Source organism: Stenotrophomonas sp. MMGLT7 (assembly GCF_021168555.1).
Classification (GTDB): Bacteria; Pseudomonadota; Gammaproteobacteria; order Xanthomonadales; family Xanthomonadaceae; genus MMGLT7.
In genome coordinates this window covers 112,883-228,225 of sequence record NZ_JAJOZS010000006.1, presented here as the reverse complement: position 1 = coordinate 228,225, position 115,343 = coordinate 112,883, and the positions used below count along the sequence as shown (strand labels likewise).

The window sequence follows — 115,343 nt, the reverse complement described above, 5'->3', positions numbered from 1 at the left end:
ACGCTGGGCAAGGAGATCGCCAACGTCGTCGCCCGCCTGGAGCGGCAGCTGCGACAGATCGCCGCGGTCGAGCTGACCGGCAAGATCAACGGCGCGGTCGGCAACTACAACGCCCACGTCGTCGCCTATCCGGACGTGGACTGGCCGGCGTTCGCGCAGCGCTTCGTGCAGCGGCTGGGACTGGTGTTCAACCCCTACACCACCCAGATCGAGCCGCACGACAACGTCGCCGAGATCGGCGACGCCGCCCGCCGCGCCAACACCGTGCTGGTCGACCTGTCCCGCGACATCTGGGGCTATATCTCGCTGGGCTACTTCCGGCAGCGGCTCAAGGAGGGCGAGGTCGGTTCCTCCACCATGCCGCACAAGGTCAACCCGATCGACTTCGAGAACGCCGAGGGCAACTTCGGCATCGCCAACGCCCTGTTCGAGCACTTCTCGGCCAAGCTGCCGATCAGCCGCTGGCAGCGCGACCTGACCGACTCCACCGTGCTGCGCGCACTGGGCACCGCCTTCGGCCACACCCAGGTGGCGCTGGACTCGCTGGCCAAGGGCCTGGGCAAGCTGACGGTGAATCCCGAACGCCTGGACGCCGACCTGGACGCGGCCTGGGAAGTGCTGGCCGAGGCCGTGCAGACGGTGATGCGCCGCCACGGCCTGCCCAACCCCTACGAACAGCTCAAGGCGTTGACCCGCGGCCACGGCATCGACGCCGGCTCGATGCGCGGCTTCATCGAGTCGCTGGACCTGCCCGCGGATGCCAGGCAGCGCCTGCTGGAACTGGTTCCCGGCAGCTACACCGGACTGGCGGAACGGCTGGCGCGGGATATCTGAAATGCCGCAGGCGCCCGGTTGGCCGGGCCCTTACCATGCGACAAATTGACGCACCTGCGCGCAAAATACGTGCGCGGGCGGCCGAAACCTGCGACAAAGTAGCGCAGGGATGGCCTATTCGGTCGCGGAATCAAATGGTTTTGATCGACATCAATGCATGAATCCGCGCCAGATCCGATCCTGACGGCCAATCGCACCGCGCCGGACCATTGCAGACGCCTACGATCCACCCCATGACCAAGACCGCCAAGACCGCCAGCGCCGCCAAGACACTGACCCTCGAGATCGAGGCGACATCGCGTCACCCCCTCGGCATGCCGGCGGACCGGTTCCTGCGCGACTACTGGCACAAGCGCCCCCTGCTGATTCGCAACGCCTTTCCCGGCTTCCAGTCGCCGGTGGCGCCCGAGGACCTGGCGGGCCTGGCCTGCGAGGACGGCGTGCTGGCACGGCTGATCAGCCTGGATCGCAGCAGCGGGCGCTGGAACGTGCGCAGCGGCCCGTTCCAGGAAGAGGACTTCCCCGGCCTGCCCGACCACGACTGGACCCTGCTGGTGCAGGACGTGGACAAGTGGGACCCGGACGTGCGCGCGCTGCTGGAGCAGTTCCGCTTCCTGCCGCGCTGGCGCATCGACGACATCATGATCAGCTTCGCCGCCACCGGCGGCTCGGTCGGGGCGCACGTCGACCACTACGATGTGTTCCTGCTGCAGGCCCAGGGCCATCGCCGCTGGCAGATCGACGCCAGCGCGGCGCTCGGCCGCAAGGCCCCGGACCTGGGCTTCCGCGACGACGTCGACATCAAGCTGCTGCGTCATTTCGCCCCCACCCACGACTGGGTGCTGGCGCCGGGCGACATGCTCTACCTGCCGCCGCTGGTGCCGCACCACGGCATCGCCGAGGACGCTTGCCTGACCTTCTCGGTGGGCATGCGCGCGCCATCCTCGGCCGAACTGATCGCCGACTACCTCGACACGCTGATCGAAGGCGCAGACGAGGCCGTGCGCTACCACGACGAGGACCTGGCGACAGCCGCGGACCCGTACGAGATCGACACGGCGGCGATGGGCCGCGCGGTCGAGGCGCTGAACGCGCTGCGCATGAACGACGCCGACATGCTGGGAGACTGGTTCGGACGCTTTGTCACCACCTACCGCGCCTCCGGCGAGGTCATGCCGCCGCCGCAGCTGCCGTCGCGCCAGGAGATCGAGTCTGCCCTCGGCGACGGCCTGGCGCTGCAGCGCTTTCCCTGGTCGCGCCTGGCCTGGCGTCGCGCCCGCCGCGGGGCCACGCTGTTCTGCAGCGGCCTGCAGTTCCCCATGCCGATCGCCGACGCACGCGCGCTGGCCGCGGCCGAAACCCTCGACGGGGCGCTGTACGCGCGCCTGTCGGCCAAGGGCCGCGACGCCGTCTGGGAACTGGTGCGCAGCGGCCATTACCAGCCCGTTTCCGCAGACCAGGACGAGGAGCCCGCATGAGAACTCCCGCACCCGGTCCGCACCCGCGCACCCCACCGAACGTGCATGAATTGCGCCGCCCCGACGGGCCGCGCAGCCAGACGAACCGGGCCATGCCCGCGCTTATAATCGGGCGATTCGACGTCGCCCGATCAGGGCCGCGCTTGCAGCGGCCCAATCCCTCCGAAGCCTTTACCCAAGCGACAGGTCACCAACATGGATAATGTACTCAAGCAGTTTGCGCAAACTTCGCAGCTTGCCGGCGGCAATGCCTCCTATATCGAGGACCTGTACGAACAGTACTTGGTCTCGCCCGAGAGCGTGGATCCCAAGTGGAAGTCCTACTTCGACACCTTCAAGGGCCGTGAAGCCGGCGATATCCCGCACTCCGGCGTGATCGCCCACATCACCGAGGCCGCACGCCAGGCCGCCAACGGCGGCGGCACCGGCGTCGCCGTGGCCGACGAGCGCGAGCGCAACGTCGGCCGCCTGATCACCGCCTACCGCGCACGCGGTCACCTGGGCGCCAAGCTCGATCCGCTCGGCCTGGTCCCGCCGCTCAATCCGCCGGAACTGACCCTGGCGGCCAACCACCTGTCCGAGCAGGACCTGAACGACGAGTTCAGCACCGGTGGCGTCGGCGGCCCGGCCCGCATGGTCCTGCGCGACCTGTTCGCCCGCCTGCAGGCGACCTACACCGGCAGCATCGGCGCCGAGTTCATGCACATCTCCGATGCCGAGCAGCGCCAGTGGGTCTACAAGCGCCTCGAGGCCGACGGCGGCAACGTCAAGGCCGACAAGGAGACCCGCAAGCGCCTGCTCGAGCGCCTGACCGCGGCCGAGGGCCTGGAGCGCTACCTGCACACCAAGTACGTCGGCCAGAAGCGCTTCTCGCTGGAAGGCGGCGACTCCTTCATCCCGCTGATGGACGTGCTGGTCCGCCGCTCCGGCGCCGACCGGGTCAAGGACGTGGTGATCGGCATGGCCCACCGCGGCCGCCTCAATGTGCTGGTCAACACCCTGGGCAAGAACCCGCGCACGCTGTTCAACGAGTTCGAAGGCAAGTTCGAGCACGTAGAGGGCGATCTGGCCGTCAACGGCGACGTCAAGTACCACATGGGCTTCTCCGCCGACGTGGCCACCCCGGGCGGCCCGGTCCATCTGGCGCTGGCCTTCAACCCGTCGCACCTGGAGATCGCCGACCCGGTGGTCGCCGGCAGCGCGCGTGCGCGCCAGGAGCGCTTCGGCGATACCTCCCGCGAGCGGGTCGTGCCGATCCTGGTGCACGGCGATGCCTCGCTGGCCGGCCAGGGCGTGGTCATGGAACTGCTGCAGATGTCGCAGCTGCGCGGCTTCACCGTCGGCGGCACGGTGCACGTGGTCATCAACAACCAGGTCGGCTTCACCACCTCCAACCCGCTCGACGCGCGCTCCACCCGCTACTGCACCGACATCGCCAAGATGATTGATGCCCCGGTGTTCCACGTCAACGGCGACGATCCGGACGCGGTGGCCTACGTCACCGAGCTGGCCTACGACTTCCGCCAGCAGTTCAAGAAGGATGTCTTCGTCGACCTGGTCTGCTATCGCCGCTGGGGCCACAACGAGGCCGACGAGCCGTCGGTGACCCAGCCGCTGATGTACAAGGTCATCCGCGACCAGAAGACCACCCGCGAGCTGTATGCCGAGCAGCTGGAGAAGGAAGGCGTGCTGCAGTCGGGCGAGGCACAGGCCCTGGTGGATGGCTATCGTGCCAAGCTGGACGCCGGCGAACTCACCACCGAGCTGGCCGAGCGCAGCGTGGACGAGTTCGCCATCGACTGGTCCAAGTACCTCACCGGCACCCTGCACGACCCGGTCGACACCAAGGTGGAGCGCAAGACCCTGGATCGCCTGGCCCAGGCGATCACCACGATTCCCGCGGAGATCGAGCTGCATTCGCGCGTGGCCAAGGTCTACGACGACCGCCGCAAGATGGCCGCCGGCCAGCAGTTGGCCGACTGGGGCTTCGCCGAGAACCTGGCCTATGCCACCCTGCTCAACGAAGGCTACCGCATGCGCCTGACCGGCGAGGACGTCGGCCGCGCCACCTTCTCGCACCGCCACGCGATCCTGCACGACCAGAAGACCGACACCTACTACCTGCCGCTGCGGCAGCTGGTGGAGAAGCCTGACGACGTGTCGATCTACGACTCGCTGCTGTCGGAGGAAGCCGTGGCCGCGTACGAGTACGGCTACTCCACCACCGATCCCAACACCCTGACGATATGGGAAGCCCAGTTCGGCGACTTCGCCAACGGCGCGCAGGTGGTGTTCGACCAGTTCGTGTCCTCCGGCGAGGCCAAGTGGGGACGCATCAGCGGCCTGGTGCTGCTGCTCCCGCACGGACAGGAAGGCCAGGGTCCGGAGCACAGCTCCGCCCGCCTGGAGCGCTTCCTGCAGCTGTGCGCACTGGACAACATGCAGGTGGTCGTGCCGACCACGCCCGCGCAGTGCTTCCACATGCTGCGTCGCCAGCTCAAGCGCACCACGCGCAAGCCGCTGGTGGTGATGTCGCCCAAGTCGCTGCTGCGCCACAAGCTGGCCGTGTCCACCCTGGAGGAGTTGGCCGACGGCGAGTTCCAGCAGGTGATCCCGGACAAGGCCGCCGATCCGAAGAAGGTCAAGCGCGTGGTGCTTTGCACCGGCAAGGTCTACTACGACCTGCTGGAAGACGCGCAGAAGCGCGGTCAGGACGACGCGGCAATCGTTCGTGTGGAACAGCTGTATCCGTTCCCGCGTGACCTGCTGGTCGAGGAGCTCAAGCGCTTCGGCAAGGCCCCGGACGTGGTGTGGACCCAGGAAGAGCCGCAGAATCAGGGCGCGTGGTACCAGATCCGCCACCACCTGCAGGCCTGCCTGCAGCCGGGCCAGAGCCTGCATTACGCCGGCCGCGCCCGCTCGCCCGCTCCTGCCGCCGGTCACCTGAACGATCACAACACCCAGCAGAAGCAGTTGATCGCCGATGCACTGGTCAACCCGTTCAACGACCTGGTTGCGGAGTAGTCCGCGCGGGGTTCTCCCGGCCTTGCCGGGGGAGCCCCGAGCTCCCCCACACAAACGCTCTTGAAGTCGCTTCATCGAGATCGGGAAAGCTCATTGGCACCTCCCGATCCGCGAATCTCCCCGGTTGCCGGGGAGAAAAAAGTTGCCTCCATCCCCTCACTAATCTGAAGAAAACTAGGACACTCCCGCATGACCACCGAAGTCAAAGTTCCGGTACTGCCCGAATCCGTAGCCGACGCCACCATCGCCACCTGGCACAAGAAGGCCGGTGATGCCGTCAAGCGCGACGAGAACCTCGTCGACCTGGAGACCGACAAGGTCGTGCTGGAAGTCCCGGCACCGGTCGATGGCGTACTGAAGGAAATCAAGTTCCAGCAGGGCGACACCGTCACCAGTTCGCAGCTGCTGGCCGTGATCGAGGAAGGCGCGAGCGCCGCCGCGGCCCCGGCCGAGGAGAAGAAGGCCGAGGCTCCGGCTCCGACCGCCCCGGCTCCCGTTGTCACCCCGACGCCTGCCGCCGCTCCGGCACCGGCCGCCAAGAGCGCGACCGACAGCCTGCCCCCGGGCGCCCGCTTCTCGGCCATCACCGAGGGCGTGGATCCGGCGCAGGTCGACGGCACCGGCCGCCACGGCGCCGTGACCAAGGAAGACATCGTCAAGTTCGCCCGCAGCGGCGGTGCCACCAAGGCCAGCGGCGCGCGTCCGGAAGAGCGCGTGCAGATGACCCGCATCCGCCAGCGCATCGCCGAGCGCCTGATGCAGTCCAAGAACGGCACGGCCATGCTGACCACCTTCAACGAGGTCAACCTGGCCAAGGTCTCGGCTGCGCGCAAGGCACTGCAGGAGGACTTCCAGAAGGCCCACGGCATCAAGCTCGGCTTCATGAGCTTCTTCGTCAAGGCCGCGGCCAACGCCCTGCAGCGCTTCCCGCTGGTCAACGCCTCGATCGACGGCACCGACATCATCTACCACGGCTACTCGGACATCTCCATCGCGGTGTCCACCGACAAGGGCCTGGTCACGCCGGTGCTGCGCAACGTCGAGCGGCAGTCGTTCGCCGACATCGAGCACGGCATCGCCGAGTACGCGCAGAAGGCCCGTGCCGGCAAGCTGAGCCTGGAGGAACTGCAGGGCGGCACCTTCACCATCACCAACGGCGGTACCTTCGGCTCGCTGCTGTCCACGCCGATCGTCAACCCGCCGCAGAGCGCCATCCTCGGCATGCACGCGATCAAGGAGCGCCCGATCGCCGAGAACGGCCAGGTGGTGATCGCGCCGATGATGTACATCGCCCTGTCCTACGACCACCGCATCATCGATGGCAAGGACTCGGTGCAGTTCCTGGTGGACATCAAGAACCAGCTGGAGAACCCGGACCGCATGCTGTTCGGTCTGTAAGAGCCGGGAATCGGGAATGGTGGCTCGGGAATGGGAAGAACATGCTCCCATTCCCCTCCCCGTTCCCGCCTGGACCTGGATGGGGAACCGGGTGCCGCATGCGTCTCCCTCGTTCCCTATTCCCTATTCCCCATTCCCGTGAGCAAATGATATGAGCGAACAATTCGACGTCGTCGTCATCGGTGCCGGCCCGGCCGGCTACCACGCCGCCATCCGCGCCGCACAGCTGGGCATGAAGGTGGCCTGCGTGGACGCCGCGCTGGGCAAGGACGGCAAGCCGGCGCTGGGCGGCACCTGCCTGCGCGTCGGCTGCATCCCGTCCAAGGCGCTGCTGGACTCGTCCCACCAGTTCTGGAACATGCACCACCAGTTCGGCGACCACGGCATCAGCTTCAAGGACGCCGAGATCGACGTCCCGGCGATGATCAATCGCAAGGACAAGATCGTTAAGCAGTTCACCGGCGGCATCGCGATGCTGTTCAAGGCGAACAAGATCACCACCTACTACGGTTTCGCCCAGCTGCAGCCGGGCAACATCGTCAAGATCAAGCCGCACGAAGGCGACGAGGTCGAGCTCAAGGGCACCAACGTCATCATCGCTGCCGGCTCGGATTCGATCGAGCTGCCGTTCGCCAAGTTCGACGGCAAGAACATCGTCGACAACGTCGGTGCGCTGGACTTCACAGAAGTCCCGGCGAGCTTGGTGGTGATCGGTGCCGGCGTGATCGGCCTGGAGCTGGGCAGCGTGTGGAAGCGCCTGGGCGCCGAGGTCACCATCCTCGAAGCGCTGCCGGACTTCCTGCCGGCCGCCGATGCCGAGGTCGCCAAGGCGGCGGCCAAGGAATACAAGAAGCAGGGCCTGGATATCCGCCTGGGCGCCAAGGTCTCCAAGACCGAGGTCGTGGCGGGCAAGGGCAAGGGCAAGAAGGACCAGGTCCTCGTCACCTACAGCGATGCCGAAGGCGAGAAGACCCTGACCGTGGACAAGCTGCTGGTGGCCGTGGGCCGCCGTGCCGCGACCAAGGGCGTGCTTGCCGAAGGTACCGGCGTGCAGGTCAACGAGCGCGGCCAGATCGTGGTCGACGAGCACTGCCATACCGGCGTGGACGGCGTGTGGGCGATCGGCGACTGCGTGCGCGGGCCGATGCTGGCGCACAAGGGCTTCGAGGAAGGCGTCGCGGTGGCCGAGCTGATCGCCGGCCTGCCGGGTCACGTCAACTTCGAGACCATCCCGTACGTGATCTACACCGAGCCGGAAGTGGCCTGGGTCGGCAAGACCGAGCAGCAGCTCAAGGCCGAGGGCATCCCGTACAAGGCCGGCAGCTTCCCGTTCGCCGCCAACGGCCGCGCCGTGGCGATGGACGAGCCGGTCGGCTTCGTCAAGGTGCTGGCGCATGCCGAGACCGACCGCGTACTCGGCCTGCACCTGGTCGGCCCGGTGGTCTCCGAGCTGGTCCACGAGGGCGTGCTGACGATGGAGTTCAACGGCTCCTCGGACGACCTGGCACGCATCTGCCACGCCCACCCGACCCTGTCGGAAGTGGTGCACGACGCCGCCATGGCGGTGAACAAGCGCGCCATCCACAAGGCGAACTGACGGGGCCGGGATTGGGGATTCGGGATTGGGGATTCGCAACCGCGATCGCCCCCCCTGTACCCTTCCCGCCTGCGAAACACCGGCGCCGGGCTTCTAGCCCGGCGTCGGCTTTTACGAATCCCGAATCCCGAATCCCGAATCCCGAATCCCCAATCTCATCCCAATGAAAAGCATCTGCGTCTATTGCGGCTCCAATGCCGGCAGCAAGCCGGTCTACACCGAACGTGCCATCGCCCTGGGCGATCGCCTGGCCAGCGAGGGGCTGCGCCTGGTCTACGGCGGCGGCAACGTCGGACTGATGGGCACCGTGGCCAATGCGGTGCTGGCCGCCGGCGGCCAGGTCACCGGCGTGATCCCCAAGCAGCTGGCGGACTGGGAGGTCGCGCACCGCGGCCTGACCGAACTGGAGATCGTCGATTCGATGCACCAGCGCAAGTCGCGCATGTTCGACCTGTCCGACGGCTTCGTCGCCCTGCCCGGCGGCTTCGGCACGATGGAGGAGATCTTCGAGATGCTGACCTGGCGCCAGCTCGGCATCGGCAACAAGCCGTGCGCGTTTCTCGACGTGGACGGCTTCTACGCGCCGCTGATCGGTATGATCGACCGCATGGTGGCCGAGCGGTTCCTGCACCCGGACCAGCGCACCGACCTGTGGTACGGCGAGGACATCGACCAGATGCTGGAATGGATGCGCAGCTACCGGCCGGCGCAGGCGTCGAAGTGGATCGACGAGAAGCGCAGCGCCGCACTGCGCTGAACCGCGCACACCCGTGATCCGGCGTGGGCTGCCCCGGGCGCAGCCTCCAGCCACAGCAGCGGGATGTGCACAGGGAAGACATGAACGCGTCGTCCCCGCGAAGGCGGGGACGCAGCGACTCGTGCAGTGGAATCAAGCGTCAAGTCCCTTCGTTCCCGGGTCTTGCAAGAAAAGGCACTGGATCTCCCCGCCTCCTCCGGGACGACGGGCAAACGCATGTCGGCGCCTCGATCCAAGCCATGCCATGGCCAGGCGGATACCGTGGCAGTGCTGGCGCAGGCCTCCACCGACCAACCCGGAGAACTTGCCGGACGGTAGCGAGGCAAGCCGGATAAGCACAGCGCACCCGGGGCAAAAGGCCGGCGTGTCATGCCATCCCGGGTGCGGCCTCCGGCCTTGCCCGGGCTGCGCACTGTCCTTGCCGGTACGACGGTTTCCCCGACGGCAATGCACGCGACAAGTACCTGGCGCTATCGGCGCCAGTCGCGACCCGGCCCCAGGCTCCCGCCTGCACGGGAGCAACGGCATCGAGTCTTCCGTAAACCCATGCCCGGGAAGGCGTCGCGCACGCCGCCCTGCACGAAGATGCGTTTGGAGACACTCTGAGCTGCCCGCCGTTGCCGGACCCGGCCGCGATCAGGCCGGCCACCGGAATGGCCTAGCCGCACAGCGGCTGCGGCGCCGGGCGTCCGAGCAGGTAGCCCTGGCCATAGTGGCATCCGAGTTCGTGCAGCACCTGCCGCTGCTGCGCCGTCTCGATGCCCTCGCCTATCGTCTCCAGGCCCAGCGTGGCGGCAAGCGCCAGCACTCCGCTCACCAGCACCTGGGTGTTCTGGTCGGCGCGGTGCAGCCCGGCGACGAAGCTTCGGTCCACCTTGAGGACCGAGATCGGGAAGCGGTGCAGGTACGACAACGCCGAGTAGCCGGTGCCGAAATCGTCCAGCTGGATCAGGACGCCGTGCTCGCGCAGCATCCTCAGCGCGTACATCGTGTCGGCGCTGTCGTCCATCAGCGCCACTTCGGTGATCTCCACGCGCAGGCGGCGCGGGTCGGCACCCGCGCGCGCCAGCATCGCCAGCAGGCGCGGGGCGAAGCCGCTGCTGCGGAAATGTCGCGGCGACACATTGACCGCCAGGTAGCCGGCTTCTTCCGGCGCCGCCGCCAACCGCTGCACCACCTGCTCGTAGAGCAGCCAGTCCACCTGCTCGATCAGCCCGCTCTCCTCGCCCAGCTCGATGAACTCGCCGGGCAGCAGCAATCCGCGGCTCTCGTGTTCCCAGCGCAGCAGCGCCTCGTGCCCGATCACCGCGTCGTCCGCCAGGCGCACGATCGGCTGGTAGTGGGCGACGAACTGGCGGGCGTTGATCGCCCGGCGCAGGTCCGACTCCAGGTCCAGGCTGCGCAGCGCGGCCTCGCGCATGGCCTCGTCGAACACCGCGCAGCGGTCCTGGCCCAGTGCCTTGGCCCGGTACATCGCGGCATCGGCGTCGCGCAGCAGTTCCTCGCCGGTACAGTAGCGTGGATTCCACATGGCGATGCCCAGGCTGCCGGCGGGGAACAGCTCGCGCCCTGCGATCCACATCGGCTTGCCCAGCGCGTCCTGCAGCCGCGACGCCAGTTCGCGGACATCGCCGACGACGGCGGTGCGGCTGACCAGGATCGCGAATTCGTCGCCGCCCAGGCGCGCGACCACGTCCTCGGCGCGCACCGTGGAAACGATGCGCTTGGCGACCTTGACCAGCATCTGGTCGCCGGCGGCGTGGCCGATGCTGTCGTTGACCAGCTTGAAGCGGTCCAGGTCCAGGAACAGCACCGCGAAGCCGGCGCCCGGGTCCAGCGCGGCCCGGGCGATGGCCGTGGCCATGCAGTCGAGCAGGTGGGTGCGGTTCGGCAGGCCGGTGAGCGCATCGTGCAAGGCCTGGTGGGTGAGCCTGCGCTCGGCAAGCAGGCGCTCGCCGATCTGGTCGCGCAACTGCTGGTTCAGCGCGGCGAGCTCGCCGGTACGCTCCTGCACCCGCTGCTCCAGCTGGGCATGGGCGCGGCGCAGCTGCTCCTGGCCGCGCTGGCGCGCCAGCCCGTTGCCGATGTTCTGCGCAACGAACAGCAACAGCCGCTGGTCGTCGGCGCTGTAGTGCACGGCAGGCGAATAGCTCTGCACCACGATCGCTCCCACCACATCGTCCCCGATGGCCAGCGGGATGCCCAGCCAACTGTGCGCGCGCGCGCCGAATCCATGCGCCACCTCCTGCTCGGCCAGCCGCTCCAGTTCCTCGCGGCTGGCCAGCATGGGCTCGCGCCGCGCGATCACGTACTCGGTGAGGCCGTTGCTGAACCGGCGCGGCGGCCGCACCGGGCTGTGTTCGTCGACCGAATAGGCGAATTCCAGCCCGTCTCCGGCGGCATTGACCAAGGCGATGTAGAAATTGCGCGCATCGAGCAGCTTGCCGACCACCGCGTGCACCTGGGCATAGAAGATGTCCAGGCTTGCCGCGCTGATCGCCAGTTCGGAGATGTCGAACAGCGCCCGCTGCAACTGCTCGGCGCGGCGGCGCTCGGCGATTTCCTCCTGCAGCACGCGGTTGGCCTCGCACAGCTCGCCGGTACGCTCCTGCACCCGCGACTCCAGGCGCGCCTTGGCCTGGCGCCGGTCCAGCGCGGTGAGCACGTGCTGGGCGACGTAGCCCAGCAGTACCCGGTCGGCTTCGTCGTAGCCGGCACCGCGCTCGTAGCTCTGCACCACGATCGCCCCGCATACCTGGCCGTCGCGCAGCATCGGCACGCCCAGCCAGTCCAGGCTGTCGGGGCCCTGGCTGCTGTCCGGCGGCACGTTCAGCTGCTCGCGCACGCGATGCGACGGGCCCAGCATCGGCCTGCCGTGCCTGAGCAGCGCCAGGGTCAGGCTGTTGGCCACCTCCCTGGACTGGTAGCGGCGGCCGGCGTCGGCGATGAAGTCGTCGTGCTGGTCGGCGAAATACAGGAAGCGCATGCTCTCGTCGTGCGGCGCGTACTCGACGATGTAGCAGTTCTCGGCGTACATCAGCGATCCCAGCACCTGGTGGATACGGCGCAGCATCTGCGGCATCTCCAGGTCGGTCCCGGCCAGGTCCGCGATCTCGTACAGCGCCTGCTGCAGCCGCTGGGACTTCTCCAGCTTGCCGACCCGCGCACGCATGCCCTCGGTCGCCAGTACCGACTCGATCAGGGCCATGGCCATGGGCTGCCACGCCGGCAGCGCGCACGGGCGGCAACGCCACGCAAGCACGAGCTGCGCATCTTCGCCGGCGCGCTCCCAGCGGCGGACGTTCCAATCCTCGTTTCCGGCCGGCGCGGCCGCGGCCAGTGCCGCGATCGCCACATCGGCCGCTGCCTCAGGGCAGCCCGCCGCGGCCCGGCCCAGCCGTGGATCGTGCCAGGCAAACGCGACCTGGGCGTCTGCGTCGATGCTTTGCAGGAATTGCGCCAGGCATGCGGCAACCGCCGACGGCCCGGTGTCATCGCCGCCGCTCGCGCAATGACTGGGAAGCATACTGGTTCCTTTCTGGCCCGGGTGACCCGATGCCTCCCCAGTCGTGAAAGCATAAAACCCCGCCGCGGCGTTTGCATGAACTCCGGTTGCCTGCGTGCATGTGCGCACGTGCGCAGCGAAGGTCATCGCCCCGTGCGGATCGCGGGAATCGACGGCACGCCCTAGAATCGTGGCAATGCCCGATACGCTCGCCGCACCCGTCAGCCACGCGCTGGAAATCAAGCACAGCCGCTTCCTGGCCCATGCCGCCCCCATCGCCGAGAGCGCGGCGGCGGCGGCCTTCGTGCAGCAGGTGTCCGCGGCCGATGCCACCCACAACTGCTGGGCCTGGCGCCATGGCGATGAGTACCGTTCCAGCGACGACGGCGAGCCGGCGGGAACCGCGGGCCGGCCGATCCTGGCGGCGATCGACGGCCAGGGGTTCGACCGCGTCGTGGTCGTGGTCACGCGCTGGTTCGGCGGCATCAAGCTCGGCGCCGGCGGGCTGGTCCGCGCCTACGGCGGCACCGCCGCCGAGTGCCTGCGGCTGGCGCCCAGGCTGCCGCTGCTGCCGATGGCCACGCTGGTGCTGAACTGCGGCTTCGACGACATCGGCATCGTGCATGCGGCGCTGGCAGCGCACGCGGCCGAGAAACGGCGCGAGGACTACCGCGCCGACGGCGTGCAACTGGAGCTGCAACTGCCCGCCGAGCGGGCCGAGGCCTTGAAAACCCGCCTGCGCGACGCCACACGCAATCGCATACGCATCGAAACCCCGGAAGACCCCGCATGACCGATTCCCGCACCGGCGCACTGCGCAAGCTGGGCAGCCTGCGCACGCTGTGGCCGTTCGTGCGCAGGCACATGGGCCTGTTCGTGGCCTGGCTGGCGGCGCTGGCGGTGTCCTCCACCGCCACCCTGAGCCTGCCGGCGGCGGTCAAGCAGATGATCGACCACGGCTTCTCCGGCGGCGGCCAGATCAACCGCGCCTTCGCGCTGCTGTTCCTGGTGGCGGTGGTGCTGGCACTGGCCACGGCGGCGCGCTTCTACTTCGTCTCGGTGCTGGGCGAGAAGGTCGTCGCCGACCTGCGCTCGCGCCTGTACGCGCACCTGATCGGCCTGGATGCGCAGTTCCACGACCGCAGCCGCAGCGGCGAGCTGGTCTCGCGACTGACCGCCGACAGCGAGCTGCTGCGCTCGGTGATCGGCTCGACCATGTCGGTGGCGCTGCGCAGCACGGTGACGATGGTCGGCGCACTGGCGATGCTGTTCGTCACCAGCCCGCGGCTGGCGGCCTACTCGCTGATCGGCATTCCGCTGGCGGTGCTGCCGATCGTGCTCGGCGCGCGCCGGCTGCAGAAGGTCTCGCGCGCCGCCCAGGACCGCGTCGCCGACGCCAATACCCTGGCGGCCGAGACGCTGGGCGCGGTGCGCACGGTGCAGGCGCATGCGCAGGAGCGCTACGAGCGCGGACGCTTCGCGCAGGCGCTGGCCGAGGCAGTGGCGACTGCGCGCAGGCGCATCGGCGCCCAGGCCTGGGTGACCGCCGGTGCCATCGTGCTGATCTTCGGCGCGATCGTGCTGGTGCTGTGGTCCGGCGCGCACGACGTCATCGACGGACGCATGACCGCCGGCACCCTCGGCCAGTTCGTGCTCTACGCACTGATCGGCGGCGGTTCGGTCGGAGCCCTGGCCGAGGTGTGGAACGAGCTGCAGCGCGCGGCCGGCGGCATGGGCCGCATCGCCGAACTGCTGCAGGAGGCGCCGACGATCGCCGCACCGCAGCGCCCGGCCGAGCTGCCGGTGCCGTTGCGCGGCGCCATCGCCTTCGAGCAGGTGGGATTCCGCTACCCGCAGCGGCCGGACCAGGCCGCCCTCGACGGCTTCGACCTGCAGGTGGCGCCGGGCGAAACCGTCGCCCTGGTCGGCCCGTCCGGGGCCGGCAAGAGCACGGTGCTGTCGCTGCTGATGCGCTTCTACGATCCGCAGCACGGCCGCATCGCCATCGACGGCGTCGACATCCGCACCCTCGACCCGGCCGAACTGCGCCGCCACATCGCGCTGGTGCCGCAGCAGCCGACGCTGTTCGCCGCCAGCGCCGCCGAGAACATCCGCTACGGCCGCCTGGACGCTAGCCCGGCCGAGGTCGAGGCCGCCGCCCGCGCCGCCGAGGCCGACGGCTTCATCCGCGCCCTGCCCGAGGGCTATGCCAGCGAACTGGGCGAGCGCGGCGCGCGCCTGTCCGGCGGCCAGCAGCAGCGCATCGCCATCGCCCGCGCGCTGCTGCGGGACGCGCCGATCCTGCTGCTGGACGAGGCCACCAGCGCACTGGACGCACAGAGCGAACACGACGTGCAGCAGGCGCTGGAACGGCTGATGGCCGGCCGCACCACGCTGGTGATCGCGCACCGCCTGGCCACCGTGCTCAAGGCCGATCGCATCGTGGTGATGGACCATGGCCGCATCGTCGCCCAGGGCACCCACGCCGAACTGCTGGCCCAGGGCGGGCTGTACGCCGAACTGGCGCGGCTGCAGTTCATCGATTGACCACGCCGCGCTAACGCGCAGCTGCCGATCCTCCGCCGTGCCGGCACCTTCGCCGGCATCGAGCCACTCCCAAGGAGGTGCAGCGATGTCCTTCCGCCAGTTCCCGGCCACCGATGCCAACGGCGCCATGCGCGTGATCATCGAGTTCCGCGACAAGAACGCGCCGCTCGTGCCCAGCGCCGACCGCCAGCCCGCCGAGCCGGTGCGCTACGAACTCGACGACGGCCGCCCGCTGCTGCGCGACGGCCGCATGTTCCGCACCGTCAACGGCGAGACCACGCTGACGATCTGACCCGGCCTGGCGTTTTTTTCGCCAAACCGTCGGACAGGCCGACGCGGCGCGGGTGCCGCGCGGTTATCCACATGTTTGTCCGCCATCCATCCACACCGGCTGTGGATGGATGGCGCAGGCCGCCTAGCGAACCAGCACCCGGCCGATGCCGCTGTCGTCGATCTCGCGCGCGGCGGCGGCCATCGCGCCGGCATCGCTGCCGTGGTCGAAGCCGATGCGGAAGTGCAGCTCGCCGGCCTGCGTGCGCGATGAGTGGATCGAGGACAGGTTGACCCGGTGGCGCTCGAACACGTGCAGCAGCTCGCGCAGCGAGCCGGGGCGGTCCTCGGGCAGGTAGACGCTCAATGCGCTGGTCTCGGTCAGGTCGGCCAGCAGGTAGCCCAGGCGTTCGAAGCTGTAGTTGCCGTCGGCCACCGCGGCTTCGCCCAGCGCCTTGCGGTTCTCCAGCAGGTAGCGCACGCGGAACTCGCTGCGCGCGGCATCGTCGCCCTGGCGCACCAGCTCGCGCAGGTGGCCGAGCTGTTGCAGCAACCGGTCCAGCATCTCGGCCACGTGCGGGTTGCCGAACTGGATGTCCTCGTAGATCGCCGGGTTCAGCGACAGGATGCGGGCGACGATCGCCGTGTCCAGTTCGAACGAGGCCGAGCGGTACGGCATCAGCGCCGGCAGCTCGCCCAGCACAGGCGCGTAGTCGCGCAGCACGCCGGCCTGCGCCAGGTGCGAGGCATGCACCATCGCCTGCACCAGCGCCATCACCCGGTCGTGGTACTCCGGCGTGGTGCGCACGCACTGCGCCTCCAGCGCGTCGCACAGCGCCTGCAGCCAGGGCTGCCAGTGCTGCAGGCGGGCCTCGCACACCACCATCACCCGGCCCTTGAGCGTGGGCGACTTGGGCGGCGCGGTCATCGGGTGCAGGCCGGCGACCTCGGCCTGCGAGGCCAGCATTGCCGCCACCGGCGCGCTCTTGACCGAGGTGATGTCCAGCCACAGGCGACCGCGCTCGCGCCCGGCCGCGCGGGCGGCGTAGTCGGCGATCAGCGCCGGGGTCTGGCGGATCGGCGCGGAGAAGATCAGCACCTCGGCGCGGTCGATCAGCGCATCGACATCGAGCGAGTCCGGATCGGCCGGATCGTGGCCGACCACCTGCAGGCCCATGCGTTTTTCGAAGAACGTGCGCAGCCAGCGGCCATAGGCGCCGGCACTGCCGACGATGCCGACGAGCGGACGCTGCAACGTCACGCCAGGCGCTCGGCGCGGAAGCGCGTGGCCTGCTCCAGCGCGGCCGGCGCGGCGGCGGTCACGTCGAATTCCTCATGGCCGGCCTGCAGCGTCGCCTCCAGCGCCGCGTGCACGCCGGCGATCGCGCGGCCGGTGGCCAGCTCGAACGACTCGCCGCGCAGCAGGAACGCCACCAGCAGCGACATCAGCACGTCGCCGGTACCGGCCACGTCCACCGGCAGGTACGGCGAGGTCCAGCGCCAGACGCCCTCGCGCCCGATCGCCAGCGTCACCAGCTCGCCGCTGGCGCCGGCCACGCTGTGCGCCAGCACCCACTGCGGGCCGCGCTCGAGCAGTACCCTTGCCGCGGCAATGGCCTCGTCCTGCTCCAGCGCCGGCAGCCCGGTCAGCCGTCCCAGCTCGAAGGCGTTGGGCGTCACCAGCCAGGCCCGCGGCAGCAGCCGCTCGACGAAGATCCGTTCCAACCCGGCCTCGACGTAGGGACCGGTATGGGTGTCGCCAATCACCGGGTCCAGGCAGAAGCGCAGCCCGGGCGCCTGCGGCAGCGTGGCATCCAGCCAGTCGGCGAAGGCGGCGCCGTTGGCGACGCTGCCGAAGTAGCCCGACACCAGTGCGCCGGCGCGCTGCGGCAGGCCGCGCTCGCTGGCCCCGAGCAGCAGGTCGGCGAACCAGTCGGCCGGCAGCACGCGGCCGCGCAGGGTGTCGTAGAACGGCGCGTTGCTGAGCAAGGTGGTGGGCACTTCCGCCACGCGGAAGCCGAGCTGGCGCAGCGGCGGCACCGCCGCGCTGTTGCCGGCGTAGCCGTACACGAGCTGGGACTGCACCGAAATCACGTCCACCGGCGAGGGCCCGTCGGGCCGCAGCCGGCGGCCATGCACCATGTGGCTGTCTTGGGTCGTATTCATCCGCGCATTCTACGTCCGGCGCGGTACCGCGCGCGCGAGTCCGCGACGATCTCGAACGGCAGCTCCCTTCTCCCGCTTGCGGGGGAAGGTGCCCGAAGGGCGGATGGGGGCTGTCCGGAGCATGGGAAAGCGGACAGCCCCCCATCCGGCGCAGCGCGCCACCTTCCCCCGCAAGCGGGAGAAGGAGACGAATCGGTCGCGGCTTACGCACCCTACCCCAATGCGGGGATCTTCAGGACGTCATCCGGTCCCAGAAGCTCTTGACCCCGTCCAGGAACGTGGCCGACTTGGGCGAATGCTTGCGCGCCTCCTCGCCGATGAAGGTGGCCTCGAACTGTTCCAGTAGCTTGCGCTGCTCGGCGGTGAGATTGATCGGCGTTTCCACCACCACGCGGCAGTACAGGTCGCCCTCGCTGCGGCTGCGCACCGAGCGCACGCCCTTGCCGCGCAGGCGGAACAGCTTGCCGGTCTGGGTCTCGGCGGGAATGCGGATCTCCGCCTCGCCGCCCAGCGTGGCCACGCGCACGGTATCGCCCAGCGCCGCCTGGGAGATGCGGATCGGCACCTCGCAGTGCAGGTCGTCGCCGTCGCGCTGGAAGATCGGGTGCTCGCGCACGCGCACTTCCACGTACAGGTCGCCCGGCGGCGTGCCGGCAGGGCCGGCCTCGCCCTCGCCCGCCAGGCGGATGCGATCGCCGCTGTCCACGCCGGCCGGCACCTTCACCGACAGCACCTTCTCCTCTTCCACCCTGCCCGCGCCATGGCAGGCCTTGCACGGGTTCTGGATGATCTGCCCGCGCCCGCCGCAATGCGGGCAGCTCTGCTGCATGGCGAAGATGCCGCGCTGCATGCGTACCTGTCCACGCCCGAGGCAGGTGCTGCAGGTCTCGACCTTGCCGTCCTCCGAACCGCTGCCGTGGCACAGGTCGCATTCGCCCAGCGTGGGGATCTCGATCTTGCGCTCCACGCCGGCGACGGCTTCCTCCAGGTCCAGCTCCATCACGTAGCCGATGTCGGCACCGCGGCGGGCCGCGCGCGCCCCGCCGCCACCGAAGATGTTGCCGAAGATGTCGCCGAAGATGTCGCCCATGTCGGGGCCGCCATCGCCGCCCATGCCGCCCATGCCGTGCTCGAACGCGGCATGGCCGTGGGCGTCGTACATGCGCCGGCGGCTGCCGTCGGACAGCACCTCGTAGGCTTCCTTGCACTCCTTGAAGGCCGCCTCCGCCTGGGCGTCGCCAGGATTGCGGTCGGGGTGGTACTTCATCGCGCAGCGGCGATAGGCCTTCTTCAATTCGTCGTCGCTGGCGGTGCGCTCGACACCCAGCACTTCGTAGTAGTCGCGTTTGCTCATGGGCGGGATTGGGGATTCGGGATTCGGGATGGGTCAAACGCAAAAGCGGAGGGCCTGCGCCCTTCCGCCTTTGCCGGCACTGCGCACAGGATGCCGGGAGAGGAGGATCCGAGGCGCGTTGCCGTGCGAATCCCCAATCCCGACTCCCGAATCACGGCTTACTTCTTGTCGTCCTTGACCTCGGTGAACTCGGCATCGACCACGTCGTCGCCGCCCGGGGCCTGCTGCGCACCGGCGCCACCGGCCGGGCCGGCACCACCCGCGCCCTGCTCGGCGGCGGCCGCTGCCGCGTACAGCGACTGCCCGGCCTCTTCCAGCGCCTTGCTGCGGGCCTCGATCTGGGCCTTGTCGTCGCCCTTCATCGCGGTCTCCAGCTCGGACAGCGCCGACTCGACCTTGCCGATCACGTCGCCGCCGACCTTGCTGCCGTGCTCGGTGATGGCACTGCGGGTGGCATGGATCAGCGCGTCGGCCTGGTTGCGCGTGGCCACCAGCTCCTGGAACTTCTTGTCCTCGTCGCGATGCGCCTCGGCATCGGCGACCATGCGCTGGATCTCGTCGTCCGACAGGCCCGAGCCGGCCTTGATCTCGACCTTCTGCTCCTTGTTGGTCTTCTTGTCCTTGGCCGACACGTGCAGGATGCCGTTGGCGTCGATGTCGAAGGACACCTCCACCTGCGGCAGGCCGCGCGGCGCCGGCTCGATGCCGGACAGGTCGAACTTGGCCAGCGACTTGTTGAAGCGGGCCTGCTCGCGCTCGCCCTGCAGCACGTGCACGGTCACCGCGGACTGGTTGTCCTCGGCGGTGGAGAACACCTGCGAGGCCTTGGTCGGGATGGTGGTGTTCTTCTCGATGATCTTGGTGAACACGCCGCCCATGGTCTCGATGCCCAGGCTCAGCGGGGTCACGTCCAGCAGCAGCACGTCCTTGACGTCGCCGGCCAGCACGCCGCCCTGGATCGCCGCGCCCAGCGCCACGGCCTCGTCGGGGTTGACGTCCTTGCGCGGCTCCTTGCCGAAGAACTCCGCCACGGCCTGCTGCACCTTGGGCATGCGGGTCTGGCCGCCGACCAGGATCACCTCGTCGATGCTGCCGGCGCTCAGCCCGGCGTCCTTCAGCGCGGTGCGGCACGGCTCGATCGACTTCTTGATCAGGTCCTCGACCAGCGCTTCCAGCTTGGCGCGGGTGAGCTTGATGTTCAGGTGCTTGGGACCAGTGGCGTCGGCGGTGACGTACGGCAGGTTGACGTCGGTCTGCTGCGCCGAGGACAGCTCGATCTTGGCGCGCTCGCCGGCGTCCTTCAGGCGCTGCAGCGCCAGCGGGTCCTTGCGCAGGTCGATGCCCTGGTCCTTCTGGAACTCTTCCACCAGGTAGTCGATGACGCGCTTGTCGAAGTCCTCGCCGCCCAGGAAGGTGTCGCCGTTGGTGGCCAGCACCTCGAACTGCTTCTCGCCGTCGACGTTGGCGATCTCGATGATCGACACGTCGAAGGTGCCGCCGCCCAGGTCGTAGACGACGATCTTGCGGTCGCTGGTGTTGCCCTTGTCCAGGCCGTAAGCCAGCGCCGCCGCGGTCGGCTCGTTGATGATGCGCTTGACGTCCAGCCCGGCGATGCGGCCGGCGTCCTTGGTGGCCTGGCGCTGGCTGTCGTTGAAGTAGGCCGGCACGGTGATGACCGCCTCGGTGACCTTCTCGCCCAGGAAGTCCTCGGCGGTCTTCTTCATCTTCTCCAGCACCTGCGCGGAGATCTCCTGCGGCGCCAGCTTCTTGCCGTCGGCCGTCTGCACCCAGGCGTCGCCGTTGTCGTGGGCGACGATGCCGTACGGGACGTGGTCGAGGTCCTTCTGCACCTCGGCGTCGGTGAACTTGCGGCCGATCAGGCGCTTGACCGCGTAGAAGGTGTTCTTGGGATTGGTGACCGCCTGGCGCTTGGCCGAGGCGCCCACCAGCACTTCGCCGTCCTTGGTGTAGGCGACGATCGAGGGCGTGGTGCGGTCACCCTCGGAATTCTCGATGACGCGGGCCTTGCCGCCGTCCATGATCGCCACGCACGAATTGGTCGTGCCGAGGTCGATGCCGATGATCTTGCCCATTGTCTGACTCCTGAAAAGGTTTTTCCTGAAGATTCCATCCGGCCTTGGCCGGCTGCTGGAACCGATGTGGGGATGGCCCGAACCCATTCAAGCCATCGATGTCGTGAATCGGCTGCCCGCGCGGCCGCGGCCGCTCAGTCGTGGCGCGCGACCACCACCAGCGCCGGGCGCAGCAGGCGGTCGTTGAGCAGGTAGCCCTTCTGGAACACCTGCACCACGCTGCCCGGCGCCGCGCCGTCGGCCGCGTCGACCTGGCTGATGGCCTGGTGGTGCTCGGGATTGAACGGCTGCCCGACCGGATCGAGCAGGGCCAGGCCGTTGTCGGCGGCCACCTTGAGCAACTGCTTGTAGGTCAGCTCCAGGCCGTCGCGCAGCGGGCTCGGCTCGGTCCCGGCCGCGGTCAGGCCGGCGTCAAGGCTGTCGAACACCGGCAGCAGTTCGCCGAGCAGCTTCTCGTTGGCGAACTTGCGCGCCTGCTCGACGTCGCGGGCGATGCGCTTGCGCTGGTTCTCCAGGTCGGCGCGCTCGCGCAGCGAATCGGCCTTCATCAACGCGATCTCGCTGCGCAGGGCCTCGATCTCGGCCTGGGCCGGATCGGCCGGCGGCTGGTTCTGCGATGGGTCTTCCGAGTCGAATTCGGGGTGTTCTTGGTTCATTTCCGGTTCCCTGGCGGGAGATGCACCCGCCTCTCCCTGAACCAATGTGGGCGCGATGGCGCGTTTCAAGCGCCGGCCGGCCGCATCCATCCTCGCCGGCGGCGTTTGCGCGCCATGGTCCGGCATGGCGGGGCCAACGCCCGGACCAGGTCGAACGCTGCGCCTGCCCGGGCCGCGGCGCCGGGGCAGCAACGGATGGCTACGGCAGCGGCGGCGTGTCCGCCTGCCCCAGGGCGTCGCCCAGCACCCCGGCGGCCGCCTGCACCAGCGGGATCATGCGGTCGTAGGCCATGCGCTTGGGGCCGATCACGCCCAGCACGCCGAGCACCTTGCCGCCGACGCCATACGGCGCGGTGACCAGCGACACGCCCTGCAGCGGCACCATCCCGGTCTCCTCGCCGATGAAGATGCGCACGCCCGGCGCCTCGATGGTGCGCTCGAGCAACTGCAGGATCTCGCGCTTGCTGGCGAACAGTTCGAACAGTTCGCGCAGCCGGTCCAGGTCGGACAGGTCCTGCACGCCCATCAGCCGCGTCTGCCCGGCCAGCACCACGTCGTCGCTGGCCACCGGCGCCAGCGCCTGCCCGGCCAGCTCCACGCTCTGCGACAGCAGCCGCTCCATCGCGTCCTTGGCATTGCGCAGCTCGTGCAGCAGGGTGGCGCGGATATCGGCCAGCGGCCGCCCGGCGAAATGCGCATTGAGGTAGTTCGCCACCCGCTCCAGCTCGGCGGGCTCGTAGGCCCGGCGCGGCTCGATGACCTTGTTCTGCACCTCATTGTCGGAGAACACCAGGATCGCCAGCACCCGGCCGGCATCCAGCGGCACGAAGTCGATGTGGCGGAAGGCGAACTGCTCGCGCCGCGGCGCGCTGACCACGCCGACGAAGTGGCTCATCGCCGAAAGCAGTTCCGAGGCGCTGCCCAGCAGGGCCTGGGTGCCGCTGCCGCAGGCCAGCTCGGCGCGCAGCCGCGCGATCTCGCCCTCGGCCGGCGGCTGCATCTGCACCAGGCTGTCGACGAACACCCGATAGCCGTGCGCGGTGGGCACCCGCCCGGCCGAGGTGTGCGGCGAGCTGAGCAGGCCGATGTCCTCCAGGTCGGACAGGATGTTGCGGATGGTGGCCGGGCTGACATCCAGGCCGGCGTGCTGGGCCAGGGTCCTGGAGCCGACCGGCTCGCCGTCGCGGATATAGCGCGAGATCAGCGTCCGCAGCAGCTGCCGGGCACGGGGATCGAGCATGGACGGAGAGGACGAGCGCATGTAATCAGCCAGTGAGACCGGACATTAGATAATGCCTGCCTGACGGGATGGCAAGCCGCCGCCCCTATTCCGCAACCGCCGCAGGCCCTCTAAGCTTCGCTCCCTATGCTCAAGCACCTGTCGATCAAGGATTTCGCCGTCGTCCGCGCCACCGAACTGGAGTTCGGGCCGGGCATGACCGTGGTCTCGGGCGAGACCGGTGCCGGCAAGTCGCTGATGGTCGATGCGCTGGGCTTCCTGTCCGGGCTGCGCGCCGACAGCGGCGTGGTCCGCCATGGCGCCGAGCGCGCCGAGCTGAGTGCCGAGTTCGCGCCGGCCGACGCCAGCCCGGCGCGGCAATGGCTGCGCGACAACGAACTGGACGAAGACCAGGCGTGCCAGCTGCGCCGCGTCATCCGCGCCGACGGCGGCTCGCGCGCCTGGATCAACGGCCGCCCGGCCACGCTGTCGCAACTGGCGCAGCTGGCCGGCCACCTGGTCGAGATCCATGGCCAGCACGAGCACCAGGCGCTGCTCTCGCGCGCCAGCCAGCTGGGCCTGCTCGACGCCTTCGCCGGCAACGAGGCCGAGCGCGGCGCCGTACGCGAGGCCGCGGCGCGCTGGCAGGCGCTGCTGGACGAGCGCGACGCGCTGCAGCGGCAGGGCGACGTCAGCGACCGCATCGGCTTCCTGGAGCACCAGCTCGCCGAGCTGCGGCGCGAGGACCTGGACCCGGCCGCGATCGAGGCGCTCGACGCCAGCCACCGCCGCCAGGCGCACGCCGCCGCGCTGATCGCCGCCTGCGAGCAGGTGGCGCAGCAACTGGGCGGGGACCACGGCCCTTCGGCGCTGGACCTGCTGCGCCAGAGCCGGCACGAACTGGCGCGGGTGGGCGAGCACGAGGCGCGGCTGGCCGAGGTCGATGCGCTGGTGGACAGCGCCGCGATCCAGCTGGACGAGGCGCTGGCGCTGGTGGAACGCATCCGCGACGACCTCGATGCCGACCCGGCGCAGTTCGAGGAGGCCGAGCGCCGCCTGGGCCGATTGCACGACCTGGCGCGCAAGCACCGCACCACCCCGGCCCAGCTGGGCGGGCACCGCGATGCGCTGGAACAGGAGGTCGAGCAGCTGCAGGGCGCCAGCGTGCGGCTGGAACGGCTGGATGCGGAGATAGCCCAGGCCGATGCGCACTGGACGCGGGCCGCGGAGGCCCTGAGCGCGACCCGCCGCGAGGCGGCGGCGGCGCTGTCGGACCAGACCAGCCGGATCATCGGCGAACTGGGCATGGGCGGCGGCCAGTTCCGGGTGGAGCTGGAGCCGCAGCCGGGCGGCCGCCCCGATCCCAACGGCGCCGAGCGCGTCGAGTTCCTAGTCGCCGCCAACGCCGGCCAGCCGCCGCGCCCGCTGCGCAAGGTCGCCTCCGGCGGCGAACTGTCGCGCATCTCGCTGGCGATCGAGGTGGCCGCGCTGGGCGTGGACGCGGTGCCGACGATGGTGTTCGACGAGGTCGACTCGGGCATCGGCGGCGCGGTGGCCGACATCGTCGGGCAGAAGCTGCGGGCGCTGGGCGAGCGCTGCCAGGTGCTGTGCGTGACCCACCTGCCGCAGGTGGCCGCCAAGGGCCACGCCCACTACCGGGTCAGCAAGGCGCCGGTTGACGGCATGACCCAGAGCGCGGTGGAACTGCTCGACCCGCGCCAGCGCCAGGAGGAACTGGCGCGCATGCTCGGCGGCGTGGAGGTCAGCAAGGAAGCCCGCGCGGCGGCGCGCAAGTTACTGCAGGACAGCCGGGATTAGGGATTCGGGATTGGGGATTCGTAAAAGCGGGACCGCTGCGCTTTGCCAATCCCCAATCCCGAATCCCCAATCCCAGCTTTTCAGCGCCGCTTCTTGCGCACGTACAGCACCAGCGAGTGCTCTTCCAGCTCGTAGCCGTGGGCGGCGGCGATCTTGCGCTGCAGCTCCTCGATCTCGTGGCTCTCGAACTCGGTGATCTTGCCGGTGTCCACGTCCACCATGTGGTCGTGGTGGCCGCCGCGGTCCAGCTCGTAGACCGCCTGGCCGCTTTCGAAGTTGTGCTTGAGCACCAGCCCCGCCGCCTCGAACTGGGTCAGCACCCGGTACACCGTGGCCAGGCCGATCTCGTCGCCGCGCTCCATGAGGTGGCGATAGATGTCCTCGGCGGTCATGTGGTGCTGCGGCGTCTTGCTTTCCAGCAGCTCCAGGATGCGCATCCGCGGATGCGTGACCTTCAGTCCGACTTTGCGCAGGTCGTGGGATTCCATGCCTTCTCCGTTCATTGGCGGTTTAGCGCCAGCTGCCAGGGGGTGGGTCGCGGCGGCGGTCGGGAGTGTATCATCGCCGTGATTTTCTCTAACCACTCCCTGGTCCCAATGCGCAATCTCCTGCTGCTCGCCGCTGTCGTCCTGTCCACCGCCGGCTGCGGCATCATCTACAAGCAGCCCATCTACCAGGGCAACCTGATCAAGCAGGGCGCGGTCGAGCAGCTGCAGGTGGGCCAGAGCAAGCAGCAGGTCATGGCGCTGCTGGGGACGCCGTCGATCGCCGACCCGTTCCACGACCAGCGCTGGGACTACACCTCCACCCAGCGCACCAACCGCGTCGGCACCGTCGAGAAGAAGAACTTCACCGTGTTCTTCGAGAACGACGTGGTGACGCGCTGGGAAGGCGACTACTTCGCCGGCCAGGACGAGCAGCTGGCCAGGAACGCGCGCAAGCAGTTCGGCCCGAACCTGGCCAAGGACAAGAAGAACCAGCGCGGCCGCTGAGCGGCCAGGGCCCGGCCCCTCAGCCCGGACCCGACTGCGCGCGCCGCCGCCGGGCCTGCTTGGGATCGATCGACAACGGCCTGAGCAGTTCCACCCGGTCCCCGTCCAGCAGGCGCTGCCCGCCGCTGGCGTTGACCCCGTGGACGGCATAGCCGACCACGCCCTGCATGTCCGGCAGCGCCGCCGCGGCCACCGCCTGCGCCACGGTGGCACCCTCGGGCAGGTCGAGCCGGGCGCTGCGGAAATGGTCCGGCCAGGCCATCACCACCTCGACGCGCACCGGTTCAGCCTTCGCCGCGGTCGGCGACGCGCACGAAATCGTTGACCATGCGGTCGGCCAGCGCCTGCAGCCCCAGCGCGAGCGCAGGTCCCAGCAGGCGGGTCTTGGACTCGAAATCCAGGCTCAGGCTGACCTTGCAGGCATCGGCGCCCAGCGACTGGAACTGCCAGCGCCCCTGCAGGCGCTTGAAAGGCCCGTCGCGCAGTTGCATATCGATGCCGTGCGGCGGGTCGAGCAGGTTCTCGGTAGTGAACCACGTGCTGAACGAGCCCACGCCCAGGTCAAGGCGCGCCACCATGCGCCGCGGCCCCTGCTCGATCACCTCGGCCGCCTCGCACCAGCTGAAGCGGCGCGGATAGGCGGAGACGTCGTTGACCAGGTCGAACATGTACTGGGCACCGTGTTCGACCAGTGCGCTGCGGCGGATGATGGGCATTGAGCGTGTACGAAAGAGCGGAAAGATCGTTCGGGAAGCCCGAATCGGAGACAATGGCGCAATGAGCAAGAAACCCGGCAAGGATAAAGCAAACGGCGCGACGGCCCACAAGACCATCGCGCTGAACAAGCGTGCGCGCCACGAGTACCACCTGGAGGACCGCTACGAGGCCGGCCTGGCGCTGCAGGGCTGGGAGGTCAAGGCGATCCGCGCCGGCCGTGCCAACATCGGCGAGAGCTATGCCTTCGTGCGCCAGGGCGAGCTGTTCCTGTTCGGGGCGCAGATCACCCCGCTGATCCAGGCCTCCACCCACGTGGTGGCCGACGACCGCCGCACCCGCAAGCTGCTGCTGCACAAGCACGAGATCGACAAGCTGATCGGCCGGGTCGAGCGCGACGGCTATACCGTGGTGCCCACCGCGATGTACTGGAGCAAGAACCACATCAAGCTGGAGATCGCCCTGGCCAAGGGCAAGCAGGACCACGACAAGCGCGACGCGGCCAGGGATCGCGACTGGGCGCGCGACAAGCAGCGCATCATGCGCCGCCACAACCGGGATGCTTGAGGGGCAGGGATTCGGGATTGGGGATTCGGGATTGGGAAAGCCGTGCGGGAAACCGCTCTTGCGAATCCCCAATCCCGAATCCCCGCCCCCTACTCACGTCGCCCCGAGCATGCGCATCAGGTTGGGTAGGCCGTTGCCCTGGAAGTAGGCATCGCGCCGCAGGTCGATGCAGTGCTCCGCCAGCAGCTGCTTGACCCGGTCCGGGAAGCCGATGAACTCGCGCCGCACCGACAGGAAGCCGGCGATCAGCCCGGACACGTGCGGGGCGGCCATGCTGGTGCCGCTCATCTCCACCATCCAGCTGGACGGATCGTCCGGGCGGTAGCGGTAGTGCGCCGAGACGATCTTCTCGCCCGGCGCCACCACGTCGGGCTTGCGCCGGCCGTCGGCGGTGGGACCGCGCGAGGAGAAGTAGGACACGCCGTAGCTGTGCGGGTTGCTCTTGTGCACCGAGCCGACGGCGATGGCCTCCTCCAGGTTGGCCGGGTCGCCGATGCTCAGGTCCATGCTCATCGGATAGGCCTCGCCGTCGCCCTGCACGATCCACGCCTGGCCCTCGTTGCCGGCCGCCAGCACCACCACCACGCCCTGCCGCCACAGCCGGCGCAGCTCGTTGCACAGCGGGGTGAAGCCGCAGCCGTAGCTCTCCGGGTCGAACCAGCCGCCCAGGCTCAGGTTGATGCCGTGGATCGCCAGTCCGCCGGCGCGCTCGTTGATCTCGGCGACCTGCTGGATGCCCTTGATGATCCACGAGTCGCGGCCGTTGCCTTCGTCGTCGAGCACCTTGAACCCGTACAGCTGCGCCTGCGGCGCCATGCCCGAGAACTCCACCGCCTCGCCGGCGGCACCCGGCAGCGGCGCGCGGCACTGGCCGGCGATGATGCCGGCCACGTGGGTGCCGTGGCCGTTGCCGTCCATGCGCTCGAAACGTTCGCCGTCGGCGCGCACGAAGCGCCGGGGCGCGCCCCGTTCGGTGCAGTCCCACTGCGCGGCGACGACGTCGCGCCCCTCGCCCAGGAAGTGCGGATGCGAGGCGGCGATGCCGGTATCGAGCACCGCCCAGCCGATGCGCTGGCCGAGCGCGCGGTAGGACACCTGCGCCGCGTCGACCTGGATCGCGCTGCGCGACTGGGCGATCAGCGCGCGCTTGCCGGCATCGCGCCATAGCCGCCGCAGCCCCAGCGCCGCGTACTGGCTGCGCAGCGATTCGATCTCGTAGCGCGTCAGCCGTGCGGAGACGTAGCGCTGCAGGCCGTCCTCCAGCTCGATGGCGGCATCGAGCGGCTCGCCGCGCAGCCCGGTGGAGGCGCCCGCCAGTTGGCGCAGCCTTGCGACCAGCGCCTGCCGCACGGGCGTCGCGTCCTGCCCTTCGCCCAGCTTGCCCAGCTCGATCAGCACCTCGTGCCGGTAGCCGGCATCGCGCGCCTCCAGCTGGTCGGACAGGTCCTTTAGCAGCACGGTATTGGAGACCGGCTGGTCGAAGCCGGCGCCGACGCAGGCGCGTACCTGTTCGTGTACCTGCGCGATCGACAGGTAGCCCGAGCCGGAATGAGGATTGCTGCGCCAGTCCGGGTTGATGCGATCGCCGGCGATGTTGTGGAAGCGCCCCTTCGCATCCTTGATGTCGTCGCCCAGGTCCGGGTCCAGCGCCACCGGGTCGCGCCGCTCGGCGACGTTGAGCCAGCGCCGCACGCACGGCGGGAACGGCAGCTTGCCGGTACCGGTCCACTGCTTGAACATGCTGCGCACCGCAGGCAGACCGAGCGGCGAGCCGAGGGTCACGAACAGCGGGATGTCGAACTCGGCCGGATCCAGGCCGCGCAGCACGTCGTAGGCGATCATCGAGCCCTGGCTGTGGCCGATCACCACGAACGGCCCGCCGCCGGCGCGCAGCCGCTGCAGCAGGCTCTCGCGCATGGCCTCGGCGCGCGCCGGCACATGGAAGAAGTCGTGCACGTCCTGCAGCAGCGCGGCCGAGACCAGCTTCAGCAGCATGCGGTTGATGGCATCCAGCGGCCCCTTGGCCTGCAGTTGTCCCGGCGCCGGCGCGGCCCGCTCCAGTTCCTCGAGCAGGCGTTGCAGCTGCAGGCGCTGTTCCGGGGTGCTCGCCAGGGTGTCGGCCAGCGCATGCAGGTCGGCCATCGTCGGCGGCACGCCCATCGCGTTGAGGATGCGCTGCTCGGCCTGGTTCAGCGCCGGCCCCTGGTCGCGATCGCCGCAGGTCCCCGGCTCGGGCGAGGGATAGCGTTCGCGGTTGACCCAGTAGGCCAGGCGCGTGCGCTCGCCCATCGCCCGGCCGAACAGCGCCCGGTCCCACTGGCAGCGCAGCACTTCCGGCGTCGGCTTGTTGCCGATGCCGTGGACGTAGACCACGGTCAGCGCCTTGCCCTGCGCGGGGGTATCGGCCGGTGCGGCTGCCTGCGCCTTCGCCGCGGCCGGCCGGGTCCTGGCCGGCCCGGACCCGGCAGCCGTGGTCCGGCCCTTGTTCGCGGCCGGGCGGCTCGTGCCGCCGACGCCGCCACGCTTCTTGGTTGCCATCGCCCATCCTCCTTGGTTCTGCCGACAACGAGTCCCGCAGCCCGGCCCGGCCGCACGGTTCCGATGAAGCCAGGCTAAGCCGCGCCGGTCTCAACGCTTGTGACCGGCGCGGGCGGCCCCTACACTGCATGGGTCAGCGTAAAGCTTTCCCCGGGGCTGCACTGGTTTCGACGGGGGTTGTGAAGTCGCTTGGCGCATGCCGAGGGGGCAGCTTTCCTCGTAAATCCAGCCGCAAACTTATAGTTGCCAACGACGACAACTACGCACTGGCCGCTTAAGGCCTAGCCCCGAAATCGCTTGTGTCCGTGCTCGCGACGTAGGGTCATTATCACGGAATCGCCGGTGGTGGCTGCCTGTCAGCCATAGGCTAAATAAAGCAGGCTGGCCCCTGGATGCGCTTCGCACATCGTGCTGTCCAGGGGTGAGATCCAACGATGAGCTAAGCATGTAGTGCCGGGGATGGAGTGCCTTCGGACGCGGGTTCGATTCCCGCCAGCTCCACCAAAAAACGTCCCGTAAGGGGCACGAAAAAGCCGGAACCGCAGGGTTCCGGCTTTTTCGTGCCCGCTTCCGTGATGACGCGCCCCGCCCGTCGTAGAGCCGAGGTCGGCCGCACGACGAGCTTGGCCGCTTCCTCTGACAAGATTGCCCGCAAGGTATGCGCATGCAGGGCTGCCGATGCCTTCCTCAACGGCTCAGCGGCGCGCCCTCCTGCACGTCAAGGCCGGCAACCGCAGCCTGCGGCGCCTGCCCCAACCCGCCCAGTGCCTTGTACACCGCGACCACGCCGACGTTGACCGAGGCCTCGGCCTGGGCCAGCGCATCGTCGGCGGCCAGCTGGGTGCGCTGGGCATCGAGCAATGTCAGGAAATCCTCCGAGCCCTCGCGGTAGCGGATCTGCGCCAGCGCCTCGGCGCGGCGGGCGGCGGTGGCCTGCTCGGCCACGATCGCCAGCCGCGACTGCTGCTTGGCGTAGGCGGTCAGTGCGTTCTCGGTGTCTTCCAGCGCCAGCAGCACCGTCTTCTCGTACTCGGCCAGGCTGCCGTCGGCCTGCGCCTTGCTGGCGCGCAGGCGCGCCCGCACGCTGCCGAAGTCGAACGCCGCCCAGCTGATCGAGGGCGTCAGCGACCAGGCCTTGCTGGCGCCGTCGAACAGGCCGCCGGAATCGCCGGAGAGGAAGCCGACGAAGCCGCTCAGGCTGACCCGCGGGAACAGGTCCGCAGTGGCCACGCCGACCCGGGCGGTGGCCGCGGCCAGGCGCCGTTCGGCGATGCGCACGTCCGCGCGCTGCCGCAGCAGTCCACCCACGTCGCCCAGCGGCAGCGGCTTGGCGTAGGTAGGCGTGGCGCGTGCCGCCAGCAGCGAGTCCAGCGCCTGCGGCCGCTGCCCCAGCAGCACCGCCAGGCGATGGCGCGCGCGCGCCTCGTCCACCTCCAGCAGCGGGATGTCGGCCTCGATCGCCTTCAGCCGGGCACGGCTGCTCTGCACGTCCAGCTCGCTGCCCGCGCCCAGCTCCCAGCGCGTCTGCGTGAGCTGCTGGGTATCGCGCAGGTTGCGCAGGGTCTGTCGCGCGACTTCCAGCTGCTTCTGCGCGCCGCGCAACTCGAAGTAGTTGCGCGCCACCTCGGCCGCCACGGTGACCTGGGCGTCGGCCAGCCCGGCCTGTTCGGCCTCCAGGTCGGCACGCGCGGCTTCGGCGGCACGCCGCTGGCGGCCGAACAGGTCCAGTTCCCAGCCCGCGTCGAATCCCAGGCTGTAGCTTTCGCTGGTCACCCGCTCGCCACCGACCTCCAGGTCCGGCTGGCGGCGACGGTCGTAGTCGCCGCCGGCGGTGACGTGCGGGGCCTGGTCGAGGCGGCGCTCGACGAACACCGCGCGCGCCTGCGCCACCCGCGACAGGGCGATGCGCAGGTCGTGGTTGGCCGACAGCGACTGCGCCACCAGCTGCTCCAGCACCGGATCGCCGAACTGCGACCACCAGGCCCCGACCGGCGACTGCGTACTGAAGACGGCATCGCCGGCCCCAGCCACCTGTACCGGCCCCGGCTCGGGCGCGGCGTAGTTCGGGCCTACGGTGACGCAGCCGGCGAGCAATACCGGCACCAGCGCCGCGGCGAGCAGGTTCCTCACCATGGCAGCACCTGCCCGTTCGTGGTGCGAGAAGGATTCGTGCCGTCGCTGCCCGTCGGCTGCGACGGTGCGGTGGTGACGACGGCGGTCGCGGAAGGATCGTGCATTGGATTCTCCAGATTGGGCACGCGCTCAGGCGTGCACGCCGGCGGCGCCGGGAGAGGATTGGTGGTTGACCAGCGGCCGCCGCGCCAGCTTGCGCAGCGCCACGTAGAACACCGGGGTGAGGAACAGGCCGAACAGGGTCACGCCGACCATGCCGGCGAACACGGTGACGCCGGTGACCGCGCGCACCTCGGCGCCGGCGCCATGGCCGAGCAGCAGCGGCACGGTGCCGGCGATGAAGGCGATGGAGGTCATCACGATCGGGCGCAGGCGCAGCCGGCACGCTTCCAGCGCCGCGGCGATCGTGCTCTTGCCCTGCAGTTCCAGTTCGCGGGCGAACTCGACGATCAGGATCGCGTTCTTGCACGCCAGGCCCATCAGCACCACCAGGCCGACCTGCACGAACACGTTGTTGTCGCCGCCGGTCAGCCACACTCCGAGCAGCGCCGACAGCAGCGTCATCGGCACGATCAGGATCACCGCCAGCGGCAGCGTCCAGCTCTCGTACAGCGCGGCCAGCACCAGGAACGCCAGCAGCACCGCCATCGGGAACACAATCAGCGCCGCGTTGCCCTGGGTGGACTGCTGGTAGCTCAGGTCGGTCCACTCGATGCTCATGCCGTTGGGCAGCACCTGTGGCGCCAGCGCCGCCAGCGACTGCATCGCCTGGGTTGAGGACAGCAGGCGCGGGTCGGCCTCGCCCACCAGGTCGGCGGCCGGATAGCCGTTGTAGCGGATCACCGGGTCCGGGCCGTAGGTCTGGCCCATGGTGACCATGCTGCCGATCGGCACCATCTCGCCATTGGCGTTGCGGGTGCGCAGGTTGCCGATGTCCTCGACGCTGTCGCGGAAGCGGCCGTCGGCCTGGGCGATCACCTGGTAGGTGCGGCCGAAGCGGTTGAAGTCGTTGACGTAGGTCGAGCCCAGGTAGGTCTGCAGGGTGTCGAAGAGGTTGCCCAGCGGCACCCCTTGCGCCTTGGCCTTGTCGCGGTCGACCTGGGCGTCGAGCTGCGGCACGTTGGCCTGGTAGGTGCCGATCGGGAACTGCATGCCCGGGGTCTGCGCGATCGCGCCGGAGAAGGCGTTGACCGCGTCCTGCAGTTGCCCGTAGCCCAGCCCGGCGCGGTCCTGCACGTACAGCGAGTAGCCCGAGCCCTGCCCCAGGCCGAGGATCGGCGGCGGCATGATCGCGAACGCGAAGCCCTCGCGGATCTGCCCGATGCGGGCGTTGATCTCGGCGTTGATCTCCTCGGCACTGCGCTTGCGTTCGCCGAACGGCTTGAGGGTCAGGAACACGGTGCCGGTGTTGGGGGTGTTGGTGAACTGCAGCGGGTTCAGCCCCGGGAACGCGATGGCATGGTCCACGCCCTCGGTCTGCAGGGCAATCGTGCTGATCTTGCGGATCACCGCGTCGGTGCGCTCCAGCGAGGCGCCCTCGGGCAGCTTGGCGCCGGCGATCAGATACAGCTTGTCCTGGGTGGGGATGAAGCCGCCCGGCACCGCCTTGAACATCAGCCCGGTGGCCAGCAGCAGCAGCGCATACACCGCGAACACCGCGCCGCGGCGGCCGAGGATGCGCGAGACCGCGCCCTGGTAGCGGTGCGAGCTGGCGCCGAAGAAGCGGTTGAACGGCCGGAACAGCCAGCCGAACAGGCGCTCGATCAGCCGCGTCGGCCCGTCCTTGGGCGCGTCGCCGGACTTGAGCAGCATCGCCGCCAATGCCGGCGACAGGGTCAGCGAATTGATCGCCGAGATCACCGTGGAGATGGCGATGGTCACCGCGAACTGCTTGTAGAACTGCCCGGTCACCCCGGACAGGAACGCCATCGGCACGAACACCGCACACAGTACCAGGGCGATGGCGATGATCGGCCCGGACACCTCGCGCATGGCCTGGTGCGCGGCGGCCAGTGGCGCCAGCCCCTCCTCGATGTTGCGCTCGACGTTCTCCACCACCACGATCGCGTCGTCGACCACGATGCCGATCGCCAGCACCAGGCCGAACAGCGTCAGCGTGTTGATCGAGAAGCCCAGCAGGTACAGCGCGGCGAAGGTACCCACCACCGACACCGGCACCGCCAGCAGCGGGATGATCGAGGCGCGCCAGGTCTGCAGGAACAGGATCACCACCAGCACCACCAGCAGCACCGCCTCGAGCAGGGTCTGCACCACCGCCTTGATCGAGTCGCGCACGAACACGGTCGGGTCGTACGGCGCGGTCCAGCTCACGCCCTCGGGGAACTGCTGCTGCAGCTCGGCCATCTTCGCGCGCACCGAGTTGGACAGGTCGATGGCGTTGGCGCCGGGCGCCTGGAACACGCCCATGCCCACCGCGTTCTTGTTGTCCAGCTGCGAGCGCAGCGTGTAGTTGCCGGCGCCCAGCTCCAGCCGCGCCACGTCGGACAGGCGCACGATCTCGCCGTCGTCGCCGCTCTTGACGATGATGTTGCCGAACTCGGCCTCGCTGGCGAGCCGGCCCTGGGCGTTGATCGACAGCAGGAAGTCGCTGGCGCTGGGCATCGGCTCGGCGCCGAGCTGGCCGGCCGAGACCTGCACGTTCTGCTCGCGCACCGCGGCGACCACGTCGGCGGCGGTGAGCCCGCGCGCGGCGACCTTGTCCGGGTCCAGCCAGATGCGCATGGCGTAGTCGCCGGCGCCGAAGATGTTGATCTGGCCCACGCCGGGCAGGCGCGACAGTTCGTCCTTGATCTTCAAGGTGGCGTAGTTGCTCAGGTACAGCGAATCGTACTTGCCGTTAGGCGAGGTCAGGTGCACCACCATGGTCAGCGTCGGCGACTGCTTCTGCGTGGTCACGCCCTGCCGGCGCACGTCCTCGGGCAGGCGCGCCTCGGCCTGGCTGACGCGGTTCTGCACCTGCACCTGCGCCTGGTCCGGGTCGGTGCCGGGCTTGAAGGTCACGGTGACGATCAACACGCCGTCCGAGCCGGCCACCGATTTCATGTACATCATGTCCTCGACGCCGTTGATCGCCTCCTCCAGCGGCGTGGCGACGGTCTCGGCGATGACCTTGGGGTTGGCGCCCGGATACACCGCCCGCACCTGCACGCTGGGCGGCACCACCTCGGGGTACTCGCTGACCGGCAGCAGCGGGATCGAGATCAGGCCGGCGGCGAAGATGACGATCGACAGCACCGCGGCGAAGATCGGCCGGTCGATGAAGAAACGCGAAAAGTCCATGGGGTGGATTTCCTGGAAGGTAATCAAAAAAAAAACAAAGCCTCTCCCTTCCCCCGTTCACGGGGGAAGGTGCCGAAGGCGGATGGGGGAAGTGTCAGACGGCAGCCAAGCCTGGCCTCCCGGAGCGCCCCCATCCGGCGCTGCGCGCCACCTTCCCCCGCAAGCGGGGGAAGGGAATGACGGGGCGGTCAGTTCAACGCCGCGCTCTCGCGGCCGGGCGGCGGCGATGCCTGCGCCAGCGGCCTGGCATCGACCGCCATGCCCGGCATGAAGATCTTCTGCACGCCGTCCACCACCACCCGGTCGCCCGCCGCCAGGCCCTGCTCGACGATGCGCAGGCCCTCGGCGCTGCGGCCGAGGCGCACGTCGCGGCGCTGCGCCTTGCCGTCCTTGTCCACGACATAGACGTACTTGCGGTCCTGGTCGGTCAGCACCGCCTTGTCGTCCACCAGCACCGCGTCGAAGCGGCCGCTGCCGAGCAGTTGCACGCGTGCGAACAGGCCGGGCGTGAACAGCCGCTCGCGGTTGTCCAGCAGCGCGCGCACGCGGATGGTGCCGGTGCTGCGGGCGACCTGGTTGTCGAGGAAATCGACCTTGCCCTGGTGCGGGTAGCCCTGCTCGCCGACCAGGCCGATGCGCACCGGCAGCGCGCCGCCGCGCTCGCTCGGCCGCGAGCCGTCGCGCGCCATCTGCGCATAGCGCAGGAAGGTGCCCTCGTCGGCGTCGAAGTACACGAACACCGTGTCCTGCGACACCAGCGTGGTCAGCACGCTGGCGCTGTCGCCGGCGCTGACCAGGTTGCCGGCGGTGACCATGGCGCGGCCGGCGCGGCCGTCGATCGGCGCGCGCACCTGGGTGAACTCCAGGTTGAGCCGGGCGCTGTCCACCGCGGCCTGCGCCGCCTGCATGTCGGCGACCGCCTGGTCGGCGGCGGCGCGGCGCTGCTCCCAGCTCTCGGTGGAGATGGCCTGCTGCTCGGCCAGCTTCTTCGCCCGCGCCGCCTCGCTGCGGCCGAGTTCGGCCTGGGTGCGGGCGCGGGCCAGCTCGGCATTGGCGCGCGCCAGCTCGGCGCGGTAGCTGCGCGCATCGATGGTGAACAGCACGTCGCCCTTCTTCACCTCCTGGCCCTCGACATAGTTCACCTGGTCGATGTAGCCGGATACGCGCGGGCGCAGCTCGACGTTCTGCACCGCCTCGATGCGACCGCTGAACTCATCCCACTGGCTGACTTCGCGCTGCAGCGCCGGGGCGACGCCGACCTGCGGCGCGGGCGGGGCCTGCTCGGCCGCCTGCGAACCGCAGCCGGCCAGCGCCACTGCCAGCACGGTGGGCGCCAGCACGCGCGGCCAGCGCAGGCGGATGTTGGAAAGAATGGGATTCATCGGGAAACCTCGAAGGGGTGAAGGGGGAAGGGAATCGGGTTCATCAGACCGGCGACGGGGTGCGAGGCGAGCTGCCGGTCGGCGGCCACCAGCGCCTTGCCGGGCACCCCGCGGCCGGCGATCAGCCGTACCGCGGCGCGTCCCACCGCCAGCGCGCTGATCCACTCCGGGCAGGCATCGGCGATGTGGTCCGGATCGCTGACCGGCTGCTCGACCGAAAGCGACTGCACGCGCACGCCCAGCGACTGCGCTTCCTCGTGCAGTACCTGCGCCAGCATCCGGGTGGCCGCGGCGGCGACCGAGCGGGCGCCGTGCCCGGACCAGGCACGCAGCGCGCACGGGCTGCCGATCATCACGTAGCGCCCGCCGAGGTCGGCTTCCACCAGCAGCGGCAGCAGGTGGCGGACCGCATGCAGGTGCGGCAGCAGGTCGTGCTCCAGCATCCGCTGCAGCGCCGCGCCGCCGCGGTCCAGCAGGCGGCCACGCTCGGACGGGCCCTGCAGGTGGGCGACCACCGCCGCCAGCGGCCGCGGCCGCTGCGCCACCCGGGCGGCCAGGGCCAGTGCGGCCTGTTCGTCGGCGACCGATCCGCACAGCGTGGCGAAGGCCGGTTCGGCCGCGTACTCGGCCTGCATCCTGGCCAGCGCCTGCGGGTCGCGGTCGACCACCAGCACCGGGCTGCCGGCCTCCAGCAGCGCGCTGACCACGCCGCAGGTCACCACGTGGCCGCTGCCCAGCACCAGGACCTCCGGCTGCAGCATCCCGCTCATGGGACTTTTACTCCCGGTGACGGGATAATCCCGAAAATCGGTCGCCACGCAATGAGCCCGGATTGCATGCCCGCCGGCCGTGCAGCCAGGTGCCGAGCCGACGATACGAGCCCACGCAAAGCCCGGCAATGCAAGGCAGTGGACGGCAAAGAGATGCCATCCACCTTGAAGTCGCCAGGAAAGACTTGGGATTCGAGCTCCTCGTGCAAAACACGCCTGAGCATGGCCGGGCACCTGCAGGATCGGAATGACGCCACGTTAGGCCGCAAACCCGCACTTGATTAGTCCTGATTTAGGGGAATAATCGTCCCGTCCCCGGTCCAATCCCCAGGAGCCCCTCCCCATGGCCCACGATCTCAACGACAGCCTGATCTTCGTCAAGGTGGTCGAACAGGGCAGCTTCATCGCCGCCGCCCATGCCCTCGGCCTGCCCAAGACCACCGTCAGCCGCAAGGTGCAGGAGCTGGAACAGCGCCTGGGCGCACGCCTGCTGCACCGGACCACCCGCCGCATCGGCCTGACCGAGGCCGGCACGATCTACCACGAGCACTGCCAGCGCATCGCCCGCGAGCTGGACGAGGCAGAAAGCGCGGTAGGCCAGCTGCAGTCGGGACCGCGCGGCTGGCTGCGCTTCACCGTGCCCTATTCCATCGGCATCACCTGGATCGCGCCGCTGCTCGGCGACTTCCATGCGCAGTACCCGGAGATCCAGCTGGACATGCACCTGGGCAACGAGAAGCTGGACCTGATCGCGGGCGAGGCGGACCTGGCGCTGCGTGTCGGCTCGCTGCCCGATTCCAACCTGGTGGCGCGCAAGCTCGGCAGCCTGCGCAGCCAGGTGTTCGCCAGCCCGGCCTACATCGAGCGCTACGGCGAGCCGCTGCATCCGGACGAACTGCAGTTCCACCGCACCCTGGCCATGCGCAAGACCCGCACCGGCGGGGCCGGCAACCAGCGCTTCCACTGGTCGCTGACCGATGGCAGCGAGCTGCGCGATTTCCCGGTCAACCCGTTGATGGTGGCCAACGACCCGACCGCCCTGAACGGGGCGATGCTGTGCGGCGAAGGACTGATGCTCACCGGCGACGTGATGGCCAAGCCGTTCGTGCAGACCGGCCTGGTGCGGCGCGTGCTGGCCGGCTGGACCGGGCCGGACTACGACTTCAACGCGGTGTTCGCCGGCGGCCGGCTGGTCTCGCCCAAGGTGCGCGCGTTCGTCGACTTCCTGGTGGAGAAGCTGAATTTCGACGCCAACTACATGCTGGCGCAGTGCCCGGCGGCGCGGGCCGAGGCCAGCCTGATCGCGGAGGGCAAGCGCATCCTCGAAAGCGCCACGGCGCAGTAGCCGGCGCGCGCGTCGCGTCCATTGCAACGCACAACCGGGTTTTTGTAGGAGCGACTTCAGTCGCGATGGGGATTTACCGGTAAATCCCCATCGCGACTGAAGTCGCTCCTACGAGTTGTCGAGCTGCGCCTTCGCATTGAACTTAGTTCGGGATATGACCGATGGGGAACCGGACACGACAAAGGCCGCCCGGAGGCGGCCTTCGTTCGGTCCTGCGGGCAGCGTGCCGCAGGCTCAGTTCATGCCGGTGGCGCTGCCATCGTTGGTCAGCGGCACCACGCGGATCTCCACGCGGCGGTTCTGCGCGCGACCGGCCTCGGTGCCGTTGTCCGCGATCGGATAGGCCTTGCCCGCGCCCAGGGTCTGGATGCGCACCTGCTGCACGCCCTGCGCTTCCAGGTAGGCCGCCACGGCATCGGCGCGCTGCTTGGACAGGCGCAGGTTGACCTCGTCGCTGCCGATGCTGTCGGTGTGCCCCACCACCTCGATCATGGTCTGGTTGTACTCGCGCAGGGTGCTGGCCACGCCGTTGAGCGAGGTATAGAACTGCGGCTTGAGCGTGGCCTTGTTGAAGTCGAAGGTGATGCCGTCGGGCAGGTTCAGGGTGATGTTGTCGCCCTGGCGCTGCACGTCGATGCCGGTATTGGCGGTGCGCTCGCGCAGTGCGCGCTCCTGGCGATCCTGGTAGTTGCCGATGGCCGCACCCGACAGCGCGCCGATACCGGCGCCGACCATCGCGTGCTGGCGGCGCTCGGTGGCGCTGTCGCCGCTGAGCAGGCCCGCCGCCACGCCGATGGCGGTGCCGATCAGCGCACCACGGCCGGTGCGGTTCTGTTGCTCGCTCTGGTTGCCGTACTGGTCCTGCTGCACGTACGAGCCGCCGGTGGCGCAGGCCGAGAGCACCAGCGCGCTGGCCAGTGCGAGGGTGGTTGCCTTGATTGCGGTCGGTGACATGGTCTGCTCTCCTTGGACGCCGGATGCGCCTGAACGGGGGCAGAGAATAAACGCCGCGGCGCGATACCAGGATGATGAAGCGCTGAACACCAGCCGACCCGGAAGGTCCCTATTCAGGAAACCGGCACAGCCTTGCCCAGGCGGCCGTATGCCGCCAGCGCCTGTTCCCTGCCCGTCGCCAGGTCGACACAGGGCTGCAGCGGGTATCCGGTCTCGGCCAACGCGGCCAGATGCTGGGGGAACTGCCATGGCGCGAACCGGGCCGGCAGCGGCAGCACGGCCAGTTCCGGCACCCAGCGGCCGATGTAGCCGGCCTGCGGGTCGAACTTGCGCGCCTGCGTCACCGGGTTGAACACGCGGAAGTACGGCGCCGCATCGGCACCGGTGCCGGCCACCCACTGCCAGCCCAGCGTGTTGTTGGCCAGGTCCGCATCCACCAGCGTGTCCCAGAACCAGCGCGCGCCTTCGCGCCAGTGCATGCGCAGGTGCTTGCACAGGAAGCTGGCCACGATCATGCGCACGCGGTTGTGCATGAAGCCGGTGTGCCACAGCTCGCGCATGCCGGCATCGACGATCGGCACGCCGGTGCGGCCATGGCGCCAGCGATCGAGCAGCGCCGGCTCCGGCGCCGCCCAGGCGAAGCGGTCGAAGCGCGCGTTGAGGTTGCGATCGGCTGTGTGCGGGAAGTGGTACAGCAGATGATGCGCGAACTCGCGCCAGCCCAGCTCGCGCACATAGCCGTCGATGTCGGCGGCATTGGCGGCGCGGCGGTGGCGCTGCAGCCCGGCCACGATCCGCCATGGCGCGATCTCGCCGAAGTGCAGGTGCGGCGACAGCTGCGAGGTGCCGACGCGGTCGGGACGGTCGCGCTGCTGCCGGTAGTCCTGCAGCGCGCCTTCGGCGAAGACCTGCAGCGCCTCCTGTGCGCCGGCCTCGCCCGGTTGCCAGCGTTCCCAGAAGCCCGAGTCCCATGCCGGGCTCGGCTGCAGCCCGAGTGCAGCGATTTCCACGCCCTGCAGCGCATCCGGCGGGGATGGCAACGACGCCGGCGCAGGCAGCGGCGGCGGCAACGACAGGCGCGTCAGCGCGTTGCGCCAGAACGGGGTGAACACCTTGTACGGCGTGCCCTGCCCGGTCGCCAGCGCCCACGGCTCCAGCAGCAGCGAGCCGTTGAAACTGTGCGCCTCGACGCCGGCTTCGCGCAGCGAACGCTTGATCCCGGTATCGCGCGCCTGTGCGGCCGGGGTGTAGTCGCGGTTCCAGTACACCGCCGCCGCGCCGCTGCCGGCGGCCAGTTCGTGCAGCCGCTGCGCGCTCGGGCCGGCCAGCACCAGCAGCCGCGACCCGCGCTGGCGCAGCGATGCATCGAGGGCCAGCAGCGAACGCCGCAGCCAGGCCCGCGAAGCCGCCCCCGGCGCCCACTCGCCCTCTTCCTCCGGCGCATGGATGTACACGGGGATCGGCCTGTGGCCGGCGGCGAGCGCCGCGTGCAGGGCCGGATTGTCGTCCAGGCGCAGGTCGCGCCGGAACCATACGAGAGCTTGACTCATGCACGGACACGGGTTGGAACGGCCGCGCATCATAGGCCGGCCATCGTGCAAGCCATGCATGCGCCCCGCGCGGCGGCCCAGCCCCGCCGCCGGGTGCGACCATTTGCCCTCGCCGATCGGCACATGCTAAAGACGGACTCCCCCCACGTCATCGACATTGCCATGAACGGCCTGAACTTTCGCTACCTGTACGAGTCGTACCGGCTTGGCTCGATGCGCGCCGCTGCGGACAAGCTGGGCGTGGCGGTTTCCTCGATCAGCCGGCAGATCGCGCAGCTGGAGGCCGAGGCCGGAGTGACGATGATCGAGCACGGCCGCCGCAACATCATCCTGACCGAAGCCGGCGAACTGGGCATGCGCTACTACCAGGAGCAGATGAGCCATAGCGAAGCCTTCGAGGCCCAGCTCGCCGACCTGAAGTCGCTGCGCTCCGGGCGCATCAAGCTCGCGCTCGGCGAGGGCTTCATCGGCAAGGGACTGACCGAGGTGATTGCTGCCTTCAGCCGCAAGCATGGCGGCATCACCCTGAGCGTGCAGATGGTCGTCTCGTCCAACGAGGTCACGCGCATGGTGGCCGAGGACGAGGCCCATCTCGGCCTGGTCTACGGCCCGGTCGAGGACCCGCGCATCCGCGTACAGGTGTCGGTCCCGCAACCGCTGCGGGTGGTGATGAAGCACAACCATCCCCTCGCCGGCCGCGAGAGCCTCAAGCTGGCCGACCTCGGCGCCTACAACCTGTGTCTGCCCGAGCCGTCCAACCGCACCCGCCAGCTGCTGCGCCAGGGCGAGGCGGCCGAGCAGATCACGCTGGAGCCCAGTGTCACCTCCAACTCGATCAACATGATCCGCGACCTGCTGCATTCCGGGCAGTTCATCACCCTGTTCTCGGTATTGGCCGCGTCCAAGGAACTGTCGAAGGGCCAGTTCGTCGCGATCCCACTGGACAACCCGGCGTTCCGCGAAAGCACCTCGGTATCGGTGATCCGCCGGATCGGCCGCCGGCTGCCGCCGGGCCCGTCGCTGTTGATGACCACTCTGGACGCCTACCTGCGCGGCCTGCCGCCGTTGGACAAGGCGCGCCACACCTGACGGCACCCCCGACCGTTGCGGCGGCGGCAACTAAGTCATCCCCCAATGCCAACCCAATTCCACGATGCTTCTGCGGCATCGCATCCTCCCGGAACCGACATCGGCGCGCCGGCGGCGGCGATCCGTCCCCAAGGAGCAACCGATACCCGTGGCTGCAGAACAGAACGACAGCTTTGAACTCTACGACCTCAGGGTCGAGGCCGTGGCGCCACCGGGCGCGAAGGTCTACAGCGGCGCCCGCCCGGGCGACTACTTCGAACTGCGCGGCGAGATGCTGTACCTGCCGCCGGGCCAGGGATTCTCCATCTACTCGCTCGCCGCAGTGCTGCCGCTGCTGGCGGCCAAGCAGCGCGAGACCGACGTGCTGGACTGGATGAGCTCCGACGAGGAAATCGCCAACCCGGACCCGAACTGCCCCGTGCGCCTGAGGATCACCCGCACCGGCAAGCGCCGCTTCAACCGCTCCGAGACCACTGCGGTGGCGCTGCCAGAGTCCGCGCCGGCTTCGATCCCGCAGACCACACTGGCACCGGGCTACCGGATCTCGCGCCTGATCAAGGGTGGCTGGCACCTGTCCGGCGACCACGGCGCGATCGACCGGGGACAGGCCCTGCGCGACATGGCCAGCTTCGTCGAGGCTGGCATCACCACCTTCGACTGCGCCGACATCTACACCGGCGTGGAGGAGATGATCGGCGACTTCCGCGCAGCCTATCCGGACCTGGCCCGCTCGGTCCGCGTACACACCAAGTTCGTGCCGGACCTGGCCGAACTGGCCTCGCTGGAGCGCAAGCGAGTGGAGGCCAGCATCGACCGCTCGCTGCGCCGCCTCAAGCAGGAAGCGCTGGATCTGGTGCAGTTCCACTGGTGGAACTTCGAAATTCCCGGCTACGTCGAGGCGGCCTTGGAACTGCAGCGCCTGCAGCAGGCCGGCAAAATCCTCCACATCGGCACGACCAACTTCGACCTCGCCCACCTGCGCGAACTGACTGACGCCGGCGTGCGCGTGCTCAGCCACCAGGTGCAGTACTCGGTGCTCGACGACCGGCCCGAGCACGGCATGGCGGATTTCTGCCAACGCCACGGTATCGCCCTGCTGTGCTACGGCACGGTCGCCGGCGGCTTCCTGTCCGAGCGCTGGCTGGGCCAGCCCGAGCCGGCCGCTCCCTTCGGCAACCGCTCGCTGACCAAGTACAAGCTGATCATCGAGGACTTCGGCGGCTGGACACTGTTCCAGGAGCTGCTGCGCGCGCTGGCGGCGATCGCCCATCGCCACGACTGCGACATCGCCACCGTCGCCAGCGCCGCGGTGCTGATGCGCCCCGCTGTCGCCGCCGCCATCGTCGGCGCCACCAGTGCCGCGCACCTGCCCGCGCACCGCCGCATCGGCGCGCTGGCGCTGGACGCGCAGGACCTGGCGGCGATCGAGGCGGTCACCTCGCGTCGCCGCGGTCCGCCCGGCGACGTCTACGTACTCGAACGCGACATCGAGGGCCGCCACGGCCGCATCATGAAGTACGACCTGCACAAGTGAGCCGATGAGCACCGCGACCGCCCCTCGTACCTGGTCCTCCAACCTGCTGTTCCTGATCGCGGCCATCGGCACCGAGGCCGGCATCGCCAACGTCTGGAAATTCAGCTACCTGGCGGGGGTCAACGGCGGCGGCCTGTTCGTCGCGCTGTACTTCATCGCGCTGCTGGTGCTGGCGATCCCGGCGCTGATGGCGGAGATGCTGCTCGGCCGCCTCGGCGGCCGCAGCGTGATGGGCAACATGCAGGTGCTGGTGGACCGCTACGGCATCGCCCGGGCCTGGAAAGGGTTCGGCTGGCTGGCCCTGACCTGCATCTTCCTGATCCTGAGCTTCTACTTCGTGGTGTGCGGCTGGATGCTGTACTACTTCGTGCTGTCCGTCACCCGCGGCTTCGCCGGGATGACCGCCGAGAGCGCCGCGCAGGTGCAGGCCACGATGATGGGCAACCCCGTGGCAATGCTGGCCTGCTCGGGCTTCTTCGTGGCCGTCACCGCCCTGGTCCTCGGCTTCGGCGTCAACAAGGGCATCGAGCGGGTGGCCGGCGTGCTGACGCCGCTGCGCTTCCTGATCCTGATCGGACTGCTGGTGTTCGCGCTCGCCTTCGCCGATGCAGGCGCCGCTGCGCGCTTCCTGTTCGTGCCGGACTTCTCGCAGATCAGCTGGCAGGTGGTGATCGCCGCGGTCGGCCAGGCGTTCTTCTCGCTGGGCATCGGTGTCGGCGTGATGATGACCATGGGCGCCTACATGAAGCCGGAATACTCCATCGCCAAGGCGGTGCTGACCGTGGCCTTCGCGCAGGGCCTGGTGGCGCTGCTGGCCGGCATGTCGATCTTCCCGCTGGTGTTCCACTTCCAGCTGGAACCGGCGCAGGGCCCCGGCCTGATCTTCGTCACCCTGCCGGTGGCCTTCGCGCAGATGCCCGGCGGTGCGGTGTTCGGCGCACTGCTGTTCATGCTGCTCTCCTTCGCCGCACTGACCGCCACCATCGTCATGCAGGAATCCATCGTGGCGTGGCTGGAGGAACGCTCGCGCCTGGGCCGCCGTGCACTGGTCTGGCTGTCGGGCCTGGCGATCTGGCTGGCCGGATTCGTCACGGTGTTCTCCTTCAACCGCTGGAAGGACGTGCATCCGCTGACCTGGATCGGCATCGACTCGCGCAGGACGCCGTTCGACCTGATCGACTACCTGGCATCCAACATCATGATGCCGCTCGGCGGGCTGATGGTGGCGTTGATCGCCGGCTGGGCGCTGTCCGGCGAGACGGTCGCGCGCGAGCTGCGCATGGGCAATGCCAGGCTGTTCAAGCTGTGGCGATTCGCGGTGCGCTACGTGGTGCCGGCCGGGGTGCTGGTCGTGTTCGTTTCGATCCAGGGGTAGCTTCCCGATGTCCCGGCACACCCGCGCCATCACGCACTCGTGTCCGTTCCACCACCGGAGGTTCCTGCCGATGTACAGAACCGCGCTCATCGCCAGTCTCCTGGCTCCGTCCATGCCATTGCAGGCAGCAGCGGCGTCCGCGATCCCCATCTCCGGAGCGCAGGCCAACGTGCTGACCGGCATGTTCGAATGGTGGAACGAGGCCATCCAGCACCCGGACGGCTTCACCGAGGCCGGTTTCGCCCGCTGGTTCACCGACGATGCGCGTCTCGTCATCAACGGCAAGCTCAGCGCACAGGGCATTCCCGCGCTGACCGCGCACTTCCGCCGGATCCAGGCACGGACCGACAGCGTCCGCATCGTGCTGCCGTTCCGCGACGGCTTCGTCTCCGCCGACGGCCGACGCATCTTCACCTACCACTTCATACGCAGCCTCTCGCCTAACGGCCCGGTATGCATGCGTGCGATGGGCTATGCCGATCTTCGCGACGGCAGGATCGCCACGATCCACCTCACCCGCGCCGAGGAGCCGGTGGGACCGGAAGGCGACCCGGCCTGCCGCGCATGACCGCGATCGACCGCCGAGGCTTCCTGCGCGCCGCCGGCAGTGCCGGACTGGCCTGGTGCCTGGCGCCTGCGGCGCGGGCGCAGACGGCCGAAGGCGTCACGCTCACGCCGCCCTGCGGTGCGCTCGCCGGCACCCGGACCGACGGCGTGCACCGCTTCCTCGGCATTCCCTTCGCACGGCCGCCGGTGGGGCCGCTGCGCTTCCGCCCTCCGCAGCCGTTGCCGCGCTGGCACGGCATGCGCGATGCCACCCGCTACGCCGCTTCGGCCATCCAGGCGCCGATCGGCCCCAGCCGCTACGTGCCATTCCCGGTCGACTATTCGGAGGACTGCCTGTACCTCAACGTGTGGGCGCCGGTGGCGACCGGCCCGCATCCGGTGCATGTATGGGTCCACGGCGGCGGCAACGTGGCGGGCACCACCCGCATGCCGGTGTTCGACGGGGCGTCGCTAGCGCGCGCCGGCATCGTCGCGGTGTCGGTGGGCTATCGCGTGGGCGCGCTGGGCTTTCTGGAACTGGGCGGCGCGCTCGGCGAGGACTTCCTCGGCAGCGGCAACAACGGGCTGCTGGACCAGGTCGCCGCCCTGGCCTGGGTGCGCGGCAACATCGCCGGCTTCGGCGGCGATCCGGACCGGGTGAGCGTCGCCGGACAGAGCGCGGGGGCCAAGAACGTGGTGTCGCTGCTGGCAATGCGGTCCGCGCGCGGACTGTTCCAGCGCGCCATCAGCCAGAGCGGCGGCGGCCAGACCGTGGCCGATCTCGACATGGCCCACGAATTGGCCGGACGCATGCTGGCCAGGCTCGGGTTGAACGCGGCCTCGGCTGGCCGCCTGCTCGAACTGCCCGCCGAGGCGATCCTGCAGGCGCAGCATGCCGTGATCCCCGACTATCCGTTCAAGTATCCGTTCCGCGCCGTGGTTGATGGGCGCCACCTGCTGCGCACGCCGTTGCAGGCCGTGGCCGAGGGCGCGGCACGTGATATCCCGTTGATCATCGGCAGCGCGCGCGACGAGGTTGCATTCTTCGGCCCCAACAAGACCCGCGATGGGACAGTGGTACGCAACGACCTGGCAAACCTGACGCCGGCACAGTTCGAACCGATCTATGCACGCTATGCGGCGCTGTACCCGGACAAGAACGCGATCGACCTGCGCTACGCCGCACTGACCGCCGAGGAATACTGGATTCCCTCGATCCGGCTTTGCGAAGCGCAGGCCATGGCCGGTGGTGCGAGCTATGCCTATCGCTTCGACCTGCCGACACGCAATCCGCCACACGTCGGCTACTCGGTGCATGGCTCAGAACTGGCTTTCACCTTCGGCAACCTGGGCGACGGCACCGCCGATGCGCTGGGCCCCACGGGACCGCAGGCGGATCGGCTCTCCGGTCTGGTCGGCGCGTTGTGGCACGGTTTCATCCGCAACGGCGTACCGGATGCCGGCCCAGGCATCGCCCCGTTCTGGCCGACCTACGGCACGGCACGCGAGACCCTGCTGCTCGATACGCACAGCAGGGTGGTCGCAGACCCGGATGCGGCCGAACGAATGCTGTGGGACGGGGTACTCCGGGCATAGCGATCGCCCCGACCGTACGCTCCGTGGCACGGCCGCAGATCACATGATCACGGCCGCTGTAGCCACGCCACCAATGTTTTAGTTGCCGGGTGTTCCCTATCCGCCAGGCACAGGTGCGTGTCGAAGTGATCGGCCTCGGGAATGAAATGCCAGGCCACCTCGGCACCGCGTTCCTGCAGTTCGACGATCATCGCCAGGCTGGAGCGCTCGACACGTGCGCGCTGGCGCTCCTGCCCACCCCAGGCGAACAGCAGTGGGACCGATGTTCCGTACCGGCGCAACAGCTCCAGCGGCGAACCGGGATCGACCGGGAGCGGCCCTTCCGGCAAGACATAGCCGGCGCCAGCAGTACCGGTCAGCGCATAGCGATGCAGTGATCCACTGAAGACGAATACGCCATTCAAGGCGGCGCGTGCCGCCGTGGACAGTCGCTGCGGATTGACCGCCGCTTCGGCCACGATCGCCGCGCCGGCCGAATGTCCGCCCAGGTAGAGCGCGTCGGGATCGCCGCCGTACGGTGCGATCCGCGCACGGACCCACTCCAGCAGCGTGGCCGCATCAGCCAGTGGCGCATCGGCGAAAACGCCTCCTGCAGGCTGCAAGGTATAGCTGGCGCAGACCAGGATCGCCGGCACCTGCGCCAGCACCGGCGCGAGGAAGCCCGACCACGCCTTGTCGCCCTGCGTGAAGCCGCCACCGTGCAGGAACACGACCACTGGCAGCAGGCCGGCCGCCTCGGGTACGAACAGATCGAGCGTCTGCCGAACGCCATCGCCGTAACACAGGTCTCGCACGACACGCAGCGACGGGCACGCCGATTCGACCCTGCCGGACAGCTGCAGGCAACGCGCCGCATAGGCGTCGGCCTGCGGATTTGCCATGGCTGGGTCCGGCGTCACGCCGGATCCTCCAGCGCCTGGCCGGTGCGGTCGCGGCTGAAGGCCAGCGCGACGCTGCTGACCATCGCACCGGCCATCACGTAGAACGCCGGCGCCAGCGGATTGCCACTGACGGCGATCAGCCAGGTCACGATCAGCGGCCCGAACGAACCCAGGAGCAGCGTGGACAGGTTGTAGGCCACCGACAGGCCGATCGAGCGCGAGCGGGTCGGGAACAGCTCGGCCAGCAGTGCCGAGACCGGTGCGGTATAGCCGGCGATCATCACGCCCAGCACCGCCTGCACCACGACCAGCGTACCCAGGACCGGACTGCGGCCGAGCCAGGCCAGTAGCGGATAGATCGTCGCCAGCAGCCCCAGCGCCGAGAGCAGCATCGGCAGCCGCCTGCCGACGCGATCGGACCACCAGCCCACCAGCGGGCACAGCACGAACACCACCGCACCGCCGATCACGCTGGCCTGGAATGCGTCGGCCAGCGGGATGCCGAACTGGCGCTGGGCGAAGGTCGGCATGAAAAACAACAGGATGAAGGCGGCGATATTCCATAGGCAGCTCAGGCCGAAACCCACCGCGATCGCGCGCGCGTTGGAACCGATCGCCTTGCCCAGGCTTTCCTCCGGCGCGGCGGCGCGCTCCTTCAGGAATACCTCCGGGTCCGGCAGGTAGCGGCGGATGTACAGGCTCAAGGGCCCCAGCACCAGCGCCAGCAGGAACGGCAGACGCCAGCCATGCCCTTCGCCGCCACTGCCCAGCCGCGCCGACACGATCGCGGCGATGCCGGCCGACAGCAGGAACGAGCCCATCTGCGCGGCCTGCTGCCAGCTGGCGAAGAAACCGCGCCGGTGCGGCGGCGCCGACTCGGACAGGTAGGCGATGCTGCCGGCGGCCGCGCCGCCAGCGGAGAACCCCTGCACCAACCGTGCCAGCACCACCAGTACCGGCGCGGCCAGGCCGATCGTGCCGTAGGTCGGGACCAAGCCGATCGCGCCGGTACTCAGCGACATCAGCAGCACGGTCAATGCAAGCGCGGCCTTGCGGCCCTTGCGGTCGGCATAGCGGCCGAGCACCAGTCCGCCAAGCGGGCGCATCAGGTAGCCCACGCCCAGTGCCCCGACCGCCAGCAACAGCGAACTGGTCGGATCGTGCGTGGGAAAGAACGCCTCGGCCATGGTGCTGGCGAACAGGGCATAGATCGCCAGGTCGTAGCCCTCCAGTGCCACCGCGGCGGCAGCCACCAGCATCGGCTTGAGCCGCGACGGAGAAGCGGCCGTCGCCGCCGGTTGCGATGCAAGGCTCATCCGGCCCGCCTCCCGCTTCGATCGAGTGCGTCCAGGGCCTGTTCCAGCCGCGCACGCGCCGCGGCAGCGTCCAGGTCCGGCGCGCACAGCAGCCGTGCACCATGTGTGGACACCCCGGGAACGGCGGTCTCGAACAGTTCGCGGCGCACGGCAGGACGCACGCTGGCCGGCACGTCCAGCAGGGCGATGGCCATCCGCGTCATCAGCGCATCGTCGAACACCCGCTCCCAGGCATGACGGACCCTACCCAGCCGGACTTCCTCGCCTCGCTCGGGACGTCTCGCGCGCAGGGCGGCGGTGCCTTCGCCATCGACCTCCAGACCGTCGGCGGTCAGCGCCACGCCGTACTCCTCGCGAGCGGACTCCAGTGAGACCAGGCCGAGCCGCACGTCTTCGAACACGCGCTGCGGATCGCGGTCATGGGGATGGCCGTAGCCGCCACCGCCCGGGGTGACGATGGTCAGGGTATCGCCGGCCTTCAGTCGCAGGCGATCGAACTTGCCGATGTCGCGCGCCTCCGGCGTACCGGCATTGAGCCAGACCTGCGAGGGATTACCGGCGCCACCGCCGGCCACGCCCCAGGGCTGGAAATCGAAGCGTTCCAGGCCACGTCCCATGATTTCCATGCCCTCCTCCAGCATCCGCAGCGTGTACGCCACCCCGACGCCGCCGCGGAAACAGCCGGTGCCGCCGCTGTCGCGGCAAAGCGCGTACTGCTCCACACGCACCTTCAATTCCAGTTCGCTGCGCTCGCTGGGCGTGTTGTTGATGTTGGCCAGGCTGCGGTCGCGGCCATTGGCGCCGTCGCCGCGCCCGGTCGCGCCCGCGCCGCCGGCCAGTGCCTGGACCACCGCCACGCGCCGGCTGCCGCCGTCGGCACTGGTCTGCGAGACCACCAGCGGGATTACCGTGCCGCCGCTGGCGGCCGGCGCCATCCCGGCATCGGCCAGAGCCAGGCATCCCAGCACCGCGTCGTTGAAGCGGATCGCGCCGGCATGACGGATGCCGACCGCTGCCGGCATCTGCGGATTCATCACCGTACCAGCCGGCACGTTCACCGTGACGTTCTCGAAGATGCCGTAGTTGAGCGGCAGCCCCGGATCGTAGGTGAACAGCATGTGCATCAGCTTGCTGGTCAGGTAGGGATGGCGCACGCCGCCGGTGGGGACGTTGAACGGTGCCGCCAACTGCGGATCGGTGCCGGCCAGGTCCAGGTGGATCTTGCCGTCGCTGACTTCCATGCGACAGCGCAGGCGTACCGGGATGCGCGTGTTGTAGTCGTCGTCCATGTAGTCGTGGAACTCGTACACCCCGTCCGGCAGGTGCCGGCGCACCACCGCGCGGGCGCGCGACTTGCCGTACTCGACCAGGCCACGCTGCGCGGCCAGCACCGTGTGCAGTCCGTGCTGGGCGATCAGCTCGCGCACCCGGCGCTCGCCCACGGCCAGCGCGCTCAGCTGCGCACGCAGGTCGCCGGCGACGATGTCGGGGATACGGCTGTTGGCACGCAACAGCGCCATGAAGCCCTCATCGACGACCCCGCGCCGCGCCAGCTTCATCGGCGGGATCTGCAACCCCTCCTGGAACAGGGTGTCGAACGCAGGACTGATCGAGCTGGGAACGCCGCCGCCGATGTCGGCGCAGTGGGCGAAGCTCCAGCCGTAGCAGACCAGCCTGCCGTCGTAGAAGTACGGCTTGAGCAGGTTGATGTCGGGCAGATGGCTGCCCACGCCCGGCGCCAGGTACGGATGGTTGGTCACCAGTACGTCGCCTTCCTCGATCTCGCCGACAGCTGCGATGAAAGCGCTGCAATCCTGGTCGATGCCGAGGGCGATGCCGGTCTCCGCCGGATAGGCGAAGAAGCGCCCCTCCGGCGTGCACAGGGCAGTCGCGAAGTCGTGGGTCTCGCGCACGTAAGAACTGCACGCGGTCCGGCCCAGGGCGATGCCCATCTCCTCGGTGGTCGCCTTGAACTTGTGGTACATCAACTCCAGCGCGATGGTGTCGATGCTGGTGGAGCTCATGTTCATGCCGGCGCTCCTTCCGGAGCGCACCTGCGCATGGAGAGGCTGCCGCTGGCCAGCCAGGTCGCGCGCCAGAGAGGTGGCACCACCACGCTGGTGTCGGTCTGCTCGACGACCGCCGGCCCTTCCACCGCATCCCCGGCGACCAGTTCGCTGCGCTGGACCACCGCGCCATCGTGCCATCGCCCAGCGAAGAACAGCGGTCTTCTCGCGACTGCGAGCGGCCCGGACCGGTCGCGCCCGGCCGGTCCCGGCGAATCGGTGCGCTCGGTCGGGGCAATCAGCGAAAGCGATACCCGGCTCATCTCGATCGGTGCGGCCGGCTCGTTGAATCCGTACAGGCGCAGGTGGTCGGCATGGAAGCGTTCCAGCAGGGCGCGGGTCACGTCGCCCTCGAGGGACGCATCAGGCAATGTCACCGACAGATCGAAGGCCTGGTCGCGGTAGCGCATGTCGGCCGACAGGCTGTAGCGACGGACACGGTCGCCGGTGCCGGTCACGCCCGCCATCCAGGCATCGCCCTCCATGCGCAGTTCCCGCAGCACCGCGGCCAGACGCGCGACCTGGGTCTCATCCGGCACGTCACTGGCGAACGCCAGCCTGCAGCTGCGCACGAAATCGCGCCGCAAATCCGCCAGCGACGCGCCCAGTGCGCACAGCACGCCCGGACGGACCGGCACCAGGATGTGCTCCAGCGCGGCCTCATTGGCGAGCAGCGCGGCATGCGTGGCGCCGCCCCCGCCGTACGCGAGCAAAGTGAAGTCCGCCGGGTCGCAGCCCCGCCGTGCCAGCGTCTTGCGCACTTCGGTGCCCATCATCGAGCTGGCCACGCGCAGCGCGGCCTCTGCCGCGCGCACCGTGGCATCCGTACCCTGCAACCCCAGCGCCCGGGCGATACCTTCCAGCGCGCGCTCTGCCCGCTCGATGGAAAGCCGCATGCTGCCTCCCGCGAAGCCGTCCGCGGTGACGAAACCGCACAGCAGGTAGCAGTCGGTGATGGTCGGCTCATCTCCTCCCCTGTCGAAGCAGGCGGGTCCAGGCACCGCACCGGCGCTGCCCGGACCCACCTTGAGGAAGCCGGAATCGTCCACGCGGATGATGGAGCCGCCGCCGGCGCCGATGGCGTTGACGTTGACCACCGGCAGGATCACCGGGATCTCGCCCAGCATCACCTGTGTGGTGATCTCCGGCGCGTCGCCTTCGGCCAGAGCGATGTCGGCCGAGGTCCCACCCATGTCGAACGTGACGATCCGCTCCACGCCGGCCTCGCGTGCCACCGAGATCGCGGCGACGACGCCGGAGGCGGGTCCGGACAGGATGCTGTCGATGGGACGGGCATGGGCCGTGGCCAGGTCCACGCTGCCGCCGTTGCTGGTGGTGATGGTCAGCGGGCAAGCCAGCCCCTGCGAATTGAGGCGCTCGGCCAGCTGGCCGTAGTAGCGGTACATCAGCGGCCCGATGCCTGCGTTCATCACCGCCACCACCGCACGCTCATACTCGCGGATCTCGGGCCAGACCTCGGTCGAAGCCGCCACCGGGATCGCCAGTCGTCCACGCAGCGCGACCGCGACCTCCTGCTCGAAGGCCGGGTTGGCGCAGGCGTTGAGCAGGACCACCGCCACCGCGTCCGCCTGCGCGGCCACGATCCGCGCCTGCAGCTGCCGGTAGTCCGCTTCAGAGGGCGTCGCCACGACGCTCCCGTCCGCACCCAGGCGAGCCGGGAACTCGAACACCCGGTCGCGCCGCGCCAGCGGCTCCTCCGGCATCGCGAAGAACCCGTAGGGGTCGCTCATGCGTACCCGTGCGATCTCCAGGATGTCGCGGTTGCCCGGCGAGACAACCAGCGCCACCCGTGCGAATCGGCGCAGCAGGATCGCGTTCAACGACATGGTGGTGCCGTGCACCACCCTGTCGACCTGGTCGGCCCGCACCTGCGCGGCGGCCAGCAGCGGGCCGACCCCGGCGGCGATCGCCCGCGACGGATCGTCCGGCGTGCTGGGTTGCTTGTGATAGGCCAGCTTGCCGCTGCTGGAATCGGACAGCACGAAATCGGTGAAGGTGCCACCGACGTCGATCCCCACGCGCAGGCTCATCTTGCGGTTTCCTGTGGATGTTTCCGGGTTTGCCGGATCAATAGAAACGATACGACAGCTTCAGCCCGACCGAACGGTACGCCGGCTCGGCCTGCACCCCCGAGTAGAAAGCCTTCTCGTAGACGTTGGTGAAGTAGTGCTTGTCGAACAGGTTCTCGACGTAGGCGGTTACGGTCAGCTTGCCCGACTCGATGCCCAAGCGCAGGTTGGTATTGGTGTAGCTGGGCGCGACGAACGGATACTGGTCATAGCGCAGGCCGTACGAAGACGTCAGCGCCTGGTCGCGGAAGGACCATTCCCCGCGCACGAATCCTTCGTAGTTACCGGACACCGGGCGGCGGTACTCCAGCTGGGTGGATGCCGTCCAGCGCGGCGCATTGATCATCGGCATGCCACTGGCGCCGATGACCGCACCGTCGATCAGCGCGTTCTGATAGTTCAGGTACTTTGCGTTGAGGTAGCCGACCTGCAGCGAGGCGGTCAGGTCGCTGGTGATGCGCATGGTGGCGCTGCCGTCGAAGCCGAAGCTGCGGGCGCTGGCGGCGTTGTCGATGCCGGTCACGCTGACCAGGCTGCCGCTGGTGCTGATGTAGAAGCGGGTGGACTGCTGGACGTTCTTCCAGTCCATGTAGAAGGCCGAGGCATCCAGGCGCAGGCGGTGATCGAACAGATCCCACTTGCCGCCGATCTCGTAGCTCCACAGCGTCTCCGGATCGTAGGAATCCTTGAGCGAGGCTTGGGCGGTCTGCACGCCACCGGACTTGAATCCCCGCGAGATCGTGGCGTAGTACATCGTGTTCTCGCTCGCCTGCCAGGAAAGCGTGACCCTCGGCGAGAAATCGTTGAATGCCTTGCTGCGATCGCTGTCGCTGCTCACGGCTCCGTTGGAAGCGCGGATCTGGTGGTACTGGACTTTCTCGTAGGAGTAGCGCCCCCCCAGGATCAGCTTTGCGCGTTCGCTGAAATTCCAGGTCCCCTGGCCGAACACCGCCGCGTAGCGAGTGGAAGCATCGCCGTAGACGCCGGTGATGACATCGCCATCGTTCTTGCCGAAGGTGTTGTCGGTGCCGTAGTAGGTCTCCTGGAAAGTGCTGCCGCTGTCCTTGCCGCCCATCGCGCCCACGCTCCAGTCGATCAGCCGTTCGCCGCTGGATTGCAGGCGCAGCTCGCCGCTGGTGGAGCGGCGCGTCATGTTGTCGGTCTCGTAGAAATAGTCGTAGCTGCCGCCGTCGACATCTCCCCGGTTCCAGCTGTCGTTGTCCAGGTAGCCCGCTATCGCGGTCAAGGTGGCCGCATCGAAGTCATAGGTCAGGTGGCTGGTGGCGTACCACCAGCGCGTGCCCACGCTCTGGGGACGGTTGAAGTTCACCCGGTCGGTATTGTCCGGATAGAAACCCACGCCATCGTCGTCGGCGATGAATCCGGTGGCGCCGCCGTAGTACACCGAGCGCCAGGTGCTGGTCAGATAGCCGGTCGGCACGCCGGAACGCATGCCGACCTCCTCGGAGGTATAGCTGAGCGTGTTGTCCCAGGTCAGCCGGTCGCTGGGCGTCAACCGCGCGATGATGCGCGCGGTACTGTAGTCCGAATCGTTGCCGCCGCCGATCGGGTTGACGTTCTCGATGTAGCCATCGCTCTTCTCCTGCCGGGCCGACAGGCGCAGGTCGAACAGCCCCGGCGCCACCGGTATGTTGAGGATGGCGGTGGCGCTGCGGGTGTTGTGGCTGGCGTAGCTGAGATCGACCTGGCCGTACCAGCTGTCCTCGGGCTTGTGGGTGGTGATATTGATCGCGCCGCCGATGGCGTTGCGGCCGAAGTAGGTGCCCTGCGGGCCGCGCAGGACCTCGATGCGCTCCAGGTCCACCACTTCCGGGTTGGAGGTGGCCGAGGCCACGCTGAAGTCGTCGATGTAGAAGCCATAGGCGGAAGGGCGCACGTCGCTGTAGGGATCGAGCTGGTTGCTGATGCCGCGGACGCTGATCTCCTTGCGGTCGCGCGAGCCGTTACTGGCGAAGCTGACGTTGGGCGTCTGCGAAAGATAGCCCTCGATGCCGGTGATGTTGCTCTTCTCGATGTCCTGCCCGGTGATCGCGGTGACCGCCACCGGCACCTTCTGGATCGATTCGCTGCGGCGCTGCGCGGTGACCTCCACGTTGTCCAGTTGGACCGGCGCCTTGGAAGCCGGCTGCGCTTCCTCCTCGGCCGGTTCGTCCGCGGCCATGGCCGCCTGTGACCATGACAGCACCAGCCCCGCCAGCCCGAGCGAAACGGCGCGACCGAGCCTGGATGGCATAGGGTCCGAGGCAGGATGGCGACCCGGACAACGGATGGACTTCGGATTCATGGAGTACCCCGTGGAGGATGGAGCGGTTGGCTGATGCGCAATTGCGCAGTTAGCAAGACAGAACCCTGTGGCCGACCCCTGGCCTGAATAACCTGACAACTCCGGGCACGTCCCGCCCGAGGACGCCGCGCGGCGGATGCGACCATCTGTCGCGGCCACGGACCGATACTGGTTTCCGTATAGCGACACGTCGATAACAGCCGGCGGGAAGTTCGTTGCTTGCGGTGCAACTGCTATGAATGTCCGATTCCATCCACCGGCTTCGTTGCACGCACTATCGTGGTATGGGCCTCTCCCACCGAGCCAATACGTCGACGACAACGCTTTCCCGCGCAACTCCGGCCCGGCAGCGCTCAGTCGCGCACGAACTCCAGACCGGCGACCATGTCGGCGGACGAGGTGCCGACCTCGAGCCGGTAGCGCCCCGGCAGGTACTTCCAGGCCCTGCTTTCCACGTCCCACACCTGCCCGGCCGATGCCGCGACCGGGATGTCCAGCACCGCGCTGGCGCCGGCGTCCAGAGTGGCCTGGGCGAAGCCGACCAGTTGCCGCGGCGGCTCGCCAGCGTCTTCCGGCCAGGTCAGGTAGAGCTGCACGGTCTGCGTGCCGGTGCGTTCGCCGGTGTTCGTCACCCGCACCGTAGCCCCGGGCACGACCCGGCCGGCGCGCGGCACCAGTTGGAACCGGTCGAGCGCGAAGCGGGTGTAGGACAGGCCGAAGCCGAACGGAAATAGCGGCGTGTCGCCGGTGGCGTGGTAGCCGCGATAGCCGACCAGCAGGCCCTCGTCGTAGGCGGCCTCGTTACCGATCCCGGGAAAGCGCGCGGCAGGCAGCAGCAGCGGATGGTCCTCGCCACGCGGGAAGGTCAGCGGCAGGCGGCCGCGGGCATCGACGTCGCCGTAGAGCACCGCGGCGATGGCGTTGCCCGCCTGTTCGCCCGGGTACCAGCCCTGCACCACCCCAGCTACCTGCTCCAACCACGGCATCGCCACCGGGCCGACGGTGTTGAGCACCACCACCGTTCGCGGGTTGGCGCGCGCCACCGCCTCGATCAAGGCGTTCTGGTCGCCGGGCAGCGCCAGCGAGGTGCGGTCGGCGCCTTCGGACACGTGGTCGCCGACAAACACCAGGGCGACGTCGGCCTGGCGTGCGACCTCGACGGCGGCCGCGATCCGCGAATCCTGCGCACGCTGCCAGCCCAGGCGCACACCCGGATGCGCCAGTCCGGCAGCGCTGGCGTAGTCCAGCCGCAGCTGCACCGGCACGCCGGCCTGCAGCTCCGCCACGCCGTGGGCGGTGCCGCTGAAGCTCTGCTTCCAGGTCGTGGCGATCTCACGACCAGCGACGAACAGGCGGATATCGCTGCCGCCCGTGGCCGAGAACCGGTACAGGCCGGTGCTCTTCGGCACCAGCGTGGAGGTCCAGCGTGCCGACCACGGTGTCCCCAGGCCATCGGGCACCTTGTCGATGATGTCGATGCCCGGTTCGACGCGAGTGATCTTCGGCTCGCCGTGGAAGCCGCCGTTGTCGTAGTAGCGCGCGGTCCAGCCTGCTCCCGCCAGTTCCGACGCGTCCATCAATGGCAGGGGCGCGATGCCGGCGGTACCGGCCTCGTAGATGAGCCAGGTGGCCTTGGGCACGCGCCGCCGCAGCGCCTCCAGCGGAGTAACGATCCGCATGCCGGGATAGTTGACGAAGCCGCCGTAGCGCTGGGTGGCGCTGACGTTCGCACCGGCATCGTCGCCGATGACCGCCAGTGTCTTCAGCTCCGCCGACAGCGGCAGTACGCCGCCGGCGTTCTTGAGCAGCACCGTGCCCTGCTCGGCCAGCTCGCGCGCCAGCGCGCTGTGCGCCGGCGTGCGCACGTCGGCCTGCACGGTGTGCGGCAGCGGATGGTCCACCAGCCCCAGCCGGAACATCGGCGTGAGCACGTTCAGCGCCATCGCGTCGATCTCGTCGCCGGACACCGTGCCCTCACGCACGGCCCGGGCCAGCGGTTCGCCGTAGAAGTCTTCGAACCCGAACGGGTTTTTGCCGCCGGGCATCGAGATATCCATTCCGGCCCTGACCGCCGACAGCAGGCTGCGATGACCGAAGTACCAGTCGGCCACGATGAAGCCGTCGAAGCCCCAATCCTTGCGCAGCACGGCGAAGGTATCCGGCTGCTCGCAGGCGTAGCGGCCGTTGATGCGGTTGTAGGCGCACATCACCGAACCGACCTTGCCCTCCTGCACCGCAGCCTTGAACGCGGGAAAGTAGATCTGGTGTAGCGCCCGCTCGCCGACCTCGATGTTGACCGCGTCGTAGCCCGGCGCATCGCCGAAGCGGTCGGTCTCCTGGTTGTAGGCAGCGAAGTGCTTGGCGTCGGCCATGATCGGGTGCGACTGCACGCCCTGGATGATCGCGGTTCCCAGCGTCGAGGTCAGCAGCGGGTCCTCGCCGAGCGTCTCGGCCAGCCGGCCCCAGCGGACCGAGCGGGCGATGTTGATGGTCGGCGCCAGCACCACGTTGTGGCGCTTGGCGGCATGCTCGGCGCCGAGCGCCTCGCCGTAGCGGCGCATCAGCTCCGGGTTCCAGCTGGCCGCGCCCAGCAGTGGTGCCGGGAACACCGTGACACCGGTCATGCCGTTGCTCACGCCGGCCGGCCCGTCGGCCATGCACAGCTCGGGCAGGCCCAGGCGCGGGTTGGCCGCGATGTGGCCGATGCAGGGATTGACGCCGGTACCGATGTCGTCCAGTTCCACGTCGCCATTGAGGAGCTTGAGCTTCTCCTCCAGGCTCATCTGCGCCAGCACCGCGCGTGCACGCGCATCGGCCGGCAGGGTCGGATCCAACCACGGGCGGGGCTGGGCGACGGCGGCCAGGGGCAGCAAGAAGAGGATCAGGGCCAGGCACAGAGGGCGTCGGGTCATCGCGTTTTCTCTTGGTCGATCGGCAAGGCCTGCGAGGCTGCCGGTCGGCGGCCCCCCACAGGGCGGATCACAGCTTGTAGGAGAAGCTCAGGATGAAGGTACGCGGCCGGTTGACGTAGACATTCCACGGCGTGGCGCCATAGGCCACCGCGTCGTAGTTGATCGCGGTGTCCTCGTTGGTCAGGTTGGAAGCCGCCAGCGTGACCGTCCACGGCCCCTTGCCGACACTGACGTGCGCGCCCAGCAGCGAGTACGCGTCCAGTGGCAGGTAGGTATTGACGGTCGCGTTGAAGTCGGTCGCACGCGCGCCGGTATAGGAGTAGTCCACGCCGACACCACCCTCCAGGCCCTCGCTCCAGCCGGCCAGCGAGAAGGCGTAGTCGACGTTGGCCGAAGCGGTCCACCTGGGCACGTAGGGAAGGCGGTCGCCCTTGTCGCCGTCGCTCGGGGCCGGGTTGTCCTTGCTGAGCTTGGAGTCGCTGTAGCTGCCGGACACGCCCAGGGTCAGACCGTCCACCGGTTCGGCCTGCAACTGGAACTCGATGCCCTTCACCTCCGCGCCGCCGCCGTTGGCGGTGTAGGGAAACGAGGTGGTACCGGAGGTCGCCTGCGCGGTGACCTGGATGTCGCTCCAGTCGATGTAGTACAGCGCGGTGTTGAAGATCAGGCGCTCGTCGAGCCAGGAACTCTTGAAGCCGAGCTCGTAGTTGACCAGCGAGTCTGCGGAGTAGCCGGCGGGGATGGCGACGTTGGCCAGTTCCGCGGCGGTCTGGTCGTTGACGCCGCCGGGACGGAAGCCCTGCGCGACCTGCACGTAGCCCATTGCGTCGGAGGTGAACTTGTAGCTGGCGTTGAACCTGCCGATGAAGCCGTTGTCCGACGAGCTGCCTTTGAGGCCGTAGCCGCTGCCGCTGCCGCCCCCGGCGCCGACGATGCTGCGCGGCAGCGACTCCAGGTCGAACTTGTAGTAGCGGCCGCCGACCGTGAGGTTCAGCCTTTCGCTGACGTCCCAGGACAGTTCGGTGAACGCGGCCTGCTCCTCGAGGCCGGTCTGCAGGGTCCGCTCCAACAGGGAAGGTCCGTCGGTCTGCGCGTTGCCCTCGGCATCGGCATAGGGCCACACGCTGCGGAACTCGCGGTTCTGGTTCTGCTGGTACAGGCCGGCCAGCAGCTGCAGCGGGCCGTCGAAGGCGGAGGCGAAGCGTGCCTCGTAGGTGTTGACCGAGCGGCTGTTGGGCTGGCGCAGGCTGCTCAGGCCGTCGCTGTACGGGTCCAGGCCGAAGTACAGGCCGGCCACGTAGGAGGCATCGCGGCTGTACAGGGTCTGGCGGTCGTAGCGCGAAGCGGTTGCGGTGAAGGTGCCGTACGGTTGCCAGTATTCCACCTTGAAGTTGTACAGGTGGGTGTTCTCGTTCCAGGGGTTGCGGGTCAGGTCGGCTTGGCGGTAGTCGCTGCCGCCGGAGATCGTGTTGCCGGCATAGTCGGTGAGGTTGTAGTAGCTCTTGCCATCCTGATCGGTGCTCTGCTGCATCGCCATCGCAGTGATGCTCAGGTTGTCGCTGGGCTTCCACAGCGCGGAGATGCGGCCGGCCTTGCTGGTTTCGCCATTGACGTCCTGCTCGAACCTGCTGTCGATCCAGCCGGGCAACTCGCTGCCGTAGCCGGCGATGCGGATCGCGAACGTGTCCTTGACGACCGGGAGGTTGATCGCGAAGTCGCTCTGGTAGCCGAGCTCGGCGCCCTTGGTCGCGCGTACCGAGCTGTTGATCCTGCCGGAGAACCGGCTCAGGTCCGGCTGGGCGGTGAGGTAGCGGATGGTGCCGGCCAGCGAGCCGGAGCCGAAGGTGGTGCCCTGCGGCCCCTTCAGCACCTCGACGCGGTCCAGGTCGAACAGCTTGACGTCGGCCTGCTGGCCTCCGCCGTCCTGCTCGTTGGAGCCGGTGATGACCACGTCGTCCAGGTAGACGCCGACGGTGCCGGCTCCGTTGGAGGTGATGCCGCGGATGATGTAGCGCTTGTCGCCCGGGCCATTGTCTTGCACCGACAGCCCGTCGATCTGGTGGTAGAAGTCGGAGAAATCCAATGCGGCCTTGCGCTCGAAGTCCTCCTGGCCGATCGCCTGCACTGCGAGCGGGGTGTCCTGCACGGTGCTGGCGGCCGACATCTTGCTCGCCGTGACCGTGACGTTGCCCAGCGTGGTGGGCGCTTTGCCGGTGACGTCGCCGGCCGGTTCCGGCGTGTCGGGGGCGGCGACGGCCAGGGCCGGGAGCGACAGCGCGAAGGACGCCATGCCGTGCAGAATCGCTCGATGAAGGCACGAAACCTTCGGCAGGGAACAAGGCTGGCGATGGGAGGCTTGCGGATTCATGGGGTTCCTTGAGAGTGGGAACGACGGCGAAGCAGGCAAAAACAGGATGGACCGGTCGGCACCGGCCCATGAACCGGATCCAGCAATCCCTCCCCCAAGAACGCGGAGGCTGACGATGACCAGACCGCGGTGACGACGGGGCCGTCAAGCTCCCGTCCATCCGCATACTGTTTACGGCCCGTTGTCAGGTCGATAACACGTCGAGGGGAGATCGTTGCCCGCGGCGCAATCACCGCCGATTCGCACCGGAGCGCAGCAACCCGCACATTGCACGCACAATCCCGGTGCATGCACTCCGGAAGATGCGCTGCCCCTCACCAGTTCAGCCCGCCCCCGGACCCAGCGGATGGTAGCCACGATCGAACCACACCAGCCCGCCAGCCTGCTTGCTGGTTGCCACGCCGACGACCTCGCAAAAGAACACGCTGTGCGTGCCCACGTCGGTCACCTGGCCGACCCGGCAATCCAGGGAGGCGCCGGCATCGGCCAGCACCGGTGCGCCAGTGGTCAACACGGTCCAGCGATCATGTTCGAAGCGCGTGGCGGCCTCGGTCGCGTTGGCGAAGCGGTTGGACAGGGCCTGGTGGTGCGCGGCCAGCACGTTGACGCACAGCACGCCGTTGTCGCGGAACAGCCGGTACCTGCCGGATCCGCGGTTGATGCACACCAGCACCGTGGGCGGACTGTCGGTGACGCTGCACACCGCCGAGGCGGTGATGCCGTGGCGGCCGGCCGGGCCGTCGGTGGTGATCACGTTCACCGCCGCGCCTAGGAGCGACATCGCCTCCCGGAAGCGATCGCGGTCGAGCGGCTGGCCGGCATCCGGAACTCCCGCGGCCATCTCCGGAGCGCTCACAGGTCCAGCACCAGCCGCGAGCTGCGCGAGCGCGAGCAGCACAGCAGGATCTGGTCGTTCGCGGCCTTTTCCTCGTCGGTCAGGTAGACGTCGCGATGGTCGGGAATGCCGGCGAGCACGTCGGTCAGGCAGGTGCCGCACACGCCCTCCTCGCACGACACCTGCACGCGCGTGCCGGCGGCGGCCAGCGCGGCGGCGATGCTCTGGCCCGCGGCCACGGCCACCACCTTGCCGGACCGGGCCAGTTCGACCTCGAACGCTCCGCCGCCGCTGTCGACCTCGACCGAGAAGTACTCGCGGTGGATGCGTGCCGCGTCGTGGCCGGCCGCGCGCGCGGCATCGATGACCCAGTCCATGAATCCGGCCGGACCGCACACGTAGACGTGCACGTCCTTGGCCGGCTCCGGCAGCTGCGCGCGCGGGTCGAAACGGGCACCGCCCTCGTCGTGGTACAGCCGCGCCCGCGCGGCCAACGGTCCGTCACGCAGCTCGGCCAGGAACGCGGCCTGCGCAGGCGAGCGCGTGCAGTAGTGCAGTTCGAAGCCGCGCCCGGCCGCCTGCAGCGCATGCGCCATCGCGATCATCGGGGTGATGCCGATGCCGCCGCCGACCAGCACCGAGTAGCGCGCATCTGCTGCCAGCGGGAACAGGTTGCGCGGCGTGCCCACCGCCACGCCGGCGCCGGGAAGCAGGTCGCGGTGCACCGCGCGCGAGCCGCCGCGCGTGGCCGGGTCCAGCAGCACGCCGAGCCGGTAGCGGCTGCGGTCGGCGGGATCGCCGCACAGCGAGTACGGCCGCACCAGCCCGCCGCCCAGGTGCAGCTCGACATGGGCGCCGGCCTCGAACGGCGGCAGCGCGCGGCCATCGGCGGCGGCAAGCTCGAGCACCACGATCTGCGGGGTATGCAGTTCGCGGCGGACGACCTGGAGTTGCAGCGGGCTATCGGCCGTGGGCATGGCGGATCGGTCCGGCAGGTGGGGACGCCGCCGCAGGCAACGCCACGGCCGCATCGGGAACAAGAAACCCCGCGCGTCCTAGCGCAGGTAAAGGCCGCCGTTGATGTCCCAGGTGGCCCCGGTGACGAAGGCGGCGGCGGGAGAGAGCAGGTGGACGACGGTGCGGGCGACGAAGTCCGGCTCGCCCAGCGCACCGACCGGCACGTTGCGCAGGAAATCCTGCATGCGCTCGGCCGGCACGGTGCGATGCACCACCGGCAGGTCCAGCGGGCCAGGCGCGATCGCGTTGACGGTCACCCCCGCGCCGGCCAGCTCGCGCGCGAACACCTTGGTCAGGGTCAGGATCGCGCCCTTGGAGGCGGCGTAGTGCGCGCCGGTGGCGGTGCCGCCGTTCTGCCCGGCCAGCGAGGCCAGGTTGACGATGCGGCCGTAGCCGCGCGCGCTGAAGTAGCGGCCCAGCACCTGGCAGCCGGAGAACACGCCGCCGGCGTTGAGGCCGAGCACTCGCCGGAACTCCTCCGGCGCGATGTCCATCACCGGCGTGGCCACGGTGACCGCGGCATTGTTGACCAGGGCGTGCAGGTCGCCCCAGCGTGCCGTGATGCTTTCCAGCGCGGCCTGGAAATCCACGTGCCGATCGACGTCCAGCGCCAGCGCGCACGTGCTGGCGCCGCTGCCGTCCAGCTCGCCGGCCAGCGCCGCGGCGGCGTCCGCGTCGATGTCGCTGATCGCCACCTTCCAGCCCTCGGCGTGCAGGCGCCGGGCGATGCACGCGCCCAGCCCCTGCCCGGCTCCGGTGACCAGCGCGACCTGGGCGGGAGCGCTCACGGCAGGTAGCCCAGTGCATGCAGCGCGTCGGTCGACTCCAGCAGCCGCACCACCTTGCGGTCCAGCCGCAGGCCGTCGCCGTGCGCCAGCAGCCGGTACTCGACCTCGGCCGCGTAGATGCGCTGCAACTGCAGCCGCTGCTCCACCAGAACCTGTGCCGCGCGCAGTTCCAGCATGCCCGGTGCGCTTCGCAGCACGCGCAGGCGCGAGACCGTGCGCGCGGTGCGCGCGACCGGCGTGGCGGAGATGGTGAAACCGCCACTCAGGCGCTCGGTGCGCATGCGCCGCATCTGCGCATCGTCGTAGGCGATGTTGAGGGTGTTCTCGAAGTCGGTCTCGTCCGGGTCGATCGGGATCACGTAGTACCCGCCTTCGCTCCACAGCGCCAGCCAGGCCGGGTAGTCGCGATGGTCGAGCAGGTCGGCCTCGGTCCAGATGAACTCCGCGGCCTCGGCCAGGGAGATCGTGCGCGCCTGCGACGCGGTCATGGTCGCCGCGCTCATGCGCACATCATCCGCTTCCACTGCGCATACGAGGCGCGCATGCCGGTCTCGGCGCTGACGTCGCCCACCGGCCTGCCCAGCTCGGACGTGGTCTCCAGCCCCAGGCTGCGGTTGAGCAGGATCCACACGTCCTCGCCGCCGGCCTGCACGCCGCGCTGCACCCGCTGCCAGGCCTCGGCGTCGTCGGGACTGCCGAAGCCCATCGGCCCCTGGAAGTGCTCGTGCAGGCGCAGCCGCGCGCGGTTGGCCGCGGCCGGGCCGCCGTCCATGGTGATGACGATGTGGTTGATCTCGGTCTCGTCCACCGCGATCGGCCGCAGCTCGCGGAAGAACGCCATCGAGCAGGCGATGTTGGGGAACAGGTTGAGGTTGAAGCCGCTGCCGCCGACCGCGCGCACGATCCGCCGCACCTGCTCCGGGTCGTGTCCCTCCGCGGCCAGTTCGTCGGCCAGCGTCTGGAAGCGCTCGGGGATAGGCGCATCCAGGTCGGCTTCCAGGTCCACCAGTTCGGGGATCATCACCATCACGCTGTGGCCGTTGCCCAGGTCCTCGACGCAGCCCTTGCGGCCGACGAAGGTGAACAGTTCCTCGGTGTCGTCGTCGAGCGACTGCAGGAACGACTTGTGCACCACCGGGAAATGGTAGGCATCGGTGGTGTTCTCCATCTGGATCTTCCAGTTGCCGGGAAAGCGGAACTTGTGCTCGCCGCCGACCTTGATCGGGTAGCCGCCACCCTGCTTCATGAACAGGTCCATCCACTTCCGCGCCGGACCCAGGAAGTCCTGCAGCGGCTCGATGTCCTCACGGAAGGTGGCGAAGACCATGCCGGCGTACTGTTCCACCCGCAGCGCGCGCAGCGGGTACTGGCGCTTGTCGAAGTCGGCCGAATAGCCCTGCGGGTGCGACACCGCGCGCAGCGCGCCGTCCAGGCCGTAGCTCCAGCCGTGGTAGGGGCACACGAAGCTGCTGGTCCTGCCCTTGCGGAACTCGCATACGGTGGAGGCGCGGTGGCGGCAGCGGTTGAGCAGCACGCGCAGCTCGCCCTGGCGGTCGCGCACCACGATCACCGGGTGGCGGCCGACATGGGTGCTCTTGAAGCTGCCCGGCTGCGCGACCTCGCTGACGTGGGCCACCCACACCCAGGTGTTCTCGAAGATCCGCGACATCTCCTGCTCGAAGATGTCCGGGTCCTTGTACAGGGCGCTGTGCACGCGGTCGGGCTGGACCAGCCGATCCAGTTCGAGCAGCGGCGCTTCGGCGGCGGTTTGCATGCGGGGGATCTCCTGCCGGAAAGGTGGGGATGAGGGGGTGGGTTCAGTGCCGATCCGGCTCCGCGGCCGCAGCGTCGTCGTCCCAGGGATGCTCGCGGCGCTGGCTGAACAGGTTGGCGGTACTGAAGTGGGCGATGCGCCAGCGGCCGAAGTCGAGACGGAACTCGGCCTCGATGCGCGCGCTACGCAGCTGCGACTCGCCGCCGGCCAGCGTCGACACCTGCAGCATCGTCCAGCTGCCATGGGCCAGCCGCGCATCGGCGGCGTGGATCGTCTCCGACGCCAGGTAGTGCACGTTGAGCGCGAAGTGCGCCGGTGGGCCGCGGTAGCCACCCAGGAAGGCCACGATCGCATGGCGACCCTCGTGGCGCCCGAACGCGCTCCCATAGCGGCTGCCGCGTCCCTCCCAGACCGCGTCCTCGGTGAACAGATCGGCCAGTTCGTCCATCGGCGTGGACGCGTCCAGGCGGTCGCACAGCCGCATGTACTCGGTCATGACCCAGCGACAGGCGCTCTCCGCCTCCAGGGCGGCGATGCGCCGCTCGGCGCGGTCGAGCCGGTGCGCCAGCTCCTGCACGCCGGGCACGCGCAGGCGGCTGCGCCGGGGACGCACGGATCTCACGCCGGCACCGCCAGTTCGCGGCCCAGGCGCGCTTCCACGCGCAGGAACTTCCACAGCCGGTACTCGCCGACCGCGGTGGTGCGGAACAGGTTGCAGGCCGCCACCACCGCCTGCCGGTCGGCCGCCTCGACCAGCAGGTAGCAGGTCCATGGCCAGCCGCTGGGCGAGGTCCCGACCATCGTCTCGTCGTCGTCCAGGGTGCCAAGCAGGCGGATGCCCGGCAGCGTGTTCACACCCTTGAGCATTTCGCCCACCGCCTTCCACACGCCGCCGATCTCGCTTGCCGGCAGGTCGAAGAAGTTCTGGGTCACGGCGATGCACAGCAGGGCGCGCAGGGGATATCCGGAAGAAGACATGGCGGTTCTCGCGAAGGAATGGGATCAGGGATAGCCGGGCGACGTGGGCCGGCCCAGCAGCACGCTTCCGGCCTGCTGCCAGTTGCCCTCGGCCAGGAAGGCGTGCTGCACCACCACCAGCGCGTCGTGCAGGTAGCGCTGCATCGGCCCGGCGCGGAAGATGCCCGGCGTACCGGCCAGGGTGAACGCGGTGCGCGCCACGTCGGCGCCGGCGCGCGCGGCATGGGTGGCGGCCAGCCGCAGCAGGTTGCTCTGCGCGGGCGTGACCGCCTCGCCGGCCAGCACCTGCCGCCAGACCTCCTCGGTGCTCTCGTAGAAGAACGCCCGTGCCGAACGCAGCGCCGCCTCGGCGCGAGCGATCTCGATCTGCACGTAGGCGCGCTCGGCCAGTTTCGGCGCGCCGGTGATCGAGGCCCGGCCCGCGGCCGCGGCGGCGATCTCGTCCAGCGCCGCGCGCGCCACCCCCAGACCGACCACCGCCAGCACCTGCGCGGCCAGCGCGAGCGCCGGATAGCGGTACAGCGGCGAGGCCAGGTTGGCAGGGCCGCCGCGCACGAAGGTCCACTCCTCCGCGACCGAGGCCGCGTCCACCACCACGTCGTGGCTGCCGGTGCCCTGCATGCCGATGACGTCCCAGTCGTGCTCGATGCGCACCGCCGCGCGCGGCAGCACCGCCATCCGCGGCAGGCCCGGCGCCGGATCGTCCTCCAGCCGGATGCCGACCCCGACCAGGCTGGCGCCGGTGCAGCCGCTGCCGAACTTCCAGCGCCCGCGCACGTGGATGCCGTCCTCCCGGCGCTGCGCCGGCTGCGGTGGGAACAGCGCGCCGGCGAACACCACGTCGGGACCGTCGGCATAGACCTGCCTGAGCGTGGCCGGCGGCAGCGCCGCCAGGTACATCACCGATACGCCGAAGCTGGCCACCCAGCCGGCCGAGCCGTCGGCCTGGGCGATGCGCTCGACCAGCCGGCAGAACTGCGCCGGGGAGACCTCGTCGCCGCCCAGCTCGCGCGGCACCAGCGCGCGGTAGACGCCGACCTGGCGGAACTTCTGCACGATGTCCGGCGAGATGAAGGTCTGCCGCTCGAACTCGTCGCGGCGGGCACGGATCTCGGCCAGCAGCGCCTCCAGCGCGTCGTCCGCTGACGCGGACGTGGACACGATGCGGGGTTCGGCACGGCAGCGGCTCATGGATCGCCTCGGGATTGGATGACGTTCGGGATGCGTTCGGCCAGCCGCTCGGCGATGCGGCACAGCCTGGCGTCGTCGCCATGGCGGCCGACCAGTTGCAGGGCCACCGGTACCTGCGCCGGAACGGACAGCGGCACCGTGACCGCGGGATGCCCGCTGAGGTTGAACGGACGGACCAGTTGGGTGATGCCAACGGCCGTGCGCGCATCGCCGGCATCGGCCAGCCGCGGCGGGATGCTGGCCATGGTCGGCAGCACCAGCGCATCGACCTGCGCCAGCGCCGCGTCCACCTCCGAGGCGAAAGCCACCCGCACCGCTTCGGCGCACGCCAGCGCCGCGTCGGTGACAGAGGAAGCGCCCGCGAGCCGGCTGCGCACGTCCTCGCCCAGCAGCGGATGCGCGGCGACATGGCCGAACGCCTGCCAGTTCTCGCGGTTGATCACGATCAGCCCGGCATCGAAGGCATCGTTCAGCCGCGCCAGCGCGGCCGGCGCGACGGCGAAGCCGGACTGCGCCAATACCTCGTCAAGCGCATCGAGAATCGCCGCATCCGCATCGACCTCGACCCGGCCGAGCCTGACGCCGGCATCGGAATGATCGGGTTGGAACGTGGGATCGATGATCGACATGCCGCGCGCGAGCATCGCCGCGCTACCGGCGAGCACCCCGACGCAATCCAGCGTGCTTCGCGCCGGCAGCACGCCGCGGCGGCTGACGCGGCCGAACGTCGGCTTGATCCCGAACACCCCGCAGCACGCGGCCGGGATCCGCACCGATCCGCCGGTATCGGTCCCGAGCGCGAAATCGGCCAGGCCGGCGGCGACCGCCGCGGCCGAGCCGCTGGAGGATCCGCCCGGCACATGGTCGGGATAACGTGGATTGGGCGGCGTGCCGAAGCGCGGGTTGACGCCGGTGACGCCGAACGCCAGTTCGTGCAGGTGGGTCTTGCCGACGATGCGGCAGCCGCCGGCCAGCAGGCGCTCGACCACCTCGGCATGCGCCGCCGCCGGCGGCGCCGGGTCGAATACCGCCGAACCGGCGCGGGTGGGATGGCCGGCGATGTCGATGGTGTCCTTCACCGCCACCCGCAGCGCCCCCGCCCCCAGCGACAGCGCCTGCACGAACACGCGATCGAACACCTGCGGGCCGCCGTCCACCTTCAGCGTCCCTGTGCGTGGCGCATGCGGCGCACGGTGGCCGCGTAGACCAGGCGCGCGGCATCGGCGTTCTCGACCATGCGCCGGGCCGAGTCGACGCAGCGCCGGCGCACCGCCTCGGACAGCGCGATGTCCGGCCCGGCGATGGCGCCGGCCTGGCACTGCACCTCGGCGGCGCGTTGCACGATCCACAGCAGCATGAAGGTGGTCGGGATGTCGCGCTCGCACACCGCGATGCCGTGGTTGCGCAGGCACAGCACGTGCCTGTCGCCGAGGCTGGCGAGCATGCGCCCGCGCTCCTCGTCGAACAGGGTGATGCGCTCGAAGTCGTGGTAGCCGATGCGATCGGTGAGCTGGGCGCCGTAGAAGTTATCGTGGCTGAAGCCGGCCTGCTTCATCGCCACCCCGCAGATCGGCAGCGTATGGGTATGCGCCACGCACTGCACGTCGGCGCGAGCAGCGTGGATGGCGCCGTGCAGGGCGAATCCGGCGGGATTGGCCGGGTACTCGGACGCCTCCACCAGCTGGCCGTCGATGCCCACCTTGACCAGGTTCTCGGGGGTGATCTCGTAGTAGTTCAACCCGAACGGATTGACCAGGTAGTGATGCTCCGGCCCGGGGATGCGCACGGAGATGTGGTTGAAGATCAGTTCCCCCCAGCCCAGCCAGTCGACCAGGTGGTAGAAGTCGCACAGCTGCCTGCGCAACTGCGCCTCGGTGGCGTCGGCCGGCGGCGGCATGGCGGCGGACGCCGCGAGGACCGGCCGCTCCTGCGCCGGCTCGTTGATGACCTGGTCGTTCATTGCCTGGCTCCTTGATGGCGAGTCCGGGGAAGTGGAAATGGCGGGGATGCAGCGCGCCTTGTAGGCGGCCAGCGCGACGATGCCGCATGCCATCGGCATGGGCTGGCCGACATGGGCGGCCAGTTCCAGCACCGCCTCGCCGATGGCGCCGAGTTCGAGCGGCCGGCCGGCACGGTAGTCCTGCAGCATCGAGGTCTCGAAACGTCCGGCACGCAGGCCGGCAGCGATCATCTGTGCCAGGTCCATCGACGGTTGCACGCCGTAGCGCCGTGCCAGCGCCAGCGTCTCCTCCAGCACGGTGTCCACCACCACGCGCAGGTCGGCGCGCTGGAACAGCTCGGCCAGGTCGGCCTCGGCCACCACCGACAGTGGATTGGTGGCCAGGTTCAACGCCATCTTGCTCCACAGCGCAGCGCGGATGTCATCGCTGAGCACGACGTCGATGCCTGTCGCCTGCAACTGCGCGGCCAACGCACGTGTCCCCGCACCGACGCCGCCGAGCACCTCGCCCAGCACCAGCCGCGGCGCGGCGCCGGCGTGGGCGACACCGGCGCCGTCCAGCGACGCTGTGATGTAGACCACACTGCCGACGATGCATTCCGGCGGCAGCAGCCGCTGCGCTTTCGCTCCAGGATCCACGGTTTCGACATGCGACCGCGGGCGTGTGGATTGGCCGTTGAAGTACCACCACGGCACGCCGTTCACCAGCGGCACCACCAGCGTCCGTGGGCCGATCATCGGCAGCGCGGCGGACAGGGCCGCCGGCAATGCCTGCGATTTCACCGCCAGCACCACCACGTCCTGCACGCCGAAGCCGACCGGATCGTCCACCGTCACCGACACCGCCACCTGCTGCCGTTCGCCGAGGCGGTAGCGCAGGCCATCGCGTGCGATCGCGGCCCGGCGCGCGTCCCGCGCCACCACGCCGACCCGCGCGCCCGCAGTGGCCAGCAGGCCGGCCACGACCGAGCCGATCGCCCCGGCGCCGACCACGCAGATGCGCGGGCGCACGGCGTCGGTGTCGGCCGGGGCGATCGTCATGCCGCCACCGCCGTCTGCACCGTGCGCAGCGCGTCGCCGAAGCGCGCCACTGCGCCCATCGACAGGCCAGCGACGTTGATGCGCCCCGACCCCGCCATGTAGACGCCATGGTCGATGCGCAGCCGCTCGATCGCTGCCGCAGGCAGCGGCAACAGGGCGAACAGCCCGCGCTGCCGCGCCAGCGGCGACAGCTCGATGGCGCCCACCTGCCCGAGCGCCGCCAAGGCGCCGCGGATGCCGTTGACCCTTGCGGCCATGCCGCGCAATTCCTCGCTCCAGGCAGCCCGCAAGGACGCATCGCCGAGGATGGTCCGCACCACCGCGGCGCCATGGTCGGCGGGCATCGAATAGCTGGCGCGCGCATGCGCGGCCAGGTGGCTGGACGCCGCCGCGGCCGCAGCGCCGCTGGCGGCGACCACGTAGAGCGCGCCCACTCTTTCGCGATAGAGGCCGAAGTTCTTGTCGCACGAGTAGGCCACCAATGCCTGCGGCACGCACTCGACCAGTCTGCGCAGCGCCCACGCGTCGCTTTCCGGATCGCGGCCCAGGCCCTGGTAGGCGATATCCACCAGCGGCAGCAACCCGCGCCGCACGATGACCTCGATGACCTGCTCCCATTCCTCGGCGCTTGGATCGGCGCCGGTCGGGTTGTGGCAGCAGCCGTGCAACAGCACGAGATCGCCCGCCCCTGCCCGCTCCAGCGCCGCCAATGTGGCCGCAAGATCGAAGCCCTGCGCGGCCGCATCGAACTGGCGGTAGCTGCGCACGCGCAACCCGCTGGCGGCGAATACCGGCGTATGGTTCGGCCAGCTCGGCGTGCCCAGCCACAGCACATGCCCTGGCGAGGCACCAGCCACCAGATCCGCGGCCAGGCGCAAGGCCCCGGTACCGCCCACGGTCTGCACGCCGGTAAGGCGCGCGCCCAAGTCGGCGACCAGCGTGGCGCCGAACACCAGCGGCTGCAGCGCACGCACGAACTCGAGATCGCCTTCCGGGCCGAGATAGCTCTTGCTGCCCTGGGCCTGCAGCAGTTTCCATTCGGCCTGCTTGACCGCCGTCATCACCGGCGTGGCGCCGGCCTCGGTGCGATACACCCCCACGCCCAGATCGAGCTTGCTGCGACGGGTATCGGCCGCGTACAGCGACATCAGTGCCAACAGCCCATCGGCGGGATGTGGATTCAGGGCATCTAGCAGCACGGCAGACCTCGGAAAACCTGGGAGGAGCGGGCCGCACCCATGTCGGCGGCGGCGTCTTCGCTCTGTTTTCCAGCCTATCGGCTAGCTGTCCCAGTTCAATGATCGACGGTGCGAAGTTCGTTGCGTCGCGAGTAAACGCGGAACGGCAGCATGGGCGACAGTGGCGACGCGCCCGATTGGCACCGGGTTTTCCCGTGCCCGGCATGGTGCAGTCTCGCGATCACCAATCGGGAACAGCCAAGTTCCCTTCTCCCGCTTGCGGGGGAAGAACCTGCCCCCGCGAAGGCGGGGGTGCCCGAAGGACGGATGGGGGTTGCCTGGAGCATGGGAAAGCAACAGCAAAAGCGCCCCCATCCGGCGCTGCGCGCCACCTTCCCCCGCAAGCGGGAGAAGGAAACCTGGCTAGGGAACCTGGCTGTTGCTGTTTTGTGATCGAGAGACAGGACACAGTGCGGGACGCGACTGTCCCGCTACTCGAAGCTGCCGATCGAATCGTGTGCCAGGTTGTCGAAGCGGGTGTACTCGCCGAAGAACTTGAGCTTGATCGAGCCGGTCGGGCCGGAGCGCTGCTTGCCGATGATGATCTCGGCCAGGCCCTTGTCCGGCGAGTTTTCCTTGTTGTAGTAGTCGTCGCGGTAGATGAACACGATCATGTCCGCGTCCTGCTCGATGGCGCCGGACTCGCGCAGGTCGGCCATCACCGGGCGCTTGTCGGTGCGCGTCTCCAGCGAGCGGTTGAGCTGGGACAGCGCGATCACCGGCACGCCCAGTTCCTTGGCAAGGCCCTTGAGCGAGCGGCTGATCTCGGAGATCTCGGTGGCGCGGTTCTCGCTGTTGCCGGGCACCGCCATCAGCTGCAGGTAGTCGATCACGATCAGCCCCAGGTCGTGCTCGCGCTTGAGCCGGCGCGCCTTGGAGCGCAGCACGTCCGGCGACAGGCCCGGGGTATCGTCGATGAAGATCTTGGTCTGCTTGAGCATGGAGATGGCGCCGGTCACGCGGCTCCAGTCCTCGTCCTCGAGCTGGCCGGTGCGCAGGCGGGTGGCGTTGATGCGGCCGTTGGAGGAGATCAGGCGCATGGCCAGCTGCGAGGCCGACATTTCCATCGAGAACACCGCCACCGCCTTCTTCGACTTGATCGCCGCGTACTCGGCGATGTTCAGCGCGAAGGTGGTCTTGCCCATCGCCGGGCGCGCGGCCAGGATCACCAGGTCGGTCGGCTGCAGGCCGGCGGTCATGTTGTCGAACTCGGTGTAGCCGGTGGGCAGGCCGGTGACGCTGCCGCCGTTCTCGAAGCGGCTCTGCAGCACCTCGAACGCATCCTTGAGCGCGTTGTTCATGCCGACGAAGTCGGCACGCCCGCGGGCACCGGCCTCGGCGATCTTGAACACCTGCTGCTCGGCGTTGGACAGCAGCTCGGCGCTGTCGCGCCCCTCCGGCTGGAAGCCGTCGTTGACGATGTTGGTGCCGACCTCGATCAGCTGCCGCAGCACCGCCTTGTCGCGCACGATCTCGGCATAGGCGGCGATGTTGGCCGCCGACGGCGTGGTGCTGGCCAGCTCGACCAGGTAGGCACCGTCGCCGACCTGCTCCAGCTTGCCCTGCGACTCGAACCACTCGCCCAGGGTGACCGCGTCGAACGGACGGTCCTTCTCGGCCAGTTCGCGGATGGCGCGGTAGATCAGCCGGTGGTCGCCCCGGTAGAAGTCGTTCTCGGTGAGCTGGTCGTTGACCTTGTCGTAGGCATCGGGCGCCAGCATCAGCCCGCCCAGCACCGCCTGCTCGGCCTCCACCGAATGCGGCGGCACGCGCAGCTGGTCGATGCGCTGCTCGCTGCGGTCGCTATCGCGATCGCGGCCGCGGTTGCTTCGGGGGGCGGGACGGGCGGACATGGAGTGCGTACTCGATACAGCGGGACGGGGGCAGGAAGCATAGTCGGCAGCGGCCGCCGCGGCGATGCACAACTCTGTGGATAAGCCGTGCACAGGCGGTGCACGAGGCAGCCTGCGCCCGACCGGTCTCATATCCGGGGATTGCCGGCCTGCAGGCCGGGGCTACGGGCCATGGAGGACCGTGGCTGCAGTGGGAACTTTGCAAACCGCGGGAACCGTGGGAACTGTGGGAACTGTGGGAACTGTAGGAGCGACTTCAGTCGCGATGGGACTCTACCGGCAAGGCCCCATCGCGACTGAAGTCGCTCCTACAGCCGCCCCTACAGGCGCTCCTGCAGGCGCTCCTGCGGCCGTCCCTGCACGCCTGGACCCGGGCTCCTCAGCCCTTCTGCTTGCCGATCCAGGCGACGAAGGCGTCGACGAAGCCCTGCAGGAACTTGCGCGTGCCCTCGTTGGCCACGCTGCCGTCGTCGGCCACCAATCCATCGCTGAAGTGGATGAACGCCTCCGGCTGCGGCAGCACCGCCACATCCAGGTACGACAGCACGTTGCGCAGGTGCTGCTGCGCCAGCGCGGTGCCGATGGCGCCGACCGAGGCGCCGATCACCGCCGCCGGCTTGCCGGCGAAGGCGCTGTCGCCGTAGGGACGCGAGGCGGTGTCGATGGCGTTCTTGAGCACGCCCGGGATCGAGCGGTTGTACTCGGGGGTGACGAACAGCACCGCGTCGGCGGCACGGATCTGCTGCTTCAGGCGCGTGCCCTGCGCCGGGTAGTCGCCATCGCGGTCCTGGTCGTACAGCGGGATGTCGCCGATCTCCAGGTACTGGAAGTCGGCCTTGTCGCCGGCCAGCTTTTCCAGCGCCAGCGCCAGCTTGCGGTTGATCGATTGCTTGCGCAGGCTGCCGACCAGCACTGCCACCTTGTACTTGCCCATGGGGGGAACTCCTTGCTGAAGACCCGCCCAAAATAATCCCGCCGGCCGCGTTCCAAGGTGAAAGCCGGCTCAGGAAGCGGCGGCGTCCCCACGGGCACGGCGCCAGTGCGCCTGCCAGGCCAGGAACATCAGCACGTTCCACAGGTGCGTGTGCCACTTGCGCTGGCCGCGGCCGAAGGCCTCCCACACGCCGCGCACCGCGCCCGCGTCGAGCATGCCCTCGCGCGCCATCCGTGCCGGGTCGAGCAGGTCCTCGGCCCAGCCGCGCAGCTCGCCCCTGAGCCATTCGCCGACCGGCGCGCCGAAGCCGCGCTTGCCGCGGTAGACCATCGGCTCGGGCAGGTAGCGGCGCAGCACCCGCTTGAGCAGGTACTTGCTGGTGCCGTCGCGCAGCTTCATCGACATCGGTAGCGACCAGGCGAACTCGGCCACGCGCCAGTCCAGCAGCGGCGCGCGCGCCTCCAGGCTCACCGCCATCGTGGTGCGATCGACCTTGCACAGCAGGTCGTCCGGCAGGTAGCTGACGAAGTCGGCCAGCATCATCGCGTCGGCCGGCGTGCCGGCGCCGTGCAGCGGGTCGGCCAGGCTGTAGAAGCTGTCCGGCTCGTGCGACCCGGGCACCGCCGCGGCCGGATCGCGCCAGCGCGAGATACGGTTGCGGTAGACATCGCCGATGCCGCGCGCGCCGGCTTCAGCCAGCACCGCCGAAAGCCCGCCGGTGCGCGAGGACTCGCCGCGGCCGCGCGCCGCATGCGCCATCGCCGCGCGCAGCGGCGCCGGCACGTGCTGCAGCAGGCGCCAGTTGCGCAGCGCGCGCTGGTAGCGGGTATATCCGAAGAACAGCTCGTCGCCGCCGTCGCCGGACAGCGCCACGGTGACGCCGCCGCGCGCCAGCCGCGCCACCAGCGCGGTCGGCACCTGCGAGGCGTCGGCGAACGGCTCGTCGAACATCTCCGGCAGCTGCGGCACCACCGCCAGCGCGTCGGCCCCGGACACGTACAGCTCGGTGTGGTCGGTGCCCAGGTGGGTGGCGACCTCGCGCGCCAGCGGCGCCTCGTCGTGGTGCGAACCGGCGAAGCCGATGCTGAAGCTGTGCACCGGCTGCGCGCTCTGCGCCTGCATCATCGAGGCCACCAGCGAGGAGTCGGTGCCGCCGGACAGGAAAACCCCCACCGGCACGTCGGCGACCATGCGCAGCGCCACCGCGTCGCGCAGCAGGCCGTCCAGGCGCTCCTCGGCCGCCGCATCGTCGCCGCCGAACGGCTGCAGCAACGCCGCCTGCATCGCCTCGCGCGCGCTCCAGAACGGCCTCTGCGCCTGTTCCGGGCGGTGCGCCGCGGCGCCGGCCGCCACCGCCTGCGCATCCAGCCGCAGGATGCGCCCGGGCATCATCTTGAACGCGCGCTCGTGGATGCAGTACGGCGCCGGGATGTAGTCCAGCCGCAGCAGCAGGGTCAGCGCGTCGCGGTCCACGCCGTTGTCGAAATCCGGGTGCCGCCACAGCGCCTTCAGTTCGGAGCCGAACACCAGCGCCTGCCCGGCCCAGCCGTAGTACAGCGGCTTCTTGCCGACGCGGTCGCGCGCCAGCCACAGGCACTGCTCGCGCCGGTCCCACAGGGCGATGGCGAACATGCCGTTGCAGCGCACCAGGGCATCCTCCAGCCCCCACTCGACCACTGCGGCCAGCAGCACCTCGGTATCGGAATGGCCGCGGAAGCGGTGCCCCAGCGCCGCCAGTGCCGCACGCAGCTGGGCGAAGTTGTAGATCTCGCCGTTGTAGGCCAACACGTAGCGGCCGTCGGCCGAGGCCATCGGCTGGTGGCCGAGCGGCGACAGGTCGAGGATGCTCAGGCGCCGGTGCGCCAGCGCGATGCCGGCCTGCGCGTCGACCCAGGTGCCGTCGTCGTCCGGCCCGCGGTGGCCCAGTGCCGCGCCCATCGACTGCGCCAGCGCGCCCAGTTCCTCGCCATGCAGCTGCGGCCCGGCCAGCAGCAGTCCCGCCAATCCGCACATCTACGCGTTTCTCCCGGGGATTCGATGCGGTGCCGGGCAGCGCCGGCCGGCCATGCTCATGCGCATGGCGCCGGCGCCGCGGCCATCGGCACGAACCCCGGCATCGCCTCCACCCGCGCCAGCCAGGCCTGGATGGCCGGCCAGCGCGCGAGCTCGAAGCCGCCATCGCCGGCGCAGTGGGTGTAGGCGAAAAGGGCGATATCGGCGATGCCGTAGTGCGGGCCGGTGAACCAGGCATGCGCGGCCAGGTGCTGCTCCATCACCGCCAGCGCGGCCTCGCCCCGCTGCAGCAGTTCCGGCAGCTGGCCGCGGCGCGGCGAGTCGGGCGCGGTCCAGGTGCGGATGAAGCGCGCCACCGCGACATAGGGCTCGTGGCTGTACTGCTCGAAGAACATCCAGCTCAGCGCCTGCGCGCGCTGCCAGCCGTCGGCCGGCAGGTACGGGGTGCCCTCGGCCAGCCAGAACAGGATGGCGTTGGACTCGACCAGCACGCGGCCGTCGTCGCGCTCGACCATCGGCACCTTGCCGTTGGGATTGAGCGCCAGGTACTCGGGCGTGCGGGTCTGGCCGTGGACGCTGTCCACCTCGATCCAGCGATACGGGCTGCCGAGCTGCTCGAGCAGCAACTTGACCTTGTAGCAGTTGCCCGACAGCGACATGCCATGGACGGTGAGCGGTACGTTGTGCTGCGGCATCGCGAGGGATCCGGTGGAAACCCCGCTAGTCTGGCGGCAAAGCCGGGCCGGGTGAAGCGCCGCGTAAGGGCGGCGCCAGCAACCGGCACAGGAACGGCGCGGAGGGCAGAAAAGCGAAGGGCCGGCATCGGCGCCGGCCCTTCGCACGAACCAGGGGCAACCGCGCCTACTGCCTGGCGGCGGTGCTGTCCAGCGCAGCGGTCTGGGTCACCAGCTGGCCGTCGATCACCGGCAGGCGGTCGCCCTGCGGCTTCTCGTCCAGGCGCACCTGCTTCTCCTGCCCATCCAGGCGGTAGGTGACGTCGTAGCCGATCACTTTGTCGCTGTTGCCCAGGGCGATGCGGCTGCCCGGCTTGCTGTCCATGCGCAGGGTGCCGGTGCTGCCGTCGTCCTTGCGGTAGGTGACGTTGTAGCCGGTCACCCGCGAGGACTCGGAAGTGCGCTGCTCGGTGTGGCACTGGCGCTCGGTGCGGTTCACCACGCGGCCGCCGACATGGTTGCGGTCCACCCGGTTGCCGACCACGCCGCCGGCCACCGCACCGGCGGCGGTGGCGACCTTGCGCCCGCTGCCGCCACCGACCTGGTTGCCGAGCAGGCCGCCGATCACGGCGCCGGCCACGGTGCCGCCGACGTTGCCGTCGCGCTCGGGCAGCCGCTCCTGCACCACCACGTCCTGGCAGACCTCGTGCGGTACCGACGTGGTGCTGGTCTCGCGCACCGGCTCGGTACCGATCACCGTGGCGTACAGCTTCTCCTTCTCGCTCACCGGCTCGACCTTGACCACGTCGGCATACTGCAGCGCCGCGCCGCCGCGCAGCGAATCGTCCGCGGCATCGTCGCCGGTAGCGGCGAGCGGCGGCTGGTTCTGCTCGGTCGGGGTCACGAACGCAGCCGGCTCGCTGCGGTTGTTCATGAAGGCCGCCGTGGCCACGCCACCCACCAGCAACGCTCCAGCAGCGACCAGTATCGTTGTCGTATTGCTTTTCATCACCAGGCTCCTTGCGGACCATCCGCGCTCGGTACGACGCAATTCGAGCACGACGAAGCTGAATAGACGGCGACAATTTCCCGACACAGGCTTAACAGACGCCCACCTCGCCACCATATCCATCGTGATAGCGTTTTCACCCCCAGCGAGGAATTCCCGATGCCCAATCCCCTTGTCCTGCCCCTGCTGAACTGGGCGCGGAAGCTGCGCTACCCGACCTTGTTCAAGATCACCGCGGCCCTGTTCGCCATCAGCGTGCTGGTGCCGGATCCGATCCCCTTCGTCGACGAGATCGTGTTCGGCCTGGGCACGCTGCTGCTGGCCAACTGGAAGACGCGCAAGCCGCCGCTGCCGCAGGGATCGCCGCAGCGACGCTGATGGCCCTGGTGCCGCGTCAACGCCCCATGCCGGCCCTGCGCCTGCCGCCGAACCGCAACGTCGCGTCGCGGACCTTGCCAGGACCACCGGTCTCGGCGGCGGTCGGTGCCTTCCGCAAGCCGATGGCGGCGCGCACGACTTACACGAGGGTGCAGACGTGACACTGGTCGACAGCCACTGCCACCTGGACGCCGGCGAGTTCGATGCCGACCGCGCCCAGGTGGTCGCCCGCGCCCACGTCGCCGGGGTCGCCGTGCAGGTGGTCCCGGCCGTCGCCGCGGCCGCCTGGCCCAAGCTGCGCGACGTCTGCAATGCCGATCCGGGACTGCATGCCGCCTACGGGCTGCATCCGATGTTCCTGGCCGAGCACCGGCCCGGGCACCTGCAGCTGCTGCGCGAATGGATCGAGCGCGAACGCCCGTGCGCGATCGGGGAATGCGGGCTGGACTTCTTCGTCCCCGACCTGGATCGGCAGGCGCAGCAGTTCTATTTCGAGGGCCAGCTGGCGCTGGCGCGCGAGTTCGACCTGCCGGTGATCGTGCATGCGCGGCGCGCGGTGGAGGCGGTCATCGTCGCCTTGCGCTCGACCGGCGGACTGCGCGGCGTCGTCCACAGCTTCTCCGGCAGCCCCGAGCAGGCGCGCCAGCTGTGGCAGTCCGGCTTCCTGATCGGCCTGGGCGGTCCGGTCACCTACGAACGCGCGCAGCGGCTGCGCCGGCTGGTGAGCGAAATGCCGCTGGACTACCTGCTGCTGGAGACCGATGCCCCGGACCAGCCCGACGCGGCCATCCGCGGCCAGCGCAACGAGCCGGCGCGGCTGGCGGCCATCGCCGAAACGATCGCGCGGCTGCGCGGCGAACCGGTCCAGGCCATCGCCGCCCGCACCAGCGCCAATGCCGAGCGCCTGTTCGGCCTGCGGCGGCACTGACAGGCCTGCGGGTCGACGAGGCAAGGCCCCGATGGCCTTCCCGGGGATGCAAGCTCGCGCGAGGCTCCGCCCCTGCCCCGTCCGCCCCTCCGAGGCACCTTCTGCCGATGGGACAACGCTGCCGGTGGCGGAAGGGACTACCGCGCCTGAAGCGCCCAACGAAACCCGTCATCCCCGCGCCGGCGGGGGTCCAGTGCCTTGCCCTTCCCGAGCGCAAGTCGCCGGGGCTCCTCCTCAGGGCGATGGCCGAGATCATGGGGTGGGCCTCGGCCCACCGCGTCGGACTCTGCCGTGACCACTGGCGGCATCGGCGGCACGCAAGCAACGATCAAGAGGCCGGTTGCGTGTGCCCGGCGCCGCGGGCGCCGTGTGACGGTCCCGCCCTGTGCAATCGTGGCTCTACGGCCTGCCATTGCCGCGATCGGCATGTGCCGTATCCAGCCTGAGATGGTGGACAGCTTACTGGCGCCCATCGGGTCGCGGGAAGGCTTCTTGCGGCTTACACCCCGAAGAGGCAGGCGCCGCCGCAGCCGTGGTGCCCGGTCACGGCTGCTGCTTGGCCTTGAGCAGCATCTCCAGCGCCTTGCCGACCGCCACGAAGGCGAACGTGCCGGTCACGTGCGTGGCCGCTCCCAGGCCGGCGCCGCAGTCCAGCCGCAGCGCCGCGTCCTCGCCCAGTTGCGGGCGCAGGCCGCAGACGCTGCCGTCGGCCTGCGGGTACTTGACGTTCTCCAGCGAGTACACCGCCGGCACGCCGAAGTAGCGCTGCCGGTTCTTGGGGAAGTTGAACTCGCCGCGCAGCTTGCGCCGGATCAGCGCCAGCATGGCGTCGTGCTCGGTGCGCGACAGGTCGCGCACGCGCACCAGGGTCGGGTCGGTGCGCCCGCCGGCGGCGCCGACGGTCAGCAGCGGCAGCTTGCGGCGACGGCACCAGGCGATCGCCTCCACCTTCACCCGGAAGCTGTCGCAGGCATCGACGACCAGGTCGAAGCCCTGGTCGAGCAGCTCGGGCATGTTGCCGGTGGTGAGGAAGGCCTCGACCGCCACCGCGTCGATCTCCGGGTTGATCGCCCGGCAGCGCTCGGCCATGGCCTGGGCCTTGTTGCGGCCGAACATGCCCGCCAGCGCCGGCAGCTGGCGGTTGCTGTTGGACACGCAGATGTCGTCGGCATCGATCAGGGTCAGGTGCCCGACCGCGGTGCGCGCCAGCGCCTCCACCACCCACGAGCCGACGCCGCCCAGTCCGACCACCGCCACCCGGCACTGCGCCAGGCGCTCGACCGTACCCGTCCCATAGAGCCGGTCGATGCCGGAAAAGCGTTCACGCCATTGTTCGTTCATGCCGCCATTTTACGATGCGCCATCCCATACTCGGTCTTTTGCCGGGAGCGGAATCGATGCGCCAGCCGAGTTCGTCGCCTTCCCTGATGCGCTACCTGTCGGTGCTCGTCGCCGGGGTGATCCTCGGCACGCTGGCGACGTTGGTGCTGGTGCGCGCGCTGCAGGCCCGCGTGGATCCCTTCCCACGGGCGCTGATGCAGGTGATGGAGCGGCAGCTGCAGCAGTTCGGGCAGGGGCCGGCGGCGGATCGCTGCGATCCGGCCGATGCCATATCGCGCCTGCAGTCGCTGCGGGTGCTGGCCGGCGGGATCGAGACCGCCTTCCCCGGGCTGGCCTCCGACCGCCGCTTCGCCGCACAGGCCTCGCGCCTGCGCGCGACGCTGGATGCCGAGCTGGCATCGCCATCCGCGTGCGGCCAGGCGCCGCGGATCGCCGACGACATCCAGGCCGCCTGCCGCGGCTGCCACCAGGACTTCCGCTGACGGGCGGCCGGCACCTCCCCATTCAGGAAGACCGGGCACAGTTGGCGCTGTGTTCACGTTGCCTTAGACACGATCTGCCACACATCAACACAAACGCGGCGACATCGCCGACAGAGGACCACCCATGAACATTCGACTGATCGCGATCGGTGCCGCCGCTTCCCTCGCCCTGGCCGGTTGTGCCACCTCGCCCGGCTACGGCGGCGGCTACAACAGCGGCTACGGCAACGCGGGCTACAACCAGGGCCGCTGCGCCGACTGCGGCATCGTCACCCGCATAGACACGGTGGCCTCCAACCGCACCGCTCCGGCCGCCACCGGGGCGATCCTCGGAGGTATCGTCGGCGCGATCGCCGGCCACGAGATCTCCGACCACACCGGCGGCAGCAAGGGCAACCAGAACGTCGCCGCCGTCGCCGGCGCGGCGGGCGGCGCGCTGGCGGGCAACCGCATCCAGCAGAACGTCACCGGCGACAGCTACGACATCCAGGTCAAGATGGACGACGGCCGCGTGATCGTGGTCAACCAGAAGGACCTGGGCGGCGTGCGCGAGAACACCTACGTGCGCGTGGTCAACGGCCGCGTGGTCGTGCGCTGAAGCCGGCCACCCCGGGCAGTAAACGAGACAGGGCCCGCATCGCGGGCCCTGTCCTTGTCCGTCGCTGGCGTCGCGCCGGCTGCGTCAGATCGGCTGCACCGCATCGGCCTGCAGGCCCTTCTGGCCCTGGACGACGGTGAAACTGACCTTCTGCCCTTCCTTCAGGCTCTTGAAGCCCTGGGTCTGGATGGCGCGGAAGTGCACGAACACATCCTCGCCGTTCTCGCGGCTGATGAAGCCAAAGCCCTTGGCATCGTTGAACCACTTCACGGTTCCGGTTTCGCGTTCAGACATCTCGGCTGACTCCTCGATCACTGGGGTAATGGTTACGCCAGGAGGTTTCCGGCGGCTGGTTGCAAGGAGGAAGCGAGGTGCAACGATGTAGCGGATCGGGGATCTACCGCATCAGGCCACGATTCACGGTGACCTTGCCAAGCGCAGCGGCTGCAACTTAACCCGGGCAAAATGAAATTGCAATCATCAAGAACAGCCATTCTGTCAACCCCAAAATACCAACCCCGGGAGTCCAAGTGGAGCTTTCGTTCATCTTCTACCTGATCGCCGCCCTGCTGGTGCTGGTGGGGCTGGCCGGCATCGTGCTGCCGGCGCTGCCGGGCCTGCCGCTGGTGTTCGCCGGCCTGCTGGCGGCGGCCTGGGCCAATGGCTTCGAACGGGTCGGCTGGCTGCCGCTGGTCGTGCTGGGAGTGATGGCCGCGCTGTCGCTGCTGATCGACTTCGCCGCCACCGCGTTCGGCGCCCAGCGCGTGGGCGCCAGCGCCAAGGCGCTGTGGGGCTCGGTGATCGGCACGTTCGCCGGACTGTTCTTCCTGCCGTTCGGCATCCTGGTCGGCCCCTTCGTCGGCGCATGGCTGGGCGAGTACTGGCACAGTCGCCAGGCCGGCAAGGCGACCGCGGTCGGCCTGGGCACGTGGCTGGGCATCGTGCTCGGCACCGCATCCAAGATCGCGCTCGGCATCGCCATGCTGGGCGTGTTCGCCATCGCCTGGTATTTCTGACTACATTCCCGACTTGGCCCTCACGTCGGCATCGCCGCCATTTCTGGCAACATTCCACGCCGACCGCCTTCCTCCTCCCGCGCCGCCTGCGAGAAAAACCGATGTCCAATCTGCAAAAACCGCTGATGCTGATCGCCTGCGCGTCCGCCTCCTTCCACGCATCGGCGCAGGAAGCGGCCCCCGCCCCCGCCACGCCGCAGGCGTGCGTGGCCATCACCTCCGATTCCGCGCGCCTGGCATGCTACGACCAGGCGCTGGGGCACTCGCCGATCGATACCCGCGATGCCGACGCGGCTGCCAGGTCGGCGGCGCAGTCCAGGAAGCAGCTGGACCAGACCGTCGACGCCGAGCCGCCGTCCAAGCGCAAGGACGAGCAGCAGCTGTTCCGCGAGGACTACTACGACTCCACCATCGCCAATGCCGGACGCGGCTCGCTGCTGGACAGCCGCTGGGAGCTGGCCAGGGACTCCAAGCTCGGCACCTTCCAGTTGCGTGCCTACAAGCCGGTGTACCTGCTGCCCGGGTTCTGGACCAGCGACAAGAACGAGATGCCGTCCTCGCCCAACCCGGACAATACGGTCACCACGGCGCAGCCGCTGGACAGCACCGAGCTCAAGTTCCAGCTCAGCTTCAAGACCAAGGTCTGGGAGAACATCTTCGGCGACAACGGCGACCTGTGGGCCGGCTACACCCAGAGCTCGCGCTGGCAGGCCTACAACTCCGAGCAGTCGCGCCCGTTCCGCGAGACCAACTACGAGCCGGAGCTGATCCTGGCCTTCCGCAACAACTACAGCCTGTTCGGCTGGCACGGGCGCATGGCCGCGCTGCAGCTCAACCACCAGTCCAACGGCCGCGGCGACCCGCTCTCGCGCAGCTGGAACCGGGTGATCCTCAACGTCGGCCTGGACCGCGAGAACTGGGCGCTGGTGCTGCGCCCCTGGTACCGCCTGCCCGAGAGCCGCAGCGACGACAACAACCCGGACATCGAGGACTACATGGGCCGCGGCGACGCCACCCTGACCTGGAACCGCAACGGCCACGAGGTATCGCTGATGGCACGCCATTCGCTGCGCAGCGGCGACCGCTCGCACGGCGCGCTGCAGCTGGACTGGGGCTTCCCGATCAGCCGCCTGCTGCGCGGCCACATCCAGGTGTTCGACGGCTACGGCGAGAGCATGATCGACTACAACCACAAGGCCACCTACGTCGGCGTGGGCCTGTCGCTGCTGGAATGGTACTGATGGCGGACGCGGCGGTCGTCATCTGGCACAACCCGCGCTGCGGCAGCTCGCGCAAGGCGCTGGAGCTGATCCGGCAGGCAGGGATCGAACCGGAGATCGTCGAGTACCTGAAGACGCCGCCGGCCCCGGCGACGCTGCGCGCGCTGGTCGCGCGCATGGGCATCGCCACGCGCGAACTGCTGCGCAGCAAGGAGGCGGTCCATGCCGAGCTGGGCCTGGACGATCCGGCGCTGGACGAGGAAGCGCTGGTCGCGGCAATGGTCGCGCACCCGATCCTGATCAACCGCCCGGTCGTGCAGACCCCGCGCGGCGCGGCGCTGTGCCGGCCGCCGGAGAAGGTGCTGGAACTGCTGCCGTAGCTCCTGCCGGAGCGGCTTGCGGGCGGCTCGTGGGATGACTTGCAGGGCGACTTGTAGGAGCGACTTCAGTCGCGATGGGGCTTTCCCGTTTTGGATCCCCCGCACATGGATGTGCGCGCTTTTGCAGAAGGACCTGCATAAAGCCCCATCGCGACTGAAGTCGCTCCTACGATTTCGTGCGGCTTGCGGTGTCACTTCCCGCCGGGCTGCGGATACTCGATGCCCAGTTGCTGCAGGTAGCTGTCGTAGCGGGCGGGGTCGTAGTACAGCGGCTCCATCTTCGGCCGCATCCGCTCCATCAACTCGCCGTTGAGGTGGATCGCAGGGGTATCAGCGGCGGTCAGTACCGGATCGTAGCTGGCGTCCTTGAGCTGCACGTTGCGGAAGTAGCCCTTGGCCGCGGCGACCAGTTCCGGCGTGGTCATCAGGTCCAGCACGGTGGACGCCAGCACCTTCGCCCCGGTCACCACGCCCTTGTGCGCGATCGGCGTGGCCATCGCCATCGCCGCGGTGACGTTGTGGCCGATGGTATTGGGGATGTTGGACGGGAAGCGGATGGTGATCGTGGGCACGGTCCACATCACATCGCCGATATCGTCCGAGCCGCCGCCCATCGACGAGCCGCGCGAGTCCGGGGTCGACAGCGGCGCCAGTTCGGTGGCCAGCGGCTGCAGTTCGAAGCCGTTCTGCTGTTGCACTGCCTGCGCGAATGCCTGGTCGGCCGCGCTCCACTGCGGCATGCCGATCGCCTTCATGTTGGCGTAGGCCGCCTCGGCCAGCGGCTTGTTGCCGAAGTTGGGCGCGGCATAGCCGAGCAGGCGCCGGGTCACGGTGGTGCCGGTGGCCTTGGCCGCGGCCTCGGCGATCTCGTTGCCGGTCTCGTAGAGCTCGCGGATGCTGGCGAAGGTCTGCTCGCGGAAGTAGTACCAGACCGAGGCCTTGCCGGGCACCACGTTCGGCTGCTCGCCGCCGTCGGTGATGACGTAGTGCGAGCGCTGGGTGACCGGCAGGTGCTCACGGCGCATGTTCCAGGCCACGTTCATCAGTTCCACCGCGTCCAGCGCGCTGCGGCCGGCCCAGGGTGCGCCGGCCGAGTGCGCGGTCTTGCCGTGGAAGGTGTACTCGACCGAGACCATGCCGTTGTTGCCGGACGGTCCCCACGAGGTACTCATGTCCTTGCTCACGTGGGTGAAGATAGATGCGTCCACGCCGTCGAACAGCCCGTCGCGCACGTAGAACGCCTTGGTCGCCAGCAGTTCCTCGGCCACGCCCGGCCAGATCAGCAGCCGCCCGGGAATCCCGTTCTTCTGCATCGTCTCCTTCGCCGCCAGCGCTGCCACCACCACCAGCGGCATGCCCGAGTTGTGGCCCTCGCCGTGTCCCGGCGCACCTTCCACCTGCGGCTTTGGAGTGGGAATGCCCGGCACCTGCGACAGCCCCAGCAATGCGTCGATGTCGCTGCCCAGCGCGACCAGCGGGCCGCCGCTGCCCCACTCGGCCTTCCAGGCCGTTGGAATCCCGGCCACGCCGCGAGTGATCCTGAAACCGTTCTTCTCCAGGATCCCGGTGATGTATTCCGAGGTGCGGAACTCCTGGAAGCCCGGCTCGGCGAAACTGAAGATCGAGTCGGTCATCTGCTGCGCCAGCCTGGCGCGCTGCTCGACCCCGGCGATGGCCTGTTGCTTCAAGGCCTCGCCGGCGGCCGCCAGCGCCGTGCAGGCCAGGCTCATGCCGAAGAGCAGACCCAGCAGCGATGCGGTCCTGATGCGCTTGCCGATATTCATGGGATTCTCCTGTAGCGAAAGGTAGCGGAGTACCGAGCGGCCATCGCGGCCGCGTCCAGTCAGAACTCGAGACGCAGGCCGACGCGGAAGGTGCGGCCGAGGGTGTCGTACAGATTGCGATTGGTCTGCGGGTAGCCGGGCATGTTCTCCGAGCCGCTGCTTTCGGGATTGGAAACCAGCACCGGATCGGTGTTGAGCACGTTGCCTATGTTGAAATACGCTTCCGCGCCGGCCGAACCGATCCGGAACCGGCGGCTGAGGCCGACATCGAGATAGACCTCCCCGTCCACGCGGTTGTCGTTGATCGTGTAGTAGGGCGCAGTCAGGGTCGGGCACGAATGGGTGCACGTGGTGTAGGCGTTGCTGATCACGCCGCTGCTCACTCCGCGTGCGGTCGCGTGGAAGCGCCAATCGTCCACGTCGTACATCGCGCTGAGCCGGTAGAGCCAGTCGGGGGTGGAACTGGTGTTCTCTCCGGCTTCGTTGATCGCGGTGACGCCGTTGTCGGTGGTGTTCTCGATGTAGTGGGTGAACATGCCGCGCAGGGTCAGTTCACCCGGACCGGCGGCCCGCCTGTACGAGAGCTCGATGTCCAGCCCGCGCGAACGCATGGTGTTGAAGTTCTGCGGGTAGATGTTGACCGTCGTCAGGTTTCCGTTGGCGTCCTTGAAGATGTTGTTGCAGTAGTACTCCTGGTCGTTGTCGAAGCAGTACCTGACGGTGTCGTCCACGCTGATGGTTGCGATCACGCCGCTGATCTCGATGTCGTAGTAGTCCACCGAGGCGGCGAACCCGGGCAGGAATCCGGGCTTGAAGACCACGCCGACGCCATGGGCATCGGCCTCTTCCGGCACAAGGTCCGGATTGCCGATCTGGTTCTGCAGGAAGGTCTGGCTGCCGGCGGCATAGCCCTTGTCGTTCACCGGGATGGTGGCATTGTTGGTGCGCGCGGTACCGGCGGCGAACATCTCCTCCATGTTGGGTGCACGGATGTCGCGCGAAACCGTCGCACGGAACGCAATATCCTCGATCGGCGCGTACACCAGGCCGGCTTTCCAGGTGGTCACCTGGCCGGATTCGCTGTAATCGGTGTAGCGCACCGCGCCGTTGAAATCCATGCCTGCGAACAGCGGGACCACGGTCTCGACATAGGCTTCGGAAACGTCGTATTCGCCCGAAGTCACCAGGAAATTCCCGTACTTCCAGCCGCTGCGCCATTGCTCGTCGACATGGCCGGACATTTTCTCGGTACGGTGCTCGGCGCCGAAGGCCAGCGAGATCGGGCCGGCCCAGCCGGGGATCTCGTTGGTGTTGAAGTTCACCGCCAACACCTGCTGCTCGAAGCGTTGGTCGCGGCGCGGTGCGCCCAGCACCCACGCCAGCGCGTCCGGATCGGCCACGCCGATGCCCAGGCGGTTCAGCGGCAGGCAGCCGTTGCCCGGATCGACGAGCGTGGAGCGGCATGCGACGCCGCCGTCCGGGTCCACCACCGCGTCGGTGGCCAGCGCCAGGCGCGCGGTATTGAAGGTATCGGTGAGTTGCTCCCGGCTCTCGGTCTTGCCGTACTGGTAGTAGGCATCCCAGTTCCAGGCCTTGCCGAACCAGTCGAAGCTGCCTTCGCCGCCGACCACGAAGCGCTGGGTCTCGCGCTTCATCCTGCTGCCGGAGGCGGGCATGTCGGCATTGCTGGTGCCGATGGTCAGCGAGCCCAGGCCCAGTTCGTCCATCTGCGTCTTCACCGACTGCGGCAGGTAGGCGTTGTCGGCCTGGATGGTGACACCGGTCTGGGTCGGCTGGATGTAGTAGCTCAGGCCCTCGTACCTGGCGTACGAGGCCTGCGCGAACACCTCGAAGGCATCCGTCACCCAGAAACTGGCGCGGCCGAACACGCTGTCGCGATCGTCGTCGGCCGCCAGCGAGTTGCTGCCGACCATGTTGCCCAGTGTCGTCTGCCAGTCGCCGCCGACCATCCACGGGCTGGTGAGTTCTTCGCCGTAGGCCAGCTGGTTGACGCTGCCGCCGACGCCGAAATAGGTGCCGCGCAGCGGCCCCGAGGTCACCAGGCCGCCGGGCGTATAGGTGGTCGGCCCCATGTCGTCGCCGGTGACGTAGGTCGGTCCGCCGGCGGCGATGTTGGCCGCGCTGTTCCGCGCGGCGAAATGGCCCTTCTTCGCCCAGTCGCGATCGAGGCTATGGATGCCGTCGGAGCGCACCGTCTCCGCACTCAGCAGCAGGTGGCCGCGGCCGTCGCCGAAGCTCCAGCCGCCGGTCAGGTTGAACTTGTTGCCGTTGTTGTCGCCGTAGGTGGTCTGGCTATATTCGGCCGTGCCCTTGATGCCGGTGTAGTAGCGGTCGAGGATGAAGTTGACCACGCCGCCGATGGCGTCCGAACCGTAGGCCGAGGAGGCGCCGCCGGTGACCACTTCGACCTGCCTGATCAGCGATTGAGGAAAGGTATTGGTATCGACCAGGCCGGTGCCGGAAGACGGCACCGAGCGTTGCCCGTCCAACAGCACCAGGGTGCGCCCCGCTCCCAGCCCGCGCAGGCTCAACGCGCTGATGCCGGCCAGGCCGCTGCTCAGGCTGCCGGAATTGCTGGTGGAATTCTGGCTGCCGGTCACCGATGGCAGCGTATTGACGAAGGTGGCGATGTCGGCCGGTGCCTGCGCCTTGATCTCTTCTGTCGACAGCACATTGGTCGGCGTTGGTGCGCTGAATCCGTCGCGTGCCACGCGCGAGCCGGTGACCGGCGCGCTCACCTTAACCGCCTCCATCTCGGTCGGCCTGGAATCCGCCTCCTGCTGTCCCGCACCCACGTCCTGTGCCGATGTCCTGAAAGGAATCAAGCAGGCGGCGATCGCCGAAACGAGCACACTCGCCACCATGGCTTCATGGTTCTTTCTCATGCTCACGCTCTCCGTCATCACAGGGATTGGTCGGTTACGTCTGTTGCGCTGGCACGACTCCGGCGGTGCTGCCGCAGGCGGCAACACCCAATCGACGGCCGCGACCGAATCGCGGCCAGGCTTTCCCATCGGCAGCCGATGCAGGCATCGGCACCCCACAGCAAGAAAAACGCCCACGGCAATGCCGTGGGCGGACTATTTCCCGATCGCGGAACTAGAGAAGAATGCAGAATGCATGCACATGGCGCCCTATCCGTTCAAGACGATGAAAGGCGCCCCATCTGTATGTCTGCCTGAGAGCATTACCCCTTGGGCGGCCCGGATGTTCGCACCGGGCTCTTTCCAGATTTTGTTGCCATGCCGGCCACGGTTTCCGGCAATCGCCGGAAAACCGCCTGCCGACATCGGTACGTGCCGACTCATGCACGACCCGTCGTCACCCCATGGTCCTTTTGCCTGAGAGTTTCCGGGGCGGTTGCTCCTTCGGCGCCGGCTTTCGCCGGTCTCTCCCACAGGTGACGCGATTGCGAATCCGCCGGCATATGTGTCGTCTCCCGACATTGCCGACAGCTACACCCTCCATGGCAGGCGCACATCCGGTCAATAGGGGGAGCGGGTAGGTATCCACGCCGCGGGTAGGTCCGCCCGCTACCCGCGTGCCCAGCCAGGACAGGACCGATCGCCACCGCCGGGCGCGCGGCTGCCTCCAGACCGAAGGCCGGCGTTCCCGAAGCCGATGCCGCCGCCGGCGCCGCGAACGGCCGAGCGTGCGCGGTCGTCCCACCTTCGGCACCGGCGGCGGCCGAACGGGCACGGGGTTGCGGTGCCGCCGCGAACCGCTACGTCCAGTCCTCGATGCCCTCGCGGCGGTAGGTCTGCTTGAACGCCGGCCGCGACTTCATGCGCCCGGCGTATGCCCTCAGCGCCGGCCAGTCGTCGCTCGGGCGCGGCATGTTGCGCGACCAGCGCATCAGCATGGTGAGCATGAAATCGGCCGCCGACAGCTGCGCGCCGAGCAGGTAGGGACCGTTGGCCTGCAGATGTTCGGCCACGCGCTGCCATGCGCTCTCCAGGCGGATGCGCGCCTGTTCCTTCGCCGCCTCGACGTTCTGCGCGCCCGCCGGCTCGTCGGGATAGAACCAGGCGCGATAGGCCGGCTGCAGCGTATTGGCGCAGAAGAACATCCACTTGTAGTACTCGGCCCGCGCCGGCGTCCCCGGTGCGGGCGCCAGCCCCGCCTCGGGATGCAGGTCCGCCAGGTGCATGGCGATCGCCGCCGCTTCCGTCAGCACCTGGCCATCGAGCACCAGCGTGGGCACGACGCCGGCCGGGTTCAGCGCCAGGTACTCGGGCGACTTCTGCTCGCGCCGGTCGAAATCCAGCGCGTGCAGCACGTGCGGGACCTCCAGTTCGATCAGCAGCCAGTGCACCACCAGCGCGGCGGTGCTGGGCGAGTAGTAGAGCGTTGCGGTCATCGATCTCGGCCTGTGACATGGGGAAAGGCGAAGATACGCCAGTCCTTCCGCCGCCGGAATCGTCCCGGGCTCAGTCGCGGCCGCTCGCTCCGGTCGCCTCGGCGATGGCATCGAACAGGCCCTGCAATCCGTCCGCGTCGTCGTAGCGCTGGCCATTGACGAAGAAGCACGGGGTGCCGTTGACGCCGCTGCGGACGCCGCCTTCGAAATCGTGCTGGATGCGCTGCCCGTACTCGCCGGACCGCAATGCCTGGCGCAGCCCGGAAACCGGCAGCCCGGCTTCGGCGACGATCGCCTCGTACAGGCCCTCGCCCAGTTGGTCCTGGTTGGCGTACAGCGCGTCGTGCGCGTCCCAGAAGCGCCCGTTCGCGCCGGCATACTCGGCCGTCATCGCCGCAGGCACGGCCTCCGGGTGCGCATCGGCCAGCGGGAAGTTGCGGAACACGAAGCACAGCGCGTCGCCGAACTGCTGCCGCAACTGCTCGATCGCCGGCACCGCCTGGGCGCAGAACGGGCACTGGTAGTCGCCGTATTCCACCAGCACGGCGGCCGCGTCCGGATTGCCGCGGACGTGGTCCTGGGGGCCGACCGGGATTCTGAGCGTACTCATTCGGGCAGCTTCTCCAGCGCGTCGAGGATGCCGTCGGCACCGGGATTGACGGCCGTCGGCGACAGGTAGCTCCAGGCGATCGTGCCGTCCTTGTCGATCACGAACAGCGCGCGCTTGCAGTAGCCGTGCTCGGCATCGTAGGCGCCGTAGGCACGGGCGACCGCGCCCTTGGGCTCGAAGTCGGCCAGCAGGTCGAAATGCAGCGAGCGCGCCTGGATGAAGGCCTGGTGGCACCAGGCGCTGTCCACCGAGATGCCCAGCAAGGTGGCGCCATGCTCCTTGAACATCGGCAGGGTCTGGTTGAACAGTGTCAGCTCGTCGCCGCACACCGCGCTCCAGTCGGCCGGATAGAACGCCAGGATCACCGGTTTGCCGCGCAGTTCGTGCAACGACAGGGTCTGGTCGGGGGTGGCCTTGAGGGTGAAATCGGGAGCCGGCTGGCCGGCGGCGAGAAGCTCCTCCGCCACGACCGGGGATACACCGGAAACAGGCATGTTCGACGTCCTCGATGGCAACGGCCGCAATGCTAGCGCCGCATGCAGTGAAGCCGATGGCACGATGCCGGCCGCGGGCCGCACGCACCGGGGCCGGCTTCAGTTGCCACACGTGCGCAGGCAACGGCTGCGCTGCGACTGGCAGACGTCGGTCGCGCCACGGATGCTGCAGTCCTGGACCTGCGCGAAACAGGCATTGCGCCTGGCCGGATCCCCGATGGATCCGCAGCCGCCGCGCGCGATGCCGGTTGGCACCGCGCCAGGTCATGCGGCTGGTTCTGGCAGGTGGCCTAGGTCGCCTGGCATTGCGCCAGGCAGCGGTCCGCCGCGGTGGCGCCGGGCGCGTCCTCCGGCACGATCGCAGGCACATCGGGCCGATCCGGCAACGGCTCGGGAAACGCCGACTTCGACGGCGCCGGCACGTAGTCCGGGGACGGGAACAGCACCTTCGAGGACTGCGCCACCACCGGCCAGGCCATGCCCGCGCCTGCACAGCCCAGGACACAGCCAAGCAGCAGGGTCTTCCAGCGCGGAGGCATCGCCGCTGTCCCGATACGAGAAAGGCCGAGCATAACCCGGCCCTCCTTCGCACGCCGCGGCGCCGCGGCGTTACTCCACCAGTACCGGGATCTTGCCGATCTTCGCCTGCCACTCGCGCGGGCCGGTCTTGTGCACCGAGGTGCCCTGCGCGTCCACGGCCACGGTCACCGGCATGTCCTTGACCTCGAACTCGTAGATCGCCTCCATGCCCAGCTCCGCGAACGCCACCACCCGGCTGGCCTTGATCGCCTTGGACACCAGGTAGGCCGCGCCGCCGACCGCCATCAGGTAAACCGCCTTGTTGTCGGCGATCGCCTCGATCGCCGCCGGGCCGCGCTCGGACTTGCCGACCATGCCCAGCAGGCCGGTCTGCTCGAGCATCTGCCGGGTGAACTTGTCCATGCGCGTGGCGGTGGTCGGGCCGGCCGGGCCGACCACCTCGTCGCGCACCGGATCGACCGGGCCGACGTAGTAGATGAAGCGGTCGGTGAAATCGACCGGCAGCGTCTCGCCCTTGTTGAGCATGTCGACCATGCGCTTGTGCGCGGCATCGCGGCCGGTCAGCAGCTTGCCGTTGAGCAGCAGCACCTCGCCCGGCCTGAACTCGGCCACCTGCTCGCGGGTGATCGTGTCCAGGTCCACCCGGCGCGCGTTGCGCGGGTCGTAGGTGAGCTTGGGCCAGTCCTCCAGCGACGGCGGGTCGAGCGTGACCGGGCCGCTGCCGTCGAGCACGAAGTGGGCGTGGCGGGTGGCCGCGCAGTTGGGGATCATCGCCACCGGCAGGTTGGCGGCATGGGTCGGGTAGTCCTTGATCTTGATGTCGAGCACCGTGGTCAGCCCGCCCAGGCCCTGCGCGCCGATGCCCAGTGCGTTGACCTTCTCGTACAGTTCCAGGCGCAGCTCCTCGGCGCGGCTGGACGGCCCGCGCGCGACCAGCTCCTGGATGTCGATCGGCTCCATCAACGCCTCCTTGGCCATCAGCATCGCCTTCTCGGCGGTACCGCCGATGCCGATGCCGAGCATGCCCGGCGGGCACCAGCCGGCGCCCATGGTCGGCACGGTCTTGAGCACCCAGTCGACGATCGAGTCGGACGGGTTGAGCATGGCGAACTTGCTCTTGGCTTCCGAGCCGCCGCCCTTGGCGGCGACGATCACCTCGACGGTGTTGCCCGGCACGATGCTGACGTTGACCACCGCGGGGGTGTTGTCGCGGGTGTTCTGGCGCTTGCCGGCCGGGTCGGCCAGTACCGAGGCGCGCAGCTTGTTGTCCGGGTCGAGGTAGGCGCGGCGCACGCCCGCGTTGACCATGTCCTCCACGCCCATGGTGGCGTCGTCCCAGCGCACGTCCATGCCGATCTTCAGGAACACGGTGACGATGCCGGTGTCCTGGCAGATCGGGCGATGGCCCTCGGCGCACATGCGCGAGTTGATCAGGATCTGCGCCATCGCGTCCTTGGCCGCCGGCGACTGTTCGCGCTCGTAGGCGGCGGTCAGGTTCTTGATGTAGTCGACCGGGTGGTAGTAGCTGATGTACTGCAGTGCGTCTGCAACGCTCTGGACGAGGTCTTCCTGTCTGATCGATGTCATCACGGCTGGCTCTTTGGCTGGCGGAATCCCGGCCATTTTAGGGCAAAGCGGCGGTCCCGCCGGCTGTCGCGGCGACATGCGCTGTTTCGTCCCAGTCGGCATGGACAGTGGCGAACCCGTCCAGGCGCACCGGTCCCTGGCCGCCCGCGCCGACGGATCGCACCGAAGCCGGACCCGGCCGACCGCCACGCAAGGCCGATGCACGGCGATGGCGGTGACCGATGCCTGCAACCGGCCCGGCATCGGGCTTGCAGCCCGCGCTTCCGCTACATCGCCGCGCGACGGAAACATCGCCGCAACACCGGCCGCTTAGCGTCTGCCCATCCCCACCTGGAGAACGGCGATGAACGGCCACCACGACAGCGGCATCTGGACTGCCGAGGCGCCACCGGCGAACGATGCCCTGGCACATGCATCGCCGGCGGCGGAGCGCCGCGGCACCCCGCTGCACCGCCTGCTGATGTGCCCTCCCGGCCACTTCGCGGTCGAGTACGTCATCAACCCATGGATGGAGGGCCAGGTGCATCGCGCCGACCGCCACCGCGCGACGGCGCAGTGGCAGGCGCTGCACGACGCCCTGGGCGCCGCCGGCGCCGTCATCGAGCAGGTGCCGCCGGGCGCCGGCCTGCCGGACATGCCGTTCTCGGCCAACGCCGGGCTGGTGCTCGGCAACGACTTCGTGCCCAGCCGCTTCCGCCATCCCGAGCGGCGCGGCGAGGAAGCGCTGTTCATCGACTGGTTCGAGCGCGCCGGCTTCCGCATCCGCCGCTTGCCCGGAGCGATCTTCTTCGAGGGCGCCGGCGACGCCCTGCTCGACCGCGGCGAGCGCCGCCTGTGGATGGGCCACGGCCACCGCAGCGACCTGGCCGCGGCCGCCGAGCTGGAGCGCATGCTCGACCTGCCGGTGGTGCCGCTGCGCCTGGTCGATCCGCGCTTCTACCACCTGGACACCTGCTTCTGCCCGCTGCGCGGCGGCCGCCTGCTGTACTTCCCGGCCGCCTTCGATGCCGCCTCGCGCCAGGCGATCGAGGCGCGGGTGCCGCCGCACCTGCGGATCGCCGTCGGCGAGGCCGATGCGCTCGATTTCGCCTGCAACGCCGTCGACCTCGACGAGGCGGTGGCGATGCACCGGGCCAGCCCGGCGCTGCAGCGGGCGCTGGCCGGCTTCGGCTACCGGGTGGTGCAGACGGCGCTGGACGAGTTCCTGCGCGCGGGCGGCTCGGCCAAGTGCCTGACCCTGCGCCTGGACGAGTGAGGATGTTGGCGCGGCGCTAACGCGCGCGGGCAGATAGTGCCGGCTCCCGAAGGATTGGAGCCTGCCATGCCCACCGCCCGCACCGACGGCCTGATCGCCGACGAGGTCATCCGCACCCTGGCCGATGCCGATGGCATCGACGCCGGCGAGATCCTGGTCGGCCTCGACCAGGGCGTGGTGACGCTCAGCGGCGACGTCCCCAGCCGCCAGACGAAGCTCGACGCCGGCCGCCTGGTCGAAGCGGTCGAGGGCGTGCGCGAGGTCCGCAACCTGCTCAACATCGACGACGGCAGCCGTTCGTTCGGCAAGCCGGGGCAGGCGGTGCGCGGCGCCGACCACCAGGGCGGGCCCGACTCGACCGCCGAGCTCGACCTGGACGAGAACGGCTGATCCCCCAGCCCGGCGCCCTCGCGGCCGCCGGCGGGCGGCATCACCGATGCCACCGCCGGGCGCGATGGGCCACAATCGCCCCATGCCTCCCCCCTTCCCCGCCGCCTCCGGCCAGCGCCCCAGCCTGCGCGAACGCTTCAAGGCCATGCGCAACCTGCCGCCGTTCCTGCGGCAGATCTGGCAGACCAGCCCCTGGCTGACCGCCGCCAGCCTCGGCCTGCGCCTGGTGCGCGCGCTGATGCCGGTGGCCACGCTGTACATCGGCAAGCTGATCATCGACGAGGTGGTGCGGCTGGCCGGTGCCGGGGCAAGCTTCGAATCGCTCGGCGCCGCGCTGGCCAGCGGCCAGCTGCACCGGCTGCTGGAACTGCTGGCGCTGGAACTGGCGCTGGCGGTCGGCTCGGACCTGTTCGGGCGCATGGTCAGCTACGCCGACACGCTGCTGTCGGAGCTGTTCACCAACGCCACCAGCGTGCGGCTGATGGAACACGCCGCGACGCTGGACCTCGAGGACTTCGAGGACCCGGACCTGCAGGACAAGCTGGAACGGGCGCGGCGCCAGACCATGGGCCGCATGAACCTGATGAGCCAGCTGTTCGGCCAGGTGCAGGACGCGGTCACCGTGGCCAGCCTGGCGGTGGGCCTGCTGGTCTACGCGCCATGGTTGATCGCGCTGCTGGCGCTGGCGCTGGTGCCGGCCTTCATCGGCGAGTCGCACTTCAACGCCCAGGGCTATTCGCTCAACTTCCAGTGGACGCCGGAGCGGCGCGAGCTGGAGTACCTGCGCCAGGTCGGCGCCAGCGTGGAAACGGCCAAGGAGGTGAAGATCTTCAACCTCCACCGCTTCCTGGTCGATCGCTACCGCACGCTGGCCGAGCGGCTGTTCGCGGCCAACCGTGCGCTGGCCCGCCGCCGCGCGCTGTGGGGCACGCTGCTGGCGGCGCTGGGCACGCTGGGCTACTACGCGGCCTACGGCTACATCGCCTGGCGTACCGTCCACGGCGACTTCAGCATCGGCGACCTCACCTTCCTGGCCGCCAGCTTCCTGCGCCTGCGCCAGCTGCTCGAGGGCCTGCTGGTCGGCTTCTCGCAGGTGGCCGGGCAGGCGCTGTACCTGGACGACCTGTTCTCCTTCTTCGAGATCGAGCCGGAGATCGCCTCGCGCCCGGATGCAGTGCCGGTACCGCGGCCGATCGCCCGCGGCTTCGTGTTCGAGGACGTCGGCTTCCGCTACCCCGACAGCGAGCGCTGGGCGGTGCGCCACCTCGATTTCGAGCTGCGCGCCGGCGAGGTGCTGGCGCTGGTCGGCGAGAACGGCGCCGGCAAGACCACCCTGGTCAAGCTGCTGGCGCGCCTGTACGACCCGGACGAGGGCCGCATCCTGCTCGACGGCCGCGACCTGCGCGACTACGACCTGGACGACCTGCGCGCCAACATCGGCGTCATCTTCCAGGATTTCGTGCGCTACCACCTCAGTGCCGGGGAGAACATCGGCGTCGGCCGCATCGAGGCGATGGACGACGCGCCGCGCATCCGCGACGCCGCGCACCGGGCGCTGGCCGACGAGGTGATCGAGTCGCTGCCGCACGGCTACGAGCAGCTGATCGGGCGCCGCTTCAAGACCGGCGTGGACCTGTCCGGCGGCCAGTGGCAGAAGCTGGCGATCGCCCGCGCCTACATGCGCGACGCGCAAGTGATGATCCTCGACGAGCCGACCGCGGCGCTGGACGCGCGCGCCGAGTACGAGGTGTTCCAGCGCTTCAAGGAGCTGTCGGACAACCGCACCGCGGTGCTGATCTCGCACCGCTTCTCCAGCGTGCGCATGGCCGACCGCATCCTGGTGCTGGCCGACGGCCGCATCGAAGCCAGCGGCACCCACGAGCAGCTGATGGCCGAAGGCGGCCGCTACGCCGAGCTGTTCGAGCTGCAGGCGGCGGGCTACCGCTGAACGGCGGCAACCGGCCGCAGGCGGGCGGCCGGGCCATGCACTAGAATTGCCGGCATTGCCCGGCCCGTTAATGAGAGCGCCTCTCATCCAGGCTAGAATGCCGGGGTTCACTCCTCCGACGATCAACCGCATGTCTTCTGCTTTCGGCACCGAAACGGTGCTTGAGGTCCGCCACTGGACCGACGCCTACTTCAGCTTCCGCACCACGCGCAGCGACGGCTTCCGCTTCGACAACGGCCAGTTCGTGATGATCGGGCTGGAGACCGAGACCCGCCCGCTGCTGCGCGCCTACTCCATCGCCAGCGCCAACTGGGAGGAGCAGCTCGAGTTCTTCAGCATCAAGGTGCCCAACGGCCCGCTGACCTCGCGCCTGCAGCACATCCAGCCCGGCGACCAGGTGCTGGTCGGCAAGAAGCCCACCGGCACGCTGCTGATCAGCGACCTGCATCCGGGCCGCCACCTGTACCTGCTGGGCACCGGCACCGGCATGGCGCCGTGGCTGTCGGTGATCAAGGACCCGGAGACCTACGAGCGCTTCGACAAGGTGATCCTCACCCACGGCGTGCGCTACGAGCAGGACCTGGCCTACCGCGACTATTTCGAGAACGAGCTGCCGCAGCACGAGTTCCTCGGCGAGATCATCCGCGAGAAGCTGCTGTACTACCCGGCGGTGACCCGCGAGCCGTTCCGCAACCAGGGCCGCCTGACCGCGCTGCTGGAAAGCGGCGAGATGCAGCGCAGCCTGGGCCTGCCGACGCTGGACCCGGCCAACGACCGCGCGATGATCTGCGGCAGCCCGCAGATGCTGGCCGACCTGCGCACCCTGCTCGATGCGCGCGGCTTCACCGCCTCGATGCGCATCGGCAGCCCCGGCGACTACGTGTTCGAGCGCGCCTTCGTCGAGAAGTAGCGGCCCATGGGCCGCTACGCGTAGAGCCGAGCCTGTGCTTGCATCCCCTTTTCGGGGGCTCGGCCGCTCTTTGGCCAAATCGCGGGAAAAGCCCCGGCCGAGCAAGCTCGGCTCTACCCGGCCCGGGCAACATGGCTTTAGTCACGGGCTGGCGGGCGCCGGATCGGTTAGCCTCGGGGGCTGACACCAACGGAGGAAACCGCCTTGACCACCCGCCTTGCCGTCGCGCTGGCCGCGACCCTGGGACTCGCCATGCCCGCCTACTCCATCGCCGCGCCCGCCGCCGCAGGCCAGGCCGCCGTCCAGGCCAATCCGTTCTTCGCCGAGAGCCCGCTGCCGCTGCACTATCCGCAGTTCGACAAGATCAAGGACAGCGATTTCGCGCCCGCCTTCGATGCCGGCATGGCCGAGCAGCTGAAGGAAGTGGAGGCCATCGCCAACAATCCGGCCGCGCCCACCTTCGACAACACCCTGATCGCGCTGGAGAACAGCGGGCAGGTGCTGGACCGCGCCACCACCGTGTTCTTCAACCTGGTCGGCACCGACACCAACGACACCCGCAAGAAGCTGCAGGCCGACTACTCGGCCAGGTTCGCCGCCCACCGCGACGCGATCTCGCTCAACGGCAAGCTGTTCGCCCGCATCAAGAAGCTGTACGACACCCGCAGCCAGCTCGGCCTGGACGCCGAGGGCCTGCGCCTGGTGGAGAAGTACCACGACGACTTCGTGCGCGCCGGCGCGCAGCTGTCCGATGCCGACAAGGCCAAGCTCAAGGACATGAACGCCGAGCTGGCCAGGCTCGGCACCCAGTTCAGCCAGAACGTGCTCAACGAGGTCAACGCCTCGGCGGTCGTGGTCGAGGACAAGGCCCAGCTCGCCGGCCTGTCCGACGCGCAGGTCTCCGCCGCCGCCGAGGCCGCCAAGTCGCGCAAGCTGGACGGCAAGTACGTGATCGCGCTGCTCAACACCACCGGCCAGCCGCCGCTGACCAACCTCCAGGACCGCGCGCTGCGGCAGAAGATCTACGAGGCGTCCATCAACCGCGGCAGCCGCGGCGGCGAGTACGACAACACCGCGCTGGTGTCGCGGATCATGACCCTGCGCGCCAACAAGGCCAGGCTGCTCGGTTTCCCGACCTTCGCCGCCTACTCGCTGCAGAACCAGACCGCCAAGACCCCCGAGGCGGTCAACGCCATGCTCGGCCAGCTGGCGCCGCCGGCGGTGGCCAACGCCAGGCGCGAGGCCGCCGAACTGCAGGCGATGATCGATGCCGAGCAGAAGGCCGCCGGCAAGCCGACCTTCCAGCTGCAGGCATGGGACTGGGCCTACTACAGCGAGAAGGTGCGCCAGGCCAAGTACGCCTTCGACGAATCGCAGCTCAAGCCGTACTTCGAGATGAAGAACGTGCTGGAGAACGGCGTGTTCTACGCCGCCAACCAGGAGTACGGGCTGACCTTCAAGGAACGCCACGACCTGCCCAAGTACCGCGACGACACCTTCGTCTACGACGTGATCGACGCCGACGGCAGCCAGCTGGCGATCTTCATCTTCGACCCGTACGCGCGCGACTCCAAGCGCGGCGGCGCGTGGATGAACTCCTACGTCTCCCAGTCCGGCCTGACCGGCGACAAGCCGGTGGTCGCCAACCACCTCAACGTCCCCAAGCCGCCGGCCGGCCAGCCGACGCTGCTGACCTGGGACGAGGTCACCACCGCCTTCCACGAGTTCGGCCACGCCCTGCACGGCATGTTCTCGAACGTGAAGTACCCCTACTTCTCCGGCACCAGCGTGCCGCGCGACTTCGTCGAGTTCCCCTCGCAGGTCAACGAGATGTGGGCCGACTGGCCGTCGATCCTGAAGAACTACGCCAAGCACTACCAGACCGGCGCGGCGATGCCGCAGGAACTGCTGGACAAGGTGGTGGCCGCGGCCAAGTTCAACCAGGGCTTCGCCACCACCGAGTACCTGGGCGCGGCGATGCTGGACCAGAACTGGCACCAGATCGGCGCCGAGCAGGTGCCGGCCGGCGGCGGCGTCATGGACTTCGAGGCCAAGGCGCTGGCCAAGGACGGGATCGCCTACCCGCCGGTGCCGCCGCGCTACCGCACTCCCTACTTCAGCCACATCATGGGCGGCTACGCGGCCGGCTACTACGCCTACATCTGGTCGGAAGTGCTGGACGCCAACACCCAGCAGTGGTTCCGCCAGAACGGCGGCCTGAGCCGCGCCAACGGCGACCGCTTCCGCGCCACGCTGCTGTCCAAGGGCGGCAGCGTCGATGCGATGCAGCTGTTCCGCGACTTCGCCGGCCACGAGCCGCAGATCGAGCCGCTGCTGGAGAAGCGGGGCCTGACCGCCGGCGGCAACTGAGCCGCCACCGCGATCCTGCGGGCATGGCGCCGCCCGGACCCCGGGCGGCGCTTTTCGTTGCGGGGCCGTGACGCAGCCCGGTTCGGTAGCCCGGGTAAGCGATGCGTACCCGGGACACCGGCCATCCCGGGTGCGCCTCGCTTACCCGTGCTACGGGCGTCGACATGACCGCACCACGAAGACTTCGCAGGTCGGCCCTACGCAGTCGCCGCAGCGATGTCCGGGTCGCTTCATGCACGCCGGGAACGTGGCCCGACCTGTGCCGCCGTGCCAAGCGTTCCCCGCGCGGACGCGGCAAGGCGATCGGCGAGCCGCGGTTTTCCACAGCGGCAGTGGATGAAAGCGCCACAAACGTGTGGATAACTCCGCGCAGCCCTTGCGTCGCGGTCGCCTGCCTTGCGTTGGTCAAAATTTGGCCAGCACGATGTACGCCGCCAGCGCTTCGCGCACGCGGGTCAGCGCGGGGCGACGTAGCCGCCCGGCACCCCGTGCGGCGACAGCACCAGTTGCCACAGCTGCGCATGGCGGCAGCGGAAGGTGGCCATCGAACCGGACAGGTAGAAACGCCACATGCGACGGAAGCGCTCGTCGTAGCGGGAATCGAGCAGGTCCCAGCGCGCCTCGACGTTGCTGCGCCATGCCTGCAGCGTGCGGTCGTAGTCCGGGCCGAAGTTGTGCCAGTCCTCCATCACGAACAGGCCTTCGCTGGCCGTGGCGACCTGTGCGGCCGAGGGCAGCATCGAGTTGGGGAAGATGTAGCGCGCGATCCACGGATCGGTGCGATGCCGGCTGACGTTGGTGCCGATGCTGTGCAGCAGGAACAGCCCATCGTCGCGCAGGCAGCGCCGAGCCGTCTCGAAATAGGTGCGGTAGTTCTTGTCGCCGACATGCTCGAACATGCCGATCGAGAGGATGGCATCGAACCGCTCGTCCAGCTCGCGGTAGTCCTGCAGCCGGATCTCCACCGGCAGCCCGGCGCACAGCTGGCGCGCGTACTCGGCCTGCTGTGCGGAAATGGTCACGCCGACGCCGCTCACACCGTAGCGCTCGCAGGCGTACTTCAGCGCCTCGCCCCAGCCGCAGCCGATGTCCAGCACCCGCTGGCCGGGCTTGAGCCCCAGCTTGCGGCACACCAGGTCGAGCTTGGCCAGCTGGGCATCGTCGAGGTTGTCGGCATGGCGCCAGTAGCCGCAGCTGTAGACCATGCGGCTGCCCAGCATCGCGCGGTAGAGATCGTTGCCGAGGTCGTAGTGGCGCTTGCCGACCTCGTAGCTTCCGCGTCCGGCCTGCAGGTTGAACACCCGCGCCCGCAGGGCATCCCAGATCTCGCTCCAGCCATGCACGCGCTCGTCCAGGCCGGCGCTCATCAGCTGGCACAGGAACGCATCCAGCGAATTGGCGTCCCAGCCACCTTCCATGTAGCTCTCGCCCAGGCCCAGCGATCCCTGCGCCAGCACCCGCGCGTAGAAGCGCGGGTCGTGCACGGCGATGTCCTGCGGACGGTTGCCGCCCACCTGTACATCCGCTTCGGCCAGCAGGCCCTCGACGCGATGTTGCAGATGTGCGGTCACGACGCCGTCTCCTGGCAGCTAGTTGGCGAAAAGCCCCGCGTAGTCGGGCGCCACGTGCGGAAGCAGCACCGAGGCAGGCACTTCGACCCACTGGGTGCCGTCCGAGTATGGACCCACCTGGTACGGAGGGAAAACGAACCTCAGCGCGGTGATCCTGCCGGCGCCGTCCACCACCGGCTCGAACTGGCTGAAATTGTCCGGATCGGCCGCGGTCCCCTCGGCGATCATCTTCTCCGAGCCGCTGACCAGCGCCTGCCGGTCTTCCGGCGACAGCTGCTCGCTGTCGGCGCGCGCCTCCACCTTCGCGCGCAACTGCGCCGCCGCATAGCCGCCGACCGCGCGCCAGCCGTCGGCCGAGGTGATCAGCTCGCGCGCCTCGAGCATGCGCTGCTGCTGCGGCAACCACACGAAGCGCGCCACCAGCGGCTCGCCGTGGGCGCCGCCGGTATAGCGGCTGCCGTCGGCGGCCACCGCGACCAGCGAGGGCGTGTCGAGCCTCTGCTCGAAGCTCAGCGACAGTTCGTACGGCGCGGTGGGCCTGTCGTTGCCCAGCCCTTCCACCGCCTGCATCAATTCGGCGCGCGCGGCCTCGGCGTAGGCATGCAGTGCCTGCGCCAGCCCGGGGTACTTGGCCGCCACCGGCGGATAGCTGATGCCCACCACGTAGCTCGGAGTGTTCTCGATGACGTCCTTGAGTTCGGCCGGGTCGTCGGACACGGCTTCGTCCACCGGGGCCGGCTGCGCAGCCGTGGCGGTATCGGCCGGCGCGGCGGCCGGCTCGCGCTTGCATGCCGCCAGCGCCAGCATCGTCGCCAGTGCCAGGACCGACAGCGCGGTCCCCTTCCCTAACCTGTACATCTCGCGCTCCATGGATTTGCGTGAAAGTCTATGCCTGTACGGATGCGATGGCCAAAGTCACGCCAGCAGGTCGGCGTACTGGGGATGCCGCCGCATGAAGGCCGCCGCATAGGAGCAGGCCGGTACCACCTTGATCCGCTCGTCTCGGGCGAACTCCAGCAACGCCGTCATCAGCGCCGCGGCGATGCCGCGCCCGCCGATGGCCTCGGGAACCCCGGTGTGGGTGACCACCAGCCGGCCCGCCCCCGTGTCGAGGTCGTAGTCCAGCCGTGCGGTGTTGCCGTCGACCTCGGTCAGGAAACAGCCGTTGGCGCGATCGTGGTGGATGTCGGCTGAAGTGCCGGCCATGGCCGATTCCCCGTATTGAACGCGGCGGATTGTGCCCCAGGCCGGTGCAGTGGCGGTGTGAAACCGGATTGCGACGAGGCCCGCCGTTGGATGCCGGAGTGAGGCCTCAAGCCTGCCGCGCGGCTGCCGATAGTCCCGATCGAGGGATCCTGGAAACCGGCACGACCCCGCGCCGGCAAGCCGGACCCGACCCGCCGACACCGCTCCGGAGACCCGCCCATGAAGCCACTCGATCCCGCCAGCATGGACACCGATCCGGACGGCGCGGCGCTGCTCGAAGGCCTGCTGCAACTTGCGATCGCCGGCCACACCGAAGGCCCCGAGTTCGAACAGCTGGACGGCGAGGTCTACCGCCGCCTGTACGCCAGCTACGGCGTGCAGACCAAGCTCGCCGGCGTGCAGCTGCGCGGCAGCGAGCCGGCAAAAGCGGCCTGACGCCCCGGGCGCGATGCCCGGACAAGCCGTAGGCCGCTCCTACGCTCACTGCTACAGGCCGCTGCCGCACGGGCTTGCGGGCCCCGCCCCGCTCCCTCAGCCGAAGCGCGGGTTCATCAGTTGCTCCAGGAACACCTGCAGCACCCGCGGCTCCATCATCAGCATGAACATCACGCCGAACGCGGCACCGGCCAGGTGCGCGCTGTGGTTGATGCGATCGCCGCCGCGGCGGTCCATCCAGATGCTGTAGCCGACGTAGAACACCGCATAGACGATCGCCGGCGCCGGGATGAAGAACACCAGGATGATGGTCCACGGCGCCAGCAGGATGTAGGCGAACAGCACCGCCGAGACCGCGCCCGAGGCGCCCAGGCTCAGGTAGTTGGGGTTCTTCTGGTTCTTGATGTAGCTGGGCAGGATCGAGACCACCAGCGCCGCCAGGTAGAACAGCGGATAGGTCAGCGCGCTGCCGGTCACCTGCCCCATCACCTGCTCGATCGGCCGCCCGAAGAAGAACAGCGTGATCATGTTGAACAGCAGGTGCGGGAGGTCGGCGTGGATGAAGCCGTAGGTCACCAGGCGGTCATACTGGCGATTGCGCGACAGCGCCGGCGGCCACAGGATCAGCCGGTCGGCCAGCTTGCGGTTGTTGAACGCCATCCACGACACCACGGCGGTGATGGCGATCAGGATCAGGGTGATCATCCAGCGGTTTCCTCAGGCAGTACGGTAGTTGTCGACCATGCGATAGGTGCGGGCATACAGGCCGAAGGCCAGCGCCGCCAGGAACGCGAAGCCGGCGAAGAAGAACATCAGGAAGGCGGCCTCGCTCAGCCCGGTGTCGGCGATGCGCCCGGTCACCACGTCGTTGCGCACCGCCGCGTTGGACAGCAGCACCCACAGGTTGCCGACCGTGGTGGTCAGGTTCCAGAAGCTCATCACCACGCCCTTCATCTGCGCCGGCGCCTGGCTGTAGGCGAACTCCAGGCCGGTGGCCGAGACCAGCACCTCGCCGAAGGTCAGCAGCGCGTACGGCAGGATCTGCCAGGCGATGGACACCGGGTCGCCGCCATCGATCGCCAGTTGCAGCGAGCCCACCACCACCCAGGCCAGGCCGCTGAAGGCGATGCCGGCGGTCATCCTGCGCAGCGCGGTCGGCTCCCAGCCCAGCCTGCGCAGCAGCGGGTACAGCACCAGGTTGTTGAACGGGATCAGGATCATCACCAGCGCCGGGTTCAGCGCCTGCATCTGCGAGGCGGTGAACCAGCTCGGCATCGTCATCTGCTGGCCCTGCAGCACCCAGGTCGAGGCCTTCTGGTCGAACAGCGAGAAGAACGGCGTGGTCAGGGCGAAGATCACCAGCACCCGCAGTACCGTGCGCACGCCGTCCACCGCCGCGTCCGGATGCAGCGCGCGGGCGCGTTCGAGCTGCCACCAGGTGCCGCCGCCGACGCCGGCCAGCAGGATCACCAGCGCCAGGCACAGCGCGATCACGATGCCCAGGGTGGCCGACAGCAGCAGGCTGGCCAGCGCCGCCAGCACGCCCAGGACCGCCAGCACCAGGCCCGGCCGGCCCTGCCCCGGCGCCTGCGCCAGCAGCGCGGTGCGCGCCACGTTGGCGAACGAATGCGGGTCCTTGGGCGGCAGCGGCACGCGCACGTAGCGGTGGCGGCCGAGCCAGAACACCAGCGTGGCCACGAACATCAGGATGCCGGGGATGCCGAACGCCCACTGCGGCCCGAGGTTCTTCAGCGCCAGCGGGATCAGCAGCGAGGCGAACAGCGAGCCGAAGTTGATGATCCAGTAGAACGCGTCGAACACCACCCGCGCCAGGTGCTTGTTGCCCTGGTCGAACTGGTCGCCCATGAACGAGGCCACCAGCGGCTTGATGCCGCCCGCGCCCAGCGCGATCAGCCCCAGGCCGAGGAAGAACCCGCCGCGGCTGCCCTCGAACAGCGCCAGGCAGGCGTGGCCGGCGCAGTACACCAGCGAGAACCACAGGATGGTGTGGTACTTGCCGAAGAAGCGGTCGGCCAGCCAGCCGCCAAGCAGCGGGAAGAAGTACACGCCGATCATGAAGCTGTGCATGATGTGCTTGGCCTCGGCCTCGCGGCCGGGCGCGGTGATCTCCTGCAGCAGCAGCGAGGTGATCAGGAACTGCACCAGGATGTTGCGCATCCCGTAGAAGCTGAAGCGCTCGCAGGCCTCGTTGCCGATGATGAAGGGGATCTGCCGCGGCAAGCGCGCGGCGGCGGCGTTCGGTGTCGTCGTCAAGGCCTGGTCCGGTCGGGCAAAGCCGCAAGCCTACCGTATCGGCGGCCGGCGCCACCACGCCCCGGATCAACGCACTTTGCTGCACCGCGCATTGGCCCGCGCCGGGCAGGCGCCTACAGTGGCCCCCGCCACGGCCAGCGGGCGCGGGCGGGCGCGACCATTTGCCACCGCCGCGGCACCCGCCGGACCGTTACCGTGGACGCCCCTGGCCGCCTGCGCGGGGCCGGCCCGGCGCAGGCATGCCGGCCGGCCCGCGACGCTGCCGGCCATCCGCTCCCACCCTCTCCCACCACACCGCAACCGGAGAAAGCACGCCATGTCACGCCCCGAGATGGAACCGATTACAGCGTGGCACCGGCGCCCCATCGCGCTGCTGCTGGCGGCCGCGGCCGCGATCATCGCCGTCCCCGCCGCCGCGCAAGCCCCGGCCTGGATGGATGCGCGGCTGGACCCTGACCGGCGCGCCGGACTGCTGCTGGCGCAGATGAGCGAGGACGAGAAGTTCACGATGCTGCGCAGCTACTTCGGCCTGGGCACGGACAAGATCTCGCGCCCCGCCGGCGCGCTGGGTTCGGCCGGCTACGTGCCCGGCATCGAGCGGTTGCATGTCCCGCCCCAGCAGCTGGCCGACGCCGGACTGGGCGTCACCAACCCCGGCGGCATCCGCCCCGGCGACTTCGCCACCGCGATGCCCTCCGGCACCGCCACCGCCTCGACCTGGAACCGTGCGCTGGCGTTCGAGGGCGGCCGCACCATGGGCCGCGAGTCGTGGCAGCTTGGCTTCAACGTGCTGCTGGCCGGCAGCGTCAACCTGCAGCGCGACCCGCGCAACGGCCGCAACTTCGAGTACGCCGGCGAGGACCCGCTGCTGGCCGGCGTCATGGTCGGCGAGTCGATCCGCGGCGTGCAGAGCGAGCACGTCATCTCCACGATCAAGCACTACGCGCTCAACGACATGGAGACCCGGCGCAACTTCCACAGCGCGCAGATCGGCGTGCAGGCGATGCACGAGTCGGACCTGCTGGCGTTCGAGATCGCGCTGGGCATCGGCCGGCCCGGCTCGGTGATGTGCTCCTACAACAGGATCAATGGCGTCTACGGCTGCGAGCACGACTACCTGCTCAACCAGGTGCTCAAGCAGCAGTGGAAGTTCCCCGGCTACGTCATGTCCGACTGGGGCGGCGTGCACAGCGGCTCCAGGGCCGCGCTGGCCGGGCTGGACCAGCAGTCGGCCGGCGAGGTGTTCGACGACGCCGTGTTCTTCGACGTGCCGCTGCGCATGGCGGTGTCGGCGGGCGTGGTGCCGCGCGCGCGGCTGGACGACATGGTCCGGCGCATCCTGCGCAGCATGTTCGCGTACGGCGCGTTCGACCATCCGCCGCAGCGCGGCGCCATCGACGCCGAGGCCGGGACGCTGGCCGCCCGCCGCGTGAGCCAGGAGGGCAGCGTGCTGCTGCGCAACCAGGGCGACCTGCTGCCGCTGCCCGCCGACACCGCCCGCCTGCTGGTGGTCGGCGGGCATGCCGACAAGGGCGTGCTCGCCGGCGGCGGCTCCTCGCGGGTGGACTACACCGCGCGGGGCGGCAACGCGGTGCCCGGCCTGGCCCCGACCAGCTGGCCGGGCCCGGTGGTGTTCCACCCGTCCTCGCCGCTGCAGGCCCTGCGCGCGGCACTGCCGCGCACGCGCATCGACTACGTGGACGGCAGCGACCCGGCCGCCGCCGCACGCGCCGCGCGCGCCGCCGACGCGGCGATCGTGTTCGCCACGCAGTGGGCGGCCGAATCGGTGGACCTGCCGGACATGCGCCTGCCCGACGGCCAGGACGCGCTGGTCGCCGCCGTCGCCGCGGCCAATCCCAGGACCGTGGTGGTGCTGGAGACCAACGGCCCGGTGCGCCTGCCCTGGCTGGCGCAGGTGCCGGCGCTGCTGCAGGCGTGGTACCCCGGCATCGGTGGCGGCAAGGCCATCGCCGACCTGCTGACCGGCGCGGTCAATCCCTCAGGCCATCTGCCGGTGACCTGGCCGGTCGACGAATCGCAGCTGCCGCGGCCGTCGATCCCGGGGCTGGGCTTCGCACCCGCGCAACCGGGCGGGGACAGCATCGACTACGACATCGAGGGCGCCAACGTCGGCTACAAGTGGTTCGCCGCGCGCGGTCTCGTCCCCGCCTTCGCCTTCGGCCACGGCCTGTCCTACACCAGCTTCGCCTTCGAGGACCTGCAAGCCACGGTCGACGGCAGCCGCCTGGTCGCCAGCGTCGAGGTCGCCAACACCGGCGCGCGCGCCGGCGCGGCGGTACCGCAGCTGTATCTGCGCATGCCGCAGGGGCATGCGACGCCGATCCGCCTGGCGGGCTGGGAGAAGGTCGCACTGGCACCGGGCGAGCGCCGCCGGGTCGAGATCGTGGCCGAGCCCCGGGTGCTGGCCGACTACGATCCGCAGGCACGGCAATGGAAGATCGCCGCCGGCCGCTACCGGCTGGAACTGGCACGCTCGGCGATCGAGCCGGTGCTGCAGGCCGAGGTCGAGTTGCCTGCCAGCGTGCTGCAGTGAAGCGGCGGGAATCGGGAATCGGGAATGGAGAATCGCAAAGGCAGGGCCACACGGGACGGGAAGTCCAGAGAGCCTGCAGCGACGGCACGAGCTCGCGGGAAACCGCTCTTGCCGATTCTCCATTCCCGATTCCCGATTCCCGCCCCACAGATTCCCGATTCCCCACTCACGCAAAAGGCCGGGACATGCCCGGCCTTCTGCGCGATGCGGATAGCCCCGTGCGGGGCTGCGATCAGGCGATCGCGTCCTTGTAGCGGCGCTCCACCTCGTCCCAGTTGACGACGTTGTAGAAGGCGCCGATGTACTCGGGGCGGCGGTTCTGGTACTTCAGGTAGTAGGCGTGTTCCCACACATCCAGGCCCAGCACCGGGACCTCGCCGTCGGTCAGCGGGCTGTCCTGGTTGGCGCTGCTGGTGACCTTGAGCTTCTTGTCCGGGGTGACCACCAGCCACGCCCAGCCGGAGCCGAAGCGGCTCACCGCGGCCTTGGTGAAGGCTTCCTTGAACTTCTCGAACCCGCCCAGGTCGGCCTCGATAGCCTTGGCGACTTCGCCCTTGGGCTCGCCGCCGCCGTTGGGCGAGAGCCACTGCCAGAACAGCGAGTGGTTGTAGTGGCCGCCACCGTTGTTGCGGACCGCGGTCTGCAGGTTCTCCGGCAGCGTCTTGATCTTGGCCACCAGTTCCTCGACCGGCAGGTCGGCGTACTCGGTGCCTTCCAGCGCGGCGTTGACGTTGTTGATGTAGGTCTGGTGGTGCTTGGTGTAGTGGATCTCCATCGTCTTCGCGTCGATGTTCGGCTCGAGCGCGTCGTAGGCGTAGGGCAGCTTCGGAAGGGTATAGGCCATGAGGGTCTCCTGGACTCGTCGCCCGGCGGGGGCCGGGCGTTGCGTGGTGAATGGTAGGGACGAAGCGCGCGCTTACCAAGCAGGGCGGGGAAATACTCCATTCCACCGGGCTGCCGAAAGCACTGCGGCGACTTCGCCGGCACACCGCATACCATGCACCGCACCCCGGTTATTCCAGCGTGAACCGGCACGCCGCGGGCGCCTCGTTCAACCTGGCAACAGCCAGGCGCGGCCATACTGCATGCGTCTTTCGCCACCGCAGCGTTTCCCGATGCGCAAGCCTGTACTGCTGATCGTCGCCATCGTCCTGCTGGTCGGCGGCCTGTGGGGCATCCGCTCCCTGCAACACGCGCCGCCGCCGGACTTCGCACCACCGTCGCTGCCGGCCCCGGCACAGCCGAGCCCTGTCGAAGCGGCACGCGACCAGCCCGGCGACGATGCCGCGCTGCCCGCGTTCCTGCCGGCCGAGGCGCGGCAGACCATCGCCCTGATCCAGCGTGGCGGCCCCTACCCGCACGCGCAGGACGGCAGCGTATTCGGCAACCGCGAGGGCCGCCTGCCGCAGCGTCCGCGCGGCTATTACCGCGAGTACACGGTCGACACGCCCGGCCTGTCGCATCGTGGCGCGCGCCGCATCGTCACCGGCGGCGACCCGCCGCAGGCGTGGTACTACAGCGAGGACCACTACGAGAACTTCCTCAGTTTCGAGGTCCCGGCACGGGTGCAGCCATGAGCAACGACTTCGACCTCGCCCTGGGCGATGCCGCCTCCTCGGGCGTCTACCAGGTCGCCCCCGGCGACCTCGACGCGCTGGCGGCGCTGGCGCGCGATGCCGGCCTGCGCATCTGCCGCATCGACCTGCGCGGCTGCCGCGACAAGCGCACGCTGCTGCTGCGGCTGTCGGCGCAACTGGATTTCCCGCCGGGGTTCGGCCGCAACTGGGACGCGCTGTCCGATGCCCTGCGCGACCTGTCGTGGCTGCCCGCTCCCGGCGGCTATGCGCTGCTGTTCGAGGATGCCGCGGAACTGCAGGCGCAGGCCCAGCCCGACTTCGCCACCCTGCTCGACATCCTCGACGAGGCCGCGCAGCGCTGGGCCGGCGAGCGCCTGCCGTTCGTGTGTTTTCTCGACCTGCCCGGGAGCGCGGCTGCCTAGGCGGCGGGGATTGGGGATTGGGGATTGGGGATTGGCGAAAGCCAAGCCCAGCCCTTGCGAATCCCCAATCCCCAATCCCCAATCCCCAATCCCCGCCCCTCACCCATCCAGTTCGGCCCAGCGCGCGTAGGCCGCGTCCAGTTCGGCCTGGACGGCGGCCAGTGCGTCGTTGTCGGCGGCGATCGCGGCGGCCTCGCGCTGGTAGAAGGCGGGCTCGTTCATCGCCGCGGTCATCGCCGCGACCCGGCCTTCCAGCGTCTCGATGCGGCCCGGCAACTGCTCCAGCTCGCGTGCGTCCTTGTAGCTGAGCTTGCGCCTGGCCGGCGCCGCCCCGGCCGCGGCGGGCGTGTCCTGCGCCGGCGCCGCGGCCGGCACAACCACGGTGGCTTCGGCCGGGACGGCACGCTGCCGCAGCCACGACTGGCTGCCCTGGCGCGTCCAGTCGCTGTAGCCGCCGACGTACTCGCCGATGCGGCCGTCGCCCTCCATCACCATGGTCGAGGTGACCACGTTGTCGATGAAGTCGCGGTCGTGGCTGACCAGCAGCAACGTACCGGCGTAGTCGCCCAGCAGTTCCTCCAGCAGCTCCAGCGTCTCCACGTCGAGGTCGTTGGTGGGTTCGTCCATCACCAGCAGGTTGGACGGCTGCGCGAACAGCCGCGCCAGCAGCAGCCGGTTGCGCTCGCCGCCGGACAGGCGGGTGATCGGCGCGCGCGCGCGCTCGGGTGTGAACAGGAAATCCTGCAGGTAGGACAGCACGTGCTTGCGCTTGCCGCCGACCTCGACGAAGTCCGCGCCCTCGGCCACGTTCTCGATCGCGTTCCAGTCCTCGCGCAAGGTGGCGCGGTACTGGTCGAAGTAGGCCACCTGCAGGTTGGTGCCCTGGCGGATCTCGCCGGACTGCGGCTGCAGTTCGCCCAGCAGCAGCTTGAGCAGGGTGGTCTTGCCGCTGCCGTTGGGGCCGATCAGGCCGATGCGGTCGCCGCGCAGGATCACGGTGGAGAAATCGCGCACCATCACCCGCTCGCCGTACGCGAACGTCACCTCCTTGGCCTCGATCACCTTCTTGCCGGACGACTCGCCCTGCGCCGCGGCCATCCTGACGTTGCCGCCCAGCTCGCGCCGCTGCGAGCGCTCGCTGCGCATCGCCTTGAGCCGGCGCACGCGGCCCTCGTCGCGGGTGCGGCGGGCCTTGATGCCCTGGCGGATCCACGCCTCCTCCTGCGCCAGCAGCTTGTCGAAGCGGGCGTTCTCCTGCGCCTGCGCGTTGAGCCGTTCCTCGCGGCGGCGCTCGTAGTTGGCCCAGTCGCCCGGCCAGCTGGTCACCTGGCCGCGATCGATCTCGACGATGCGGGTGGCCAGCGCGCGCAGGAAGCGGCGGTCGTGGGTGACGAACACCACGCTGCCGTTCCAGCCCTTGAGGAAGACCTCGAGCCAGTCGATCGCCTCGATGTCCAGGTGGTTGGTCGGCTCGTCCAGCAGCAGCACGTCCGGCGCCGACACCAGCGCGCGCGCCAGCAGCACCCGCCGCTTCATGCCGCCGGACAGCCGCGCGAACTGCGCGCCGCCGTCCAGCTCCAGCTTGGTCAGGGTCTCGTCCACGCGCTGCTCCAGCGCCCAGCCCTGCGCGCCGTCGATCTTCGCCTGCACCTTGCCCAGCGCGTCGCCGTCGAACACCTCGGCATGGCTGAGGCGATGGAACTCGGCCAGCCACTGGCCCAGCTCGCCCAGGCCGTCGGCGACCACGTCGAACACGCTGCCGGCGGCGCCGTGCGGCACTTCCTGTTCCAGCCGGGCGATGCGCACGCCCTGCTGCACGCGCACCTCGCCGTCGTCGGGCTTCAGCTCGCCGGCGATGAGCTTCATCAGCGTGGACTTGCCGGCGCCGTTGCGGCCGATCAGGGCGATACGCTCGCCCGGCTCGATGGCCAACTCGACTTTTTCCAGCAACAACGGGCCGCCGACGCTGTAGTCGACGTTCTGCAAGGTGATCAGGGGCATGGGGGGATTGTACGGGAGGCCGGGATTGGGGATTGGGGATTGGGGATTGGGGATTGGGGATTGGGGATTGGGGATTGGGGATTCGGGATTCGGGATTCGGGATTCGGGATTCGCAAGAGCGTGTCACGGACAGGCCGTTGTGATGGCGGGCGAGCGGTCTCCATGCATCAGTGAATGTCGGGGCCGAAGCAAAGCCGCTCTTGCCAATCCCTAATCCCCAATCCCCAATCCCCAATCCCGGCCTCCCCTACAATGCCGCATGACCGACTTCGCCTCCCTGCCCCTGTCGCCGTCGCTGCTGCCCGGCATCGACGCTCTCGGCTATACCGCCCTCACCCCGATCCAGGCGCAGAGCCTGCCGCCGATCCTCGATGGCCGCGACGTCATCGCGCAGGCGCCGACCGGCAGCGGCAAGACCGCCGCCTTCGGCCTGGGCCTGCTGCACCGGCTCGACCCGGCGCTGGTGCGTGCGCAGGCACTGGTGCTGTGCCCGACCCGCGAACTGGCCGACCAGGTCGGCAAGCAGCTGCGCAAGCTGGCCACCGGCATCCCCAACCTCAAGCTGCTGGTACTGACCGGCGGGATGCCGCTGGGCCCTCAGCTGGCCTCGCTGGAGGCGCACGACCCGCAGGTGGTGGTGGGCACGCCCGGGCGCATCCAGGAGCTGGCGCGCAAGCGCGCGCTGCACCTGGGCGGGGTGAAGACGCTGGTGCTGGACGAGGCCGACCGCATGCTCGACATGGGCTTCGAGGAACCGATCCGCGAGATCGCCGGGCGCACGTCCAAGGATCGCCAGAGCCTGCTGTTCTCGGCCACCTTTCCCGAGCCGATCCGCGAACTGGCGCGGCAGTTGCTGCACGAGCCGGTGGAAGTCACCGTCGAAGGCGGCGACAGCGCGCCGGTGATCGAGCAGCTGTTCTTCGAGGTGGAACCGGCGCACCGGCAGAAGGCGGTGGCCGGGCTGCTGCTGCGGCACGCGCCGGAATCGGCGGTGGTGTTCTGCAACACCCGCAAGGACGTGGACGAGGTGGCCAACTCGCTGCAGCAGTTCGGCTTCTCCGCCCTCGCCCTGCACGGCGACATGGAGCAGCGCGACCGCGACGAGGTGCTGCTGCGCCTGGCCAACCGCAGCTGCAACGTGCTGGTGGCCAGCGACGTGGCCGCGCGCGGGCTGGACGTGGCCGACCTGGCCGCGGTGGTGAACTACGAGCTGCCCACCGACGCGCAGACCTACCGCCACCGCATCGGACGCACCGGCCGCGCCGGCAAGCCCGGGCTGGCGCTGAGCCTGGCCACGCCACGCGAGATGCCGCGCGCGCAGGCGATCGAGGACGAACTGGGGCATGCACCGGCCTGGTCGCGCTCGCCGCTGGCCACCGGCAGGCCGCCGCAGCTGCCGCAGGCGTCGATGACCACGCTGCGCATCGACGGCGGCAAGACCGACAAGCTGCGTGCCGGCGACATCCTCGGCGCGCTCACCGGCGAGGCCGGCCTGCCCGGCAAGGCCATCGGCCGGATCGACATCTTCGCCACCCGCTCCTACGTGGCGGTGGCGCGGGCGCAGGCGGACAAGGCGCTGCAGCGGCTGGAGGCCGGCAGGATCAAGGGCCGGCGCTTCCGCGTGCGCAGGCTCTGAGCGCCAGCCCTACGGTCAAGCCTGCGGGAACAGGAAACGGCGGCCGTGCGCGTCGATGACAACCGCGCGCGAATCGGCGATGCGCCGCGCATGGCCCAGCGCGAACAGGCGCTGCAGCACCGCGGCGCCGAGGCTTCCGGCGAGATGGTCGCGGCGTTCGCTCCAGTCCAGGCAGCCCCGGCACAGCGGCCGCCGCGCCTGGCGCAACGCCGCCACGTCGATGCCGGCATTGCCGCACCAGGCCAGCCCGGCCTCGGTCAGCGCCAGTTCCTGGCCGATGGCGGCCTGCAGGCAGCCGCTCGCGCGCATCGCCTCCAGCCACTCCACCGCCAGCTCGCCGGCCAGGTGGTCGTAGCAGACCCGCGCCCGCCGCAACGCCGCGTCCGCCGGCCCGGTGCGCCGTGCGGCGGGGGCCGCAACCGCGCCGAGCAGGGTCTCCAGCATCGCGGCCACCTCCGCCCCGGCCAGGCGGAAGTAGCGGTGGCGGCCCTGCCTGACCACCTGCAGCAATCCGGCCTCGGTCAGCCGCGCCAGATGGCTGCTGGCCGTCGATGCGGAGACATCGGCATCCAGCGCCAGTTCGCTGGCGGTGCGCGCCTGCCCGCCCAGCAGCGCCAGCAACATGCGGCTGCGGGAGGGATCGCCGATCAGCGAGGCGATGCGGGAAAGGCTGGCGGCGTCGGACATGCTTCGATGCTAGTCGAAGCATCG

92 protein-coding genes, 1 other RNA gene and 2 riboswitches (1 of these 95 cut by a window edge) are annotated in these 115,343 nt (G+C 69.3%); of the genes, 36 read left to right on the top strand and 57 right to left on the bottom strand.

All coding sequences use genetic code 11. The features are described from left to right. From purB to LRX76_RS10350, 6 genes are all read left to right on the top strand, one after another. A protein-coding gene (purB, locus tag LRX76_RS10375) for an adenylosuccinate lyase (RefSeq protein ID WP_231804793.1) crosses the window boundary here: on the top strand, window positions 1-834 show its 3' portion. Its footprint begins 534 nt before the window's first position; only the last 834 of its 1,368 coding nucleotides appear in the window; its start codon lies beyond the left edge, outside the window; it ends in the stop codon at window positions 832-834. Window positions 835-1,067: 233 nt separating this feature from the next. Beyond that, a complete protein-coding gene (locus tag LRX76_RS10370) occupies window positions 1,068-2,312 on the top strand; it encodes a cupin domain-containing protein (protein ID WP_231804791.1) in 1,245 nt (414 codons plus the stop codon). A 195-nt stretch (window positions 2,313-2,507) separates the two neighbouring features. Next, window positions 2,508-5,336 (top strand): 2-oxoglutarate dehydrogenase E1 component, encoded by a 2,829-nt coding sequence (locus LRX76_RS10365; protein ID WP_231804789.1) that lies wholly within the window; start codon window positions 2,508-2,510, stop codon window positions 5,334-5,336. Between the two features lie 189 nt (window positions 5,337-5,525). After that, window positions 5,526-6,734, top strand: a complete 1,209-nt coding sequence (gene sucB, locus LRX76_RS10360; RefSeq protein ID WP_231804787.1) for a dihydrolipoyllysine-residue succinyltransferase — start codon at window positions 5,526-5,528, stop codon at window positions 6,732-6,734. A gap of 151 nt (window positions 6,735-6,885) precedes the next feature. After that, window positions 6,886-8,331 (top strand): dihydrolipoyl dehydrogenase, encoded by a 1,446-nt coding sequence (gene lpdA / locus LRX76_RS10355; protein WP_231804785.1) that lies wholly within the window; start codon window positions 6,886-6,888, stop codon window positions 8,329-8,331. Between the two features lie 163 nt (window positions 8,332-8,494). After that, entirely contained in the window at window positions 8,495-9,088 is a 594-nt protein-coding gene (locus LRX76_RS10350) for a TIGR00730 family Rossman fold protein (RefSeq protein WP_231804782.1), read from the top strand. A 658-nt stretch (window positions 9,089-9,746) separates the two neighbouring features. On the opposite strand, the gene LRX76_RS10345 is transcribed toward LRX76_RS10350, so the two are convergent. Beyond that, window positions 9,747-12,614 (bottom strand): EAL domain-containing protein, encoded by a 2,868-nt coding sequence (locus tag LRX76_RS10345; RefSeq protein WP_231804780.1) that lies wholly within the window; start codon window positions 12,612-12,614, stop codon window positions 9,747-9,749. Between the two features lie 175 nt (window positions 12,615-12,789). On the opposite strand from LRX76_RS10345, the gene LRX76_RS10340 reads away from it, so the two are divergent. From LRX76_RS10340 to LRX76_RS10330, 3 genes are all read left to right on the top strand, one after another. Further along, a complete protein-coding gene (locus LRX76_RS10340; protein ID WP_231804778.1) occupies window positions 12,790-13,386 on the top strand; it encodes a YigZ family protein in 597 nt (198 codons plus the stop codon). After that, entirely contained in the window at window positions 13,383-15,140 is a 1,758-nt protein-coding gene (locus LRX76_RS10335; RefSeq protein WP_231804776.1) for an ABC transporter transmembrane domain-containing protein, read from the top strand. Before LRX76_RS10340 ends, LRX76_RS10335 begins: the two co-directional genes overlap by 4 nt. 85 nt (window positions 15,141-15,225) lie before the next feature. After that, window positions 15,226-15,432, top strand: a complete 207-nt coding sequence (locus LRX76_RS10330) for a hypothetical protein (RefSeq protein ID WP_231804774.1) — start codon at window positions 15,226-15,228, stop codon at window positions 15,430-15,432. A 123-nt stretch (window positions 15,433-15,555) separates the two neighbouring features. Here LRX76_RS10330 and LRX76_RS10325 read toward each other — a convergent pair whose 3' ends face one another. The 6 genes from LRX76_RS10325 to hrcA form a co-directional block, all read right to left on the bottom strand. Continuing rightward, a complete protein-coding gene (locus tag LRX76_RS10325) occupies window positions 15,556-16,665 on the bottom strand; it encodes a prephenate dehydrogenase (protein ID WP_231804812.1) in 1,110 nt (369 codons plus the stop codon). Window positions 16,666-16,667: 2 nt separating this feature from the next. Further along, entirely contained in the window at window positions 16,668-17,576 is a 909-nt protein-coding gene (pdxY, locus tag LRX76_RS10320) for a pyridoxal kinase (RefSeq protein WP_231804772.1), read from the bottom strand. Between the two features lie 232 nt (window positions 17,577-17,808). Next, entirely contained in the window at window positions 17,809-18,930 is a 1,122-nt protein-coding gene (gene dnaJ / locus LRX76_RS10315) for a molecular chaperone DnaJ (RefSeq protein ID WP_231804770.1), read from the bottom strand. Window positions 18,931-19,088: 158 nt separating this feature from the next. Then, window positions 19,089-21,023, bottom strand: a complete 1,935-nt coding sequence (gene dnaK, locus LRX76_RS10310; protein ID WP_231804768.1) for a molecular chaperone DnaK — start codon at window positions 21,021-21,023, stop codon at window positions 19,089-19,091. A gap of 134 nt (window positions 21,024-21,157) precedes the next feature. Continuing rightward, window positions 21,158-21,679, bottom strand: a complete 522-nt coding sequence (gene grpE / locus LRX76_RS10305; protein WP_231804766.1) for a nucleotide exchange factor GrpE — start codon at window positions 21,677-21,679, stop codon at window positions 21,158-21,160. Window positions 21,680-21,878: 199 nt separating this feature from the next. Continuing rightward, the gene (gene hrcA, locus LRX76_RS10300; RefSeq protein ID WP_231804764.1) at window positions 21,879-22,919 is read right to left on the bottom strand and encodes a heat-inducible transcriptional repressor HrcA; all 1,041 of its coding nucleotides are present in this window, start codon (window positions 22,917-22,919) and stop codon (window positions 21,879-21,881) included. Between the two features lie 126 nt (window positions 22,920-23,045). On the opposite strand from hrcA, the gene recN reads away from it, so the two are divergent. Further along, the gene (recN, locus tag LRX76_RS10295; protein ID WP_231804761.1) at window positions 23,046-24,716 is read left to right on the top strand and encodes a DNA repair protein RecN; all 1,671 of its coding nucleotides are present in this window, start codon (window positions 23,046-23,048) and stop codon (window positions 24,714-24,716) included. Between the two features lie 80 nt (window positions 24,717-24,796). On the opposite strand, the gene fur is transcribed toward recN, so the two are convergent. After that, window positions 24,797-25,204, bottom strand: coding sequence for a ferric iron uptake transcriptional regulator (gene fur / locus LRX76_RS10290; RefSeq protein ID WP_231804758.1), 408 nt, complete (start codon window positions 25,202-25,204; stop codon window positions 24,797-24,799). A 108-nt stretch (window positions 25,205-25,312) separates the two neighbouring features. On the opposite strand from fur, the gene bamE reads away from it, so the two are divergent. Next, entirely contained in the window at window positions 25,313-25,708 is a 396-nt protein-coding gene (bamE, locus tag LRX76_RS10285; protein ID WP_231804755.1) for an outer membrane protein assembly factor BamE, read from the top strand. Between the two features lie 19 nt (window positions 25,709-25,727). On the opposite strand, the gene LRX76_RS10280 is transcribed toward bamE, so the two are convergent. Both LRX76_RS10280 and LRX76_RS10275 read right to left on the bottom strand, forming a co-directional pair. Continuing rightward, window positions 25,728-25,988 (bottom strand): RnfH family protein, encoded by a 261-nt coding sequence (locus tag LRX76_RS10280; RefSeq protein WP_231804753.1) that lies wholly within the window; start codon window positions 25,986-25,988, stop codon window positions 25,728-25,730. A 4-nt stretch (window positions 25,989-25,992) separates the two neighbouring features. Further along, window positions 25,993-26,424, bottom strand: coding sequence for an SRPBCC family protein (locus LRX76_RS10275; RefSeq protein WP_231804751.1), 432 nt, complete (start codon window positions 26,422-26,424; stop codon window positions 25,993-25,995). Window positions 26,425-26,485: 61 nt separating this feature from the next. Between LRX76_RS10275 and smpB the strand changes: the two genes are divergently transcribed. Next, entirely contained in the window at window positions 26,486-26,989 is a 504-nt protein-coding gene (gene smpB / locus LRX76_RS10270) for an SsrA-binding protein SmpB (protein ID WP_231804749.1), read from the top strand. Window positions 26,990-27,082: 93 nt separating this feature from the next. Here smpB and LRX76_RS10265 read toward each other — a convergent pair whose 3' ends face one another. Further along, window positions 27,083-29,527, bottom strand: a complete 2,445-nt coding sequence (locus LRX76_RS10265) for a S8 family peptidase (protein WP_231804747.1) — start codon at window positions 29,525-29,527, stop codon at window positions 27,083-27,085. Between the two features lie 152 nt (window positions 29,528-29,679). On the opposite strand from LRX76_RS10265, the gene ssrA reads away from it, so the two are divergent. Continuing rightward, window positions 29,680-30,031, top strand: a transfer-messenger RNA (tmRNA) gene (ssrA, locus tag LRX76_RS10260). A 183-nt stretch (window positions 30,032-30,214) separates the two neighbouring features. Here ssrA and LRX76_RS10255 read toward each other — a convergent pair. The 4 genes from LRX76_RS10255 to LRX76_RS10240 all read right to left on the bottom strand — a co-directional run bounded on the left by LRX76_RS10255 (window position 30,215) and on the right by LRX76_RS10240 (window position 37,112). Next, on the bottom strand, window positions 30,215-31,660 hold the full coding sequence (locus LRX76_RS10255; protein WP_231804745.1) for an efflux transporter outer membrane subunit: 1,446 nt from the start codon (window positions 31,658-31,660) through the stop codon (window positions 30,215-30,217). A gap of 129 nt (window positions 31,661-31,789) precedes the next feature. Then, entirely contained in the window at window positions 31,790-34,960 is a 3,171-nt protein-coding gene (locus LRX76_RS10250; protein ID WP_231804742.1) for an efflux RND transporter permease subunit, read from the bottom strand. A gap of 188 nt (window positions 34,961-35,148) precedes the next feature. Further along, a complete protein-coding gene (locus LRX76_RS10245; RefSeq protein ID WP_231804740.1) occupies window positions 35,149-36,342 on the bottom strand; it encodes an efflux RND transporter periplasmic adaptor subunit in 1,194 nt (397 codons plus the stop codon). Continuing rightward, window positions 36,339-37,112, bottom strand: a complete 774-nt coding sequence (locus LRX76_RS10240) for an SDR family oxidoreductase (RefSeq protein WP_231804738.1) — start codon at window positions 37,110-37,112, stop codon at window positions 36,339-36,341. The genes LRX76_RS10245 and LRX76_RS10240 overlap by 4 nt, the downstream gene beginning before the upstream one ends. A gap of 343 nt (window positions 37,113-37,455) precedes the next feature. Here LRX76_RS10240 and LRX76_RS10235 point away from each other — a divergent pair, with 343 nt between their 5' ends. Next, window positions 37,456-38,457 carry a LysR family transcriptional regulator gene (locus LRX76_RS10235; protein WP_231804736.1) on the top strand — a complete coding sequence of 334 codons (1,002 nt, stop codon included), beginning with the start codon at window positions 37,456-37,458 and terminating at the stop codon, window positions 38,455-38,457. Between the two features lie 234 nt (window positions 38,458-38,691). Here LRX76_RS10235 and LRX76_RS10230 read toward each other — a convergent pair whose 3' ends face one another. Continuing rightward, a complete protein-coding gene (locus LRX76_RS10230; protein WP_231804734.1) occupies window positions 38,692-39,411 on the bottom strand; it encodes an OmpA family protein in 720 nt (239 codons plus the stop codon). Window positions 39,412-39,524: 113 nt separating this feature from the next. Further along, window positions 39,525-40,961 (bottom strand): deoxyribodipyrimidine photo-lyase, encoded by a 1,437-nt coding sequence (locus LRX76_RS10225; RefSeq protein WP_231804732.1) that lies wholly within the window; start codon window positions 40,959-40,961, stop codon window positions 39,525-39,527. Between the two features lie 162 nt (window positions 40,962-41,123). Here LRX76_RS10225 and LRX76_RS10220 point away from each other — a divergent pair, with 162 nt between their 5' ends. From LRX76_RS10220 to LRX76_RS10200, 5 genes are all read left to right on the top strand, one after another. Next, window positions 41,124-42,050 carry a LysR family transcriptional regulator gene (locus LRX76_RS10220; RefSeq protein ID WP_231804730.1) on the top strand — a complete coding sequence of 309 codons (927 nt, stop codon included), beginning with the start codon at window positions 41,124-41,126 and terminating at the stop codon, window positions 42,048-42,050. Window positions 42,051-42,198: 148 nt separating this feature from the next. Next, a complete protein-coding gene (locus LRX76_RS10215) occupies window positions 42,199-43,584 on the top strand; it encodes an aldo/keto reductase (RefSeq protein ID WP_231804728.1) in 1,386 nt (461 codons plus the stop codon). A 4-nt stretch (window positions 43,585-43,588) separates the two neighbouring features. Beyond that, window positions 43,589-44,959, top strand: a complete 1,371-nt coding sequence (locus LRX76_RS10210) for a sodium-dependent transporter (protein ID WP_231804727.1) — start codon at window positions 43,589-43,591, stop codon at window positions 44,957-44,959. Between the two features lie 112 nt (window positions 44,960-45,071). Beyond that, the gene (locus tag LRX76_RS10205; protein ID WP_231804726.1) at window positions 45,072-45,527 is read left to right on the top strand and encodes a nuclear transport factor 2 family protein; all 456 of its coding nucleotides are present in this window, start codon (window positions 45,072-45,074) and stop codon (window positions 45,525-45,527) included. Further along, window positions 45,524-47,101, top strand: coding sequence for a carboxylesterase family protein (locus LRX76_RS10200; protein WP_231804725.1), 1,578 nt, complete (start codon window positions 45,524-45,526; stop codon window positions 47,099-47,101). Before LRX76_RS10205 ends, LRX76_RS10200 begins: the two co-directional genes overlap by 4 nt. A gap of 47 nt (window positions 47,102-47,148) precedes the next feature. On the opposite strand, the gene LRX76_RS10195 is transcribed toward LRX76_RS10200, so the two are convergent. The 23 genes from LRX76_RS10195 to LRX76_RS10080 form a co-directional block, all read right to left on the bottom strand. Further along, window positions 47,149-47,982, bottom strand: coding sequence for a carboxylesterase family protein (locus LRX76_RS10195; protein WP_231804724.1), 834 nt, complete (start codon window positions 47,980-47,982; stop codon window positions 47,149-47,151). A gap of 14 nt (window positions 47,983-47,996) precedes the next feature. After that, the gene (locus tag LRX76_RS10190) at window positions 47,997-49,298 is read right to left on the bottom strand and encodes an MFS transporter (RefSeq protein WP_231804723.1); all 1,302 of its coding nucleotides are present in this window, start codon (window positions 49,296-49,298) and stop codon (window positions 47,997-47,999) included. Further along, window positions 49,295-51,328, bottom strand: coding sequence for a hydantoinase B/oxoprolinase family protein (locus tag LRX76_RS10185; RefSeq protein WP_231804722.1), 2,034 nt, complete (start codon window positions 51,326-51,328; stop codon window positions 49,295-49,297). Before LRX76_RS10185 ends, LRX76_RS10190 begins: the two co-directional genes overlap by 4 nt. Beyond that, complete coding sequence (locus LRX76_RS10180) at window positions 51,325-53,415, bottom strand: hydantoinase/oxoprolinase family protein (RefSeq protein WP_231804721.1); 2,091 nt, start codon at window positions 53,413-53,415, stop codon at window positions 51,325-51,327. The genes LRX76_RS10185 and LRX76_RS10180 overlap by 4 nt, the downstream gene beginning before the upstream one ends. Before the next feature lie 37 nt (window positions 53,416-53,452). Continuing rightward, entirely contained in the window at window positions 53,453-55,636 is a 2,184-nt protein-coding gene (locus LRX76_RS10175; protein WP_231804720.1) for a TonB-dependent receptor, read from the bottom strand. Window positions 55,637-56,112: 476 nt separating this feature from the next. Further along, window positions 56,113-58,671, bottom strand: a complete 2,559-nt coding sequence (locus LRX76_RS10170; RefSeq protein WP_231804719.1) for a glycoside hydrolase family 3 C-terminal domain-containing protein — start codon at window positions 58,669-58,671, stop codon at window positions 56,113-56,115. A 67-nt stretch (window positions 58,672-58,738) separates the two neighbouring features. Next, window positions 58,739-60,961 (bottom strand): TonB-dependent receptor, encoded by a 2,223-nt coding sequence (locus LRX76_RS10165; RefSeq protein ID WP_231804718.1) that lies wholly within the window; start codon window positions 60,959-60,961, stop codon window positions 58,739-58,741. 400 nt (window positions 60,962-61,361) lie between these two features. Then, window positions 61,362-61,820, bottom strand: coding sequence for a flavin reductase (locus tag LRX76_RS10160; protein WP_231804717.1), 459 nt, complete (start codon window positions 61,818-61,820; stop codon window positions 61,362-61,364). A gap of 71 nt (window positions 61,821-61,891) precedes the next feature. Continuing rightward, on the bottom strand, window positions 61,892-62,851 hold the full coding sequence (locus LRX76_RS10155) for a PDR/VanB family oxidoreductase (protein WP_231804716.1): 960 nt from the start codon (window positions 62,849-62,851) through the stop codon (window positions 61,892-61,894). A gap of 78 nt (window positions 62,852-62,929) precedes the next feature. Continuing rightward, the gene (locus tag LRX76_RS10150; protein WP_231804715.1) at window positions 62,930-63,679 is read right to left on the bottom strand and encodes an SDR family NAD(P)-dependent oxidoreductase; all 750 of its coding nucleotides are present in this window, start codon (window positions 63,677-63,679) and stop codon (window positions 62,930-62,932) included. Further along, complete coding sequence (locus tag LRX76_RS10145; protein ID WP_231804714.1) at window positions 63,676-64,182, bottom strand: aromatic-ring-hydroxylating dioxygenase subunit beta; 507 nt, start codon at window positions 64,180-64,182, stop codon at window positions 63,676-63,678. Before LRX76_RS10145 ends, LRX76_RS10150 begins: the two co-directional genes overlap by 4 nt. Next, window positions 64,179-65,453 carry a Rieske 2Fe-2S domain-containing protein gene (locus LRX76_RS10140; protein WP_231804713.1) on the bottom strand — a complete coding sequence of 425 codons (1,275 nt, stop codon included), beginning with the start codon at window positions 65,451-65,453 and terminating at the stop codon, window positions 64,179-64,181. The genes LRX76_RS10145 and LRX76_RS10140 overlap by 4 nt, the downstream gene beginning before the upstream one ends. Before the next feature lie 43 nt (window positions 65,454-65,496). After that, window positions 65,497-66,075 carry a nuclear transport factor 2 family protein gene (locus LRX76_RS10135; protein ID WP_231804712.1) on the bottom strand — a complete coding sequence of 193 codons (579 nt, stop codon included), beginning with the start codon at window positions 66,073-66,075 and terminating at the stop codon, window positions 65,497-65,499. Then, on the bottom strand, window positions 66,072-66,431 hold the full coding sequence (locus LRX76_RS10130) for a hypothetical protein (RefSeq protein ID WP_231804711.1): 360 nt from the start codon (window positions 66,429-66,431) through the stop codon (window positions 66,072-66,074). Before LRX76_RS10130 ends, LRX76_RS10135 begins: the two co-directional genes overlap by 4 nt. 24 nt (window positions 66,432-66,455) lie before the next feature. Then, window positions 66,456-67,592, bottom strand: coding sequence for an acyl-CoA dehydrogenase family protein (locus LRX76_RS18760; RefSeq protein WP_331716769.1), 1,137 nt, complete (start codon window positions 67,590-67,592; stop codon window positions 66,456-66,458). A 26-nt stretch (window positions 67,593-67,618) separates the two neighbouring features. Then, entirely contained in the window at window positions 67,619-68,779 is a 1,161-nt protein-coding gene (locus LRX76_RS10115; RefSeq protein WP_231804709.1) for an amidase, read from the bottom strand. Window positions 68,780-68,781: 2 nt separating this feature from the next. Beyond that, entirely contained in the window at window positions 68,782-70,623 is a 1,842-nt protein-coding gene (locus LRX76_RS10110; protein WP_231804707.1) for a 2-dehydropantoate 2-reductase, read from the bottom strand. Continuing rightward, window positions 70,620-71,822, bottom strand: a complete 1,203-nt coding sequence (locus tag LRX76_RS10105; RefSeq protein ID WP_331716768.1) for an aromatic amino acid transaminase — start codon at window positions 71,820-71,822, stop codon at window positions 70,620-70,622. Before LRX76_RS10105 ends, LRX76_RS10110 begins: the two co-directional genes overlap by 4 nt. Before the next feature lie 470 nt (window positions 71,823-72,292). Further along, window positions 72,293-73,714: a replicative DNA helicase gene (locus LRX76_RS10100; RefSeq protein ID WP_231804706.1), complete on the bottom strand. Its 1,422-nt coding sequence runs from the start codon at window positions 73,712-73,714 to the stop codon at window positions 72,293-72,295. A gap of 379 nt (window positions 73,715-74,093) precedes the next feature. Further along, on the bottom strand, window positions 74,094-74,648 hold the full coding sequence (locus tag LRX76_RS10095) for an NADPH-dependent FMN reductase (protein WP_231804704.1): 555 nt from the start codon (window positions 74,646-74,648) through the stop codon (window positions 74,094-74,096). 69 nt (window positions 74,649-74,717) lie between these two features. Continuing rightward, window positions 74,718-76,661 carry an asparagine synthase (glutamine-hydrolyzing) gene (gene asnB, locus LRX76_RS10090; RefSeq protein WP_231804702.1) on the bottom strand — a complete coding sequence of 648 codons (1,944 nt, stop codon included), beginning with the start codon at window positions 76,659-76,661 and terminating at the stop codon, window positions 74,718-74,720. A 56-nt stretch (window positions 76,662-76,717) separates the two neighbouring features. After that, the gene (locus tag LRX76_RS10085) at window positions 76,718-77,356 is read right to left on the bottom strand and encodes a glutathione S-transferase family protein (protein ID WP_231804700.1); all 639 of its coding nucleotides are present in this window, start codon (window positions 77,354-77,356) and stop codon (window positions 76,718-76,720) included. Window positions 77,357-77,522: 166 nt separating this feature from the next. Next, window positions 77,523-78,344, bottom strand: coding sequence for a glycine zipper 2TM domain-containing protein (locus LRX76_RS10080; RefSeq protein WP_269450812.1), 822 nt, complete (start codon window positions 78,342-78,344; stop codon window positions 77,523-77,525). Between the two features lie 159 nt (window positions 78,345-78,503). Here LRX76_RS10080 and LRX76_RS10075 point away from each other — a divergent pair, with 159 nt between their 5' ends. Together LRX76_RS10075 and LRX76_RS10070 are read left to right on the top strand one after the other, a co-directional pair. Next, window positions 78,504-78,722, top strand: a complete 219-nt coding sequence (locus LRX76_RS10075; RefSeq protein WP_231804698.1) for a DUF6116 family protein — start codon at window positions 78,504-78,506, stop codon at window positions 78,720-78,722. 157 nt (window positions 78,723-78,879) lie between these two features. Further along, window positions 78,880-79,650 carry a TatD family hydrolase gene (locus LRX76_RS10070; RefSeq protein ID WP_231804696.1) on the top strand — a complete coding sequence of 257 codons (771 nt, stop codon included), beginning with the start codon at window positions 78,880-78,882 and terminating at the stop codon, window positions 79,648-79,650. A gap of 543 nt (window positions 79,651-80,193) precedes the next feature. On the opposite strand, the gene LRX76_RS10065 is transcribed toward LRX76_RS10070, so the two are convergent. Beyond that, window positions 80,194-80,991 (bottom strand): tRNA threonylcarbamoyladenosine dehydratase, encoded by a 798-nt coding sequence (locus LRX76_RS10065; protein WP_231804694.1) that lies wholly within the window; start codon window positions 80,989-80,991, stop codon window positions 80,194-80,196. Between the two features lie 56 nt (window positions 80,992-81,047). Between LRX76_RS10065 and LRX76_RS10060 the strand changes: the two genes are divergently transcribed. Both LRX76_RS10060 and LRX76_RS10055 read left to right on the top strand, forming a co-directional pair. Next, window positions 81,048-81,473 (top strand): hypothetical protein, encoded by a 426-nt coding sequence (locus LRX76_RS10060; protein ID WP_231804692.1) that lies wholly within the window; start codon window positions 81,048-81,050, stop codon window positions 81,471-81,473. A gap of 124 nt (window positions 81,474-81,597) precedes the next feature. Continuing rightward, window positions 81,598-82,071 carry a glycine zipper 2TM domain-containing protein gene (locus LRX76_RS10055; protein ID WP_231804690.1) on the top strand — a complete coding sequence of 158 codons (474 nt, stop codon included), beginning with the start codon at window positions 81,598-81,600 and terminating at the stop codon, window positions 82,069-82,071. A gap of 84 nt (window positions 82,072-82,155) precedes the next feature. On the opposite strand, the gene LRX76_RS10050 is transcribed toward LRX76_RS10055, so the two are convergent. Continuing rightward, window positions 82,156-82,365 carry a cold-shock protein gene (locus LRX76_RS10050; protein WP_231804688.1) on the bottom strand — a complete coding sequence of 70 codons (210 nt, stop codon included), beginning with the start codon at window positions 82,363-82,365 and terminating at the stop codon, window positions 82,156-82,158. Between the two features lie 236 nt (window positions 82,366-82,601). Between LRX76_RS10050 and LRX76_RS10045 the strand changes: the two genes are divergently transcribed. The 3 genes from LRX76_RS10045 to arsC all read left to right on the top strand — a co-directional run bounded on the left by LRX76_RS10045 (window position 82,602) and on the right by arsC (window position 84,687). Continuing rightward, complete coding sequence (locus LRX76_RS10045; RefSeq protein ID WP_231804686.1) at window positions 82,602-83,087, top strand: DUF456 domain-containing protein; 486 nt, start codon at window positions 82,602-82,604, stop codon at window positions 83,085-83,087. Window positions 83,088-83,188: 101 nt separating this feature from the next. Further along, window positions 83,189-84,328 (top strand): phospholipase A, encoded by a 1,140-nt coding sequence (locus LRX76_RS10040; RefSeq protein WP_231804684.1) that lies wholly within the window; start codon window positions 83,189-83,191, stop codon window positions 84,326-84,328. Continuing rightward, window positions 84,328-84,687, top strand: a complete 360-nt coding sequence (gene arsC / locus LRX76_RS10035) for an arsenate reductase (glutaredoxin) (protein WP_231804682.1) — start codon at window positions 84,328-84,330, stop codon at window positions 84,685-84,687. Before LRX76_RS10040 ends, arsC begins: the two co-directional genes overlap by 1 nt. Before the next feature lie 191 nt (window positions 84,688-84,878). Here the strand turns inward: arsC and LRX76_RS10030 are convergent, their stop codons facing one another. From LRX76_RS10030 to LRX76_RS10000, 7 genes are all read right to left on the bottom strand, one after another. Beyond that, complete coding sequence (locus LRX76_RS10030) at window positions 84,879-86,471, bottom strand: amidohydrolase (protein ID WP_231804680.1); 1,593 nt, start codon at window positions 86,469-86,471, stop codon at window positions 84,879-84,881. A 59-nt stretch (window positions 86,472-86,530) separates the two neighbouring features. Beyond that, a complete protein-coding gene (locus LRX76_RS10025) occupies window positions 86,531-89,230 on the bottom strand; it encodes a TonB-dependent receptor (protein ID WP_231804678.1) in 2,700 nt (899 codons plus the stop codon). Window positions 89,231-89,648: 418 nt separating this feature from the next. Beyond that, window positions 89,649-89,733, bottom strand: a riboswitch (glycine riboswitch). Between the two features lie 78 nt (window positions 89,734-89,811). Then, a riboswitch (glycine riboswitch) is annotated at window positions 89,812-89,899 on the bottom strand. Window positions 89,900-90,216: 317 nt separating this feature from the next. Then, entirely contained in the window at window positions 90,217-90,852 is a 636-nt protein-coding gene (locus tag LRX76_RS10020; protein WP_231804676.1) for a glutathione S-transferase family protein, read from the bottom strand. Between the two features lie 70 nt (window positions 90,853-90,922). After that, on the bottom strand, window positions 90,923-91,462 hold the full coding sequence (locus tag LRX76_RS10015) for a thioredoxin domain-containing protein (protein WP_231804674.1): 540 nt from the start codon (window positions 91,460-91,462) through the stop codon (window positions 90,923-90,925). Further along, window positions 91,459-91,956: a redoxin domain-containing protein gene (locus LRX76_RS10010; protein ID WP_231804672.1), complete on the bottom strand. Its 498-nt coding sequence runs from the start codon at window positions 91,954-91,956 to the stop codon at window positions 91,459-91,461. Before LRX76_RS10010 ends, LRX76_RS10015 begins: the two co-directional genes overlap by 4 nt. Window positions 91,957-92,246: 290 nt before the next feature. Beyond that, the gene (locus LRX76_RS10005) at window positions 92,247-92,495 is read right to left on the bottom strand and encodes a hypothetical protein (RefSeq protein ID WP_231804670.1); all 249 of its coding nucleotides are present in this window, start codon (window positions 92,493-92,495) and stop codon (window positions 92,247-92,249) included. 70 nt (window positions 92,496-92,565) lie between these two features. Next, window positions 92,566-94,083 (bottom strand): fumarate hydratase, encoded by a 1,518-nt coding sequence (locus tag LRX76_RS10000; RefSeq protein ID WP_231804668.1) that lies wholly within the window; start codon window positions 94,081-94,083, stop codon window positions 92,566-92,568. 343 nt (window positions 94,084-94,426) lie between these two features. Between LRX76_RS10000 and LRX76_RS09995 the strand changes: the two genes are divergently transcribed. The 5 genes from LRX76_RS09995 (at window position 94,427) to LRX76_RS09975 (ending at window position 100,956) form a co-directional block, all read left to right on the top strand. After that, complete coding sequence (locus LRX76_RS09995; RefSeq protein WP_231804665.1) at window positions 94,427-95,338, top strand: arginine deiminase-related protein; 912 nt, start codon at window positions 94,427-94,429, stop codon at window positions 95,336-95,338. A 66-nt stretch (window positions 95,339-95,404) separates the two neighbouring features. Then, complete coding sequence (locus LRX76_RS09990) at window positions 95,405-95,728, top strand: BON domain-containing protein (RefSeq protein ID WP_231804663.1); 324 nt, start codon at window positions 95,405-95,407, stop codon at window positions 95,726-95,728. An 82-nt stretch (window positions 95,729-95,810) separates the two neighbouring features. Then, the gene (locus tag LRX76_RS09985) at window positions 95,811-97,676 is read left to right on the top strand and encodes an ABC transporter ATP-binding protein (RefSeq protein WP_231804661.1); all 1,866 of its coding nucleotides are present in this window, start codon (window positions 95,811-95,813) and stop codon (window positions 97,674-97,676) included. 130 nt (window positions 97,677-97,806) lie between these two features. Beyond that, window positions 97,807-98,586: a ferredoxin--NADP reductase gene (locus LRX76_RS09980; protein WP_231804659.1), complete on the top strand. Its 780-nt coding sequence runs from the start codon at window positions 97,807-97,809 to the stop codon at window positions 98,584-98,586. Between the two features lie 204 nt (window positions 98,587-98,790). Further along, a complete protein-coding gene (locus LRX76_RS09975; protein ID WP_231804657.1) occupies window positions 98,791-100,956 on the top strand; it encodes a M3 family metallopeptidase in 2,166 nt (721 codons plus the stop codon). 455 nt (window positions 100,957-101,411) lie between these two features. Here LRX76_RS09975 and cfa read toward each other — a convergent pair whose 3' ends face one another. From cfa to LRX76_RS09960, 3 genes are read right to left on the bottom strand one after another with little or no spacing between them, the layout of a single operon-like run. Further along, the gene (gene cfa / locus LRX76_RS09970) at window positions 101,412-102,527 is read right to left on the bottom strand and encodes a cyclopropane fatty acyl phospholipid synthase (protein WP_231804655.1); all 1,116 of its coding nucleotides are present in this window, start codon (window positions 102,525-102,527) and stop codon (window positions 101,412-101,414) included. Window positions 102,528-102,545: 18 nt separating this feature from the next. Beyond that, window positions 102,546-103,385: a DUF3298 and DUF4163 domain-containing protein gene (locus tag LRX76_RS09965; protein ID WP_231804653.1), complete on the bottom strand. Its 840-nt coding sequence runs from the start codon at window positions 103,383-103,385 to the stop codon at window positions 102,546-102,548. Window positions 103,386-103,442: 57 nt separating this feature from the next. Next, window positions 103,443-103,733 (bottom strand): GNAT family N-acetyltransferase, encoded by a 291-nt coding sequence (locus tag LRX76_RS09960; RefSeq protein ID WP_231804651.1) that lies wholly within the window; start codon window positions 103,731-103,733, stop codon window positions 103,443-103,445. A 219-nt stretch (window positions 103,734-103,952) separates the two neighbouring features. On the opposite strand from LRX76_RS09960, the gene LRX76_RS09955 reads away from it, so the two are divergent. Further along, complete coding sequence (locus tag LRX76_RS09955) at window positions 103,953-104,168, top strand: hypothetical protein (RefSeq protein ID WP_231804649.1); 216 nt, start codon at window positions 103,953-103,955, stop codon at window positions 104,166-104,168. A gap of 96 nt (window positions 104,169-104,264) precedes the next feature. Here the strand turns inward: LRX76_RS09955 and LRX76_RS09950 are convergent, their stop codons facing one another. After that, window positions 104,265-104,873: a rhomboid family intramembrane serine protease gene (locus tag LRX76_RS09950; RefSeq protein ID WP_231804647.1), complete on the bottom strand. Its 609-nt coding sequence runs from the start codon at window positions 104,871-104,873 to the stop codon at window positions 104,265-104,267. 12 nt (window positions 104,874-104,885) lie between these two features. Then, window positions 104,886-106,442 (bottom strand): oligopeptide:H+ symporter, encoded by a 1,557-nt coding sequence (locus LRX76_RS09945; protein WP_231804645.1) that lies wholly within the window; start codon window positions 106,440-106,442, stop codon window positions 104,886-104,888. A 331-nt stretch (window positions 106,443-106,773) separates the two neighbouring features. On the opposite strand from LRX76_RS09945, the gene LRX76_RS09940 reads away from it, so the two are divergent. After that, a complete protein-coding gene (locus LRX76_RS09940; protein ID WP_231804643.1) occupies window positions 106,774-108,996 on the top strand; it encodes a glycoside hydrolase family 3 protein in 2,223 nt (740 codons plus the stop codon). A gap of 232 nt (window positions 108,997-109,228) precedes the next feature. On the opposite strand, the gene LRX76_RS09935 is transcribed toward LRX76_RS09940, so the two are convergent. After that, window positions 109,229-109,840, bottom strand: coding sequence for a superoxide dismutase (locus tag LRX76_RS09935; RefSeq protein WP_231804641.1), 612 nt, complete (start codon window positions 109,838-109,840; stop codon window positions 109,229-109,231). 271 nt (window positions 109,841-110,111) lie between these two features. Here LRX76_RS09935 and LRX76_RS09930 point away from each other — a divergent pair, with 271 nt between their 5' ends. Together LRX76_RS09930 and LRX76_RS09925 are read left to right on the top strand one after the other, a co-directional pair. Then, window positions 110,112-110,573, top strand: a complete 462-nt coding sequence (locus LRX76_RS09930; RefSeq protein WP_231804639.1) for a ribonuclease domain-containing protein — start codon at window positions 110,112-110,114, stop codon at window positions 110,571-110,573. Continuing rightward, window positions 110,570-110,995 carry a barstar family protein gene (locus LRX76_RS09925; protein WP_231804637.1) on the top strand — a complete coding sequence of 142 codons (426 nt, stop codon included), beginning with the start codon at window positions 110,570-110,572 and terminating at the stop codon, window positions 110,993-110,995. The genes LRX76_RS09930 and LRX76_RS09925 overlap by 4 nt, the downstream gene beginning before the upstream one ends. 99 nt (window positions 110,996-111,094) lie before the next feature. On the opposite strand, the gene LRX76_RS09920 is transcribed toward LRX76_RS09925, so the two are convergent. Then, entirely contained in the window at window positions 111,095-112,996 is a 1,902-nt protein-coding gene (locus tag LRX76_RS09920) for an ATP-binding cassette domain-containing protein (RefSeq protein ID WP_231804635.1), read from the bottom strand. A gap of 259 nt (window positions 112,997-113,255) precedes the next feature. On the opposite strand from LRX76_RS09920, the gene dbpA reads away from it, so the two are divergent. Next, window positions 113,256-114,632 (top strand): ATP-dependent RNA helicase DbpA, encoded by a 1,377-nt coding sequence (gene dbpA, locus LRX76_RS09915; protein ID WP_231804633.1) that lies wholly within the window; start codon window positions 113,256-113,258, stop codon window positions 114,630-114,632. 15 nt (window positions 114,633-114,647) lie between these two features. On the opposite strand, the gene LRX76_RS09910 is transcribed toward dbpA, so the two are convergent. Continuing rightward, window positions 114,648-115,319 (bottom strand): helix-turn-helix transcriptional regulator, encoded by a 672-nt coding sequence (locus LRX76_RS09910; RefSeq protein ID WP_231804631.1) that lies wholly within the window; start codon window positions 115,317-115,319, stop codon window positions 114,648-114,650. Window positions 115,320-115,343 lie beyond the last annotated feature (24 nt).

Excerpts from the sequence above, each read along its gene's own strand:
- LRX76_RS10370 (WP_231804791.1), top strand. The coding sequence starts at position 1,068 with ATGACCAAGACCGCCAAGACCGCCAGCGCCGCCAAGACACTGACCCTC.
- LRX76_RS10365 (WP_231804789.1), top strand. The coding sequence starts at position 2,508 with ATGGATAATGTACTCAAGCAGTTTGCGCAAACTTCGCAGCTTGCCGGC.
- sucB (WP_231804787.1), top strand. The coding sequence starts at position 5,526 with ATGACCACCGAAGTCAAAGTTCCGGTACTGCCCGAATCCGTAGCCGAC.
- lpdA (WP_231804785.1), top strand. The coding sequence starts at position 6,886 with ATGAGCGAACAATTCGACGTCGTCGTCATCGGTGCCGGCCCGGCCGGC.
- LRX76_RS10350 (WP_231804782.1), top strand. The coding sequence starts at position 8,495 with ATGAAAAGCATCTGCGTCTATTGCGGCTCCAATGCCGGCAGCAAGCCG.
- LRX76_RS10345 (WP_231804780.1), bottom strand. The coding sequence starts at position 12,614 with ATGCTTCCCAGTCATTGCGCGAGCGGCGGCGATGACACCGGGCCGTCG.
- LRX76_RS10340 (WP_231804778.1), top strand. The coding sequence starts at position 12,790 with ATGCCCGATACGCTCGCCGCACCCGTCAGCCACGCGCTGGAAATCAAG.
- LRX76_RS10335 (WP_231804776.1), top strand. The coding sequence starts at position 13,383 with ATGACCGATTCCCGCACCGGCGCACTGCGCAAGCTGGGCAGCCTGCGC.
- LRX76_RS10330 (WP_231804774.1), top strand. The coding sequence starts at position 15,226 with ATGTCCTTCCGCCAGTTCCCGGCCACCGATGCCAACGGCGCCATGCGC.
- pdxY (WP_231804772.1), bottom strand. The coding sequence starts at position 17,576 with ATGAATACGACCCAAGACAGCCACATGGTGCATGGCCGCCGGCTGCGG.
- dnaJ (WP_231804770.1), bottom strand. The coding sequence starts at position 18,930 with ATGAGCAAACGCGACTACTACGAAGTGCTGGGTGTCGAGCGCACCGCC.
- dnaK (WP_231804768.1), bottom strand. The coding sequence starts at position 21,023 with ATGGGCAAGATCATCGGCATCGACCTCGGCACGACCAATTCGTGCGTG.
- grpE (WP_231804766.1), bottom strand. The coding sequence starts at position 21,679 with ATGAACCAAGAACACCCCGAATTCGACTCGGAAGACCCATCGCAGAAC.
- hrcA (WP_231804764.1), bottom strand. The coding sequence starts at position 22,919 with ATGCTCGATCCCCGTGCCCGGCAGCTGCTGCGGACGCTGATCTCGCGC.
- recN (WP_231804761.1), top strand. The coding sequence starts at position 23,046 with ATGCTCAAGCACCTGTCGATCAAGGATTTCGCCGTCGTCCGCGCCACC.
- fur (WP_231804758.1), bottom strand. The coding sequence starts at position 25,204 with ATGGAATCCCACGACCTGCGCAAAGTCGGACTGAAGGTCACGCATCCG.
- bamE (WP_231804755.1), top strand. The coding sequence starts at position 25,313 with ATGCGCAATCTCCTGCTGCTCGCCGCTGTCGTCCTGTCCACCGCCGGC.
- LRX76_RS10275 (WP_231804751.1), bottom strand. The coding sequence starts at position 26,424 with ATGCCCATCATCCGCCGCAGCGCACTGGTCGAACACGGTGCCCAGTAC.
- smpB (WP_231804749.1), top strand. The coding sequence starts at position 26,486 with ATGAGCAAGAAACCCGGCAAGGATAAAGCAAACGGCGCGACGGCCCAC.
- LRX76_RS10265 (WP_231804747.1), bottom strand. The coding sequence starts at position 29,527 with ATGGCAACCAAGAAGCGTGGCGGCGTCGGCGGCACGAGCCGCCCGGCC.
- LRX76_RS10255 (WP_231804745.1), bottom strand. The coding sequence starts at position 31,660 with ATGGTGAGGAACCTGCTCGCCGCGGCGCTGGTGCCGGTATTGCTCGCC.
- LRX76_RS10250 (WP_231804742.1), bottom strand. The coding sequence starts at position 34,960 with ATGGACTTTTCGCGTTTCTTCATCGACCGGCCGATCTTCGCCGCGGTG.
- LRX76_RS10245 (WP_231804740.1), bottom strand. The coding sequence starts at position 36,342 with ATGAATCCCATTCTTTCCAACATCCGCCTGCGCTGGCCGCGCGTGCTG.
- LRX76_RS10240 (WP_231804738.1), bottom strand. The coding sequence starts at position 37,112 with ATGAGCGGGATGCTGCAGCCGGAGGTCCTGGTGCTGGGCAGCGGCCAC.
- LRX76_RS10235 (WP_231804736.1), top strand. The coding sequence starts at position 37,456 with ATGGCCCACGATCTCAACGACAGCCTGATCTTCGTCAAGGTGGTCGAA.
- LRX76_RS10230 (WP_231804734.1), bottom strand. The coding sequence starts at position 39,411 with ATGTCACCGACCGCAATCAAGGCAACCACCCTCGCACTGGCCAGCGCG.
- LRX76_RS10225 (WP_231804732.1), bottom strand. The coding sequence starts at position 40,961 with ATGAGTCAAGCTCTCGTATGGTTCCGGCGCGACCTGCGCCTGGACGAC.
- LRX76_RS10220 (WP_231804730.1), top strand. The coding sequence starts at position 41,124 with ATGAACGGCCTGAACTTTCGCTACCTGTACGAGTCGTACCGGCTTGGC.
- LRX76_RS10210 (WP_231804727.1), top strand. The coding sequence starts at position 43,589 with ATGAGCACCGCGACCGCCCCTCGTACCTGGTCCTCCAACCTGCTGTTC.
- LRX76_RS10205 (WP_231804726.1), top strand. The coding sequence starts at position 45,072 with ATGCCATTGCAGGCAGCAGCGGCGTCCGCGATCCCCATCTCCGGAGCG.
- LRX76_RS10200 (WP_231804725.1), top strand. The coding sequence starts at position 45,524 with ATGACCGCGATCGACCGCCGAGGCTTCCTGCGCGCCGCCGGCAGTGCC.
- LRX76_RS10195 (WP_231804724.1), bottom strand. The coding sequence starts at position 47,982 with ATGGCAAATCCGCAGGCCGACGCCTATGCGGCGCGTTGCCTGCAGCTG.
- LRX76_RS10190 (WP_231804723.1), bottom strand. The coding sequence starts at position 49,298 with ATGAGCCTTGCATCGCAACCGGCGGCGACGGCCGCTTCTCCGTCGCGG.
- LRX76_RS10185 (WP_231804722.1), bottom strand. The coding sequence starts at position 51,328 with ATGAACATGAGCTCCACCAGCATCGACACCATCGCGCTGGAGTTGATG.
- LRX76_RS10180 (WP_231804721.1), bottom strand. The coding sequence starts at position 53,415 with ATGAGCCTGCGCGTGGGGATCGACGTCGGTGGCACCTTCACCGATTTC.
- LRX76_RS10175 (WP_231804720.1), bottom strand. The coding sequence starts at position 55,636 with ATGGCCGCGGACGAACCGGCCGAGGAGGAAGCGCAGCCGGCTTCCAAG.
- LRX76_RS10170 (WP_231804719.1), bottom strand. The coding sequence starts at position 58,671 with ATGACCCGACGCCCTCTGTGCCTGGCCCTGATCCTCTTCTTGCTGCCC.
- LRX76_RS10165 (WP_231804718.1), bottom strand. The coding sequence starts at position 60,961 with ATGGCGTCCTTCGCGCTGTCGCTCCCGGCCCTGGCCGTCGCCGCCCCC.
- LRX76_RS10160 (WP_231804717.1), bottom strand. The coding sequence starts at position 61,820 with ATGTCGCTCCTAGGCGCGGCGGTGAACGTGATCACCACCGACGGCCCG.
- LRX76_RS10155 (WP_231804716.1), bottom strand. The coding sequence starts at position 62,851 with ATGCCCACGGCCGATAGCCCGCTGCAACTCCAGGTCGTCCGCCGCGAA.
- LRX76_RS10145 (WP_231804714.1), bottom strand. The coding sequence starts at position 64,182 with ATGAGCGCGGCGACCATGACCGCGTCGCAGGCGCGCACGATCTCCCTG.
- LRX76_RS10140 (WP_231804713.1), bottom strand. The coding sequence starts at position 65,453 with ATGCAAACCGCCGCCGAAGCGCCGCTGCTCGAACTGGATCGGCTGGTC.
- LRX76_RS10130 (WP_231804711.1), bottom strand. The coding sequence starts at position 66,431 with ATGTCTTCTTCCGGATATCCCCTGCGCGCCCTGCTGTGCATCGCCGTG.
- LRX76_RS10110 (WP_231804707.1), bottom strand. The coding sequence starts at position 70,623 with ATGACGATCGCCCCGGCCGACACCGACGCCGTGCGCCCGCGCATCTGC.
- LRX76_RS10100 (WP_231804706.1), bottom strand. The coding sequence starts at position 73,714 with ATGTCCGCCCGTCCCGCCCCCCGAAGCAACCGCGGCCGCGATCGCGAT.
- LRX76_RS10095 (WP_231804704.1), bottom strand. The coding sequence starts at position 74,648 with ATGGGCAAGTACAAGGTGGCAGTGCTGGTCGGCAGCCTGCGCAAGCAA.
- asnB (WP_231804702.1), bottom strand. The coding sequence starts at position 76,661 with ATGTGCGGATTGGCGGGACTGCTGCTGGCCGGGCCGCAGCTGCATGGC.
- LRX76_RS10085 (WP_231804700.1), bottom strand. The coding sequence starts at position 77,356 with ATGCCGCAGCACAACGTACCGCTCACCGTCCATGGCATGTCGCTGTCG.
- LRX76_RS10080 (WP_269450812.1), bottom strand. The coding sequence starts at position 78,344 with ATGAAAAGCAATACGACAACGATACTGGTCGCTGCTGGAGCGTTGCTG.
- LRX76_RS10075 (WP_231804698.1), top strand. The coding sequence starts at position 78,504 with ATGCCCAATCCCCTTGTCCTGCCCCTGCTGAACTGGGCGCGGAAGCTG.
- LRX76_RS10065 (WP_231804694.1), bottom strand. The coding sequence starts at position 80,991 with ATGAACGAACAATGGCGTGAACGCTTTTCCGGCATCGACCGGCTCTAT.
- LRX76_RS10060 (WP_231804692.1), top strand. The coding sequence starts at position 81,048 with ATGCGCCAGCCGAGTTCGTCGCCTTCCCTGATGCGCTACCTGTCGGTG.
- LRX76_RS10055 (WP_231804690.1), top strand. The coding sequence starts at position 81,598 with ATGAACATTCGACTGATCGCGATCGGTGCCGCCGCTTCCCTCGCCCTG.
- LRX76_RS10050 (WP_231804688.1), bottom strand. The coding sequence starts at position 82,365 with ATGTCTGAACGCGAAACCGGAACCGTGAAGTGGTTCAACGATGCCAAG.
- LRX76_RS10040 (WP_231804684.1), top strand. The coding sequence starts at position 83,189 with ATGTCCAATCTGCAAAAACCGCTGATGCTGATCGCCTGCGCGTCCGCC.
- arsC (WP_231804682.1), top strand. The coding sequence starts at position 84,328 with ATGGCGGACGCGGCGGTCGTCATCTGGCACAACCCGCGCTGCGGCAGC.
- LRX76_RS10030 (WP_231804680.1), bottom strand. The coding sequence starts at position 86,471 with ATGAATATCGGCAAGCGCATCAGGACCGCATCGCTGCTGGGTCTGCTC.
- LRX76_RS10020 (WP_231804676.1), bottom strand. The coding sequence starts at position 90,852 with ATGACCGCAACGCTCTACTACTCGCCCAGCACCGCCGCGCTGGTGGTG.
- LRX76_RS10015 (WP_231804674.1), bottom strand. The coding sequence starts at position 91,462 with ATGAGTACGCTCAGAATCCCGGTCGGCCCCCAGGACCACGTCCGCGGC.
- LRX76_RS10010 (WP_231804672.1), bottom strand. The coding sequence starts at position 91,956 with ATGCCTGTTTCCGGTGTATCCCCGGTCGTGGCGGAGGAGCTTCTCGCC.
- LRX76_RS10005 (WP_231804670.1), bottom strand. The coding sequence starts at position 92,495 with ATGCCTCCGCGCTGGAAGACCCTGCTGCTTGGCTGTGTCCTGGGCTGT.
- LRX76_RS10000 (WP_231804668.1), bottom strand. The coding sequence starts at position 94,083 with ATGACATCGATCAGACAGGAAGACCTCGTCCAGAGCGTTGCAGACGCA.
- LRX76_RS09995 (WP_231804665.1), top strand. The coding sequence starts at position 94,427 with ATGAACGGCCACCACGACAGCGGCATCTGGACTGCCGAGGCGCCACCG.
- LRX76_RS09990 (WP_231804663.1), top strand. The coding sequence starts at position 95,405 with ATGCCCACCGCCCGCACCGACGGCCTGATCGCCGACGAGGTCATCCGC.
- LRX76_RS09985 (WP_231804661.1), top strand. The coding sequence starts at position 95,811 with ATGCCTCCCCCCTTCCCCGCCGCCTCCGGCCAGCGCCCCAGCCTGCGC.
- LRX76_RS09980 (WP_231804659.1), top strand. The coding sequence starts at position 97,807 with ATGTCTTCTGCTTTCGGCACCGAAACGGTGCTTGAGGTCCGCCACTGG.
- LRX76_RS09965 (WP_231804653.1), bottom strand. The coding sequence starts at position 103,385 with ATGTACAGGTTAGGGAAGGGGACCGCGCTGTCGGTCCTGGCACTGGCG.
- LRX76_RS09960 (WP_231804651.1), bottom strand. The coding sequence starts at position 103,733 with ATGGCCGGCACTTCAGCCGACATCCACCACGATCGCGCCAACGGCTGT.
- LRX76_RS09955 (WP_231804649.1), top strand. The coding sequence starts at position 103,953 with ATGAAGCCACTCGATCCCGCCAGCATGGACACCGATCCGGACGGCGCG.
- LRX76_RS09950 (WP_231804647.1), bottom strand. The coding sequence starts at position 104,873 with ATGATCACCCTGATCCTGATCGCCATCACCGCCGTGGTGTCGTGGATG.
- LRX76_RS09940 (WP_231804643.1), top strand. The coding sequence starts at position 106,774 with ATGGAACCGATTACAGCGTGGCACCGGCGCCCCATCGCGCTGCTGCTG.
- LRX76_RS09935 (WP_231804641.1), bottom strand. The coding sequence starts at position 109,840 with ATGGCCTATACCCTTCCGAAGCTGCCCTACGCCTACGACGCGCTCGAG.
- LRX76_RS09930 (WP_231804639.1), top strand. The coding sequence starts at position 110,112 with ATGCGCAAGCCTGTACTGCTGATCGTCGCCATCGTCCTGCTGGTCGGC.
- LRX76_RS09925 (WP_231804637.1), top strand. The coding sequence starts at position 110,570 with ATGAGCAACGACTTCGACCTCGCCCTGGGCGATGCCGCCTCCTCGGGC.
- LRX76_RS09920 (WP_231804635.1), bottom strand. The coding sequence starts at position 112,996 with ATGCCCCTGATCACCTTGCAGAACGTCGACTACAGCGTCGGCGGCCCG.
- dbpA (WP_231804633.1), top strand. The coding sequence starts at position 113,256 with ATGACCGACTTCGCCTCCCTGCCCCTGTCGCCGTCGCTGCTGCCCGGC.
- LRX76_RS09910 (WP_231804631.1), bottom strand. The coding sequence starts at position 115,319 with ATGTCCGACGCCGCCAGCCTTTCCCGCATCGCCTCGCTGATCGGCGAT.